At 44.9% G+C, this 115,343-nt stretch carries 92 protein-coding genes (2 of these 92 cut by a window edge); 55 read left to right on the top strand and 37 right to left on the bottom strand.

Translation table 11 applies throughout. The annotated features are described in order from the left end of the window. Positions 1-952 carry the beginning of a threonine--tRNA ligase gene (gene thrS / locus MTR11_RS06930; protein ID WP_005395892.1) on the bottom strand. 977 nt of this gene lie to the left of the window's left edge, so the window shows 952 of its 1,929 coding nt (coding positions 1-952); it begins with the start codon at positions 950-952; the stop codon falls past the left edge of the window. Between the two features lie 410 nt (positions 953-1,362). Here thrS and MTR11_RS06925 point away from each other — a divergent pair, with 410 nt between their 5' ends. Beyond that, entirely contained in the window at positions 1,363-2,340 is a 978-nt protein-coding gene (locus tag MTR11_RS06925) for a DUF3187 family protein (protein WP_243327194.1), read from the top strand. Positions 2,341-2,346: 6 nt separating this feature from the next. On the opposite strand, the gene MTR11_RS06920 is transcribed toward MTR11_RS06925, so the two are convergent. After that, positions 2,347-3,090 (bottom strand): sporulation protein, encoded by a 744-nt coding sequence (locus MTR11_RS06920; RefSeq protein ID WP_005385491.1) that lies wholly within the window; start codon positions 3,088-3,090, stop codon positions 2,347-2,349. A gap of 247 nt (positions 3,091-3,337) precedes the next feature. Between MTR11_RS06920 and hutC the strand changes: the two genes are divergently transcribed. The 6 genes from hutC (at position 3,338) to MTR11_RS06890 (ending at position 10,817) form a co-directional block, all read left to right on the top strand. Then, a complete protein-coding gene (gene hutC / locus MTR11_RS06915) occupies positions 3,338-4,045 on the top strand; it encodes a histidine utilization repressor (RefSeq protein ID WP_005395889.1) in 708 nt (235 codons plus the stop codon). Positions 4,046-4,173: 128 nt separating this feature from the next. Next, the gene (gene hutI, locus MTR11_RS06910; RefSeq protein ID WP_243327193.1) at positions 4,174-5,424 is read left to right on the top strand and encodes an imidazolonepropionase; all 1,251 of its coding nucleotides are present in this window, start codon (positions 4,174-4,176) and stop codon (positions 5,422-5,424) included. A gap of 1 nt (position 5,425) precedes the next feature. Then, the gene (hutG, locus tag MTR11_RS06905) at positions 5,426-6,436 is read left to right on the top strand and encodes a formimidoylglutamase (protein WP_085343159.1); all 1,011 of its coding nucleotides are present in this window, start codon (positions 5,426-5,428) and stop codon (positions 6,434-6,436) included. A 73-nt stretch (positions 6,437-6,509) separates the two neighbouring features. Further along, on the top strand, positions 6,510-8,207 hold the full coding sequence (hutU, locus tag MTR11_RS06900; RefSeq protein WP_114322442.1) for a urocanate hydratase: 1,698 nt from the start codon (positions 6,510-6,512) through the stop codon (positions 8,205-8,207). 11 nt (positions 8,208-8,218) lie between these two features. Then, entirely contained in the window at positions 8,219-9,754 is a 1,536-nt protein-coding gene (gene hutH / locus MTR11_RS06895; RefSeq protein WP_046874830.1) for a histidine ammonia-lyase, read from the top strand. A gap of 337 nt (positions 9,755-10,091) precedes the next feature. Then, positions 10,092-10,817: a DUF3581 domain-containing protein gene (locus tag MTR11_RS06890; RefSeq protein ID WP_114322444.1), complete on the top strand. Its 726-nt coding sequence runs from the start codon at positions 10,092-10,094 to the stop codon at positions 10,815-10,817. 109 nt (positions 10,818-10,926) lie between these two features. Here the strand turns inward: MTR11_RS06890 and MTR11_RS06885 are convergent, their stop codons facing one another. Continuing rightward, on the bottom strand, positions 10,927-11,388 hold the full coding sequence (locus MTR11_RS06885) for a methyltransferase family protein (protein ID WP_243327192.1): 462 nt from the start codon (positions 11,386-11,388) through the stop codon (positions 10,927-10,929). A gap of 73 nt (positions 11,389-11,461) precedes the next feature. Continuing rightward, complete coding sequence (locus MTR11_RS06880) at positions 11,462-14,497, bottom strand: FAD-binding and (Fe-S)-binding domain-containing protein (RefSeq protein ID WP_243327191.1); 3,036 nt, start codon at positions 14,495-14,497, stop codon at positions 11,462-11,464. 264 nt (positions 14,498-14,761) lie between these two features. On the opposite strand from MTR11_RS06880, the gene MTR11_RS06875 reads away from it, so the two are divergent. The 7 genes from MTR11_RS06875 to MTR11_RS06845 all read left to right on the top strand — a co-directional run bounded on the left by MTR11_RS06875 (position 14,762) and on the right by MTR11_RS06845 (position 20,747). Further along, positions 14,762-15,442 carry a DUF3334 family protein gene (locus MTR11_RS06875; protein ID WP_006742601.1) on the top strand — a complete coding sequence of 227 codons (681 nt, stop codon included), beginning with the start codon at positions 14,762-14,764 and terminating at the stop codon, positions 15,440-15,442. Positions 15,443-15,651: 209 nt separating this feature from the next. Further along, positions 15,652-16,347 carry a DUF2786 domain-containing protein gene (locus MTR11_RS06870; RefSeq protein ID WP_005395879.1) on the top strand — a complete coding sequence of 232 codons (696 nt, stop codon included), beginning with the start codon at positions 15,652-15,654 and terminating at the stop codon, positions 16,345-16,347. A gap of 217 nt (positions 16,348-16,564) precedes the next feature. Further along, positions 16,565-17,224 carry an OmpA family protein gene (locus MTR11_RS06865; protein WP_005377956.1) on the top strand — a complete coding sequence of 220 codons (660 nt, stop codon included), beginning with the start codon at positions 16,565-16,567 and terminating at the stop codon, positions 17,222-17,224. A gap of 76 nt (positions 17,225-17,300) precedes the next feature. Then, positions 17,301-18,275: a J domain-containing protein gene (locus MTR11_RS06860; protein WP_243327190.1), complete on the top strand. Its 975-nt coding sequence runs from the start codon at positions 17,301-17,303 to the stop codon at positions 18,273-18,275. Between the two features lie 177 nt (positions 18,276-18,452). Beyond that, complete coding sequence (locus tag MTR11_RS06855; protein ID WP_005377960.1) at positions 18,453-18,635, top strand: hypothetical protein; 183 nt, start codon at positions 18,453-18,455, stop codon at positions 18,633-18,635. A 413-nt stretch (positions 18,636-19,048) separates the two neighbouring features. Then, positions 19,049-19,441, top strand: a complete 393-nt coding sequence (locus tag MTR11_RS06850) for a SulA-like leucine-rich domain-containing protein (protein WP_065645308.1) — start codon at positions 19,049-19,051, stop codon at positions 19,439-19,441. A gap of 202 nt (positions 19,442-19,643) precedes the next feature. Continuing rightward, entirely contained in the window at positions 19,644-20,747 is a 1,104-nt protein-coding gene (locus tag MTR11_RS06845) for a phosphoribosylaminoimidazolesuccinocarboxamide synthase (protein WP_005377963.1), read from the top strand. A 78-nt stretch (positions 20,748-20,825) separates the two neighbouring features. Here MTR11_RS06845 and MTR11_RS06840 read toward each other — a convergent pair whose 3' ends face one another. The 3 genes from MTR11_RS06840 to MTR11_RS06830 all read right to left on the bottom strand — a co-directional run bounded on the left by MTR11_RS06840 (position 20,826) and on the right by MTR11_RS06830 (position 25,849). After that, positions 20,826-22,499, bottom strand: coding sequence for an alkaline phosphatase D family protein (locus MTR11_RS06840; RefSeq protein WP_243327189.1), 1,674 nt, complete (start codon positions 22,497-22,499; stop codon positions 20,826-20,828). A gap of 329 nt (positions 22,500-22,828) precedes the next feature. Further along, the gene (locus MTR11_RS06835; protein ID WP_005377965.1) at positions 22,829-23,206 is read right to left on the bottom strand and encodes a hypothetical protein; all 378 of its coding nucleotides are present in this window, start codon (positions 23,204-23,206) and stop codon (positions 22,829-22,831) included. A 288-nt stretch (positions 23,207-23,494) separates the two neighbouring features. After that, the gene (locus tag MTR11_RS06830) at positions 23,495-25,849 is read right to left on the bottom strand and encodes a helicase-related protein (RefSeq protein WP_243327188.1); all 2,355 of its coding nucleotides are present in this window, start codon (positions 25,847-25,849) and stop codon (positions 23,495-23,497) included. Between the two features lie 213 nt (positions 25,850-26,062). Here MTR11_RS06830 and MTR11_RS06825 point away from each other — a divergent pair, with 213 nt between their 5' ends. The 3 genes from MTR11_RS06825 (at position 26,063) to MTR11_RS06815 (ending at position 30,230) form a co-directional block, all read left to right on the top strand. Further along, the gene (locus MTR11_RS06825) at positions 26,063-27,751 is read left to right on the top strand and encodes an NAD-dependent malic enzyme (RefSeq protein ID WP_005395857.1); all 1,689 of its coding nucleotides are present in this window, start codon (positions 26,063-26,065) and stop codon (positions 27,749-27,751) included. Between the two features lie 154 nt (positions 27,752-27,905). Next, positions 27,906-28,640 (top strand): vancomycin high temperature exclusion protein, encoded by a 735-nt coding sequence (locus MTR11_RS06820; protein WP_031780501.1) that lies wholly within the window; start codon positions 27,906-27,908, stop codon positions 28,638-28,640. A gap of 219 nt (positions 28,641-28,859) precedes the next feature. Beyond that, a complete protein-coding gene (locus MTR11_RS06815) occupies positions 28,860-30,230 on the top strand; it encodes an SLC13 family permease (protein ID WP_005395853.1) in 1,371 nt (456 codons plus the stop codon). A 142-nt stretch (positions 30,231-30,372) separates the two neighbouring features. Here MTR11_RS06815 and MTR11_RS06810 read toward each other — a convergent pair whose 3' ends face one another. Then, on the bottom strand, positions 30,373-31,710 hold the full coding sequence (locus MTR11_RS06810) for a GGDEF domain-containing protein (RefSeq protein ID WP_243327187.1): 1,338 nt from the start codon (positions 31,708-31,710) through the stop codon (positions 30,373-30,375). 336 nt (positions 31,711-32,046) lie between these two features. On the opposite strand from MTR11_RS06810, the gene MTR11_RS06805 reads away from it, so the two are divergent. After that, positions 32,047-32,871 (top strand): DUF2797 domain-containing protein, encoded by an 825-nt coding sequence (locus MTR11_RS06805; RefSeq protein WP_243327186.1) that lies wholly within the window; start codon positions 32,047-32,049, stop codon positions 32,869-32,871. A gap of 89 nt (positions 32,872-32,960) precedes the next feature. On the opposite strand, the gene MTR11_RS06800 is transcribed toward MTR11_RS06805, so the two are convergent. Both MTR11_RS06800 and MTR11_RS06795 read right to left on the bottom strand, forming a co-directional pair. Next, positions 32,961-34,196 (bottom strand): cysteine desulfurase-like protein, encoded by a 1,236-nt coding sequence (locus tag MTR11_RS06800; RefSeq protein WP_243327185.1) that lies wholly within the window; start codon positions 34,194-34,196, stop codon positions 32,961-32,963. After that, positions 34,180-34,836 carry a 2OG-Fe dioxygenase family protein gene (locus tag MTR11_RS06795; RefSeq protein WP_005393193.1) on the bottom strand — a complete coding sequence of 219 codons (657 nt, stop codon included), beginning with the start codon at positions 34,834-34,836 and terminating at the stop codon, positions 34,180-34,182. Before MTR11_RS06795 ends, MTR11_RS06800 begins: the two co-directional genes overlap by 17 nt. A 359-nt stretch (positions 34,837-35,195) precedes the next feature. Here MTR11_RS06795 and trxB point away from each other — a divergent pair, with 359 nt between their 5' ends. The 3 genes from trxB (at position 35,196) to cydC (ending at position 39,760) form a co-directional block, all read left to right on the top strand. Continuing rightward, a complete protein-coding gene (gene trxB, locus MTR11_RS06790) occupies positions 35,196-36,155 on the top strand; it encodes a thioredoxin-disulfide reductase (protein WP_005393195.1) in 960 nt (319 codons plus the stop codon). Positions 36,156-36,258: 103 nt separating this feature from the next. Continuing rightward, positions 36,259-38,046 (top strand): heme ABC transporter permease/ATP-binding protein CydD, encoded by a 1,788-nt coding sequence (gene cydD, locus MTR11_RS06785; protein ID WP_170902127.1) that lies wholly within the window; start codon positions 36,259-36,261, stop codon positions 38,044-38,046. After that, complete coding sequence (gene cydC, locus MTR11_RS06780; protein ID WP_243327184.1) at positions 38,039-39,760, top strand: heme ABC transporter ATP-binding protein/permease CydC; 1,722 nt, start codon at positions 38,039-38,041, stop codon at positions 39,758-39,760. Before cydD ends, cydC begins: the two co-directional genes overlap by 8 nt. Before the next feature lie 97 nt (positions 39,761-39,857). Here cydC and MTR11_RS06775 read toward each other — a convergent pair whose 3' ends face one another. The 3 genes from MTR11_RS06775 to MTR11_RS06765 all read right to left on the bottom strand — a co-directional run bounded on the left by MTR11_RS06775 (position 39,858) and on the right by MTR11_RS06765 (position 43,774). Then, positions 39,858-41,189 (bottom strand): D-serine ammonia-lyase, encoded by a 1,332-nt coding sequence (locus tag MTR11_RS06775; RefSeq protein WP_243327183.1) that lies wholly within the window; start codon positions 41,187-41,189, stop codon positions 39,858-39,860. Positions 41,190-41,272: 83 nt separating this feature from the next. Next, entirely contained in the window at positions 41,273-42,367 is a 1,095-nt protein-coding gene (gene serC / locus MTR11_RS06770) for a 3-phosphoserine/phosphohydroxythreonine transaminase (protein ID WP_046874819.1), read from the bottom strand. Positions 42,368-42,505: 138 nt separating this feature from the next. Further along, on the bottom strand, positions 42,506-43,774 hold the full coding sequence (locus tag MTR11_RS06765; RefSeq protein ID WP_005393205.1) for a DUF945 family protein: 1,269 nt from the start codon (positions 43,772-43,774) through the stop codon (positions 42,506-42,508). 186 nt (positions 43,775-43,960) lie between these two features. On the opposite strand from MTR11_RS06765, the gene MTR11_RS06760 reads away from it, so the two are divergent. The 3 genes from MTR11_RS06760 (at position 43,961) to MTR11_RS06750 (ending at position 47,233) form a co-directional block, all read left to right on the top strand. Then, positions 43,961-45,901: an ATP-binding protein gene (locus tag MTR11_RS06760; RefSeq protein WP_243327182.1), complete on the top strand. Its 1,941-nt coding sequence runs from the start codon at positions 43,961-43,963 to the stop codon at positions 45,899-45,901. After that, complete coding sequence (locus tag MTR11_RS06755; protein ID WP_012841921.1) at positions 45,898-46,395, top strand: response regulator; 498 nt, start codon at positions 45,898-45,900, stop codon at positions 46,393-46,395. Before MTR11_RS06760 ends, MTR11_RS06755 begins: the two co-directional genes overlap by 4 nt. A 289-nt stretch (positions 46,396-46,684) precedes the next feature. Then, entirely contained in the window at positions 46,685-47,233 is a 549-nt protein-coding gene (locus tag MTR11_RS06750) for a hypothetical protein (protein ID WP_005393208.1), read from the top strand. A 190-nt stretch (positions 47,234-47,423) separates the two neighbouring features. On the opposite strand, the gene MTR11_RS06745 is transcribed toward MTR11_RS06750, so the two are convergent. Then, positions 47,424-48,011 (bottom strand): TfoX/Sxy family DNA transformation protein, encoded by a 588-nt coding sequence (locus MTR11_RS06745; RefSeq protein WP_005393210.1) that lies wholly within the window; start codon positions 48,009-48,011, stop codon positions 47,424-47,426. A 369-nt stretch (positions 48,012-48,380) separates the two neighbouring features. Here MTR11_RS06745 and MTR11_RS06740 point away from each other — a divergent pair, with 369 nt between their 5' ends. The 5 genes from MTR11_RS06740 (at position 48,381) to MTR11_RS06720 (ending at position 54,090) form a co-directional block, all read left to right on the top strand. Next, complete coding sequence (locus MTR11_RS06740) at positions 48,381-49,301, top strand: HDOD domain-containing protein (protein WP_243327181.1); 921 nt, start codon at positions 48,381-48,383, stop codon at positions 49,299-49,301. Positions 49,302-49,453: 152 nt separating this feature from the next. Beyond that, complete coding sequence (locus MTR11_RS06735) at positions 49,454-50,359, top strand: lysine exporter LysO family protein (protein ID WP_006742620.1); 906 nt, start codon at positions 49,454-49,456, stop codon at positions 50,357-50,359. Positions 50,360-50,565: 206 nt separating this feature from the next. Beyond that, complete coding sequence (locus MTR11_RS06730) at positions 50,566-51,078, top strand: hypothetical protein (RefSeq protein ID WP_012841922.1); 513 nt, start codon at positions 50,566-50,568, stop codon at positions 51,076-51,078. Between the two features lie 199 nt (positions 51,079-51,277). After that, on the top strand, positions 51,278-52,924 hold the full coding sequence (gene panP / locus MTR11_RS06725) for a pyridoxal-dependent aspartate 1-decarboxylase PanP (protein WP_006742621.1): 1,647 nt from the start codon (positions 51,278-51,280) through the stop codon (positions 52,922-52,924). Positions 52,925-53,235: 311 nt separating this feature from the next. Beyond that, the gene (locus MTR11_RS06720) at positions 53,236-54,090 is read left to right on the top strand and encodes a MurR/RpiR family transcriptional regulator (RefSeq protein WP_005378021.1); all 855 of its coding nucleotides are present in this window, start codon (positions 53,236-53,238) and stop codon (positions 54,088-54,090) included. 78 nt (positions 54,091-54,168) lie between these two features. Here the strand turns inward: MTR11_RS06720 and MTR11_RS06715 are convergent, their stop codons facing one another. Then, entirely contained in the window at positions 54,169-55,413 is a 1,245-nt protein-coding gene (locus tag MTR11_RS06715; RefSeq protein ID WP_005393219.1) for an iron-containing alcohol dehydrogenase, read from the bottom strand. A 377-nt stretch (positions 55,414-55,790) separates the two neighbouring features. On the opposite strand from MTR11_RS06715, the gene MTR11_RS06710 reads away from it, so the two are divergent. Then, a complete protein-coding gene (locus tag MTR11_RS06710) occupies positions 55,791-56,057 on the top strand; it encodes a GrxA family glutaredoxin (RefSeq protein ID WP_005378026.1) in 267 nt (88 codons plus the stop codon). Positions 56,058-56,231: 174 nt separating this feature from the next. Beyond that, complete coding sequence (locus MTR11_RS06705; RefSeq protein ID WP_006742623.1) at positions 56,232-57,914, top strand: aspartate:alanine antiporter; 1,683 nt, start codon at positions 56,232-56,234, stop codon at positions 57,912-57,914. Positions 57,915-57,990: 76 nt separating this feature from the next. Here MTR11_RS06705 and fabV read toward each other — a convergent pair whose 3' ends face one another. The 8 genes from fabV to MTR11_RS06665 form a co-directional block, all read right to left on the bottom strand. Then, positions 57,991-59,193: an enoyl-ACP reductase FabV gene (fabV, locus tag MTR11_RS06700; protein ID WP_243327180.1), complete on the bottom strand. Its 1,203-nt coding sequence runs from the start codon at positions 59,191-59,193 to the stop codon at positions 57,991-57,993. A gap of 174 nt (positions 59,194-59,367) precedes the next feature. Next, the gene (locus tag MTR11_RS06695; RefSeq protein ID WP_243327179.1) at positions 59,368-61,650 is read right to left on the bottom strand and encodes an acyl-CoA dehydrogenase; all 2,283 of its coding nucleotides are present in this window, start codon (positions 61,648-61,650) and stop codon (positions 59,368-59,370) included. A 62-nt stretch (positions 61,651-61,712) separates the two neighbouring features. Further along, a complete protein-coding gene (locus MTR11_RS06690; protein ID WP_005393225.1) occupies positions 61,713-62,357 on the bottom strand; it encodes a TetR/AcrR family transcriptional regulator in 645 nt (214 codons plus the stop codon). Positions 62,358-63,082: 725 nt separating this feature from the next. After that, a complete protein-coding gene (gene nhaA / locus MTR11_RS06685) occupies positions 63,083-64,234 on the bottom strand; it encodes a Na+/H+ antiporter NhaA (protein WP_006742626.1) in 1,152 nt (383 codons plus the stop codon). A 329-nt stretch (positions 64,235-64,563) separates the two neighbouring features. Next, positions 64,564-65,688, bottom strand: a complete 1,125-nt coding sequence (locus tag MTR11_RS06680; protein WP_046874817.1) for a lipocalin-like domain-containing protein — start codon at positions 65,686-65,688, stop codon at positions 64,564-64,566. Then, positions 65,688-68,141 (bottom strand): ABC transporter permease, encoded by a 2,454-nt coding sequence (locus tag MTR11_RS06675; protein ID WP_243327178.1) that lies wholly within the window; start codon positions 68,139-68,141, stop codon positions 65,688-65,690. The genes MTR11_RS06680 and MTR11_RS06675 overlap by 1 nt, the downstream gene beginning before the upstream one ends. Then, positions 68,122-68,793, bottom strand: coding sequence for an ABC transporter ATP-binding protein (locus MTR11_RS06670; RefSeq protein ID WP_005393230.1), 672 nt, complete (start codon positions 68,791-68,793; stop codon positions 68,122-68,124). Before MTR11_RS06670 ends, MTR11_RS06675 begins: the two co-directional genes overlap by 20 nt. A 187-nt stretch (positions 68,794-68,980) precedes the next feature. Then, positions 68,981-70,357: an MATE family efflux transporter gene (locus MTR11_RS06665; protein WP_170902136.1), complete on the bottom strand. Its 1,377-nt coding sequence runs from the start codon at positions 70,355-70,357 to the stop codon at positions 68,981-68,983. A gap of 95 nt (positions 70,358-70,452) precedes the next feature. Here MTR11_RS06665 and MTR11_RS06660 point away from each other — a divergent pair, with 95 nt between their 5' ends. Further along, entirely contained in the window at positions 70,453-71,931 is a 1,479-nt protein-coding gene (locus MTR11_RS06660; protein ID WP_243327177.1) for a DUF2867 domain-containing protein, read from the top strand. Here MTR11_RS06660 and MTR11_RS06655 read toward each other — a convergent pair. Continuing rightward, complete coding sequence (locus tag MTR11_RS06655) at positions 71,888-72,472, bottom strand: NapC/NirT family cytochrome c (protein ID WP_152812360.1); 585 nt, start codon at positions 72,470-72,472, stop codon at positions 71,888-71,890. The two genes, MTR11_RS06660 and MTR11_RS06655, sit on opposite strands and share 44 nt — an antisense overlap. Before the next feature lie 22 nt (positions 72,473-72,494). Continuing rightward, positions 72,495-73,118, bottom strand: a complete 624-nt coding sequence (locus MTR11_RS06650; RefSeq protein ID WP_243327176.1) for a c-type cytochrome — start codon at positions 73,116-73,118, stop codon at positions 72,495-72,497. A gap of 452 nt (positions 73,119-73,570) precedes the next feature. On the opposite strand from MTR11_RS06650, the gene MTR11_RS06645 reads away from it, so the two are divergent. From MTR11_RS06645 to MTR11_RS06635, 3 genes are read left to right on the top strand one after another with little or no spacing between them, the layout of a single operon-like run. Next, positions 73,571-75,835: an OmcA/MtrC family decaheme c-type cytochrome gene (locus tag MTR11_RS06645; protein ID WP_243327175.1), complete on the top strand. Its 2,265-nt coding sequence runs from the start codon at positions 73,571-73,573 to the stop codon at positions 75,833-75,835. A 53-nt stretch (positions 75,836-75,888) separates the two neighbouring features. Further along, complete coding sequence (locus MTR11_RS06640; protein WP_243327174.1) at positions 75,889-76,869, top strand: DmsE family decaheme c-type cytochrome; 981 nt, start codon at positions 75,889-75,891, stop codon at positions 76,867-76,869. Positions 76,870-76,878: 9 nt separating this feature from the next. After that, positions 76,879-78,861, top strand: a complete 1,983-nt coding sequence (locus MTR11_RS06635) for an MtrB/PioB family decaheme-associated outer membrane protein (RefSeq protein WP_243327173.1) — start codon at positions 76,879-76,881, stop codon at positions 78,859-78,861. An 86-nt stretch (positions 78,862-78,947) separates the two neighbouring features. Here MTR11_RS06635 and MTR11_RS06630 read toward each other — a convergent pair whose 3' ends face one another. The 3 genes from MTR11_RS06630 to rsuA all read right to left on the bottom strand — a co-directional run bounded on the left by MTR11_RS06630 (position 78,948) and on the right by rsuA (position 81,941). Continuing rightward, positions 78,948-79,607 carry a DUF2913 family protein gene (locus MTR11_RS06630; RefSeq protein WP_243327172.1) on the bottom strand — a complete coding sequence of 220 codons (660 nt, stop codon included), beginning with the start codon at positions 79,605-79,607 and terminating at the stop codon, positions 78,948-78,950. Then, a complete protein-coding gene (locus tag MTR11_RS06625; protein ID WP_005393240.1) occupies positions 79,607-80,809 on the bottom strand; it encodes a Bcr/CflA family multidrug efflux MFS transporter in 1,203 nt (400 codons plus the stop codon). The genes MTR11_RS06630 and MTR11_RS06625 overlap by 1 nt, the downstream gene beginning before the upstream one ends. Positions 80,810-81,239: 430 nt before the next feature. Continuing rightward, positions 81,240-81,941 carry a 16S rRNA pseudouridine(516) synthase RsuA gene (gene rsuA, locus MTR11_RS06620; RefSeq protein WP_033905117.1) on the bottom strand — a complete coding sequence of 234 codons (702 nt, stop codon included), beginning with the start codon at positions 81,939-81,941 and terminating at the stop codon, positions 81,240-81,242. Positions 81,942-82,062: 121 nt separating this feature from the next. On the opposite strand from rsuA, the gene MTR11_RS06615 reads away from it, so the two are divergent. The 5 genes from MTR11_RS06615 to rplY all read left to right on the top strand — a co-directional run bounded on the left by MTR11_RS06615 (position 82,063) and on the right by rplY (position 86,973). Beyond that, positions 82,063-83,814 (top strand): DEAD/DEAH box helicase, encoded by a 1,752-nt coding sequence (locus tag MTR11_RS06615; RefSeq protein ID WP_243327171.1) that lies wholly within the window; start codon positions 82,063-82,065, stop codon positions 83,812-83,814. Between the two features lie 95 nt (positions 83,815-83,909). Further along, positions 83,910-84,335, top strand: a complete 426-nt coding sequence (locus MTR11_RS06610; RefSeq protein ID WP_012841930.1) for a PepSY domain-containing protein — start codon at positions 83,910-83,912, stop codon at positions 84,333-84,335. Between the two features lie 76 nt (positions 84,336-84,411). Then, on the top strand, positions 84,412-85,071 hold the full coding sequence (locus tag MTR11_RS06605; RefSeq protein ID WP_005378073.1) for a response regulator transcription factor: 660 nt from the start codon (positions 84,412-84,414) through the stop codon (positions 85,069-85,071). Beyond that, the gene (locus tag MTR11_RS06600) at positions 85,061-86,410 is read left to right on the top strand and encodes an ATP-binding protein (protein WP_243327170.1); all 1,350 of its coding nucleotides are present in this window, start codon (positions 85,061-85,063) and stop codon (positions 86,408-86,410) included. Before MTR11_RS06605 ends, MTR11_RS06600 begins: the two co-directional genes overlap by 11 nt. 284 nt (positions 86,411-86,694) lie before the next feature. Next, on the top strand, positions 86,695-86,973 hold the full coding sequence (gene rplY, locus MTR11_RS06595; protein WP_005393245.1) for a 50S ribosomal protein L25: 279 nt from the start codon (positions 86,695-86,697) through the stop codon (positions 86,971-86,973). A gap of 147 nt (positions 86,974-87,120) precedes the next feature. On the opposite strand, the gene MTR11_RS06590 is transcribed toward rplY, so the two are convergent. Continuing rightward, entirely contained in the window at positions 87,121-87,636 is a 516-nt protein-coding gene (locus tag MTR11_RS06590) for a GNAT family N-acetyltransferase (protein ID WP_031780335.1), read from the bottom strand. Between the two features lie 749 nt (positions 87,637-88,385). Here MTR11_RS06590 and ushA point away from each other — a divergent pair. Next, entirely contained in the window at positions 88,386-90,074 is a 1,689-nt protein-coding gene (gene ushA / locus MTR11_RS06585) for a bifunctional UDP-sugar hydrolase/5'-nucleotidase UshA (RefSeq protein ID WP_243327169.1), read from the top strand. 414 nt (positions 90,075-90,488) lie between these two features. Further along, positions 90,489-90,710, top strand: a complete 222-nt coding sequence (locus MTR11_RS06580) for a hypothetical protein (RefSeq protein WP_005393249.1) — start codon at positions 90,489-90,491, stop codon at positions 90,708-90,710. Positions 90,711-90,808: 98 nt separating this feature from the next. Here MTR11_RS06580 and MTR11_RS06575 read toward each other — a convergent pair whose 3' ends face one another. Then, positions 90,809-91,057, bottom strand: coding sequence for a DUF1289 domain-containing protein (locus MTR11_RS06575; RefSeq protein WP_243327168.1), 249 nt, complete (start codon positions 91,055-91,057; stop codon positions 90,809-90,811). A 210-nt stretch (positions 91,058-91,267) separates the two neighbouring features. Here MTR11_RS06575 and MTR11_RS06570 point away from each other — a divergent pair, with 210 nt between their 5' ends. The 9 genes from MTR11_RS06570 (at position 91,268) to MTR11_RS06530 (ending at position 101,596) form a co-directional block, all read left to right on the top strand. After that, on the top strand, positions 91,268-91,714 hold the full coding sequence (locus MTR11_RS06570; RefSeq protein ID WP_161445215.1) for an META domain-containing protein: 447 nt from the start codon (positions 91,268-91,270) through the stop codon (positions 91,712-91,714). Between the two features lie 466 nt (positions 91,715-92,180). Next, entirely contained in the window at positions 92,181-93,341 is a 1,161-nt protein-coding gene (locus tag MTR11_RS06565) for an ABC transporter substrate-binding protein (RefSeq protein ID WP_046874804.1), read from the top strand. A gap of 9 nt (positions 93,342-93,350) precedes the next feature. Continuing rightward, positions 93,351-95,060, top strand: a complete 1,710-nt coding sequence (locus MTR11_RS06560; RefSeq protein WP_243327167.1) for an ABC transporter permease — start codon at positions 93,351-93,353, stop codon at positions 95,058-95,060. Next, complete coding sequence (locus tag MTR11_RS06555; protein WP_243327166.1) at positions 95,026-95,673, top strand: ATP-binding cassette domain-containing protein; 648 nt, start codon at positions 95,026-95,028, stop codon at positions 95,671-95,673. Before MTR11_RS06560 ends, MTR11_RS06555 begins: the two co-directional genes overlap by 35 nt. Beyond that, the gene (locus MTR11_RS06550) at positions 95,666-96,277 is read left to right on the top strand and encodes a CDP-alcohol phosphatidyltransferase family protein (protein ID WP_226421800.1); all 612 of its coding nucleotides are present in this window, start codon (positions 95,666-95,668) and stop codon (positions 96,275-96,277) included. Before MTR11_RS06555 ends, MTR11_RS06550 begins: the two co-directional genes overlap by 8 nt. Positions 96,278-96,401: 124 nt before the next feature. Then, the gene (locus MTR11_RS06545; protein WP_005393265.1) at positions 96,402-96,881 is read left to right on the top strand and encodes a glycine zipper 2TM domain-containing protein; all 480 of its coding nucleotides are present in this window, start codon (positions 96,402-96,404) and stop codon (positions 96,879-96,881) included. 212 nt (positions 96,882-97,093) lie between these two features. Continuing rightward, the gene (norR, locus tag MTR11_RS06540) at positions 97,094-98,623 is read left to right on the top strand and encodes a nitric oxide reductase transcriptional regulator NorR (RefSeq protein ID WP_243327165.1); all 1,530 of its coding nucleotides are present in this window, start codon (positions 97,094-97,096) and stop codon (positions 98,621-98,623) included. Between the two features lie 174 nt (positions 98,624-98,797). Beyond that, positions 98,798-100,459, top strand: coding sequence for a hydroxylamine reductase (gene hcp / locus MTR11_RS06535; RefSeq protein ID WP_243327164.1), 1,662 nt, complete (start codon positions 98,798-98,800; stop codon positions 100,457-100,459). 81 nt (positions 100,460-100,540) lie between these two features. Then, the gene (locus MTR11_RS06530; RefSeq protein ID WP_243327163.1) at positions 100,541-101,596 is read left to right on the top strand and encodes a hybrid-cluster NAD(P)-dependent oxidoreductase; all 1,056 of its coding nucleotides are present in this window, start codon (positions 100,541-100,543) and stop codon (positions 101,594-101,596) included. 88 nt (positions 101,597-101,684) lie between these two features. On the opposite strand, the gene MTR11_RS06525 is transcribed toward MTR11_RS06530, so the two are convergent. From MTR11_RS06525 to MTR11_RS06515, 3 genes are all read right to left on the bottom strand, one after another. Next, complete coding sequence (locus MTR11_RS06525) at positions 101,685-102,617, bottom strand: class I SAM-dependent methyltransferase (RefSeq protein WP_234499314.1); 933 nt, start codon at positions 102,615-102,617, stop codon at positions 101,685-101,687. Between the two features lie 31 nt (positions 102,618-102,648). Further along, on the bottom strand, positions 102,649-103,341 hold the full coding sequence (locus MTR11_RS06520) for a TIGR01621 family pseudouridine synthase (RefSeq protein WP_243327162.1): 693 nt from the start codon (positions 103,339-103,341) through the stop codon (positions 102,649-102,651). Between the two features lie 82 nt (positions 103,342-103,423). Further along, positions 103,424-104,794: a sodium-dependent transporter gene (locus MTR11_RS06515; RefSeq protein ID WP_042522154.1), complete on the bottom strand. Its 1,371-nt coding sequence runs from the start codon at positions 104,792-104,794 to the stop codon at positions 103,424-103,426. Between the two features lie 431 nt (positions 104,795-105,225). Here MTR11_RS06515 and cls point away from each other — a divergent pair, with 431 nt between their 5' ends. From cls to MTR11_RS06495, 4 genes are all read left to right on the top strand, one after another. Further along, entirely contained in the window at positions 105,226-106,680 is a 1,455-nt protein-coding gene (gene cls / locus MTR11_RS06510; RefSeq protein ID WP_005393277.1) for a cardiolipin synthase, read from the top strand. A 240-nt stretch (positions 106,681-106,920) separates the two neighbouring features. Continuing rightward, positions 106,921-108,129, top strand: coding sequence for a cystathionine beta-lyase (locus MTR11_RS06505; protein ID WP_243327161.1), 1,209 nt, complete (start codon positions 106,921-106,923; stop codon positions 108,127-108,129). A 245-nt stretch (positions 108,130-108,374) separates the two neighbouring features. Continuing rightward, positions 108,375-109,280 (top strand): esterase/lipase family protein, encoded by a 906-nt coding sequence (locus MTR11_RS06500; protein WP_031780337.1) that lies wholly within the window; start codon positions 108,375-108,377, stop codon positions 109,278-109,280. A gap of 12 nt (positions 109,281-109,292) precedes the next feature. Continuing rightward, on the top strand, positions 109,293-110,153 hold the full coding sequence (locus MTR11_RS06495) for a lipase secretion chaperone (RefSeq protein WP_243327160.1): 861 nt from the start codon (positions 109,293-109,295) through the stop codon (positions 110,151-110,153). Between the two features lie 25 nt (positions 110,154-110,178). Here the strand turns inward: MTR11_RS06495 and MTR11_RS06490 are convergent, their stop codons facing one another. The 4 genes from MTR11_RS06490 to MTR11_RS06475 form a co-directional block, all read right to left on the bottom strand. Beyond that, a complete protein-coding gene (locus MTR11_RS06490) occupies positions 110,179-110,745 on the bottom strand; it encodes a DNA-3-methyladenine glycosylase I (protein WP_104971518.1) in 567 nt (188 codons plus the stop codon). A 72-nt stretch (positions 110,746-110,817) separates the two neighbouring features. Then, on the bottom strand, positions 110,818-113,928 hold the full coding sequence (vmeI, locus tag MTR11_RS06485; RefSeq protein ID WP_243327159.1) for an efflux RND transporter permease subunit VmeI: 3,111 nt from the start codon (positions 113,926-113,928) through the stop codon (positions 110,818-110,820). Then, entirely contained in the window at positions 113,925-115,022 is a 1,098-nt protein-coding gene (locus MTR11_RS06480; protein WP_085343089.1) for an efflux RND transporter periplasmic adaptor subunit, read from the bottom strand. The genes vmeI and MTR11_RS06480 overlap by 4 nt, the downstream gene beginning before the upstream one ends. A 1-nt stretch (position 115,023) precedes the next feature. Continuing rightward, a protein-coding gene (locus tag MTR11_RS06475; RefSeq protein WP_047008606.1) for an efflux RND transporter periplasmic adaptor subunit crosses the window boundary here: on the bottom strand, positions 115,024-115,343 show its final stretch. It continues 712 nt past the right edge of the window; only the last 320 of its 1,032 coding nucleotides appear in the window; its start codon lies beyond the right edge, outside the window; its stop codon occupies positions 115,024-115,026.

The raw sequence follows: 115,343 nt of genomic DNA, 5'->3' as shown, positions 1-115,343 counted from the left end.
TTGCATCAGCGTATTTATCCCAGTGACCTGAGCGTTCCCAAAGAACACGGTCCATCATTAGCGGACCTTTTACTTCTTGGTAACCGTACTCATCTAGCTTAGCGCGGATGAATACTTCCAGATCACGGAAAATAGACCAACCATTGTGATGCCAGAACACCATACCCGGTGCTTCTTGCTGCATGTGGAATAGGTCTAGTTGCTTACCAATCTTACGGTGGTCACGCTTCGCCGCTTCTTCTAGGCGAGTTAGATGCGCTTTCAGTGCTTTCTTATCGTGGAAAGCCGTACCGTAGATACGTTGAAGCATTTTATTGTCGCTGTTACCACGCCAGTAAGCACCTGCCACATTCAATAGAGTGAAGTGTTGACAGAAGCTCATGTTAGGAACGTGAGGACCACGACACATGTCGATGTATTCTTCATGGTGGTAAAGACCTGGACGATCATCACGAGATACGTTTTCGTCTAGGATTTCCACTTTGTATGGTTCGCCACGTGATTCAAACGTATCACGCGCTTCCTGCCAGCTTACTTTTTTCTTAACAACTTCGTACTTGGTTTTCGCTAGCTCTTTCATACGCTTTTCAATCTTTTCAAGATCTTCTTGCGTTAGAGACTCATCTAGGTCGATATCGTAGTAGAAGCCGTTGTCGATGGTTGGACCAATCGCCATTTTAGCTTGTGGGTAAAGCTGCTTAAGAGCGTGACCAAGAAGGTGAGCACAAGAGTGACGAACTATTTCTAGACCGTCTACTTCATCTTTTACGGTGATGATTTCAAGGCTTGCGTCTTCTTCAATTAGGTCACACGCATCAACGCGGTTACCGTTTACACGACCAGCGATCGTTGCTTTTGCAAGACCAGGACCGATCGATTGCGCAACTTCCATAGTAGAAACTGGGTTGTCAAATTGACGCTGACTGCCGTCAGGAAGAGTAATAATAGGCATGCTATGTCCTTTACAGTGGTGTTGCACACCAAGCAACACATGTTATTCAAATTAGAAGCTATTTGTTGAAAATAGTTGAGAGTCAATAAAGGCCTCTCGGTAACACGAATACCGGACCGTTATCGAAAGTGGGATTGTACCTAGCTCACATTTAGATTGCAAAGCGCGATTTTGTTTTATCATAAGAACTTAACCTCAGGCCTCGTTGCGACAATCTGATGATTCTTCTTAAGGGCTCACATACCTTGTAAACGGAGTTACCCCCTCCCAATAGAACTTGAATACACAACTGGTATAATAGTTCCTAATACATATTAACTAACACAGGACCCAGCACACCTAGTTCCACCTCAAAGTGCAATTTAGGTATATAGTTGTTTTATTGAGTAGTTTGCATGTAGGTGTTCATCATGATCTATTTCAAATCGCGCTTTATGGGGCTTCTAAGCATTTCGATATGCTGTGTACCAGCCATGGCATCAGATGACCTGTATGGGCCGCTACGTTCTTACGCACAATCTCCGATGCAAGTGGTTAGCCATACCAATATACTGCGCTCAGGACATAGCCTTCCCTCTGACTTTGTCGAAACCTATGGCTCAGGAACCGTGGCTAGTGTTTGGGCTCATACTGATGAATACGCACTGGATTATTACCACAACCAAATCGAAATTGGCAGCAAGTGGCAAATCAATAGCCGTTGGCAATGGGAACTCAATTATCGGTGGGTTTTTGCCGCTGATAACCATTTAGATGGACTGACGAAAAGCTTCCATAACCTTTTCGGTATCGGACAGAATGGCCGAGACAAAGTAGACAGAGATCGTTTTCACATTTCAATGCCGCAATATGATGTGCTAGAAGACGACTTCGAAGGACAAACGCTTGCCAACAACTTATCTACTTATTTGCAATATCAAGTGTTTCAGAATGAACATCACGGCCTATCTATTGGTGGCAGCTTATATTTTAATGATGTTGCTCACGGGACTTTTCAAGGCAGTAATTTCGAGCAAGGCTTCCAAATAAATTACAGTTATTTGAGTGACGCCCATGCATTTTACTCGATGGTTGGCATGACTTTTCGCTCAGATGATCGCGCCTTGCTGGATCTACCCTATCGGCATAATACGATTGCCGTTGCAGCTGGGTACCGTTATGCATTGGAAGATAACCACCACCTGATGTTTGAATACCATTGGTATCAAGGCTCAACAGAAGGACCCGCAGAGTTTGCTGATGCCTCTAATGAACTGGTATTAGGCTATCGATATCTCATTGAAAACTCCGCGCTTGAGTTTTTAGCCGTTGAGAACGCACGAAACATGGATAACAGTACCGATATCGCTTTCACAATAGGATATCGGTACATATTCTCATCAAGTTGATGAGAACTATAGATTTAGCGTTGGTGCAACCGCGGCAGCGACTTGAGCATCAGTTGCATTGATCGGTAACGTAAACGAGCGATATTGGTCACCAGCCAAGCTGAGCGAACGGTCAATCTCTGCCAAACAATGCATGACCTGCCCTTCCAGAATAAAAGAAAGCTCAATTTCTTTTGATGAGATAAAGCCGTTATTTCGGAACTCTAGCTCTTGATAAATTCCAGAGCGAGAAGCAAACGAGCCACCGCGCAAAAAGCCTTTTTCAACATCGGCTTTAACCATAGTGAAACCAGCTTGCTCGATCGCTTGAATAACCCGAGATGCTACTGGTAGTGGTTTCACTTCAATATAGTCACGGTCACGCGGGTCAATCGCAAAATCAATATCTAACGTCGTTTCAACCCAAACATGGCATTGATTCTTAAGTGCGCTAACCGCAGTAATTGGCGTTTCATCATGCAGTTTTAGCTCAAACGGAACCTGCTTCTCTTCATTAGGTTGAATCACAAAGGGGTCTACCGCCTTCAGCTGATCAATAGTGAACGTTTGGTAACTTACGCTATCATCCACTTCGACTTTCATCTCTGTGTTCAATTTAATCGTAATAGCATCAATTTGTTGTTCGACGTCTCCGCCTTTGATATGAACATGCCCTTTCAGCGTCGCTCCTTGAAACACGCTCATTTCGTCTAAAATCGTATCTACTTTTGCAGAACCAATCCCCAGTGATGCTTTCAATTTTTTAAACATGTTTTTCCTTTTTAGCGACTTTTCTTCTAATAATCGTTTGTTTACACAATTGTTTTATACTCTGCAAGCAATAGACCACAAGAAAATGTTCGAATTCCATCATCAATCCAAATAATGCTCAGCAGCAAGAATCATTCAGCCCCACAATAGGATTGTTCTGTCACTAAGTGGTGCATTCGTCGAGAAATGTTTGCAATTTGTACCTAAATTAAGCAGTATTTGTATAGTCAAATAAAAGGGAATCATTATGTCTGCACCACTCTACATTCAAATCAAACAATTTATCCTCGATAAAATTGATTCTGGAGAGTGGATAGTCGGTCATCGTATCGCCACAGAGATTGAGCTTACCGAGCAATTTGGTGTCAGTAGAATGACAGTGAACAAAGCAATTCGGGACTTAGTTAATGAGGGCCGATTACAACGCCGCCCACGCTTAGGTACGTTTGTGTGTGATCCTGGTGAAAAGTCAGAATCTCCTCTGTTAGACATTCGAAACATTGCCGAAGAAGTCAGCGACCGAGGGCGACAATATAGCAGTAAAGTGCTCAAACAAGTTGCCATAAAAGCAGATGACAGCATTGCGACAAAACTCGGCGTCATGCTTGGCACAACGGTGTTTTACAGTGAAATCATTCACTATGAAGACCAAACGCCTATTCAATTAGAACTCCGCTGGGTGAACAGCCAATATGCCCCGAGTTATTTAAATCAAGACTTCACACAAATCACTCCGAATCAATACCTGTCAGATAATTGCCCACTCAGCGCTATTGAACATACCGTAGAGGCAATTGTGCCTGACGGCCGTATTAAGCAAGACTTAAAAATGCAAGCCAATGAGCCTTGCCTTCTCTTGAATCGCAGAACGTGGAGCCAAGATAAGTTAGTCAGTACCGCCCTACTTTATCACCCTGGTAACAAATATAAGCTGAGCTCAAAAGTGCTCATTTAATGACAAGATTGGTCCTATAGATCTACGTTTGATCACATTTTAGCAACATCAATCTTGTCAGTGTTCTTATTTTGCTCTATTTATTTGTATATACATTTAATGATACAAATAAACACAGGGACACAAACATGGATTTGCTGATTGAAAACGCACGTCTGGTCACCATGCAACCGGGAGAGCGCGGTTATCTGCCAACGTCTCCTGCTCGTATTGGCATTCAATCTGGAAAAATCGTTGCGATCAGCACCTGTGCAATTGGTGAAGACGAACCGCAAACCGAGTCTCTGCTGTCTGCCCAACATTACGCTCAGAGTATCGACCTTCAAGGCAAGTTAGTTCTGCCAGGTTTGATCGACTGCCACACTCATCTTATTTACGCGGGCAATCGTGCCAACGAATTTGAAATGCGCTTAAACGGCGTGCCATATCAAGAAATTTCCAAACAAGGCGGTGGGATACTTTCAACGGTGCATGCGACGCGTTCAGCAACCGAAGCGCAATTAGTTGAGTTAGCGTTGCCACGTTTAGACGGGCTACTCGCGAGCGGCGTCACTTCTGTCGAAGTGAAATCAGGCTACGGATTGACACTGAATGATGAAGTAAAAATGCTCCGTGCAGCCAAAATGCTTGAACAAGAGCGCAAAGTTAAAATCACCACTACACTTCTCGCCGCTCACGCCATTCCGCCAGAGTTCCAAGGCCGTGCAGATGACTATATTGAGCACATTTGTCAGGACATAATCCCTGTTGTCGCAAAGGAAGAATTAGCCACAAGTGTCGATGTTTTTTGTGAATCGATTGGTTTCAATCTTGAACAAACAGAAAAAGTGTTTGTAGCTGCAAAACGCCACGGCTTAAAGGTTAAAGGGCATACAGAGCAACTTTCGAATCTCGGTGGTACAGCCCTCACTGCGCAATACAACGGTCTGTCAGCGGATCACATCGAGTTTTTAGATGAGCAAGGTGTTAAAGCACTTGCTCGCTCAAACACTGTCGCCACTCTACTGCCTGGCGCTTTTTATTTTCTAAGAGAAACTCAGTTACCACCGATTGAGTTGTTGAGAGAGCATAACGTGCCGATGGCAATTGCTACGGACGTCAACCCAGGTACATCACCGTTTTCTGATCTCACACTCATGCTGAATATGGCGTGCACACTATTTCGCCTTACGCCGCAAGAAGCACTGCGTGGTGTAACGCAACATGCAGCCAAAGCTCTGGGTTATCAAAACTCACGTGGCACCATCAAAGTAGGGTTTGATGCGGACTTCTCTATCTGGGATATCGAAAGTCCTGCAGATTTAAGCTATCAAGTAGGAGCAAAACGTCTAGTAGGTCGTATAGTAAATGGTGAATACATTTCACACGGAGGCCAATAATATGTCTCAATTCGACTTACACTCTCCCCTATTTCATTGGCAAGGCCGTCATGATGCCGAGGACGGCAAACTTGGTCAGCGAATTCATCACGTGGTTCAACGCCAGAAAGCAGATGAGTTAGGGGCAGTTGCGCATGGCGTCTCATTACTGGGTTTTGCTACCGACGCTGGCGTAGCCAGAAACAAAGGACGCATTGGTGCGAAAAAAGCGCCAGATTTAATCCGACGAGCACTCGCTAATTTAGCATGGCACCAAGACGTCCCACTATATGACTTAGGCACCGTGGTGTGCGAAGACGACTTACTGGAAGAGAGCCAATCTCTATGTGCGGCAACCATTTCAAGCGCACTACCTCATACGCCTGTCATCGTGTTAGGTGGCGGGCATGAGATTGCGTGGGCCTCGTTTTCCGGCTTAGCGGAGTATTTTAAAGCGCACTATCCAGAGAAGAAGCCTAAAATCGGTATCATAAATTTCGATGCGCATTTCGATTTACGCGCATTCGAGAGCAGCATCGCCGACATCAAACCAAGCTCTGGCACTCCCTTCAACCAAATTCATCATTTTTGCCAACGCAATGATTGGGACTTTCATTACGCTTGCATTGGCGTAAGCCGCAGTAGCAACACTAAAGCGCTGTTTGAAAAAGCAGATGCGTTAAATGTTTGGTATGTAGAAGACAATCAGCTTTGTTACCTAAACCACAGTTATCACTTAACTCAGCTTCAACATTTTATTGACGACTGTGATTACCTCTATTTGACCATTGATCTGGATGTATTTCCTGCGGCAACCGCACCTGGGGTCAGCGCCCCTGCGGCTCGAGGAGTAAGTTACGACACAATTGCACCATTTTTAGATCGAATTCTTCATTACAAAAATAAGCTCATGCTGGCTGATATCGCCGAATACAACCCTAATTATGACGTCGATAGTCAAACTGCACGCTTAGCTGCCCGTTTGTGTTGGGATATCGCCAACGCGATGGCGGAAAAGCAACACAAACCATAACGCATCCTAGATGCCACTTATTATTACGACCAAGCAAGTACTTGGTCATCACGAGAAACTAAAGGAGTCTGAAATGACACAGCGCCAGGGACAAGATCCACGACTTGATACAAGCAGAACAATTCGTGCACCTCACGGAGATAAACTGCGCGCAAAATCTTGGCTAACCGAAGCCCCTCTTCGTATGCTGATGAACAACCTCGATCCTGATGTTGCAGAACATCCACATTCGCTGGTTGTATATGGCGGCATTGGCCGTGCGGCACGAAACTGGGAATGTTACGACAAGATTGTTGAAGTACTTGAAAGACTCGAAGATGACCAAACGCTTTTAGTTCAATCAGGCAAGCCTGTTGGTGTTTTCCCTACCCATAAAAACGCCCCACGCGTGCTTATCGCAAACTCAAACCTCGTTCCTCATTGGGCAAACTGGGAACACTTCAACGAGCTAGATAAACAAGGCTTGATGATGTACGGCCAAATGACCGCTGGCAGCTGGATATACATTGGCTCGCAAGGTATCGTACAAGGCACATACGAAACATTCGTATCTGTTGCGAAAAAACACTTTGACGGCGAAGCAAAGGGCCGTTGGATTCTAACCGGTGGCCTTGGTGGCATGGGTGGTGCTCAACCTCTAGCTGGTACAATGGCGGGCTTCTCCATGATTGCAGTAGAGTGTGATGAATCGCGTATCGATTACCGCTTACGTACAGGCTATGTCGATAAGAAAGCGACATCTTTGGATGAAGCGCTTGCTATCATCAAAGAATCGGACACACCAGTATCGGTTGGTCTACTGGGTAATGCAGCAGACGTTTTCTCTGAGTTGGTAGAACGTAATATCACGCCTGATGTAGTAACAGACCAAACGTCTGCACACGACCCGCTCAATGGCTACTTACCACAAGGCTGGAGCATGTCTCACGCTGCAGAAATGCGTTTGCAAGATGAGGCAGTGGTCGTTAAAGCAGCCAAAAAATCCATGGCAGTGCAAGTTCAAGCCATGTTAGAGCTACAAAATCGCGGCGCCGCAACACTCGACTACGGTAACAACATCCGCCAGATGGCCTTGGAAGAAGGCGTAGAAAACGCATTTGATTTCCCTGGCTTTGTTCCAGCCTACATTCGTCCATTGTTCTGCGAAGGTATTGGTCCTTTCCGTTGGGCTGCTCTCTCTGGCGATCCTGAGGACATCTATAAAACCGACCAAAAAGTAAAAGAGCTAATTCCAGATAATCCGCACTTACATAACTGGCTAGATATGGCGCGCGAGCGCATTCAGTTCCAAGGTTTACCTGCACGTATTTGCTGGGTTGGCCTGAAAGATCGTGAGCGTCTTGGTCAAGCATTCAATGAAATGGTGAAAAATGGCGAACTTAAGGCGCCTGTTGTCATTGGTCGTGACCACTTAGACTCTGGCTCCGTAGCAAGCCCGAACCGAGAAACAGAAGGCATGATGGACGGTTCTGACGCCGTATCAGACTGGCCACTATTAAACGCACTACTCAATACGGCGGGCGGCGCAACTTGGGTTTCACTGCACCACGGTGGTGGCGTAGGTATGGGCTTCTCACAACACTCAGGTATGGTTATCTGCTGTGACGGCAGTGAAGATGCCTCAAAACGTATTGCCCGCGTGCTGCATAACGACCCAGCAACAGGCGTGATGCGTCATGCTGATGCGGGATACGATATTGCTAAACAATGTGCAGCAGAGCAAGGGCTAGATTTGCCAATGCTCAACGAAGAACTGAAGAAGCTCAAGTAAGGATGAAAGAGATGTTAAATTTAACGCTAAAGCCAGGTCATATTAGCTTAAACGAACTACGCCAAGTGAGCCGTTCACCAGTCAACCTTACTTTGGATCCTGAAGCCATTCCGGCCATTGAAGAAAGCACGCAAGTCGTGGATCGTGTCATCGCGGAAGATCGAACGGTTTACGGAATTAACACTGGTTTTGGACTATTGGCTAACACACGAATAGCACCAGAAGATTTAGAAACACTGCAACGCAGTATCGTTCTTTCTCATGCGGCAGGTATCGGTGAGTTTATGTCAGATGAAACGGTTCGTCTGATGATGGTATTAAAAATCAATAGTCTGTCTCGTGGTTTTTCTGGTATTCGCCTAAAAGTCATTAATATGCTGACCGACCTAGTTAACGCACAAGTTTACCCTTGCGTACCTAAAAAGGGCTCTGTCGGCGCATCAGGTGACTTAGCTCCTCTGGCCCATATGAGCACAGTATTACTAGGTGAAGGACAAGCTCGTCACAACGGTAACATCATTTCTGGGCAAGAAGCGTTAAAAATCGCAGGTCTAGAACCCATAACTCTGGCACCGAAAGAAGGCTTAGCGCTGCTAAATGGTACCCAGGCATCAACAGCGTTCGCATTAGAAGGTCTGTTTATCGCGGAAGATCTTTTCGCTTCGGCTACAGTATGTGGCGCAATGTCTGTCGAAGCCGCTCTCGGCAGCCGACGTCCATTCGATCCGCGCATTCATCGTGTACGTGGTCATCGCAGCCAAATGGACGCTGCACTGGCCTATCGTCATCTATTGGATACATCAAGTGACATTGGTGATTCGCATACTAACTGTGAAAAAGTGCAAGACCCATACTCACTGCGTTGTCAGCCGCAAGTGATGGGCGCGTGTTTGCAGCAAATCCGCAACGCTGCCGAAGTATTGCAAGTAGAAGCGAACTCCGTATCAGATAACCCGTTGGTGTTTGCTGAAGATGACGACATCATCTCTGGTGGTAACTTCCACGCAGAGCCTGTTGCAATGGCAGCTGACAACCTAGCACTGGCGATTGCTGAGATCGGCAGCCTGTCTGAACGTCGTATGGCATTGCTTATCGATAGCGCATTATCAAAATTACCACCGTTCTTAGTTGATAATGGCGGTGTGAACTCTGGTTTCATGATTGCCCAAGTCACCTCTGCTGCGCTAGCAAGCGAAAACAAAACGCTCGCTCACCCAGCGTCAGTAGACAGCTTGCCAACATCAGCAAACCAAGAAGATCACGTTTCAATGGCAACCTTCGCGGCTCGCAGATTGAAAGAAATGGGAGAAAACACTCGCGGCATTCTGGCGGTCGAATACCTCTCAGCAGCACAAGGCCTAGACTTTAGAGCACCAAACAAGTCTTCTGAGCGTATCGAGATTGCCAAACAAATGTTGCGTGAAAAAGTATCGTTCTACGATAAAGATCGCTACTTTGCGCCGGACATTGAACAGGCGAATACTCTGCTTAAGCTGGCTATCCACAACACGCTCATGCCAGAGAGTCTATTACCAAGTATTCAGTAATCCAGCATTACCAGCACTTAATCTAAAAACCGGATGATAACTTGAAGGCTCCACGTGTCGCGTGGAGCTTTTTTATCTCCTCATTAAACGTATTCCCAGCGATCTTTATGAACACTTGCATATTGTTATTGCTATACTTTTAAAAATAGCCGACGTAATAAAGTCGCTGTTTATTGCTTTCACAAATAAAAGCGTTGCTAAAGTATGCGTTTTTAACGATTTATCCGCCGAAATAGTGTCTTATTGTTAGGATACGGTGAAGTTTTCACTGGATGGACCATTGCTACGCAGATATTCGCATATAATCCCACACAGTTTTGGTTACTACGTAAAAATTATGTTTCTAACACCTTATTTTTCAAACACTAATCACCAGTTTCAGTTCACTCGCGAACAAGCAAGCCACTTTGCAAAACGTGTCGCAGGTGACTACAACCCAATCCACGATGAAGACAACAAACGCTTTTGTGTCCCTGGGGACTTACTTTTCGCAGTGCTTCTTAGTAAAGAAGGCGTCAGCCAAAAGATGCGTTTTAACTTCTCTGGCATGGTAAACGATGGTGTAGCACTTCATATTGAAAATAAGTGTGAAAAAGAAAGCGCCGTTGTTGACGAGGCCGGTAAAGAATACTTACACATGTCCCGTGAAGGTGAGACTAACCACGATCCCGCATTTATTGAGCATGTCGTAACAAATTACGTGCAATTCTCTGGCATGAACTTCCCTCACATCATGGTTCCTCTTATGGAAGAGAAGCAAATGATGATCAACTGCCAACGTCCATTAGTTATTTATGAAAGCATGGAAGTTGAATTTTCACGCTTAGACCTTACACATCCTGAAGTGGATTTCACTGGCGCAACGTTCGACGTGGAAGGCAAACGTGGGGTAGTCACCTTAAACTTTGCGTTCAAAGAAGACGATGAAGTCGTTGGCAAAGGCATCAAGCGCATGGTTGCAAGCGGCTTGAAGCCATATGACCAAGAAGCGGTTGATGACCTTGTACGCCGTTTCAATGAACGTAAGGATGCATTCCTAGCAAAGTTCGTTAAGGCAGCCTAATCGACTGCCTCAACTCAAGAAGCGCAAAAACGTATTTAAATAAAGAAAGCCCAAAACTGATGTTGGGCTTTCTTTTTACTTCTTATCCAAATGAAACCGAACTCGACGCTCAAATCCAGCGGCGGACGTGGTTTTTATAATCCACATACTCTTCACCAAACAATTGCTCTAGGACACGTTCCTCTGGCTTGATTTGAAATCGATTCATATAACTGACAAATACGACGCCACAAAGCACCACACTCAAATGCTGCCACCACAAACCAATTGCAATGATTAGAAGCAGTAGCGCCATATACATCGGGTTGCGCGAAAAAGCAAATACACCAGTTCTCACCACGGAAGAGGCCGTGTCAGGCTTTACAGGGTTAACCGTCGTTTTTACTTTATGGAATTCATACACACCAGCAATGCCCATATAACCAGAGAGCAAAGTTAACCCGCCAACCACAACCTCGACAAAGGGCACGCTAATATTCAGGCTCGGCACCAGAACTGTCAGTCCATACATGAGTAGTATGACCAACAAAAACACCGCAACAGGTGGGACTTTGAGTTCAAGTTTTCTCAAGATTCATATCCTTTGAAATTGTTGTATGTGACTTCTAAAAAAGCCCAGTAAAACTGGGCTTAATTTGATGTGATTATATCAAAGTTAACAGCGCCTGAACGGGATGTTTGGGCTTTGTTCCTTCAAAGCGTTTCACTTGGCTGCGGCAAGAGTAGCCAGTAATCAAACATCTCTCGTTATTTAACTTATCTAGGTTTGGCTTCCAGCTTAAATTGTAAATGTCTTTCGACATCGACAACTTATCGACCTCGTGACCAAACGTACCCGCCATACCACAACAACCAACCGGTACCGTATTTAAAACCGCACCAAAGTGAGCAAAAATAGCGCCCCACTCTTTTTCCGCATTCGGCATTTTGGTTTTTTCAGTACAGTGCGCAAACAGATACCAAGGTTCCTGCGCCTTATGCTCTCCGCTTTCAAACGCTTCTAGTCTTGGGTAAAGCCATTCGTGGGCCGTTAGTACATCGAAATCACCTCGCTTACTGCCAAGTACTTCAGCGTATTCATCTCGATAACACAGCACCAATGCAGGGTCGACACCAACTAATGGAATATCCAAATCCGCTACCATCGCCAAGAACTTCGCGGTATCAGCTGCTGTATCCTTAAACTGACGTAGAAAGCCTTTAATGTGTTGTGCTTTACCATTCGGCTTAAATGGCAGAAGCACCGGATGCATGCCCAGCTTTTTCAATAATTTAACGAAGTCTTCTACGACATCGGCGTCGTAGTAGCTAGTGAATGGGTCTTGAACAATTAAAACATGCTTGCTCTTTTCAGACGAAGACAAACCGCTGAGCGCTTGCAAATCATAAGGCGTTGTCAGCGACTCTACTCGTTGTTTCAACGTAGGTACTGATAACAACGGCGCATCGACATACCCAACTGTTGAAGCCGTTAAGCTCTTGACCCACGACTGCTTCAAAACACCGTTTACGACACCTGGCGCTTTCGCCATCATCGGCAGCATAGTCTCTATGTTCGCAACCAGATAATCTTTTGCTGGACGTTGGTAACGAGAGTGATAAATGTTTAAAAAGCGTGAGCGGAAGCTCGGAACGTCGACTTTGATCGGACACTGGCTCGCACACGCTTTACACGCTAAACAACCATTCATCGCTTCATACACTTCGTGGGAGAAATCGTATTCGTGACGACGATTGATAGAATGACGTACACGGTCAATCATGGTTTTGATTGATGTTTTGTTTTCTAGTGTTTGCTTTTCTAAGTCAAGGATATCAATGCCTTGTTCAGTGAGCTGACGCAACCACTCGCGAACCAAACCCGCACGACCTTTCGGTGAATGACGACGATCGGCTGTTACTTTCATCGATGGACACATTGGCGAGCTGGTATCGTAGTTAAAACACAAACCGTTACCGTTACACTCCATCGCTTGCTTAAAGCTGTCACGTACTTGAACGTCAATCTGACGATCGAAGTAACCACGTTTGGTATCGGTAACTTTTACTAACTCTGCATCACTATCAAGCGGCGTACAGATTTTGCCCGGGTTCATTTTGTTGTGTGGATCGAATGCCGCCTTCACACGTCTCAGCTCAGTAAACAACTCATCACCGAAAAACTCAGGGCCATATTCTGAACGGAAACCTTTGCCGTGTTCACCCCACATCAAACCGCCGTATTTCGCCACCAGCTTAACCACTTCATCAGAAACTTCGTGCATCAATGCTTCTTGGTGCGGGTCACACAAATCCAACGCAGGACGTACGTGAAGCACCCCGGCATCGACGTGACCAAACATGCCGTAATTCAGAGACTTGCTGTCTAACAGTTCTCGAAACTCTACAATGAAGTCCGCCAGGTTTTCTGGTGGCACACAGGTATCTTCAGCGAATGCGACCGGTTTAGCGCGGCCTTTTGCTGCGCCTAACAAACCCACCGCTTTTTTACGCATGTTGTAAATACGCCCGATACTCGCTACATCGTTACAGACTTGGTAACCGATGATGCCCGCTTCTTCTGTTTCCAGCATGGTATCGAGCTTGGCGGTCAGCGCTGCAACCTGCGCTGCAACTTCTTCTTCGTCCTGACCTGCATATTCCACCATATTGATGCCAAGCATCTCTTTATTTGGAACATCGGTAAGCAAATCACTCACGGTGTGCCAGACGATATCTTGCTTCGCGAGATTAAGCACTTTCGAGTCAACGGTTTCTACAGATAGCGCTTTCGCTTCGACCATCAACGGTGCATTACGGAGCGCAGAGTCAAAGCTGTTGTATTTAACGTTAACCAAAGTACGTGCTTTCGGAATTGGCGTCAGATTTAGCTTCGCTTCGGTAATAAATGCCAATGAACCTTCCGCACCACACAACACTCGTGTGATCTCGAAACGATCATCGTCTTCATCTAGCGCGTTCTTTAAGTCATAGCCCGTTAGGAAGCGGTTGAGAGGAGGAAATTTATCCACGATCTGCTGGCGTTTTTCACGACATACGGATTCCGTCACTCGTAGCGCCTTGGCAGCAAACTCGCCTTCTTTGGGGTAGCCGTTGGACAGATCTGATTCTAAAACTGAGCCATCAGCAAACACCGCTTGTAGCGACAAAACATGATCGGATGTTTTTCCGTATTTCAGAGAACCTTGACCAGAAGCATCGGTGTTGACCATGCCGCCAATCGTTGCACGGTTACTGGTAGATAAGTCTGGAGAGAAGAAGTAGCCATAAGGGCGAACAGCGTCATTTAACTGGTCTTTCACTACACCAGTTTGTACACGAACCCAGCCTTCTTTCTCATTAATCTCAAGCACTTTGTTCATGTGGCGAGACATATCCACCACAATACCTTTGGTTAGCGACTGACCATTGGTCCCTGTGCCGCCACCACGAGGTGAAAAGGTAATTCGTTCGTACTTTTCTTTATTGCTCAGTTTCCCGAGGAGAGAAACATCTTCTGTCGTTTTGGGATGAACGACAGACTGAGGAAGTTGCTGGTAAACACTGTTGTCAGTGGCAACCGCTAGTCGGCTTGAATATTGGCTTTCGATATCACCAGTGAATCCGGCGTGCTCAAGCTCTTTCAGAAAACTAAGAACAAGAGGATCGACATCAGTTTGCGAGTGTAATCTTGGTAACATTTGCTTCCTGCCCCTACGACGCTGAATCCGATCAGCTGCGGGTTATGTAATTATTTGCTCACTTATCATACAAGTTGGCGTTCAGCGAAACAAAACACCACAAAAGAGTAAGTGAAGTAATATTCTTTGAATTTCGTCACTTTACAACATTTAAAAAGACGAGCAAATCAGAATCTCGATACAATAATTAAACTTATGCTTTATTTTTTCACGCTTGATGCCTTACATTGGGGAACGAATCGCGTTTCTAGATGAGTTTTCAGAATGAAAAAAAATAAAATTGTGACCACTGAAGATATCCTTCTCAAACTTTGCCAGTCTGTTTCTGGCGTCCTAACTTCGGCGACATCTTCTCAAGTAAATTACTCTGCAATGGTGCAAAAAATCCACAAGACTAGCCTCAAGCCAGATTTTGGCTGTTTTGTTCTGTTTGATGGCGGGTTTACCGGGCTAGTCGTAATTAATTTTACGGCAAAAGCCGCATTAGAGATCTACACCAACTACATGCGTAATATGGGTATGCCAGAAGAAGAACTGGCAATATCTCATACTTCTGACGAGGTGGGAGATGTTCTGGGTGAACTAATGAACCAACTGGTTGGAGATTTCACCAATAAAATTCGTAAAGAGCTGCAAACGAACATCACACAAAACCAGCCAAAAATGATGGCGCTGAATAAGCAAGTCATCTTACAAGTGGATACCAACCTTGACCGCCCTCAAGCTCGCCGAGTGACGTTCTCCACCGAAAATAACAACATTTTCTATCTGGAGTTAGCGATGGACAAAACTGAGTTCATCCAACTAGAAGAGTTTGAAATCGCAGAAGACGAAAATCCAGACGATATTTTAGAAGCAACACGTAAAAATATGGCTGAGAAAGAATCTAAATCGTCGAGTTCGAACGATGACGCCGATGATTTACTCAACCAGCTCGGGTTGTAATTCCAACTAATCTTAATGAAGAATGGCTTCTTAGACACAAGTACGACTTCATACTGATTATGACGAACTAAAACGCCTAGCCTCGACTTCCGCGGGGCTTCTTTTTATGTCCATAAACCACCTTCACTCCCACCTTGTATTTCGTTTTTATGTCAAAAAAGGTAATATGTCTGACTTCATAAATTTTCTGCTTTCGTTACTGGTTGTCGATGGATAAACAAAAAGCTCTGAAAAAAATCGCCAAGTGCTTAGAACTGGGCAATTCCGCTAATGTTAATGAGGCTGCCAATGCTATCAAAATGGCACATCGCCTCATGCTCAAATATGGTCTGGATAAAGACGATATTGAGTTTATCAGAATGGGGAAAACACAATCTTCCCACCTACTACCAGCGAATATCAGTTCTACCATATTGCGAGTGATTCGCGGCATTAACACTAAATTCGGTGTTGAAGCGGTGTTGTTGAATCACAAAGGGCTCAAACGTGTCGAGTTTATCGGTGAAGCAGATCGCGCGATTTTTGCTGCATTTGCTTTCGATATTATTTATCGCGAGATGAACGAAAGTACCGGACAATTCCGAAACAGCTTCGCAGGTACGGGCACCTCTTCTCAAGAGGTGACTCGCCGCGTGAACTCATTTGTATCTGGTTGGGTAGAGGGCGCGATAGAGAAACTTCCAGTCATTTCCCCAGACGAAGAGTCGGCCAACAAAATCAATGATTATATTGATAAAGAATTCCAAAACATTGACCGCGAAACCTTCAAGAAGCAACTGAAAGAAGCGATGAAAAACCTAACCGAAGACTACGAAGTGGGCTTGAAAAAAGGTAGAAGAGTCTCCGTTAACCGTGGTGTTGGCGGCGAGCAAGCGCGTAAAATGTTGGGCAATCCATCGAAATAACCAGAGCAGCAATTGATTGACGTAGATTCCAATATTCTAATGTTATTGGGACCTACTTTTTGAAGTTGTGATAGTAACGATAAGAATTTTCTTACAGAAACTCTTATCAATCTTACTTTCTCATAACAAATATCAATGCTTACTTATTCATAATTCGCATCCCATTATGAGGCATGGTTTCGCCTCAGTTTTATACGGAGATTTTCCCTTGAAAAAGATGCCTATTGCACTAGCTCTAGTGCTAGCTCTTACTGGCTGTCAAGCCACTCAACGCCAAAATGCAACAACGGGTGAATACGAAACTAACTCAACCACGCAAGGCGCGCTTATTGGTGCTATCGCTGGTGCAGCAATCGGTCTAGCAACGGGCGATGACGCTAAAGAACGCCGTCAGCATGCGCTCATTGGTGCGGCAGCTGGCGGGGCGACTGGCGCTGGCGTTGGTTACTACTTTGACCAACAAGAAGCGGAATTGCGTCGCGCTTTGCTAAACTCTGGTGTACAGGTTCAGCGTGTTGGTGAGAACCAGCTTTTACTGCGTATGGAAAATGGTATCGGCTTCTCATCAAGCTCTTACCAGCTTGATGCTAGCATTCATAATACTCTACGCGGTGTTGCTCGCATCTTGGTTGAATACCCAGATACCAGCCTTGTTATCGACGGTTACACTGATAGCACGGGCAGTGAGTCATACAACCAAACGTTGTCTGAGCGTCGTGCAGAGTCCGTACGTCAATTCCTAGTATCTCAAAACGTTGCACCTGGTCGTGCAATTGCACGTGGCTACGGCGAACGTAACCCAATTTGCTCAAACCAAACTTCTGAAGGTCGTGCGTGCAACCGTCGTGTTGAAATCCAGATCTTGCCACTGAAGTAATTTGGTTGCACCATAGCGGTAATAATAAAAAATTACCGGAGCAGGCCTAACCATAATCGTTAGGCCTGACATATCAATGTCTGTCAAAACGCCTGCCCTACTCTGCTTATTTAGCCTCAGCTTTTCTGGTTACTCGCTTGCCTCGCAAGCTCCAAATGACCCCATAGAACAATACGAGTACGCACAACAATTATTGGCATCAAACAAAGCTGAAGCCTCACCAGAAACGCGTTACTGGCTAGAGCAATCCGCCAACCAAGGTTACCTCCCTGCGCAAAAACAGCTCGCGAACGACTTTGCTAAAGGGATAAATGGCGAAAAAAATGAAACACAAGCGTTATATTGGCTAACCTCTATCGCACTCAATGACCCAACCGATCGGGGCTTTCTTCTCGCTAACTTTATTCAGCGCAATCAAGATAAGGTCACAGCATCTCAATTGACTGAAGCTTTGTATCAAATGGCTTCTCAGCATAATCCAGCAGCAGAACAGGCTTATAATCAACTGTTAGAGCAGCGCTTCAATCAACTGCGAGCTAAACAAGTCTCGCAAATAAAGTCGCTCGATAAAAAGGCTGAACAAACACAAGAAGAGAAAAGCACAGTTGCAAACCCCAAGGTAGAATACTCGCAGTTTTTATGGCTGATCTGGCTAGCGGCGATACTCATCATCAGCGGCTTAAGCTTCTTCGTAATCAAGAAACATAAGCAGAATAGAAAAGCGCTTGAAGCCAAAGAGGAAAGCCAAAATCAGCGAATGGCGGCAAAAGTTAAAGAGCTAGAGTTTACGAACAAGCAACTGAAACGCCAGCTAGAGAAAGTATTCAAAGAATTTAAGAAATCCAAAACTCAGGTAGAAAACCATAAGCTAAGCGTCGCGTGTGCTATGTTTGGCTACACACCACAAACCATCCCTGATTTACAAGCAATCAAGCTACGCTATAGACAGCTATCAAAGCTTTATCATCCGGACACAAGAGGCAGTGAAGAAGAAATGAAGCGACTCAATCATGCCTTTAAGCTTGTCTCACAAAATGTTACAAAACAGTAAAAACAGGTCAAGAAACTTTGGCTAGCATGCTTTTAGACCCATATAATCAAGCGCCGCAATCGATCTCCCTCTCAAACAAATTAACAGACATTTAACTTAAGTCTCGCTTTTATGCCATAATGCCCGGCGCAAAATAACACCTAACGACTCAAATTAATCTAGGTGGGGAGAAAATCAATGTTCACTGAAGAAGGCACCTGTGATTGGTGTAAAAAACCTAGTCTTGTAACTCGTCACGATTATTTAGATGGCAAGCACCATTACTCATGTAAAGCTTGTTACGACATGGCGAAAATCGACGTGCGCCTATTTAACCAAGGCGAATTGCAAATGCGCGAACGCTTGCAACGAGCGAGCTAAGCAAGACGGAATCAACGGAACTGATTTTCAAAGGCGCCTTTTAAGGCGCTTTTTTGATCGGCCAAGCCCTATTTCCAATCTCTATCTCGTATTCCCTCCTATCCTACATAGCATGTCGCATCGGTTATCAGCCCCTCTCCTACTGTATACAAACCACTGTCCGTGAAACAACACCTGTATATACAGTAGTGAACCCCTGTATGTATCTCGTCCAATTTTCTACTCATCTCACATTTTTAAATTGATGTTAGACATATCAGAAATAAAAAATAACCAAATAAATTCAAATACTTAAAATATAAACCTTTTATTTTCTTCTCAAGAAACCGCAAATAACTTTTGAGAAACGGGTTGATCAGGTCGCCAAAACAAACTACTGTATACACATACAGCATGTATAAAGGAACAGTAAGATGCAGTTACAAAGTCAATCTCATACATACTCTCGTTACAACGTATTGGCACAAGCAACTCAGCCCATGGCCGTTTCGAATCAGCTTCTATCTAAGCTGGCTGTTTTATCGCAGCAGAAACAATGGATTTTGTTTACAGCAGACTGCCCTCGCCCAGACTTTGAACAACTCACTGCTTCTAATATTTGCTGTAAAAACGTGATTCAAATGAAGCCTTCTCAACAGCTTTCAGAAGTCGAGATCGTGATCAAAGCCATCCGATCAGGCAATGCCAGTGCTGTTGTCGCATCCAATAAAATTGCACTTATGAATCAATCTATGTTGCGCGACATGGCGCAGCGCTATCAGTGTGAAGTCTTTTTCGTCGAAGGCAGAGTTAATAAGTACCACTAATAAGTTCGACGTTATCCATCCTGCATCTCGCCTCCTTTTTAAGGAGGTTTTTTTGTATTAAAGAAAACAGGCAAACGTTTGCTTTTTCTCTGGCGAGTTAAAATAGTTCTGGTATGATGCCCACATTCGATTTATTCAGCGGCCAAACTTTGCTGAATATCTTCTCTTTCTGACGTTTGATTAAGATGATAGGAATGTCGCAATGAGCCTTGCTAATCAAGTACTTGCCGTCAATGACGACCTGCCAATTCGCACCCATAAACCCGTTCATAGTGGAAAAGTTCGTTCAGTTTACTGGTTAACTGAAGAAGACAGCGCCCGACTGATCAAAGAAAAAGGATACAATGTCGCGCCAGATGCGCCTTTGGCTATCATGGTGATTAGCGACCGAATCTCTGCGTTCGATTGTATTTGGCATGCTGAAGGTGGTCTTAATGGTGTCCCGGGTAAAGGGGCTGCGCTTAATGCGATTTCTAATCACTGGTTCAAACTGTTCAAAGAAAATGGCTTAGCAGATAGCCATATTCTAGACATTCCTCACCCTTTTGTTTGGATTGTACAAAAAGCCAAACCGGTAAAAATCGAAGCCATCTGCCGCAAATACATCACGGGTTCGATGTGGCGCGCTTACGCAAATGGCGAGCGCGAGTTTTGTGGAATCCAACTTCCTGAAGGGTTAGGAAAAGACAAAGCACTGCCAGAGTTGCTCATGACCCCATCCACAAAGGGCATTCTAAAAGGTATTCCCGGTGTGCCAGAAGCGGATGACGTGAATATTACTCGTCAAAACATCGTAGACAACTACGAAGCATTTAACTTCTCAAGTGCCGACGATATCGCACTCTACGAAAAACTGCTGAAAGAAGGCTTTAACGTTATCAGCCAAGCGTTAGAAGAAATCGACCAAATCTTTGTCGATACCAAATTCGAATTTGGTTATGTTCATGATGCTGCTGGCAATGAAAAGCTGATTTACATGGATGAAGTGGGTACACCAGACTCGTCTCGTATATGGGATGCTAAAGAGTACCAAGCAGGTCACATCGTAGAGAACTCAAAAGAAGGTTTCCGCCAGTTCCTACTTAACCACTTCCCTGACCCAGATATCTTGCTAAACAAAGAACGTATGCCAGAGCGCGAAGCACTCGCTCGTGATAATGCTTTACCCGTCGAATCTTTGATGGCGATTTCGAGCACCTACATTGGTATTGCCGAGAAGATTACAGGCAAGCCGATTCATTTGAGTGAGAATCCGAAAGCGGAAATCATCGAAGTTCTGAGCAAAGAATACGGATTGATTGACTAGCACTGTCGCTAGATTGCTAAACGCTTTCCAATAAAAAGTCCGCACTAGCTCGCGGACTTTTTTCGTATTAGGCTCAGTTTAGCCGATATTTAACGTAGTGCCATCTGTTATAGAGGCTGACTTAGTCGTCACCTGATATGTTTTGTCTTTAATCGTTGATACGAAATACCAGGTCGACTCTGCCTTGTCGGGCGTAAAAGTAACGCGCATAAAGCCACGCTGTTTGATGTCTGCCCACTGTAATTCTGACACTAAGTGCGGCAACGTGTATTCCATTTGAGCGATCGCAACAGGATCTAACGCTAGGTAGGCCTCTAACCCAGGGGAACTCACCGAGCTAGTTGCAAACTCTATCCCGATAGGATGCTTAGATACGTCTTTAAGCTCACTTGCCCATGCGTTGTGCGTATCTCCTGCCAAGCAGACAAAGTTACCACTGTTGGCTTTGGCCAGTTGATAAACTTTCTCTCGCTCAACGTAGTAACCATCCCATGCATCTAGGTTATACGGGAGAGAAATGGTATCTGAACTTGGGTCAGAGAGGTAACCCGTAATCGCAGAGTTTACTGCTAATAACGCCTCTGTTTTTTGTTCTTCAGTGGCAGTAAACAATTGAAACATAGCGGTCATCACCGAACTTGGCAGCTCCATACGAGACATTAACACTTGTTGCCCTAGCACATTCCAAGTTGCGTCGTGCGTACTGAACGCATCCATCAGCCAAGCGAGTTGGTCAGCGCCTAACAGCTCTCGGTCTTCACTGCGCGACTGAGCAACTAAACCGCCAATCGCTTCCATCGTTGGAGAGCTGAGCGAGAAGTAATCCAACGGTTTATCACGCCCCACAAGTCGCGTGTCGAGCATCATCAAATTGACTAAACTTCCAAACGAAAACTGACGGTAAATCAGCATGTTTGAGAAAGTGTTTTCACGAACGGGCAACCATTCTGTCCACGCGGCAGCCGCAGCTGCACGACGATCATTAAAGCTGCCTTCCTCTTCTTGATGGTTTTCCGCACCATTTTTCCAAGTATCATTTGCAAGCTCATGGTCATCCCAGACAGCAATCATTGGTAGGCTCGCATGTAACGCTTGTAGATCAGCATCTTGGCGATATTGCGCATACCGTTTTCGGTAATCATCTAAGGTAATGCATTCAGTGCCTTTGCTTGGCTCTCGCCCTAGTGCCTCAGCATCTTCACTAGCGTAGCCACCAGCACCATACTCATAAATGTAATCACCGAGATGAAGCACCACATCAAACGGGTCTTGTTCATGTTGATTTAAGATCTCTCGATACACATGGAAATAGCCTGCAGGATAGTTTGCACAAGAAACAACAGCCATGGATGCCTTTTCTACACCATCTTCTGGTAATGTTTGAGTTTGCCCGACTTCGCTAGTGACATCTCCAACCATGAATCGATAGTAGTAGCGAGAATTTGCGTTGAGATTTTGAACATCGACTTTTACCGTGAAATCTCGGCTCGTGTCTGTGGCAAAAGTGCCACTTTGCACGATATCAGTAAAATTTTCGTTAGATGAAACTTGCCAGCTTACATCTGCGTAGCTCGCTGAGGTTGTAACACGAGTCCAAATGATTACTTGTGTTTGAGTAGGATCTCCACTCGCCACTCCGTGCTCAAAGGTAACCGCAACAGATTCACTAGCATCGCTACCACAGCCCACCAGCCCGGTAACAATAGCCGTTGAAGAGGCAGCTTTCATAAAGTCTCGACGAGACAAAGACATATTGACTTCCTTTCTTATTGTGTTTGTTTTTATGCCCAAATGACGTGGTGACTCAATCATCCTTGTGTGCCAATAAGGGACGTTAATTCGAACTTACAGTACCAACCACTTAGTCGGTAATTTGTCCTAAAAACACAAAGTTAGAAGCTAGTTATGACAATTGCATTTCCAAACGTTACATTTTTGTTAATTTAAGTGCAAATACTCTATATTCATCACACTTCCAAGACCTGTGACAAAAACCTCAAAATAAAAAAGCGACCTACTTTGAGGTCGCTTTTCATTGCACTCTTGTTAAGTGGTACATTGATGAAGTGGAAATGCTCAGCCTAAAACTTGATGTTAAGGACATCTTGTTCTGACGTGTCCACCTTCAACTGACTGCGAGATTCTATGTACTCGATTTGCTGAACATCGAGCGAATATGGCATAACGACTCGCAATTCATTGATCCCTTCATGTTTAGCTAACTGGGTTAAGCGGACCAAATTGGATTCATCACTTTTACGAGAAGACATCGATTTTAATGCGGCATCCCACAACCGATCTTCAGGCTTGCTCAATTCCGCAATGTTCTGTTTCCACATCAAACCGAAAATAGGCGCGATGGTGGCAAATGCCTCTAAAAAGGTCCATTTTTTACTACCTGTCGCCCCTAAAAAGCTAGTGTAGTCGAATTCAATGCACGTCTTTCCTTGTTGATCCATTCTATGCCCCCGACACTCGAAAATGAGATATACCAAATATCGTTCAACTGTTTTGATATAGCAATGGGATATAAAACATTCGTCTTTTATGCACTAATTTACATGCAAAAGGAAATATTAAAACCAGCTTTGTAACAACTGATGTACAGCTTCGCCATATATAAGCATTCAATTGATTAATATTTCAATTAAGAAACTAAAAACAACACGTAAGTAACGCTATCAATATGAAATCATTATAGATTCACCAAAAAAATATCAATTCTTGTCACAACGTCATCCGCCTACCTACTTCACATCAATCACTCGACTGGCCTTTTTATACTGTATCTTCCAACCAGCCCAGCGTGGCAGCTCCCAACGCTTTGGATCCCCCTTACGGTTTCCCTCTCGATAAACGACCTGTACCAGCTTGCGAGACGCGTAATACTCAACATCCAGTTGGAGTTCTGGCAGCGAAAGTTCTAAAGGGTACTGCTCCGTGAAATCGTCGTATTCCCATTCTGGAACACCGTTAAATGTTAAGTCTTCCGGTTCAAACAACGCCATATCATCGACATTTTCAACGCCTAATGTTTCCAACTGATCCTTTAACCAGCTAGAAAATGTCAAGGAGGCCAAGTCGTTAACCTCTTCTTCTTCGACATTAAGGCCCAATGCGTTGTAGAGTTTCCAGTGTTGGATTTGTTGTTTTCTTTGAGAAGCAAAACCTGGTAACAGTGTCTCATCTTCTATCATTTCGACAATAGACTGAACAGCAACATCACCTTGTAACGCTTGGTGTTCAGAACAGACTGTTCGCCCGGCGTAGACCAAATGCATTGTTGCTCTTGGCGTCTCTTCTTCATAATTAGTCTCACCTTGTTGCCACTCCCCAAACTCAAGTTCGCGTAATAATGTTAGCGGGATAGGCATCATGACCGATGCGAGGTTCAGTGTTTGCTTAACGCCTCGTCCTGGCACGCTATGGCTATCTAGCACGATGGCCGCTTCTTCTTTATCAGGAAAGCGGCTGTTACGCCCAACCAGCATCTCGACTACGCCATTTCCTAGAGCATCTCTTCGACGAGCTCGTCGGACAAACACAAGCTCAGGGTGCAATGAGGCGATGGAGAAAAATAGCGCTTCACGTTTATATCGAGAAGCAACGTCAAGTTCCGGTAATTCAAATACTTCTCGCATTTGTTTTGCTAAACCTTGTGCCTCTTCGAGTGCGCTGGCATCAATGACAATTCCTGAAAGTCGCTCACCCCGGACCAAACGGATAAGCAAAGAGGCATCACATCCGTATGGCTCTTCTTGAGATAGAAGCTCAGCAACTTCACCACTTTGTCGCTGATAGAGCTGCGCAGGCACAGATAAGGCGGCAGCCAAATCAATCATTGCTTCCTTCTCTGGCTTCGCTTGAATTCTGGTAACAAGATCGGCAAACAGTGCATCAATGGGTAGTGGATATACTTTTCTCCCGTGCTGCGTAACATTGCCATCCTCATCAATTGCTTCCATAGATAACAACGTCGAATGAGATGCCTCTAGCGACTTTGGAGGAATTGAGTCGAGAAAATCGAGTGTTGAGAGACGGTACCCACAACAAGCCGCTGCCAGCATAGGCTCAACGAGCTCTTCTCTGTGCAATTCTGGAGGCGTCACTAATTCTAAAGGCGCGTGTTCACCATATAGACGAATACAAGCCCCTTCAGCAACACGGCCCGCCCGCCCCATTCGCTGCGCGGCGCTGGCCTTAGAAATGTGGGTCAGCGTTAACGCTGTGCGACCGTTACGTTGAATGGTTCGACGCTCTAAGCCGCTATCAATGACAACTCGGATGTTAGGTATCGTTAAGGAGGTTTCCGCAACATTGGTTGCCAATACGACTTTTCGTTGTTTTTGCGTAGTTAACGCGCGGTGCCGTTCTTCATCACTAACCGAGGCATGAAGTTTGACCACCATGACATCGCCGCAACTTTGTAACATCTGAGCACATTGGGTGATCTCTTTGCGTCCAGGCAGGAAAACAAGAATATCGCCATCTTCATCTTCCAATGCTTCTTTTACCGCTCTGAAAACCTCTTGTTCACATCCCTTCTTATTCGGTAAATAACGGCTGTCTAAAGAACGATGTGTCACCGTGACTGGAAAGCAACGCCCTTCAGATTGCAGACGCTTCGCATTCAGGTAACGCGCTAGCTTTTCGCCCTCCAGCGTAGCGGAAGTGACGATCAACCGATGTTGATTTTCTTGCTTCAAAATTGCGGTTAATAGATCAATATCCCAGCGTCGCTCGTGAAATTCGTCCACTATCACGATATCGAAGCCTGCTAGCTTGTTTTCCGCAAACCAACGCAGTGCGACTCCCGGAGTCACAAATACAACTTCGGTTTTTTCATCAAAGTAGGCATGAAGCTTGATCGCGTAACCGACTTTGCGACCTATTGGCTCACCAGATTGCTCCGCAAGATATTCAGCCAGCGAGGTACAAGCAATTCGACGTGGTTCAATAACCAGCACGCGTCCGTGTTTTGCCGCCCACATAGGCAAACGGGTAGATTTACCTGACCCGGTTTCGGCTTCCACCACGAGATGGTTTTGGTTCACATGTTGGTCAAACTCAGCTTGCAGGCTGTCGATAGGTAGTTGAAACATAGAAATTGGATTTGATTTGATGATGCAGAACATTATACCCAAGTAAAAAAATCCTGCTTTACGTATCTCTAAACAACCAATATTGCCGATATTTTCGGCGGTATCTGAGTTTTTTTGCGACATTACATTGATGTGCATCAACGCATGTTTACAACTAAATGGTGAACCCGTTAAAATTTGGTGCGCATCCTTCAACCCTACATAAGGCACCCAATGAACAACGATAAACGCCCACTATATATTCCATATGCGGGTCCGGCTCTTTTAGCAACCCCTCTTTTGAACAAAGGCAGTGCATTCTCTGCTGAAGAACGTAGTTCATTCAACTTAGAAGGCTTGCTTCCAGAGTCTACCGAAACAATCCAAGAGCAGGTGGAACGTGCCTACCAGCAATACAAGAGTTTCGAAAGCGATATGGATAAGCACATTTATCTGCGTAATATCCAAGACACCAACGAAACACTGTATTACCGCCTAGTGCAAAACCACATTTCTGAGATGATGCCTATCATCTACACGCCAACTGTCGGCGCAGCATGTGAAAACTTCTCTAACATTTACCGCCGTGGTCGTGGTCTATTCATTTCATATCCGAACCGTGACCGTATTGACGACTTGCTGAATAATGCAGCAAACCACAACGTTAAAGTGATTGTTGTGACAGATGGTGAACGTATCCTTGGCTTGGGTGACCAAGGTATCGGCGGCATGGGTATTCCTATTGGTAAACTGTCACTTTATACCGCGTGTGGTGGTATCAGCCCTGCTTACACGCTACCAATCGTGCTTGATGTGGGTACCAATAACCCGCAACGTTTAGCTGATCCGATGTACATGGGTTGGCGTCACCCTCGTATTACGGGTGCAGAATACGATGCATTTGTAGAAGAGTTTATTCAAGCAGTACAGCGCCGTTGGCCTGATGCCTTGATCCAGTTCGAAGACTTTGCTCAGAAAAATGCGATGCCTCTTCTTGAGCGTTACAAAGATCGCGTGTGCTGCTTCAATGATGATATTCAAGGCACGGCGGCCGTTACTGTTGGCTCTCTACTTGCAGCCTGTAAAGCAGCAGGCACTCAGCTGTCTAAACAGCGTATCACCTTCTTGGGCGCTGGCTCTGCTGGTTGCGGTATCGCAGAAGCGATCATCGCACAAATGGTATCGGAAGGGATTTCTGACGAGCAAGCTCGCTCACAAGTTTACATGGTTGACCGTTGGGGTCTGTTACAAGAAGGCATGCCTAACCTTCTTGATTTCCAACAACGCCTGGTGCAGAAACATACCAATACGAAAGAGTGGGAAAATGAAGGAAATGGCTTCTCACTACTCGATGTTATGCGTAACGCCAAGCCAACGGTACTAATTGGTGTTTCTGGTGCTCCTGGCCTATTTAGCCAAGAAGTCATCGAAGAAATGCATAAACACTGTAAGCGTCCGATTGTCTTCCCACTGTCGAACCCAACAAGCCGCGTAGAAGCAACACCGAACGACATCATTCGTTGGACAAATGGTGAAGCACTGGTTGCAACAGGTAGCCCATTTGAGCCTGTGGTTCATGAAGGTCGCACTTACCCTATTGCCCAATGTAACAACAGCTACATCTTCCCTGGCATTGGCCTTGGTGTACTTGCTGTAAACGCAAAACGTGTCACCGACGAAATGCTAATGGAATCAAGCCGTGCGCTCGCAACATGCTCTCCTCTAGCAATCAACGGTCGTGGTGCGCTACTTCCACCGTTGGAAGAGATCCACTCGGTATCGAAAAAGATCGCGTTTGCTGTTGGTAAGAAGGCAATCGAACAAGGTGTGGCATTAGAAATTACTGATGAAGCATTGAACGTGGCGATTGAACAATCGTTCTGGCAGCCGGTTTACCGTCGCTACAAACGCACTGCGTTTTAAGCTTGAGACATTTCGTTTAATAATTAGCCCCTACCATGTAGGGGCTTTTATTTTTTTATCATCCTAACCAGATTTTGGCATAAATGGGCTTCTCTCTTTTTGTTTCTATCAGATATGATGAGAACTACATTTTTAGTTAAGGATATAAAACGTTTTGTTGTTTTCTCGCATAAGATCAAAGTGGAAGCTGAAATTTTCCTGGAAGCGACTTGCTTTGATTTTGTCGATCTCTGTACTTAGTCTGCTTGTTTCTGTTATTGCCATCGACCGGTGGGTGGTTTTACAAGCCAAAGAAAGCATTTTCACTGAATACGAACAAATACCTCAACATGAGGTTGCTGTGGTTCTCGGTACCAGTAAATACATCGGTAAGATCCTCAACACTTACTACACTCATCGCATTAATGCGGCGATTGAGCTTTACAACCAAGGCAAAGTAAAACAGTTTTTATTGAGTGGCGATAACGCCCATCGCTCCTACAACGAACCGTGGACGATGAAACGCGACTTACTTAAAGCCGGCGTGCCTGAGGAAGTGATTCACCTTGATTATGCTGGCTTTCGTACTCTAGATTCGATTGTGAGGGCGAAAAAGATTTTTGCTTCGGAGCGCTTTCTGATTGTAACTCAGCGCTTTCATTGTGAGCGAGCGCTGTTTATTGCCGATGCTTACAACATTGATGCGCAGTGTCTTGCGGTAGCAGGACCTACGACAAACAAACAAAAAACATCAATGCGTATTCGAGAGTTGCTCGCCCGTGTGAAAGCCTTTTTAGACCTCTACATTATTAATACGCAGCCCAAGTTTCTTGGTCCTCAAGAACCTATCGTTGCAGTAAAAGAGCCTGAAAAAATCTCTAATGAGCCTCTGCAAGTTCCCGTCGAATAGAGTAACAACGCAGCTCACAAGGCTAATAACATTTCTATAAAACAAATGGGTAGTTTTCTACCCATTTCCAATTCTCAACATCACATTTTCTAATTTGCTCTACGATTCAGGCAAAACTCTTTTTTGCATTCCAAGTAACATTTAATCAATAAATAACTACAAGTCAGTTACTTTGCCATAAAAAAACCGACAAAAGGCAATGCAAAAGGAGCACTACCCATGACCGCACTCGCTGTGACATTGAAGAACTGGTTCTTCACTCGCAACAGCATGATTTTGAACGCGAATATCGTATTGTTCATTATCTTGTTTAATACCCTACCCTTTGAGCCACAAGTAGTAACCGGCCTGAGCATCTTAGTTTTTGTTGCTATTCTTTGGCTAACCGAAGCGATTCACGTCAGCATAACCGCGCTGCTCATACCATTACTTGCGGTATTTTTAGGCGTGTTTAACACTCAGACCGCACTGAACAACTTCTCCAACTCCATCATTTTTCTATTCTTAGGTGGTTTTGCACTTGCTGCGGCTTTGCATAAACAGAAGTTAGACCAAGCTATTGCTGATAAAGTGCTGTTACTCGCACGAGGCAAAATGTCTGTCGCTGTATTCATGCTATTTGGTGTGAGTGCTGGCCTGTCGATGTGGATTTCAAACACCGCCACTGCTGCTATGATGTTGCCCCTTGTTCTGGGTGTGATGACAAAGCTAGACGCGAAGAAAAATCACAATACCTTTTTGTTTGTTCTGCTCGGCATCGCTTACAGTGCTTCGATTGGTGGTATTGCAACGCTGGTTGGTAGCCCACCAAACGCCATTGCAGCAGCTGAAGTCGGCCTAAGTTTTACTGAGTGGATGAAGCTCGGTGTGCCTATCTCATTAGTACTAATGCCAATCGCTATTCTCGTTTTGTACACCATGACTAAGCCTGACCTTAGCCACAAGTTTGACCTTGACCATCAACCAGTCGAGTGGACAAACGGCAAAATGATTACGCTGGCGATTTTCTTACTGACCGTGACTTTGTGGATATTCAGTAAGCCAATTAACGCTATGCTAGGTGGCTTCGCTAAGTTCGATACCCTTGTCGCAATAGGTGCGATCCTTCTGCTTGGGGCTTCTCGCGCCGTCGAGTGGAAAGATATTGAGAAAACAACCGACTGGGGTGTGTTAATCCTATTTGGTGGTGGTATCTGTTTGAGCAACGTTCTAAAAGCAACCGGAACAAGCGTATTTTTGGCTCATAGCTTGTCAGGCTTCCTTGAGCAAGCCGGTATTCTCCTAACGATTCTTGCAGTGGTTGCTTTTGTTGTCTTCTTGACTGAGTTTGCAAGTAACACCGCTAGTGCTGCACTACTGGTCCCTGTATTTGCAACCATCGCAGAGGCCTTAGGCATGTCTCCGGTCATTCTCTCTGCATTGATTGCCGTCGCCGCTTCTTGTGCATTTATGTTACCAGTTGCGACGCCTCCAAATGCGATTGTGTTCGGTACGGGTCATATCAAGCAAAAAGAAATGATGCGAATTGGCTTCGTCTTAAACATTGCCTGTATTGCTGCACTAACGCTTTTCGCTTGGTTGTTCTGGTAAAAAATAGCAAGTTCGATTAGCACTACACTGCTGCTCACGGTAATCATATCTATGACCCAAACTTCCCCCTAAGTAGTGTTCAGCAGTTTCCCTCTTGGTGGCCAGTTGGCCACCTTTTTTTATTCCTTTGAGTGACGAATCGTTAGGCTTGCTTCTTTTCGCAGGCAAGCAAACCATAATGAACCTCGACCCGGTTACGACCATTGCGCTTCGCTTGATAAAGCACTTCATCTGCTCTCGCCATGGTTTCTGAGACGCGTTCATTTTGCATTTGGGCAACGCCAATGCTGCATGTTAATGATTCACCGTGTACCCACAAATGACTCTCCACATTTTTGCGAATCATTTCCGACTTCTTCACAGCTTGATCAATATTGGTGTCAGGGCAAAATACAACAAATTCTTCTCCCCCCCAACGAACAAGTCGGTCATCTGGGTAGATAGAACTTGCCACCACCATGACAAATTCGCGCAATATGTCATCCCCCATTTGGTGCCCAAATTTGTCATTCACCTTCTTAAATTTATCCAAATCCATATAAAGGATACTGAATGTACTATGACCCCAGCGAACTTGCCGTGATTGCTGCTCAAGCCAGTGCTGCACTGCGTGACGGTTCATCGCTCCCGTCAACGCATCGCGATGCGCTAACTCTGCAAACTCATAGTTTTGAGCTCGCAACGTACCATTCACCTTCTCTAAATGAAGATGACGTTTTTTCGCTTTTTCATAAGCGACTCGATTTTTTCGTAATTCGTGCAGCGAAAATGCCAGTCCAAGCGCCATCCAAGAGAGTAAGAGCGCATACAGTAACGTTTCTTGTGCAAGGTAAGCGCCTTCAAACTCAATTTTATCAATCACAATTTTGTGCTCGCCAAGTGCCGCACCAGATCCGGTCGCGATATCAATACGTGTGATGTTTGAAAATTCAGGTGCAGAGTGTTCAATCGCGACTTTGTTGTCTACTAACCACCACGTCATCACCTGTAAATTTTTAATCGGAATTTCGATGATGTCGTTTGAACCGGACGGAGAAAACTGCATGCCATTGTATTTAATCGTGTACTCGTCGTCTGGTTTGGAATACTCAGGGTTATAGTTGCGCAGATATAAACGCAAATCATGGCTCGGATTGGGCCCCACCCCCGCCTCTTCATATCTCACTTTCAATCGAATCGTATGGTAATTGGAAAGGTCAATCCCCTGTGTTGGCGTTGTGGAATCGGTATAAACAGAGATTCCGCAATAAGGCCAAGCATACGAGCTTTGCTTTAAGTCACAGCTGAGAACTAGGCTTTGCTTATCGTAAATAATATCAGCCTCACTCAAGCCACCTTCGCTGGCGTCTTTAGTCGCATAGATATTGAAATGTTCTGGTGTAATGGTCAGCTTTCGTGTATCGCCAAGAACACTATAAAGCGCAACCAAACTAATAGTGCAAATAGAGAGGGCAAAGATAAATTTATGGATCCACTTCATGGGCGAGTGACCTGCTCAGCTTATATACAACACAATGTACTCAATGATTTTTCGAACTTCAAACAAAGTCATTTATCAAGAAACAAAATTACTTTTAGTCTTCGTTCTTACTTTCGATACATGGTAACGTGTTTTGAACCGTTATCACGTTTTTAAATCTCTCAAAAATGCGGTTCACTTGTTATTTGCGAAGCATTTCACAGCCGTATTTCCTAACCCATGAAGGCCAGTGCATAACATTTCAGAACGATACATTTCGCTTTAATGTGTCTGTCAACCCTGCATCTCATCACCACTTCGGATATACTGTGCAAAAACACAATAATGAGTAATGTCATGTCATTAATTGCAACTGGTACGCTAAATAAAATGCGTGCATCTCTGGACGGTGCTGTTAGTTACCGTCTACCTGTTGGTGAGGAAGAGATTGATCTATCGCCGTTTCTGGGTAACACGCTCACACTGACTCACACGGGCAATATTTTTTGTTGCTCATGTGGTAAGAAAACGAAAAAGAGTTATTCGCAAGGCCATTGTTTTGTCTGTATGAAAAAGCTAGCAAGCTGCGATATGTGCATCATGAAGCCAGAGACTTGTCACTACGACCAAGGGACTTGTCGCGAGCCACAATGGGGCGAAGAGAACTGCATGGTGGATCACTTTGTCTACCTATCCAATACATCCAGCTTAAAAGTTGGTATCACTCGTCATACGCAAATCCCAACTCGTTGGATTGATCAAGGTGCGACTCAGGGTTTGCCAATTTTTAAGGTAAAAACTCGACATATCTCCGGATTAATTGAAGTTGAACTGGCGAAACACATCGCAGATAAAACCAATTGGCGCACACTGCTGAAAGGCGATGGTGAACCAATGGCACTGCAAGATCGTTTTGCTGAGCTATTACCTTTAGTCGAAGACGAGATTGCTGAGATAAAACAGCAATTCGGTGAAGATGCAATTGAAATATTAAGCGAAAGCATTACCGACCTTAGCTATCCGGTGCAACAGCACCCAACTAAGATCACCTCGCATAATTTCGATAAAAACCCGGTTGTTACTGGCACTTTGCAAGGCATCAAAGGTCAATACCTCATTTTTGACACTGGCGTGATCAACGTAAGAAAATTCACTTCCTATGAAGTGGAAGTAAGCGCCTAGTTTCGTATGTAGCTGGTTTATTGAAATAAAAACGAAAAAGCTCGAGTTTGACTCGAGCTTTTGTTTTTCTATCAGGAAGATATGATCAGTTACGCATCAAGGATGTTTTCTAGTACATCGAACAACATATCGACTTCTTCTATTGTGTTGTAATGCATGCAACCAATTCGTACTACACCACCCGACTCTTCTAGACCAAGTTGACGAACTAAACCCAGCGCATAAAAGTGGCCGTTCCAAACACAGATGTTGTGTTCACCCAGCGTTTTCGCGATGAATTCTGGAGAATATCGGTCGAATGTTAGCGCAAAAGTTGGTGTGCGGGGCTGGCTATCTTCTTTCGCAATGCCAAATAGATTGACACCATCTAGTGCACTCAGACGCTGTAAGAAACGCTCACTCAAGCGTTGCTCATGCTGTTCATACAACTGGTAACTTTGCTCCAATCGTTGACGAAGAGGTAAACCGGCTTCACCAAATTGAGCCAGATACTCAACCGCAGCAACGACACCAGCAAGACCTTCAAAACTTTGCGTCCCCGTTTCAAATCGGCCTGGGCCAATATTGGTTGCAGGCTCGACTTTGTACGGACGAATACTGTGCAGCCACTGATCGGCAATGTAAGCAATACCAACGTGCGGGCCGAAAAACTTGTAAGCAGAGCACGCTAAAAAGTCACAACCCAACGTTTGAACATCAACCAAGTGATGCGGCGCGTAATGAACGGCATCCACATAAACTTGTGCCCCGACGTTGTGCGCCATGCTTACTACTCGCTGCACATCCACGATAGAACCAGTCGTATTCGATGCATAGGTCACCGCTACAAGGCGCGTTTTATCAGAAAGAAGACTGCTTAAATGCTCCAAGTCCAACGTACAATCATCTTCGTTGATACGAACCTGATGAACCGTAACGCCTTGATCTTCTGCCGCTTGTTGCCAGCTGGACACATTCGAATAGTGGTCCAAAGCAGAAACAATGATCTCATCTCCCTCTTGCCAATCTCGGCTAATCGCACGACTAAGCTGAAAGGTTAACGATGTCATGTTCGCACCGAAGACGATATTGCCAGACGACGGCGCGTTTAGCAGAGCTTGCGCTGACTCGCGTGCATTTTGCATCACGTCAACCGTCTTTTGGCTAGAAAAATAATGCCCGCCTAAGTTGGCGTTGAAACGACCTAAATATCCCACCATGCTGTCTAGCACTGATTGAGGTACCTGTGACCCGCCTGGACCATCAAAAAACGTCACAGGTTTGTCGTTATGGTATTGAGCGAGCGCCGGAAACTGCTCCCTGATCAGATTAAGATTGAAGTTCATTGCGCTTATCCGTAGCCGTGAGTACAAACACATCCATATGACCCGCTTCATCATCAATGACAGAACGGATTGGGCACGCATTGTGCCACAGTTTACTGTCTGCCAATATTGCAACCTCACCCGTTTCTAACACCTTACGGAAAAATGGGGCTTGGTTATGACTGCTGTACAGCATGATGTCACCACCAATGATGTTATGACGTCCTACGCCAACCATTGCAATGTGATCAAAACCGTCTTGGTGCACACCTTCAGGTGCCACTTGAGTTTCTTCTTCTAGCGCTGTGATTCGGATTTGGTGAATTTCTATTTCCTGGCCGTTAGGCAAATGATTCGCATTGACAAACAATTCGCACATTTCTCGGAAACCATCACTGGTGAGAATATCCTTCTCAATCGGCTCAAATTGTCTTACAACATCACCTTGGAATCGGTTGATATCAGACGATTGAACAAAGCTGTTTTTGTTTAAGTCAATGACTTTGCCGTTATCAAAACCAACCACAGAATAACGTCTTAGTCGATACTGACCATCTGCATGCTCGGTACGAGGCAGTTCTTCAAACGATGGGGAAAGCTGCTCAATTGCTGCCATGCTGAGCTGTGTTAAATGCAGAGTATTCTCACGTGAATGTAACATCATTGTCTCCTTTAATGAGGCACATTAATTAACATTTAATTTACACACTAGGTTACGCAAATATTCTGTAATTGCCAGCTTTTAACGTTGATAGCTTCAACAAAACAACAAAAACAACACAACAAACCAATCCAAAGCAAAAATACAGAACCATGTTTCAGTTTTGCGCTTTGGCGATATTTGAAACTAGACTTCTCTACTACGAATAGAATTTTATGCTAGAAGTCAACGTTCTTTATCAATCTTTAGTGGGTTCTAATCTATAACCAATTATTCGATCACAATCGTTGTTTATGCTTTTAAAGCACTAAGAATTTCCATACAATCGAGGGAAATGTTCAGCCCTTTTTGGAGCCATAATGAGCGACGTAAAACATTGTAAACTATTAATTCTTGGTTCTGGTCCAGCAGGATACACAGCTGCCGTCTACGCAGCGCGTGCCAACCTAAACCCTGTGCTTGTGACGGGAATGCAACAAGGTGGTCAGCTAACCACCACTACTGAAGTTGAAAACTGGCCCGGCGACGCTGAAGGTCTGACAGGTCCTGCATTGATGGATCGCATGAAAGAGCACGCCGAGCGTTTCGAAACTGAGATCGTGTTTGATCACATCAACGAAGTAGAACTATCACAACGCCCATTTCGTTTAAAAGGCGATTCTGGCGAGTACACATGTGACGCATTGATTATTTCTACGGGTGCATCAGCAAAATACCTTGGCCTTGAGTCTGAAGAAGCATTTAAAGGTCGCGGCGTTTCTGCTTGTGCAACCTGTGACGGTTTCTTCTACCGTAATCAGAAAGTTGCAGTTGTGGGCGGTGGTAACACTGCTGTTGAGGAAGCACTTTACCTATCTAACATTGCGTCAGAAGTTCACCTGATCCACCGCCGCGATTCATTCCGTGCAGAGAAGATCCTTGTGAAACGTCTGATGGATAAAGTTGAAAGCGGTAATATCGTTCTTCATACCGATCGAACTCTCGATGAAGTACTTGGCGACGACATGGGCGTAACTGGCGTTCGTATTAAAGACGTCAACACAGGTGCGACTGAAGACCTTGAAGTGATGGGTGCGTTTATTGCGATCGGCCACCAGCCAAACACACAAATCTTTGAAGGCCAAGTAGACATGAAAGATGGCTACATCATCGTTAAGTCTGGCCTAGAAGGCAACGCGACACAAACTAGCATTGAAGGTGTATTTGCAGCAGGCGACGTTATGGACCATAACTACCGTCAAGCTATCACATCTGCAGGTACAGGTTGTATGGCGGCATTAGATGCTGAGCGTTTCTTAGACTCACTTGGTGACAAATAACTTTTCACATTTGTGTCATATCCTTAAAGCCCAGCGGTATTCCCGCTGGGTTTTCTTTTGTATACTACCGCCTCATTAAAACAATTATCATTAAGCCTTCACGATGGATAAGAAAAAGCAAAGCAGCTTGAATAAGTGGCTTAAGCAACAAAGTAAGTTAGCCAAGCGCTGGCTTATGATTGCGATAGGCCTAGGCGTACTTTCAAGCGTGTTTTTATTGGCTCAAGCAGCCCTGCTCGCCTCCATTCTGCACCAGTTAATCATTGACCAAGTCGACAAAGCCGACCTCATTTGGCATTTTGTTGGGCTTGGTGGCACGGTTATCGGTCGAGCTGCTTGTACCTGGGGTCGAGAGCTTGCCGGTTACCGTTGCGGTGAGCAAATTCGAGTTTATATTCGCCAACTCATTTTAGATAAAGTTCATAAACTTGGGCCCGCTTACATCAAAGGCAAACCTGCCGGCAGCTGGGCGACGCTCATCTTAGAGCAGGTAGAAGATATGCAAGATTTCTTCTCTCGCTACTTGCCTCAGATGTCATTATCGGTATTAGTGCCTTTCATTATTTTGGTTGTCGTATTCCCAGTAAACTGGGCGGCAGGCTTGATCTTCCTCGTCACAGCACCACTAGTGCCTATTTTCATGGCACTGGTTGGGATGAAAGCCGCAGAAGCAAACCGTAAAAACTTTAAAGCGATGCAGCGTTTGTCCGGTCACTTTTATGACCGCTTGCAAGCAATGACGACCATTCGCTTATTCGATAGAACAAAATCTGAAACTGAAACTCTGAAGGGTGCTTCGGAAGTCTTTCGTACTCGTACCATGGACGTTCTGAAGATCGCGTTTCTATCTTCTGCGGTTTTAGAGTTTTTCACTTCCATTTCTATCGCAATTACCGCCGTCTACTTTGGCTTTAGTTATATCGGAGAGCTCGATTTCGGCTACTACGGCACAGGTGTTACGCTGTTTGCTGGCTTGTTCATTCTGATTCTTGCGCCAGAGTTTTATCAGCCATTACGTGATTTGGGCACGTTCTACCATGCTAAACAGCAAGCGGTTGGCGCAGCAGAAAGTATTGTCGAGTTTCTGGATTTGGAAGTCGATCAAATCAAAGATGGTACCCAAGCGTTAGATAAAAACAGCCCTATCCATATTGAAGCGGACGAGTTAACTATTTTTAGTCCGGAAGGTAAGCAGCTCGCAGGTCCCCTATCCTTCTCTCTTGAAGCCAACAAAAGTACGGCTTTAGTTGGACCAAGTGGCGCAGGTAAAACAAGCTTGGTAAACACCATCCTCGGTTTCATGCCTTATCAAGGTAGCTTGAAGATTAATGGTTGTGAATTGTCACAACTGGATCTAGCCACATGGCGAGAGGCCGTAAGCTGGATTGGTCAAAACCCAATGCTATTACATGGCAGCATTCGAGATAACGTCACGTTAGGCAAACACAACATTCAAGATGCAGACGTTCATTCTGTTTTGAATGACTCTCATGCTGCTGAATTTGTTGAAATGCATGGGTTGGATTACCCGATATCTGACCGCTCTGGTGGTTTATCTGTCGGCCAAGCCCAGCGTTTAGCGTTAGCTCGCGCTATGCTACAAAATGGTCGTTTTTGGTTATTAGATGAACCGACCGCAAGCTTAGATGCTCGTAGTGAAAAACTCGTCATGGAAGGCATTAACAAGTACGCACATGCCACAACGAATTTGATGATTACTCACCAGTTGGCACCTTTACAAAGCGTATCGCAAATTCTTGTTATGCAGGACGGCCAGATTGTTCAACGTGGTGATTACGACACACTGTCGACAGAAGATGGCTTATTTAAAGACATGTTGGAAGCGAACCTCGCACAACGTGAAACAGACAAGGGGAACTTAGATGCGTGATTTACTCCCTTATCTAAAACTCTATAAGAAACATTGGTTTGGTCTTTCTCTAGGTATGCTATTGGCATTTCTGACCTTAGCTGCATCTATTGGCTTATTAACGCTATCGGGTTGGTTTATTTCAGCCGCAGCGGTGGCAGGCTTGACGGTTGCTCGTGAGACCTTCAACTACATGTTACCAGGTGCCGGGGTACGCGGCGCTGCAATGGCTCGAACCGCAGGTCGATGGGGAGAACGTGTCGTCAGCCACAATGCGACGTTCAAGTTACTTACCGATCTACGTATCTTCTTCTTTAAGAAACTTGCACCACTGATTCCGGGTCGTATTTCTACGATGCGTGATGCCGATCTGCTCAACCGCCTAGTGGCGGACGTAGATGCGATGGATCACGTTTACCTTCGACTTATCAGCCCTGTCATGATTGGTATTTTTGGCATATTGAGTTTAACGGCTGTCCTGGCGTTCTTTGATTGGCATCTCGCCCTACTGCTTGGCTCGATTCTTACCGTCATGTTGTTTGTATGGCCGGTACTGTTCTATAAACTGGGTAAAAACAATGGCGAGAATCTCACTCATCATAAAGCGCAATTACGAGTGGCGACACTGGACTGGCTTCAAGGCTACAGCGAACTGAGTATCTTTGGAGCAGAAGAGCGTTATCGCAATCTCATTCTAGAGAAGCAAAAGCAGCTGTTGTCTAATCAGTTTGTGAACGCGAATTTAACGGGCATGGCTTCAGGCCTGCTTATGCTTGTGAACGGTCTTACACTGGTTGTGATGCTTTGGTTTGCTGCAGACGGCGTAGGAGGTCGTACTCCTGATCCTTGGATTGCGTTGTTTGCATTTGCAACGATGGCAAGTTTTGAAATTTTGATGCCTATTGCGGGCGCGTTCCAGTACCTGGGTCAAACGTTGACTTCTGCTCGTCGTTTAAATGAAGTAATTTTGGCTGAACCGGACGTTGTCTTCCCTGAGCAATCGAAACATAAAGGCACAACGTTAGACATTGAATTCGACAACATTGACTTCACTTACCCTGACGGTCAGCAAAAGGTGCTGAAAGACTTGTCACTCTCACTACCGTTGGGCACTAAAACAGCGATTGTAGGTCAAACAGGTTCAGGTAAATCAACACTGATTCAGCTTCTTTGTCGCTACTGGGATGTAAACCAAGGTGAAGTTCGAATCGGTGGTACAAAGCTGCAAGATTGGAGCGAGTCTGACCTGCGAGAAGCAATGACAGTGGTAAGTCAACGCGTTGATGTACTGAATGGAACACTGCGTGACAACTTACTTATGGCCGCTCCAGAAGCAAGTGATGAGCGACTGTCTGAGATTCTTCAAAAAGTCGAACTTGGTGGCCTTCTTGAGGCTCCAGGGTTAGATGCTTGGTTAGGCGACGGTGGTCGTCAGTTATCTGGTGGTGAGAAACGCCGAATCGGTATCGCTCGCGCATTGCTACGTGATGCCCCAATCCTACTCTTAGATGAACCGACTGAAGGCCTCGATAAGCGTACGGAACAAAAAGTGATGGCGCTTTTCAATGAGCACTTTGCTAATAAGACAGTGGTATTCATTACACACCGACTTATAGAATTAGAAAACATGGATAGTATCTGTTTGATGGAACAAGGTGAGATCATCGAGCAAGGCGATCATCCAACGCTACTCGCTCAGAAAGGTCGTTACTACCAGCTATTACAGTCTCTATAATTCGATATTCTGTGACGAGAAGGGCTCATCAAACGATGGGCCCTTTTGCTATTCCTGTATTGTCAATTGCCTAGTTAAGTACGTATACAGAGCTGATTTACCGACCTGATTTTTTGAGATAAGCCGCCATTTCATCTTCCGGAACCATGCCTCCACCTGTTGCCCAAACAAGATGCGTGGCGTTTCTGAGTTTTTCTTCGTCAAATTGCATTCGAGACTGATAAGCATGATTATTCGAGACGTGCACTGCCCCAACCATACCAGCTAATGCAGAAGGCTCTAGGTTAATGCCTTCGAGTTCACTTAACTCACCCAAGTGGTGATACATACGAGCATCATCAATGGTGTAAAAGCCATCAATTAGCCTTTCCATCGCTCTACCGACAAATCCCGACGCACGCCCTACTGCCAAACCATCAGCGGCAGTTATGTTGTCGATACCCAAATCTTGTACCGCAATCTCGTCATGCAAGCCGGTATGCACGCCCAACAACATGCACGGAGAGTGTGTTGGCTCTGCGAAAATACAATGAACATGATCACCAAACGCGACTTTCAAACCAAATGCCACGCCACCAGGCCCACCGCCAACACCACAGGGTAGATAAACAAACAGCGGATGATGCTCATCAACCACGATTCCCAAGTCATCAAACTGCTGCTTAAGACGCTCACCCGCAACAGAGTAACCTAGAAACAACGTCTGCGAGTTTTCATCATCAATAAAGAAGCAGTTAGGGTCTTGCTCAGCTTCTTTACGACCTTGCTCAACGGCAACACCATAGTCTTGCTGGTACTCCACCACTTTGACGCCATGTGATCGGAGCTTATTTTTCTTCCACTCCCGCGCATCAGAAGACATGTGAACCGAGACTGAAAAACCAAGCTTTGCACTCATGATGCCAATGGACATACCGAGGTTACCCGTTGACCCAACCGCAATACTGTACTGCTTAAAAAACTGCCGAAACTCATTGCTGAACAATTTGCTGTAATCATCGGTTTCGCAGAGTAAGCCAGCTTCAAACGCCAACTTTTCTGCATGGGTGAGCACTTCATAAATGCCACCTCTCGCTTTGATAGAACCAGAAATTGGCAGATGGCTGTCCTTTTTAAGCATTAAACGACCCAATATTGGCGTGTCGTATTGCTGCTCCAAACGCACTTTCATCTTGGGAACATCCACCACAGAAGACTCAATGATGCCATACGAAGCTTCCGTTTCGGGAAACGCTTTCATCAAATAAGGCGCAAATCGTGCTAGCCGTTCACTCGCAGCTTGAATATCTTTCTCATCTAGCCTCACATAGGGCAAACCTTCTGCTAAAGAGGTTATGTTTGGGTTAAACCAGCAAACCTCCTTAAGATCAATAAGTGGCGCCAAGAGTGGGAACTGCTTGATCAGCGCTTCAATATTCGCCTTGGTCATATTACCTTCCTGGAGTGATGTGAGTTGAGATAAACAAAAGCGCCGCAATTGCGACGCTTTCATGAATAACAGTGAATTTGATTTTATGCGTAGTTTTTCTCAAACTCTTGCATAAAATCGACTAACGCTTGTACACCTTCTAGCGGCATGGCGTTATAAATGGAAGCTCGCATACCACCAACGGCTCGGTGTCCTTTTAGTGATTTCAGCCCTTTGGCATCGGCTAGTTCAAGGAACGTCGCATCCAGTTCAGGTTTCGCAAGTTGGAATGGCACATTCATCAAAGAACGGTTTGCTGAGTGCACGCCATTACGGTAGAAATCAGACTGATCGATGTAATCATACAGTAGTGCGGCTTTAGCGCGGTTCACTTGCTCGATCGCTTTTACCCCACCCTGCGCCTTCAACCATTTGAAAACAAGACCAGACAGGTACCATGCAAAGGTTGGTGGCGTGTTGAACATTGATTCTTTCTCAGCCAGAACAGTATAATCCAAGATACTTGGCAGTACCTGCTTCGCCATACCTAACAAGTCGTCGCGCACGATAGCGATAGCAATGCCTGAAGGACCAATGTTTTTCTGAGCGCCCGCATAAATCACACCGTATTTCGATACATCAATCTCACGAGAAAGAATCGTCGAAGACATGTCAGCAACGATTGGTTTGTCGGTGACAGGAAGATCGTTAATCTCGATACCGTCAATGGTTTCATTTGGACAGAAATGCACGTAAGCCGCTTCTGGAGCAATTTTCCACTCGTTTGCAGGTAGAACGGCTACTTTTCCGTCGATTTCTGTTTTTGCATCAAATACGTCTGGCTCGCAGTATTTCTTCGCTTCAGCTACCGCACTTTCAGCCCAATAACCGCCGTCGATGTAAGTTGCCGTCTCGGCATCACCAAGTAAGTTTAGAGGAACAGCAGCAAACTGAGCACGAGCACCACCTTGGCAGAACAGCACTTTATAGTTGTCCGGAATATTCAGAAGATCACGTAAATCCTGCTCGGCTTCTTCTGCAACTTTGATGAACTCTTTGCTTCGGTGGCTGATTTCCATGACCGAAGTACCAAGGCCTTGCCAATCGATTAGTTCCTGTTGTGCTTGCTGCATAACTGCTTTAGGCAGACCTGCTGGCCCTGCACTGAAGTTAAATACGTTGTCCGTATTTTGTTCCATGATGCTCATTGCTCCTGCTATGTAAATATTACGAAATTAATATCACGTTTTCGCAGCGATAAAAACAAGAAAAGAGGTCTTACGACCTCTTTTTAAAGACTAAGCGTTAAATTGGATTAATTCCGCAACAATACTTGGCTACTGTTGTTGCATCAAGGCAGGCATAAGTAGCGCCACCAATGGGAACTCATGTCCATTTTCGAACTTCAATTTGCCTTCACCGATTTCTGCTTTGAGTTGATAACCGCCCTCAACTTTCTCGATCAGCTCCATGATGAGCAGCTCATCGATTCCTTCTTGAATAAATGGGTAGTGCGTCACTAATTCGTCAGAGAAGTAAGTGCTGAGCTCACCAGTAGTCGCCGTCATCAACTTCATTGGGTCTTGAGTAATGTGGTCAGTACCTTCAGGAATGGACAATTGCCACTCGTTATGAAACTTACCGTCACCAAATGCAAGTGAAAGCTCATTCACGGATAAATCAAAACCTTTGCTAAACAGCGTGTCAACATGCGGCAATAAGCTCGCAATTTCCTGCTCGTCTAACATTGGAGAGCTTTGATAGATAGACATAATTTGGTCAAATGACTGGCTATCCACATCTGCAATGGAGAAATCCAACTTAAAGTTATCGACATCCGTACCATCAGTTAAACGCAGTTTCTTAGCATCTAGGTTCAGCTGACTGTTCAGCTTATCACCAGACTCATTCATCGTAGTGTTACCGCGGTAACTTGCATTCTCAATCAAAAAGACAGGCGTTAAGTTCGAATCAACCACATCCAGCTTCTCTAGAGAAAAAGATTGCTCACCCAGCCAATAGCCTTTTGCTTGCTTACCTTTACCCTGACCTGTCAATGCATTCAGATGAAGCTCTTCACCGTTTTCAAAATCCACTTGAACAGAAGGAACAGAAACTTGGTAATTGAGATCACCCAATACCGTCACATCCCCTGTCACTTTTGCAGGGCTTGTAGAAACAGAAACACCTTGCGCTTCGTTACGATAATGCCAACTGTCTAGGTCAAGGGTGAATGCCGTATTGCCATTTAGTTGAGTCTGACTATGCATCGTGAGAGGCAAAAAGTCATTGTCCACCAATTTTGAATCTGCTGTTAGGCTTGTTAGACCGTGGCTAACATCACTGGTTACGTCAAACGTCGTTGGCATACCGTCACGCTCTAGCTGCGTTTTAAGCTCAGGATCAACAACTGAATAACGAGTCAGCACGACTGAAGACAAATAGCCACGCTGATACTCGACCACTTCGCCTTTAATCATTTCATCATTCATATTGGTAATACCATCTTCAATGATGGACTGACCAATTTGTCCGACAGCCAATGGCCAACACAGCGCTAATGAGATAGCACCACCAATGGCGCCGATTTTTTTAAGATTTTGCATAACGTCACTTATTAGGTATTTTCGGTCAGTCTACCCCAAACCTTCTGCGGAGAAAACATTGAGACAAATCAGACTATTGATGCTTATTCTAGTCCATTAATCAGGAATCATACTTGGCTCCCACTCATCATGTCCTTTTATTGTTAAAGTTTGCGTGGCGAAGTTTTAACCGGAGCTAAAACATCTGTGAATCGTTATGCTGTGTTGTGTCTCGACAACAACCCAATCAGTGCTGAACAGTTTCGATTGGAGCTGTCTGCCTTCTCAAGTAAGTTTGATATTTTTTCTGTCGAATCGATAGAAGAGGCTCAAAGCGCTTTAGAGTATCTAGAGGAAAGAGAGCAGACTGTTGCTTTAGTTATAGCGAGCCATCACGCTCATTTTAATGGCGTGGATTTTCTTATTGGTTTAGACCGGATGCCGCATACCGAGCAAGCAAGAAAAATTCTTATTAGCTGCTCGTCTGATATAGAGGCAATTCTCACTGCCGTTAATGAGGGCAGGCTCGACCACTGCCTCACTAAACCTTTGCCAGATCACGTCTTATTTAACACAGTGCAAAAAGAGCTGACCCAATTTATATTGCGAAACGGTAAAGAAGACCTGCTAAGTTACAGTCAGATATTGGATCATCACAGCTTGTTGCGAGCGCACATCAATAATCAGATGAGCCATTATCAAGCGGGCTTTTTACACGACTACCACTCGATGTCTGATGCTGAGTTAGCCGAGCAAGTGATCTCCGCTCTCCAGCAGTTTTTCAAAGATAACGACGAAACAAGAGCGTGCCGTACATACTCACCTGAACACTTATTAACCGTGGAAGGCGAGCCAAATAGCTTTTTGTGGTTTATTACCGATGGAGAAGTGGCTCTGTACAAGCGCGATGAACAAGGCATGCAGCGAGAGGTTGTACGCCATAACAAAGGTAATATTGTCGGAGGCATGTCGTTTGTTACTGGGGAATGTTCTTTCTCGACAGCCCTAACGCTGACAAAGACAGAGGTCATCAAACTCGATCGCAACGTATTCAATAAAGTGATGCAAAGCGACTCAAACTTGCTGCCTCTTTTTACAAACTTGCTCTTACGGCACTTCAACCGCCGATTACAAAGAAGCATCAACACCAAGCTGCAACTTCAAAAAACGCTCGAATCGCTGGAGTCTGCCCACCAGCAACTCATTGAAAGAGAAAAAATGGCGATGCTCGGCCAGTTGGTTGCGGGCGTGGCGCATGAACTAAATAATCCGATAGCAGCGATATTGAGGGGCGTAGAGAATTTAACGCATACGCTAGAAAGATTACTTAACGAAGTACCCAGTTCCGATATACAAACCAAAGGCATTGAGTTGCTGAGCAAAGCTCAAACCGCAAAACCCGCTTCAACCGCAGAGCTCAGATCACGCGTTAAAGCACTTAATCATGCCCTTCCAGACCGAACATTGGCAAAGAAAGTGGTGAACCTTGGGCTAGAGTCAGATCACGAGTTACTCACTCAACTAACGAAAAAACAGCAAGTATCTTCTCATGTTCTCGATACTCTTGAGCAATACCACAAAGCTGGTTCTACTCTTCGCTCAATTAACGTCTGTGCTGCGCGAATTGCAGATATGGTGAAAAGCCTTAAAGGTTACGCACGCTCAGATGATGAGACCCAGCACTATGCTGATATTCATGAAGGTATTGAAGATACCTTGGTGATCTTCGAAAACAAACTAAAAATGCATCAGGTTTCCACTGATTATGCGGATTTACCTCCTATCCTTTGTCAACCAATCGCACTCCAACAGGTATGGACGAATTTGGTCTCTAACGCCATTGATGCATTTCCGGAAAAAGGCGTTTTAAAAATACAAACACGTCTTGCAGAAAAAGATCATACACATTACGCCGTTATCTCGTTTGAAGATAATGGGTGTGGCATTCCTGAATCGCAAAGAGATGCCATTTTCGAGCTCAACTTCACGACGAAAAAAGAAGGCAACTTTGGTTTAGGCATTGGGCTGTCCATCTGCCAGCAAATCGTGACAGCACATAAGGGATGGATTGACGTCGAATCAGAGCTCGACAAGTTCACACGAATGACAGTCTGGTTACCAGTCATCGAAAAAGGAGATGAAATATGACCAAGTATTTAATTTTATGTGTCGATGACGAACGAGAAGTCTTGGATAGCGTGCTCCAGGATCTCGCTCCCTTTGAGGAACATTTTATTGTCGAGGGAGCGGAATCAGTCACTGAAGCAAGGCAAGTGATCGAGGAGATGGCGGAAGAGGAAGTTCAGCTTGCGCTCATTTTATGCGACCACATTATGCCGGAGCAAACTGGGATTAGCTTCTTAATCGAACTCAGTCAAAATGGTGACACAAAAGCGGCCCGCAAAGTCTTACTTACAGGACAAGCCGGCTTAGAAGACACCGTTGAGGCCGTCAATAACGCAAGTCTGGACTATTACATAGCCAAACCATGGAGAGGTGAAGAGTTGAGAAAAGCAATCGTGTCTCAGCTTACTGCTTTTATGATTGCAAATGATGATAACTTACTATCTTGGACTCAAGTCCTTGATTCTGAGGCGATCCTCAATGCCATGGCTGAACGCAGAGCAAGCTTCGGCGAGTAATATGCGTGGCTCTAGCTTGAATGTCACCAAAGCCAGCTGCTCCACGTTATTTCGCGCAATAGCGCGAGTATGGAAAAGCATCACTATTTATCCGATTGATGCTCTTAGACGTTATGTATATGGCGTAGTTTTTGCTTAAACCAACTAACTATTAAGTTAATTGACAAAACATCGACACATTTTTGTTGGTCGTGGACCTTCCTTTTTATTATGATGTCGGACAAATCAGATTACGGTTCAAGTGGTTGCTTGAATCCATGGAAATAATGAACAAGGTTTATCGTTAGTTATGCGTAAAACACTATTAGCCGCTGCCTTACTAGTGGCATCAAGCCATGCCCTAGCCGCAAACGACCGCAATGCGCCAGCAACTATGAGCAACTTTAGCTACGACTATTTCGAAGCACGTATTGGCGCAAGTCCTGTGACATTTGGTGCTGGATTCAGCAAATCAATTCACCCTAACGCACATGTTATTGCTCGTATCGACTCTGAGTTTGAAAGTGATTTTGACTCAGCCGCTGGTTTTGGCTTTCATTCGCCACTAAACAACTGGGCTGACCTTACAGGTGAAATGCTAATGCGCGTTGTACAACCTTCAAGCGATAGCAGCACTGACGTAGGTATGGAACTGAACTTAGGTGTTCGTCAATGGTTAGGTCCTCAATTAGAAGTAGGCGGCAAAGTCGGCTACGTTTCTATTGATAACGATGACGACTGGACCGGTGCAGCATACGCTCGTTTCCACTCAACTGAGCTTTTCTCTCTAGGTGCTGAAGCGCGTATCAACGACTTTTATGGTGATCAGGTAATGTTCACCACGCGTTTTAAGTTTTAAGATTTGTGCTTTAAGAAAAGAGCAAATTAAAAAACAAAAACCGAGGCCCATGCCTCGGTTTTTTGTCTAATCTAATGACTAACTCAATGAAGTGGTCAAAAACTTCAATGTCCTTTTTCCGCTTTCAACACTTGCCTTTACGACCCGCTAACTCCATCAAAACGAGTCAATCATCGTGCGTTCAGCTTGCTTACTCACACAGCGCCAGTAACTGCTTTTTACGCGGCTCTTGAATCAGTTTCCAATGAACACCGTCAGTGGCACCAGCGAATTTCCAAAGCAACTTAACATCAACGTCATTGCCATAAGCCACTTTAACTTTGTTGAAGACTTTTACAGGTCCAAGTTCTAAAAAGGTTTCTACGTCATCAACACCTGCTTTCTTGACCATTCGCTCAAGAGTTAACTGCATATTTGGCAGATCTCTCAAACGTCTACTGGCAGAAGACTTTTGATATTTTCGTTCCTTAATTGAGTATTCAATTGATTTTTGTACCAGTTCATCGAGTCCTGCATATCCGGATTCAAACAAATCTGTTACGTCATAATAATTTACGGTTGCCGTCGTCTGTTTTTTGACGTGCTTATATTTTTCGCAATTCAGTTGAGTAAACACTTCGTCCAATCCATTACCACCACGTAAGTAGCAGCAATCATTGCTGACAAGCGCAAACATAGCATCATCGGTGAATAAACCGATACCACCGAACATAGAACGTTTTTGATACTCACTAAAGTTGCGTACATATTTAAAAAAAGCTTGGTCTGTCATGTCCATTGACCTCTTTAATCTGAATAAATTACCCCGATTAGCGATGTCACCAGATAAACAGCAGCTTATAGCGAATTATAAATGTCGATTTGTTGGCGATATTTTTGTGAGTTGTGCTCACCAACTTGCTTAATCATACTTAACGTTGAAAAATAAGTTAGGACATAGGTCACATATAAAAAAGTATATATTCAGCATACGTGATTAGTTTCACACTTATTATTCATGTGGTGATATTTTTTTGACGCACGGCATGCCCAAAACACGCCATCATTATGATCTCGCTGGCAATTACGAGCACGTGATACGCATTTAATTGATAAAGAATACGCTGTAAGGGTACACTGTACGAAAGATCTCAAGTACAGCGTCACAATGGAACATTTATCATTTTTTTGGCTGCCAAATAATAAAGATAAGCTTATAAACGCACTGGAATCCGAGTTTGCTCAGCTGGTAGAACAGTCCATCTCAACGGGTAAGATTTCATTACCCCCTATTCCTGATGTCGTGCTTAAAATTCAGCAGTTATGTGTCGAAGAACACACCACTATTTCAGATGTTGCTAACTGTTTGTTAGAAGATCCCGGCTTGGCGGCGGTCGTTCTACGAGTAGCAAACTCTGTAATTTTCAATCGTAGAAACATTACCTGCAACGACTTAACCACCGCGGTATCTCGCCTTGGTATACTGCGCGTGCGTGAAATTGTTACCGCACAAGCGATTGAACAACTTAAACATTCAGTAAATTTAACCAAAGAATGTAATGCTATCTTGGTGAAAAGTGCAGCGGTATCCCGAGAACTCGGTGCCGTCATGGTGATATTGGTTCAAGCGTTTCGTAAACACGAGCCAGGTACTTACGGGCACTTGGAGCAAGAAAAAGCATTGCTGGTTGGTCTGCTAGCCGATATCGGTTTGTTTTGTCTAATTAACGAGTACCACCTGTACTTAGATAGAGGCAATTACCTAGATCCTGAAATTGCGTTGCAAATCTTCCAAACTCGTTGTTCAGCAACAAGCAAACTGGTGCTCGAGCGCTGGGGATTTGACAATGACTTTAGAGAGGTCTCCTCAAACGAGAAGTACGAGCAAACGCGACCGGAAGTGAGTTATTTAGACATTGCAAGAATCGCGCATCACCTATTGATGTTCCGCAATCATGATGAACGCATTGATGAACACGAAGTTGAATTCAACTTAACAGGTGCAGAGGTCTTGTATGAACTCAGCAATATGAGTGATACTGACTTCAATGACCAAATACGTGCAGTGCTAAGTGCTAGCGGCTTGTAATTTATCGTTTTCTCACACCTAATTCGCGATAAACGATTCGCTCAAGGCTGAGCAGCGTTTGGTATTTGGTGAAATATCTCTCTAATTTCAACCGATAAATAATTTGATTTATGTGTGTTGGTATTATCTCAAAAAAGGAATCATAGAGCTTTATGTTCTCAGGGATGCTATTTATTTTCGCTCCACTTGTTGTGGGGTATCTAATTCCTATATCTCGAGCCTCGTTACTGGAGAAGATCAATCAATCAACGTCCTACCTTATTTACGTCATTTTGTCGTTGATGGGACTTAGCCTAGCAGCGCTCGATAACTTAAGTAGCAACTTACAGAGTATTCTCCTCTATGCGAGTACTTTCTTTTTATGTTTAAGTACCTGTAACCTGTTAGCGCTGCCTATTATCGATAGGATTATTCCTCTCCAGACCAATCAGAATCAAAAGAAGCTGCCACTATCCTCGATGGCTTTAGAATCAGTAAAGCTGATTGTTGTCGTTGGTGGCGGGCTAGTAGTTGGTCTGCTGTTACCCATCGATTTAAGTTGGGTGGATACAGCGAGCGAATGGATACTCTTCCTGCTCCTATTTTTTATTGGTATTCAGCTTCGCAATAGTGGTCTTACTCTTCGCCAAATTCTATTAAATAAACAGGGTATGGCCATTGCGGCAGTTGTGATCGCAACATGTATGCTTGGTGGCGTTATTGCAGCGATACTTTTGGACCTTCCTCTCTATCAAGCCCTCGCGATGGCTTCAGGCTTTGGCTGGTATTCACTCGCAGGAATTTTGATGGGAGACGCTTTTGGCCCCGTGTTTGGGGGAGCATCTTTCCTGATCGAATTGATGAGAGAGCTGGTCGCGCTGGTAGCCATTCCTCTCTTTATTCGCAGCTATCCGTGCACAGCAATTGGTTATGCAGGTGCAACAGCAATGGACTTTACCCTACCTGTTATTCAGACTACAGGTGGTGTGCGTTGTGTCCCAGTCGCCATCGTTAGTGGGTTTATTTTGAGTTTACTGGTACCAGTTATGATGCTTTTCTTTGTATCACTTGCTAGCTAGATCTCAGGTTTTCGCTTTAACATCCATTACAATACGGCAAAAATTCAAATACCCAGTTAACGTCAAAGTGATCAAGATTTTGGCAATAATCCGCTTTCTTTTTGTCAATTAGCCCAATGATTTATCACGACTAAAGAGAAAGAAGGGTGAAACATCAACTTATGTGCCTTGCGTTAATAAAGGGATAACAACCAGAAGGAAGAAGAATGAAACGCTTTGTCGTTGCAGCGCTCCTCGCTACAAGCTCAACTTTTACGTTTGCCGCAGATCAACAATGTCTTGCAAGCAAATACGACGGCTATGTTGATGCCTCACTACAGTGGTATCAAGATCTTGTCGATTTGACGGTTACCCAGTATCCAGATCTAAAAGAAGTTAGCCAGTGGTTTTTGGACGGCCGTAAACATCACTTTGAATTAAACCGTGAAGCGGTTCACTATTTTCTAGAGAACGATCCTAGCCGTGTTGCAACAGAACAGCCAATCGAAGCATGGCTAAAATTGGAACAACACGACGTTAAGCAGCTAGCAAGCCGAAGTGATAAGTTAGGTGAAGTCGCAAAACAAACGTTTAGTGACCGTCAATCGACTAACCATCCAAAAAACTACGAACTCCGTTCAGCATTCGCCGACCTGCTTAGCCATCCACAACAAATTGATACCGCGCTTAATAAGTACAATCAGTCAATAGAGAAGATTGAAAAGCAGAAGTGTGATTAATTAATCGTTGAGGATGCTCGAAAACGCCAAGTGTTTTAACACATTAAAATCAACGATTTTTTAATGCGAAGATTGTAGCCCTCACCTAAAATTTTCATTTCAGCAACATGGGTTTCAACAATTAAAACGGGACTTTGCGCCCGTTTTAGTTTAGATTGTGCCGCTCGCATTACCAAAATAACTACAAAGATTCTTTGCTATGGTTAAGGAACAAAAAACCGCTGACGTTAGCTTTGAGAGCTTGCTAAAGATCTTCACTGTCCCAGAAGGTCCTGACTCAACGTTAACCAAAATTGACGAGAGCCTCTCGCGAAATCTAAATCAATTTCTTCGTGAACACATCGTGGCAGAAGAAAAGCCTTTACGCGAAATCGAAAAAGACTTTTCTTCTGCTCAGATTCCTGAGCAGCCAGAGTTCGTGTCAGATCATACAGAACACTTACTCGACACTTTGGTGTCGCACTCCGTTCACACTTCTTCACCAAGCTTCATTGGTCATATGACATCGGCGCTGCCTTATTTCTTGATGCCACTGTCAAAGATCATGATCGCCTTAAACCAAAACCTGGTAAAGATAGAGACTTCTAAAGCCTTTACCCCGCTTGAACGTCAAGTTTTGGGCATGCTACATCGCTTGATCTATGGTCAGAGCGATACGTTTTACGATCAGTGGATGCATAGCGCAAACCACTCATTGGGCGCATTTTGCTCCGGCGGTACCATTGCCAATATCACTGCACTTTGGGTAGCACGTAACAAGGCGTTAAGAGCCAATGGTTCATTTAAAGGCGTTGAGAAAGAAGGCCTATTTAAAGCCATGAAGCATTATGGCTACGATGGCTTAGCGGTATTGGTGTCTGAGCGTGGTCACTACTCCCTTAAGAAAGCAGCCGATGTACTAGGTTTAGGTCAAGAAGGCTTGGTTGCGGTTAAAACGGATGCCAACAACCGTATTATTGTCGACGACCTTAAAGCGAAAATTGTTGAACTAGAGAAACAAAACATCAAGCCTATTGCTGTTATTGGTGTAGCTGGTACAACAGAGACAGGTAATGTCGACCCGCTACCTGAAATCGCAGAAGTCTGTCAAGCTCACGGTTGTCATTTCCATGTGGATGCCGCATGGGGTGGCGCAACACTTATGTCTAATCACCATCGTCACCTTCTTAACGGTGTGGAAATGGCAGACTCAGTAACCATTGATGCGCACAAGCAACTCTACATCCCGATGGGCGCTGGTATGGTTCTGTTCAAAGACCCTGACGCAATGAAATCCATAGAGCATCACGCTCAATATATCTTGCGTAAAGGCTCAAAAGACCTAGGCAGCCATACATTAGAAGGCTCTCGTTCGGGCATGGCAATGTTAGTCTATGCCGCAATGCACATCATCAGCCGCCCTGGCTATGAGCTGCTGATAGACCAAAGCATTGAAAAAGCTCGCTACTTTGCAGATTTAATCAAGCAGCAAGATGATTTCGAATTGGTTTCTGAACCAGAGCTTTGTCTCCTCACGTACCGCTACTTGCCGCCATTCATCCGTGAGGCATTAGCAAAAGCGGAAGGTTCACAAAAAGAACAACTGAATGAACTGATTAATGAATTAACACAGTTTATTCAAAAGCGTCAGCGCGAAACGGGCAAATCGTTTGTTTCACGTACAAGACTGAACCCAGACCAATGGCAGCGCATGAACACAATTGTGTTCCGAGTGGTTTTGGCAAATCCGCTGACGACCAAAGAGATTTTGAGTTCGGTGCTTGATGAACAGCGTGAAATCGCCAAGCAAGCGCCAAATTTGATGGAAAGAATTCAGCAGGTGGTCACTGATATCCAATCGTCTTAATGGCCCGAAAGAGTTACATCAATTTGAAATTTTTTTTCGTTTTGATGTAACTCAAACATCATTCTCGTGCGACTGGCGCAACAAAACATCGATTACACATCCAATTCTGTAGTTTTTACAACATTTTGTTTGAGGCCTGTCAAATTCTCACTAAATAGTATCCGTTATTGGTTTAGACTGATTGAAGATCAGGTTTATACTGATTCTATGGCGCTGGTTGTTTTCGTTAACGCCCCACTCTACTCTGGAATCTTCGTGTTTCCTTTCGTTAACAGAGCCAGCGAGTTGTTCTCTATACCCTCGTGAACACTATGAATACATTAGAAAAAATTCAAAAAAACCTGGAGAATTTCAGTAAGTCAGAGCGCAAAGTTGCGGAAGTAATTATGGCGTCTCCACAAACTGCAATTCATTCAAGCATTGCAACGTTGGCTAAAATGGCTGATGTTAGTGAGCCCACTGTAAACCGCTTCTGTCGTCGTCTGGACACCAAGGGCTTTCCAGATTTTAAGCTTCACTTGGCACAGAGCCTAGCCAACGGTACCCCTTACGTTAACCGTAACGTGGAAGAAGACGATGGCCCAGACGCGTACACCCATAAGATTTTCGAATCGACCATGGCGTGTTTAGATGTCGCGAAAAACAGCCTAGATCCAATGCAAGTGAACCGTGCGGTCGATTTGCTAACGCAAGCGAAGCGCATTTCATTCTTTGGCCTTGGTGCATCATCTTCTGTAGCCCGAGACGCACAAAACAAGTTTATTCGCTTTAACATTCCAATTACTTGTTTTGAAGACATTGTCATGCAGCGCATGAGTTGTATTAACTGCAGTGATAATGATGTTGTGGTTCTTATTTCTCACACAGGTCGAACGAAGAGTCAGGTCGAAATAGCAAACCTTGCTCGTGAAAACGGCGCGACGGTCATTGCGATTACAGCAAAGGACTCACCGCTAGAAAAGGCAAGTTCACTCGCTATTACGCTTGATATTCCTGAAGATACCGACGTCTATATGCCAATGGCGAGTCGAGTTGTACAGATGACGGTGATTGATGTACTGGCAACTGGCTTCACACTCCGCCGTGGTACAGGTTTCCGTGAGAACCTAAAACGCGTAAAAGATGCGTTGAAAGATAGTCGCTATGACAAGCTAAGTCAGTACTAAGTCCTGCTGTTTAGTGAAAGATTTAATAAAGGGGAGCTCGACGCTCCCCCTTTTTTCAATGTGTTTTAGATCAATACATCAACCCAAGTCGTTCACACTCGATAAGTCCGTTCTTGATTCAAGCACTTCTACAGAGCTCACGTGTTGTGTGCTCTCTGCCACACACTCTCCACTGCAATCACAGACTTGCTGCAATATGTATATCAAACGTTCCTGATTAAGGGGTAACGGGTTGCCTTTGATCGCCATCGACTTAAGCGCATCGTTCGCCACTTGTTCAAAAGAAGTTTGACATACTCCGAATTGGCCAAGTAACGGCAACGCTAACTTATCTAACACCATATTTACCCAAAGAACCCCATCGTGCTCATTCGCGTTCGCACGATCGGTAACCAATTGGGCAAGCTTACGATAACGACTTATCACATCATTCCTGCCAGCGAGCTTCGCGGCGTTAATATTTTCCTGCATCACGTGCGGTGCAAGACGCGCCGTGATCACGCTGTGGGGAGCATCTAACTTACCTCCTAACGCCGACGCAAGCCCATGCGCAGCACCTAATTTGGCATTAGTAATGGCCATGCCACCGAGCAACGCAGCGAACGATAAATCCGACCGAGCCTTATGATTATCTTGCTTACAAGCAGCAATCACTGAACGGCTTAAACGACGAAGTCCCTCTTCGCACACCATATCTGTAAGAGGGTTTGGCTCACCACACACATACGCTTCCATCAAATGAGTGAACGCATCCATCGCGCCACGCCCGGATGTGTATTGATCGGTTCCATAAGTGAGCGTCGGATCCACAATGGCAACGTCTGCCAGCATATCAGGGCTTCGAAGACTCACTTTCACTTTATCTTGTCCAGACTTCAACACCGCATTTCGGGTTACCTCTGAACCCGTGCTTGCTGTCGTAGGAATTGCAATAAAATGAAGAGGTTTTGCCTTTAATGGTACGTTTCTTCCTACCACTTCGACGTAATCGTAAACATTGCCTTGATTAGGAATAATAGCGGCTAGGGCTTTACCCATATCGATGACACTGCCACCGCCAATAGCAATCACCATATCAGGCTGGAATTTTCTACCGAGTACCGCGGTCTCTTCTACCATTGTGATATAAGGTTCGCCATTGATTGCTACGTGTTGGTAACGCATATTTTGAGCTTTAAGGTAGTTAATGATGGGCGTGGCTCGTTGGGTGTCCTTCCCAGTTACCAGCAAAACACTGTAGCCAAATTGGTTGATAACGGATAATGAAGACTGAAGTGCACCTTCACCAAATATAATCCTTGTTGCAGTCATAAACTGAAACATACACATCCTCCCAAAATAATATACCCAAATAACCTCTTGCCCTCTGATTTAACACTTATGTAAGAGTTGAAGTCATTTGCGTATAGCCAGATTAGATTGCTATGTTTTTGAATAAAAAAAATTGACCAATTCCACCTTGCCATCATTAACCTCTTAAAATGTATGTTTTTTATGCGTCACTTCACATACTTTAGAGCCATAGAATAAGGGAGCGCGTTTAGTTTTTATTCGATAGATTTCACCTATAGAACCAAGAGGTAATTGCTGCTTTATTTCCGTATCTGGATCGGGCATAGTTACTGCAACAAAAGAGAGCGCACTCAGCCGCTATGTTTTGTACGCTTTCAAAAAAGAATAGATTTAGGAGAAATAAGATTATGTTCGTTGTTATCTTTGGTCGCCCTGCATGTCCTTTCTGTGTTCGTGCAAAAGAACACGCAGAAACGCTAAAAGCGAAGCGTGACGACTTCAACTACCGTTACGTTGATATCCATGCTGAAGGTATTTCTAAAGCAGATCTTGAGAAAACAGTTGGTAAACCAGTTGAAACTGTTCCTCAAATCTTTATCGACCAAGAGCACATCGGTGGCTGCGACGAGTTCGAAGCATACGCGAAAGAGCACCTAGGTCTATTTGACGAATAATAAAGACAGTTTTTAAGAAAGCCGCTTCATGCGGCTTTTTTATTATTTTTCAGTTGGTTATTACCTTACGTCAACTAATGGTAAAACCTAAAAAAATTCACTTATCTTTTTGCTATATTTAGTTACAATTCGCAATTCTTAATCTTTTTGGCACACACTTTACCGAGCCACACAGTGAACATAGACGTCGTATACCTTCTTGAGCAAAACCCTATCCTTCTAATCTTCGTCGTATTAGCCATTGGCCTTGCCATCGGAAAAATCCGATTTGGCAAATTACAACTAGGCAACTCCATAGGCGTTCTTATTACCTCGTTGGTAATGGGTCACCTTGGCTTCTCATTCAATGCAGAAGCATTAACCATTGGCTTCATGCTGTTTATCTATTGCGTTGGCATTGAAGCTGGACCAAACTTTTTTGGCATATTCTTCAGAGATGGTAAGCATTACTTTATTTTAAGTATGACCGTTCTCGTGTCCGCAGTCAGCTTAACGTATGGCTTGAGCCACTATTTCGGCCTCGATTTTGGCTTGTCAGCCGGTATGATGGCTGGCGCGTTGACAGCAACACCTGTACTGGTTGGTGCACAAGACGCTCTTAACTCTGGCCTTGCGACTATACCGCGCAATATGGATTTTTCTTTGGTATTAGAAAATCTATCCGTGGGTTACGCGATGGCTTATCTGGTCGGCTTAATTAGCATGATCATGTTCGCGAAGCTATTGCCAAAACTACAGAAGCAGAACCTGTCTGATTCTGCGCAGCAAATTGCTCAAGAACGTGGCCTTGGAAATTCAAGCCAAAGAAAAGTGTACTTACCGATTATTCGTGCTTACCGAGTCGGTCCAGAATTGATTGACTGGACTGACGGCAAGAACTTGCGTGAACTAGGCATTTATCGTCAAACTGGCTGTTACATTGAGCGAATCCGCCGTAACGGTATTCTCGCCCATCCAGATGGTGATGCTATTTTGCAAGAAGGTGATGAAATTGCACTGGTTGGCTTCCCTGATAGCCATGCTCGCTTGGATCCTAGCTTCCGCAACGGTAAAGAAGTATTTGATCGTAACTTGCTTGATTTGCGCATCGTTGAAGAAGAAATTGTCGTAAAAAGTGACGCTATCGCAGGCAAGCGTTTATCTGATTTAAACTTATCTGAGTTTGGCTGTTTCTTAAACCGCGTGGTACGTGCGCAAATAGAAATGCCGATGGATTTAGACATTGTTCTCGCTAAAGGTGACGTCCTTCAGGTAAGCGGCGAGAAAAGCCGAGTACATGGACTCGCGGAAAAAATCGGTTTCATCTCGATCCACAGTCAAATGGCCGATTTACTCGCTTTTTGCAGCTTCTTTATTTTGGGTATTCTGTTTGGCCTCATCACGATGACATTCGGCCAGGTTTCGTTCAGCTTGGGTAACGCGGTAGGTCTTTTGTTATCTGGTATTACACTTGGTTTCTTACGAGCAAATCACCCTACTTTCGGCTATGTCCCGCAGGGGGCGCTGAATATGGTCAAAGATTTGGGTTTGATGTTCTTTATGGTGGGAATAGGTCTAAGTGCAGGCGGAAAGATGTTCGAACACTTGACTCAAGTTGGTCCAAAAGTGATTGGTCTAGCATTCATTGTTAGTGTTGTGCCTGTGGTACTGGCCTATTTAGTGGGCGCACACATACTCAAGATGAACCGTGCCCTGCTCTTCGGTGCCATTATTGGTGCCCGAACTTGTGCCCCAGCTATGGATGTCGTCAACGACTACGCTAAATCCACCATCCCAGCTCTTGGCTATGCGGGTACCTATGCGATTGCCAATATTCTGATGACGTTGGCCGGTACGATCCTGATAATATTAAGTTAATAACTTTGACTGATGAAAGCAAAAAAGGCGCTCAATGAGCGCCTTTTATATATCTGTTGTCTAATCAGTCATTCGATTAGATTTGGATAAAATCAGCTTCAACCGCTGGATTTACATCCGCTTCGTAATCTACGCCTTCAACACCGAAACCAAATAGTTTCAAGAACTCTTCTTTGTACTCTACGTAGTCAGTCAGTTCTTTTAGGTTCTCAGTCGTAATTTGAGGCCATAGCTCACGACAGTGCTGCTGAATGTCGTCACGAAGTTCCCAGTCATCCAGACGTAGACGGTTCATCTCATCCACTTCTGCTGCGCTACCATCTTCTTTGTACAGACGTTGGCTGAACATACGGTAGATTTGTTCCATACAGCCTTCGTGTACGCCTTCTTCGCGCATTTTCTTGAATACCATTGCAATGTACAGTGGCATAACAGGAATTGCGGAACTTGCCTGAGTTACAACAGATTTAAGTACAGCAACATTTGCACTGCCGCCTGTCGCTGCTAACTTGTCGTTTAGCGCTTTCGCCGCACGATCTAGGTCCATTTTCGCTTTACCTAGTGCGCCATCCCAGTAGATTGGCCAAGTTAGCTCAGTACCAATGTAGCTGTACGCGACTGTCTTACAGCCTTCAGCAAGAACACCAGCATCAGACAGTGCATTAATCCAAAGTTCCCAGTCTTCACCGCCCATAACGGTTACTGTGTCTTTGATTTCTTCTTCTGTTGCAGGCTCAACACTTGCTTCGATGATCACATCTTTGTTGGTATCAACAGCAGTTGATGTGTAAGTTTCACCGATAGGCTTAAGCGCTGAACGAACTAGCTCGCCAGTTTCTGGCATTTTACGTACTGGAGAAGCCAGTGAGTAAACCACCATATCGATCTGACCTAAATCTTCTTTGATCAGTTCGATAGTTTTCTGTTTCGCTTCATTTGAGAAAGCGTCGCCGTTTAGGCTTTTTGCGTACAGGCCTTCTCCACGCGCTAGCTTTTCAAAAGCAGCCGCATTGTAGAAGCCTGCCGTACCTGGTTTCTTCTCAGTGCCTTCTTTTTCGAAGAAAACACCGATAGTTGATGCACCGCCACCAAATGCCGCAGCGATACGAGAAGATAGACCGTAGCCACTTGATGCACCGACAACAAGAACGCGCTTAGGTGCGTTTTTGATTGGGCCTTGCGCTTTAGTGTACGCAATTTGTTCTTTTACGTTAGCTTCACAACCAACAGGGTGCGTTGTAGTACAGATAAATCCACGAATTCTAGGTTTGATGATCATATTCAACTTCCTTTAAAAAACCTTGTTAGGATAAAAGTTTCGTCGGGATTTCGCATCTAATTTCTGTAAAAATGCTCTGAAAAGGCAAGTGGTTGGAGCACTATCCCAACATCCACTCTGCAAGAACACAAAAAAGCACCTCATCGAGGTGCTTTTCTTAGTATTAACGGTTTACTATGCCGCCGGGTTCAAATGCGACTTTTTTGGGCAATCGGTTCGTACTTCAGAAAAGTCATGACTAAAGTGGTCAACTTGAATCGCCTTGTAACGCAATTTGTCTGCCGCCATGATTTGGTCAATTTCTTGCTCAGTTAACACGCCTGCTTCAAATGCTTGCTGCAGACGGTCGTGTAGCAGACCTTTACGAGCCACTTTCCCATCCTTCGCCGCCTTCATAAGCTTACGCTCTAATGGTTTGATTTCGTACATTGCGAGGAAGGCTTTCTCCATTAAGCCTACGCTGTCGTCGTCGGATTTTCCGATGTAACAAAGATGCGTGAGTCGATCACGTTGTGCTCCTGGCGTCATCATCGCTTCCGCCAGATTCACACACAGTTCATCGCTTGGCTTATTGAAATGATTGCCAAGTGGGAACAATAACCCTTTCAGCGCACCGCCAACGTATTTCACAGGGAAGTTGGTATAAGCCTCATTTAATGACTTAGATGCGTTATACAAACAATGTTGAACGGCGTAGTGGACAAAATCTAGATCGCCTTGTTGACGTCCTTCATCTTCATACTTTTTCAGTGCGGCAGACGCCATATATAGATAACTTAAGCCATCACCCAGACGTGCAGAAATCATTTCTTTACGCTTCAAATCACCGCCTAGTGTTAACATCGCGAAGTCAGCACTAACAGCAAGCGCTCGGCTTAATCTTGTGATTTCTTTGTAGTACTGCTGTGTTGGGCCACTCATGTGTGCTTTGACAAACCGAGAACCAGTTAGCGCCGCGCCAAATGCACCAAATGTATTGCCTACCGCATGTTTGATGTGTTTAAAGAGCAAGTTGTCAAATTCTTTCGCCCCTTGTTCAGAATCTGGATTCGCCGCGGCTTCCATTTCTTTCAGTACATATGGGTGACAACGAGTCGCACCTTGACCAAAAATCATCAGGTTACGAGTCAGAATATTCGCGCCTTCAACAGTGATAGCAACTGGAATACCGAGATAATGTTTAGCAAGATAGTTCATTGGGCCATCTTGAATCGCACGACCCGCATGGATATCAAACGAATCATTTAGAATAGTACGCGCGATTTCCGTCATGTGGTACTTGGCAATCGCGGTTACGATCCCAGGTTTTTCTTTCATATCGAGAGAAGTCGTCGTCAGCGTACGTGTCGCTTCTAGTAGGTAAGTAAGACCACCAATACGCCCCATTGCTTCTGCGACACCTTCAAACTTACCGATCGACATACCAAACTGTTTACGCACGTAAGCATAAGCACCGGTTGTACGTGTAGTAAGATGACCAATCGCTGTGCCAAGCGCTGGGAGAGAGATACCACGACCAGCAGAAAGACACTCAACCAGCATACGCCAACCTTTACCTGCGTAATCAGCGCCACCGATCAACCAATCCATAGGAATGAAGACATCTTCACCACGAGTCGGACCATTCATGAATGCAGAACCCAGAGGATCATGGCGCTCGCCTATCTCGACACCTTCATGGTCAGCGGGGATCAGTGCACATGTGATTCCAACCTCTTTCTTATCACCAAGTAGCCCTTCTGGATCCTGTAGCTTAAATGCTAATCCAAGCACTGTCGCCACTGGCGCAAGTGTGATGTAGCGTTTATTCCAGCTAACTCGCACGCCAAGCACTTCTTTGCCTTCGTGAGTGCCATAACAAACTACGCCTTGATCTGGTATACCACCGGCGTCAGATCCCGCTTCGGGCCCTGTTAATGCAAAACAAGGAATGTCGGTACCATCAGCTAAACGAGGCAACCAGTAATCTTTTTGCTCTTGTGTACCGTAGTGCGATAAAAGCTCACCTGGACCAAGAGAGTTCGGTACCATTACCGATACCGCGGTACTGATACTTCGAGTCGCAATACGAGAAACAATGGTTGAGTTCGCTAAAGCGGAAAATTCACGACCACCATACGCTTTTGAAATGATCAGTGAGAAAAATCGCTCTTTACGTAAGTACTCCCATACTTCAGGCGGTAAATCCCTGTCTTCTTTGACAATCTTCTGGTCATCAAGCATTTCTAGCAGGGTTTCAAGCTCATTATCCATAAATGACTGCTCTTCTGCTGTCAGTGTCGGCGTTGGATAATGGTGCAATGTAGTGAAGTTAGGCTTGCCTGAAAATAGTTCGGCATCCCACCACACACTACCCGCTTCCATCGCCTCTTTCTCGGTGCTAGAGAGAGGTGGCAATACTTTTTTGAACACTTTAAAAGCTGGGTCACTAATCCATTTTCTTCGTAGAGAGCTCATAGTTCAGATCCTTTTGTTCACGTAACCGCTCTGGGCATAATTTTATTATTGGTTTAACTTTCTTATTTGTCTTGTGCCAACTGCTTCGCTGACATTCCTGCTGACAAATAAGGAATCAGTAAATCGACGACAGATTTCACATCGACTTCCTTTTCAAATTTACTTTCAGCAAGCTCCGAAAGAGCTTGGCTTGAAGCCATCGTAAATACGCAGGTACCTAGCGTGAAGTGCAGTCGCCAAAACAGCTGCTCCTCACATAGTTCCGGGTTTGCCTTCATTATCGAGAAGGTGAAGAGGTTAAGTACCTCTTCATATCGAGTGGTGATGAACCAACGCAGATGACCTTGTACGTCTGTGTAACCACGGCCAATTAACAACATGAATAATGCAGTACCATTGGGGCGCACATCATTTAATGTACGCAAAGGTAAACGCAATGACTCAAAGACGTCGTCCATGTCGTAGCTATCACGCGTGTTTAACTCGATTAGTGAGGTTTTAATGCTCGGCATGAGCGCTTCTAGGTATCTATCTAAAACCGCTCTAACTAGCGTTTTTTTATCGCCAAAGTGATAATTTACCGATGCTAAGTTGACGTTCGCTTTACCTGTTATCGTTCTTAGCGAAGTATCATTAAAACCATGTTCAGCAAAGAGTCCTTCTGCGACATCGAGTATTTTTTCTTTTGTTGATGTTCTCGGGGCCATTTCAATCACTCGTATTAAACAACTGTTTGAAAATATACTCCTGAAACTTTAGATTAACAAATGATTAACATCACACTTTCACCAATTGGTCTGACCAGAACTTAGAAGGTGTGATCTAATCTTTTGAATTTAAGTCTAATAAGCAAATGATGCTCGCCTGAAGAAAATGACCAAGTTTCGCAAACCATCGTATTTGAAACGCTAGCAATGTCGTTAGGCGGTCGGAGCAGGAGGTGCGGGTTTGAAATGCAATTTAAGTTTATAGCTACTATAGAAAAGAGGGCTATCGAGTTTCAAACCGCCATTAAGTTGGTTACGCTGTTCGCCTCTTCTCTTACTTCTTTACGATACAAGCGGGCAGAAAGAATTAAATCGAATTTTTTTGAAAAAAAATGGAACTGTTTGGAAAAGGTTCGGTCTGAATAAATGTAACAACTAGGGCATTTTAAGTTTCACTGGCCGTCAAACTTGTTTCCATCTAATTGTTACGTTGCTGCTTTTTTCTTATTAACTCCTATGTTTGTATCCGCCCAGTCAAATTTTCGGCTGGGCTTTTTTTCGCCCGCAGATCTACCAACCTACCTTTTTCGATGATTCCGTTCATCTCCATGGGCTAGACATCCGCTTAATACGAAAGTGTCGCTATTAAGTCGCTGATGTACTGAACTATGGGTATAAAAAAGCCTCCCGATTGGGAGGCTTTACAAAATAGCGCATTTTTTATCTTACGCTTGCGCTTTCTTAGGCAAAGAAAAGTGCAGTAAGGCATAACCAAGTAATGCGGCTGTTGTCGAGCCCATTAAGATACCGAGTCGAGCATAGGTATCAAATTCAGGACTTACATTTCCGAACGCTAAAGAGGAAATAAAGATAGACATTGTAAAGCCAATACCACACAACACAGATACCGCAAAGATATGCTTGAAGTTAACGCCTTCAGGTAACTTAGCAACGCCCATTTTTACCGCTGCCCAGCTAAAGGTAAAGATACCTAGAGGCTTACCAACCAGTAGACCCAAAGCAATACCGAGTGGCAGCATTGAAGTTAGACCTGACATCGATACGCCTTCTAACGAAATCCCCGCATTGGCAAATGCGAATAGAGGCAGAATACCAAATGCCACGTATGGGTGAAGCGCGTGCTCCATATGTTTAAGTGGAGAATGTTCGCCCTGCTTTCCCTTTAGTGGGATAGCAAAACCAATCACTACACCTGCCAATGTTGCGTGAACACCAGATTTAAGCACCGCGAACCATAAGATCGCACCGACGATCATGTATGGCGTAAGTTTTGTTACTTCCTTCGCATTCAACATGAATAGGACACCAGTCATGATGAAGCCAACAAGCAACGCCATGGTCGACAGGTCACCGGTGTAAAATAGCGCGATAATAACAACCACACCTAAATCATCTATGATAGCAAGCGCCAGCAAGAACACTTTTAGACTTACTGGTACACGCTTACCTAATAACGCCATGATACCTAAAGCAAAAGCGATATCTGTCGCCGCTGGAATTGCCCAACCAGAAATCGCCTCAGGATCGTTGGCATTAAAGGCTACGTAAATAAGAGCAGGAGCTAACATACCGCCAACCGCTGCAATCGCAGGGAAAATTGCGGTTTCTTTTGATTTTAACGCACCTTCAAGTAGCTCTCGCTTAACTTCAAGGCCAATGAGTAAGAAGAAAACAGCCATTAGGCCGTCATTAATCCAGTGAGAAACTGACATACCAAATACATAAGTATGCAGTACAGATTGATAAGTTTCGCCCAGCGGTGAGTTAGCAATGGTCATCGCAATTGCCGCTGCAATCACGAGAAGAATACCACCAGCTGATTCCATTTTGAAAAAGTCACGAATGACATCGTTCATGGTTTCGTCCTTATATTTATTATCTTAATAAACGATTAACAAAGAATGATAAGAGTGTATAGCGGTCGAAAACTTTAGAATAATCGCTTCTTCAGAGTATAAACTTCGATTTTTCCGATATGAAGTTTACTATACATCGTATTTTCCAACATAACACTCAATTTTGATCACAGCGCGTACTTGTTGTTATCGCGCCAAATGTTTATCAAGATTATGAGAAAATCAGCATAACATGGCATGTACTGTCATGATAACCCCATACTTTTGAGAAAAATTCAGGAAGTTTCATCCACTAAAAAACCACCCATTAGGGTGGTTTTTATCAGAATTTAATAACCAGTGAGCTGCATAAAGCCCCAAGCCTCGTTGGAGCCAGAAGCTAAGGTAGGACCTTCCCAATACGGTATAACAAACGGAAGCCACATATCTGATTTGATAATACGAGTGGTCAAGTTAATTTGATGCTTTGGAATATTAATAATCCACTGCAAAGGCAGCCTTCTTCCATTTGATAAACTGGTCACTTGCATTGGTTTAATACTGATATCATCATCTGAGAGATTAATGACTTTACCTGAGCGTGTGGACAAGGTGCCAAATACATGCGGTGTTTGTCCATGGTGGCGATAGCGGCTGACTGTCAGTGCTCGACCATCATCTAAATTGAATACAAACCAATCCCAACCCTGTTGCCCTTCACCAATTAAGCCACTGCCCCACTCTTTCTGAGCCCAAGCAGAGCCAGCAACAGAGAAGCGTTTGCCATTAATGTTCAAACTCCCTTTCACCTTTAAAAATGGCGCACTAAAACTGAAAGAGGCAACAGATTGCAACGCGTGTTTAACCTGAAAACCTTTGTCTCCATTCACGACAAAGGGGCCATTTGTCATAGTATTGAGATCTAAACCAAACGTATCGGTAGTCACATTCAAGTTACCAGGGAAAGGCGTTGCACCAAGTGAACGCCACGTCCAATTATCAATCCATAACCTGAAAGGACGATTAGTCATGCCAGCTTGGCCTATCCCGCCTCTCGCTACACGTTGCTCTTTCCAGACGTGCGAACCATGGCTAACGACAACATGTGAAATGTACAGTTGAGGGTTTTGCCATCCGCTGGTTTCTCGCTCGTCTGTCGCGACCCTGAAGTAACTCCATTGAACATTGTATATTTTCCCTTGTTCATCTTTCAGTTTCGCAAAGTAGTGCCACCATTCATGTTGGTACTCGGGATGAAAGCGAAAGTCTGACGGTAAAGAGACATGCTCGTCAGGTAATACAGGTTCAAAAATCGTTTGATTTTCACGCGTTAGAATAGAATTAAGCTCGCTTTCTTGTGTTGCTGTCGCTTCCAACCAAAAAGTTGAGTAAAAAGCAGCCCCGGTCAAAAAGGCAAACGTAATAACAATGATCGTTGAAACTAACAAGCGTTTTTTAGAGCCCACTTTTTTCATTACAACGCGTCCCTTAATGACTTCATTGGCGTACTCTTAATCATTCTAATAACTGGCAATGCGCCAGCAATCATGATGGCAAGCATCGCCCAAGCAATAGTTTGAGCGTATTCCCAAGGAATCGTTTGAAGCTCCAGAGACCAGCCGAATGATTGCTTAATGATAATATCAACGATCAAGTGTGCAAGTGCCAGACCAAGTGGCACCGCAATAATCGCGGAAATGGCCCCGAAGACAAACAACTGCAAACCACCTAATGCGACAAGTTCCTTTCCGGATACCCCCATACATCTCAGCAAAGAGAAGTGCCGCTGCCGCGACAACTCGCCCGCCAATGTCGCGAAGAATAAGCCAAACACAGCAATAATCAGCGTGATGTTGCCCAAGGTTCCTGCAATAGCGAAGGTATGATCAAATACCCTCATTGCCTGACTATAAATATTACCATTATCAAACACACGGTCTTGCGGGAGGCGGAATACATTTTCTAAGCGATTTTTCAGCCCCTCCCCATTAACGCTATCTTTTAACACTACACCAAGGCCAACATTGCCCGTCCCTGCAAATGCATACAGCCAATTCCGGTGCGACATCATTACCTGGTTATACGGGTTTCCATAATCGTAATAAACACCAACGACTTGCCAGTCTCCACCCAGTGGTTCCTGCAAGTTAATGAAGTCTCCTGGGCGAATATCCAACTTCAAGGCCATCGATTCACTCACCATCAAGCTCTTGGTCGCGTGCAGTTGATACCAGTAATTCGGGACACCTAGTTTTACCGTCAGTGCATCTAGCTCACCTTCAGAAGAGCCTGTACTCACCACTTGCAAAGCACCATGTTCGGTTGGCATATCTTTTTCCCAACGCCACCAAACCGAGTTGACTTCTGGTTGGTTTTGCAGCCACGCACTCATCCGAGCTGCTGAGTTATTTGTCGGATAGATATAAATATCCGCTGCTAATCGCTGGCTGAGCCATTTATCGGTTGTATCCCTAAAGCTGCCTACCATCGTTTCTACGCCGATATTTGCCGCCAGTGCCAACATAAACGCCATTGTTGCCACACCGCGATAACTCATGCTCGCAGCTGCATCGGCAAAAAACCAACGTACACGTACCCAACGCATGGTGTAAGAAAAGCTCTGGAACATATGCCACATAATAAATGGCATGAACAAGGCCACACTAACCAACATCAGCGCAATAATGGCAAAGCCAGTTTCTTGTGTTTTCGGTGCTTGATACACTGCGATTGCCGCGACACAAAACGCACACGCAGCAAGAGCCTGCCAAGAGAACTCACGCCCTGCAAATCGCATTAATGACAGTCGAGAAGATAGACGAATTGGCTGTGACTTCAACAAACGAATCAATGGCCACAAACACGATATTAATGCGCCCATCGCTGCCATGATCAGACTATATAAGCTGGACTGCCAAGACCATCCTATTGTTAAGCCTACGTTGGCATCGTACAAATCGCTCAGGCTCGATGAGACTGCAGGGATCAGCTCATTTGCCAAGATCAAACCAAAAAAGTTACCACACGCCCACGCAATAAAGACGAGCAACGACAACTCTAACAACAATGCTTGAGCCAACTGCGTTCCGTTGACCCCCGTCTGTCTCAAAATACCCACCAAACGTTGTCGCTGAATAAATGACAAAGACATCGCTTGATAAAAAATAAACAACCCGACCAAAAATGACAGCATCCCCATCGCAGTGAGATTCATGTGGAATGCATTAGTTAACGACTCAAGCTCCGTACGCGTATTCCTAACGAGCGTCATGCCATTGGGAAGCATATTTTTCAGTGCTATTAGCTTTTCCTCTGGCATTTCACCACAAGAAATCGCAGATAAACCTGAGCTCCGCTTGAGCATACGCAACAACGATATATCAGTAACCAGCCGAGTCCCTGAGAGCATTTTGTTTTTATCGACTTGAATCGGTCCGAGACGACTTCCGTCATTCATCTCAATAAAGTCCCCATTCTGCCAACTCATGTAAGCGGCCAAATCTTGACTGACTAGAATGGGATAAGGAGGTTTCATTAATGATAAAACGGGCATCTCACCCAAAGATTTGCCTTGCTGCAATGGAATCATCGCGACAGGATCAATCCCCACCAGCATCAAGCTCATATCGGTTTTAGCATCTAGATGCAGCACGTCAAACGGCGCACATTGGTTAAACCCAGCTCGACGCAACTGGATATAGAAACCTTGAGGGATTTTATTGGCAGAGTGTTTAGTTCGGATTCGGTATGGCAAAGGATTGGAGAAAAGCTTTTCTCCTGTCGCATAACTTTGTTTTGCATGCTGGTTGATAGAAGTAACACCAACAAGAAGGGACACGCCTAAGGTTAACCCTAGCCAGACAAGAATAATTTGTAGTGGGTAACGACGGTAATGACCGAGTAGTGCCTTAACTACGGGCCATAACATGCAGTTGCCCTCCTTGAAGTCGAATCTTACCTTCCATATGGGCCGCCACTTTTTCACTGTGCGTCACTAACAGCAAAGTACACTCCAGTTGGCGAGCGAGACTCGTCAATAAGCGCATTACCGCTTCTGCGTTTCGCTCGTCTAGGCTACCAGTTGGCTCATCAGCGAGTAGGATTTTAGGTTCCATATAGAGTGCGCGAGCAATAGCAGCACGTTGTTGCTGACCACCAGATGCTTCTTCCGGGTAACGGCCTAGCAGAGGCATTAAATCCAGAGCAGAAAGAATTTGACGCCACAACTCTTTATCTTCTGGCAAACCTTTTAACTGACGACAAAAACGAATATTGTCGGCAATATTGAGCGTAGGAAGCAGGTTGAACTGTTGGAAGATATTACCAATATTGTTGCGGCGATAAAGGGTTCTCAAATGCTCTGGCGCATCATGCATGGCAAAATTTGGAAACTGAACTTCACCAGAGTCTGCAGTATCCAGTCCGGCAATTAAGTTCAGCAAAGTACTTTTACCCGAACCACTTTCTCCCATCAGAGCGACTTGGTCACCTTGCTGTAATGTTAATTCTGCCCCTTGTAATACAGGGTGAAATTCTCCCCCGTCTACATAGCCTTTACATAGGTCTGACAGTTTTAACATTGATTATGCCGCTCGGATGGTATTTAAAAATTGGGATCAGAATCTACACTAAAATCCTGTTAGTAGAAAGTATTTTGACTGCTTGATCACACTATGAGAGTACAAATGCAACTCGATTCACTTTCTGTTCCTAATTTTGTTGACGTATTGAGCAGATTTTTGCAGCTGCAGAAAGCTCTGTTTACCTCTATTGACCGATAAGGTTTTTCATCCATTTTCGGCTCACCATTCTTGGCAGACAAATCGTCCACTTCACAACTTCCTCGGTCAAAAAGAGTAAGTAAACCCATTGCGGCTCCCAACCGAGCTGAATCGCTGCAAATGCCGCGAGTGGAATCCCAATCACCCACTGCGCAAGAATGTCTTGATACAAACAAAACTTAACGTCGCCACCCGCACGTAATACCCCAACAATGACCATCATCGGCACCGAGCGTAATACGACACCTAAAGCAAGAATCACCATAAACTGTTCAGCTAACTGGCGAGTATCCGCTGTCAGTGCACTAAACGCATTAAGGATCCATTGATTGGACACTATCAATACAACAGCGACCACAAATGCGATAAACACATTCAAAATGACCGTAGCCCAAGCTTGGTAATACACAGGTTCAAAGTTTTTCGCGCCGAGTTGGTTACCCACTAAAACCGCAGCTGCATTCGATAGGCCAATCATCATAGCGAGAGCGATTGACTCAACGGGCGTCATCACCGACAACGCTGCCAAACCTTGCACACCCGCTTGCCCCATGATGGCATGGTAAGCGAACAATCCACCAGCCCATGCCAAAAAGTTAAATGTGGTCGGTAAGGAAAGGCTCAAGAAACGCGTTATTTTGTCTAAAACCAAACCTGCGCGTATATCATCCCAACCAAATGCAATTATGTGTTTCTTCAGCCATAAATAGCCAAATAGACAACCGACTTCGATAGCGCCACTGATAACCGTTGCAATGGCTGCCCCTGTAATCCCTAAAGCAGGAAAACCTAAGTGACCAAAAATTAACACCCAGTTGAGGAAAACATTAGACAGAATGCCTATACCACTAAAAAATGTGCTCAGCCCCGGTTGGTGCATCGCTCTCAACCCCACCGACATACTAGCGACACACGCAACAGCAAACATGCTAACGGATGAAATAATTAGATAGCTGGCCCCTAACTCAATCACTTCTTGTGAGTCTGTAGTCAGTTTCATAACTGGCTGTGGGAAAATAACAAACAAAGCAACAGCAATGGCGGCAAACACCATGGCTATCATCCATGTTAAAGCGGTACTGCGACGTACCCCGACTTTATCGCCTGCCCCCCAATATTGTGCGGTCAGTAATGCACCACCCGTCGTCACCCCAACTAACATGATGGTAGTAACAAACGTCGCGCGCGCCGCTACCCCAACAGCGGCTATTTCAGCTTCACCAAGTTGGCCGAGCATAAGCACATCGACGAGGCTTCGGCTAGAAAACATCATGCTTTGCAGTGTAATTGGTAGCGCGATCGCAAATAAGCGACGTAAGAATGCTTTATCTGCATGTATTGAGAGTTGAGAGAGAAAAGTCACAAGCGCTCCAACGACAACTTATTGATAGAATGGGGAAAGTGTCTCATGATTATACTCTGTGGTGTTTATTCCACCAACGATTAAAAGGACAGATAATGAAAAAGGTGTTGGTGCTAGGCGCCTCGGGTTACATTGGTTCTCAACTTCTTCCGTTACTCTTAGACAAAGGTTACGCCGTCACGGCTGCGGCGCGACATATCGATTATTTGGAGTCAAGGACTCGACCCCATCCTAATTTAACGTTGCGGTATCTGGACCTAGCCGACGCAGAAGCCACGCTCGCTGTGGTGAACGATTTTGACTTGGTATTTTTCCTAGTACACGGAATGGCACAAGGCGATGACTTTGTTGAGTACGAGCTAAACCTTGCTTTGAACTTTAAATACGCATTGGAGCAAAGCCGTGTCAAACATGTCATTTATTTAAGTGCCATCCAACCGCAAACCGGAAACTCGCGCCATTTAGCCGCACGCAAAGCAACGGGCAAAATTATCCGACAGTCTGGCGTTCCAGTAACTGAATTGCGTGCAGGCGTCATCATTGGCCCCGGCTCCGCGGCTTTCGAGATCATGCGAGATTTTGTCTACAACTTACCTATTTTGATTGCGCCTAAATGGGTCGACTCAAAAGCCAACCCTATTGCCCTACCCAACCTCAATCACTATTTATTGCAGCTGGCCGAAGCATCACCCCCAGAAGAAAGCCAAATTTATGAAGTTGGTGGGCCAGATACACTCAGCTACCGCGAGCAGTTTAAAGTCATTTGCCGAATCACCAACAAGCCTTATCGGCTGTGGTCGACACCGTTGCTTACCCCCAAAATGGCATCGTACTGGCTCGGCTTGGTCACCTCTGTACCAGCAAACATCGGCAAAGCATTACTCGCGGGGTTAGAGCATGACTACATTGCCGATTCCAAAGCGATTGAAGCACGATTTCCGCAAACGCTGATCAGCTACGAGCAAGCGGTATCCGATACCATTCAAGATGAAGGCACGTTTGTACGCAGCAATGTTTGGGGCTTTGAACCAGCGGCACTTCGTCGATGGCAACCAGGGTATGGCTACTACCCTAAACAAGCCGGTGCGAGCATAAAAACTCAAGCCTCCGCTGCGGCATTATGGAAAGTGGCTCAAAAAATCGGGAGTCGTGAAAAAGGCTATTACTTTGCCAACATTTTGTGGCGCACACGTGAATGGCTCGACATCTTTTTTGGTGGCGGGAAACCGATTCGCGTTTCTCCTCCGGGGCCGGAGCTCAAAGTCGGCGATTATATTGACTCTTGGAAAGTGATTCGCTGCGAGGAAGATCAGTTCCTCTCACTGTTTTTTGGGATGAAAGGCCCGGGGCTTGGACGTTTAGAAATTACCATCAAAGACCATGGTGATGAACGAGAACTGGATATCACAGCTTGGTGGCACCCGCAGGGGTTTCTCGGGCTGCTTTACTGGTTTGCCATGATGCCAGCCCATCTATTCATATTCAAAGGCATGGTCAAAGCCATCGCGAAAGAAGCCGAAAGTATCAGTATTACTCCTCAGGTGGGACAGTCTCTGGAGAATCTAGAGAAATAGGCAGGTGATGGGCAATCCCCGCATGGCAATCAATGCACGATTGATCTCGACTTTCCATCATTTGATGTCGACGCGCAACGGTTCGTCCTTGCGCTTCGAAATCCATCTTGTCAACAGAATGGCAGTATCGGCACTGCTTTGATTTATTCTCGATAAACTGCTTTGTAACTTCAGCTGCTAATCTCGGACGATGTTCTGCCTCGAAATTCTCAAGTGTAATATCACCAGTCAGTTTGTGATAGATATCTGCTGTAGCGCCGATTTTCAATGCTATTTTGGCAAAAAACTCCCTAGGGACATGGCAATCACTGCACGTAGCGGCAACCACACCCTGAGCATTTTTGAAGTGTGGGGATGCTTGGTACTCCTCAACTATCGTATCCATCCCAATATGGCAACTGTAACAAAACTCGTTGCGATTGGTGTAATCCATACCAAAGTGAAAAACACTAACTGCCAACCCACCAAGGATAAACGCCAACAAGCCACCAATTGGTATGCCGAGCATCCACTTCCTGTTTGGTTTACGCCATAAACTCATCGGGGTTCATCCCAAAACAGCGCTAGCGATAACTCGCATAGTATTCTACGAGCGCGTTTAAATCATCGGAACTAAGCCCTTTGAACGCCTCATCCATTTTTTTATCAACGGAGCGTTTGCCTTGCTTAAACTGTTGCAACGTAGTGGCGAGATAGCCCTTCTGCTGACCAGCTAAAATCGAAGCTTCATCCAGAGCGTTACTGCCACCATCCGAATGACAGTTCTCGCAACTTTTCGCGTGGATAGCCTTACCTTTCATCGCTAACGCTTGATCAAAAGACTGCTTAGCTGGCACAAACTCAAGCCCAGCATAATGTTTTGCTAACTCTTCAATCTGCGCTTCAGATAAAGATTTGACTATCGTCATCATGTCGCCTTTTTGGCTCGTGTCTCCGTATACGTGATTAACCGAAGCTGAGGGTCTGCCTTCAAGGTAACGCAACATCTGGTCGAAAAAGTTGAACTCGGGAATCCCTGCGATTGTCGGAATATTCGTTTCTGAGCTAACACCGTTTGGCCCATGACAAGCTTCACATTCATGTTGTGAAATTAGCTCACTTGGTGACGCTAAACTGTGGGAGGCCAAAACTGAGTTAATGGCTAACACCGAGGAGAATTTTAGAGATAATTTAATTAGTTGGTGCATATTAGACTGACTCCGTAGTAATTATCTTTGTTAATTAAAAACAGACAGCGAATAAACGATAAGAAAATCATTTTATAAACGCGACTTAAAACCAACGATATCCAAGATAAAAATATTAAGCCGTCAACCATTTAAAGTAGCGTAGTTCAATACCCTTACTTTTTCTGCACCGACCTCTTCAAGAACAACAAACCTCAATACAAATAATTGATTTAAAAACATAATAATTTAAAACCCAAAATTCACGCACAGAAAAAGAGGTTTATTTTAATAATATTTCATATTGCGTCTATACTCTTACAAGCCATGTATTTCGATTTATTCTAGCGATGTAAATATGGATATTTTGCTTTTGGCTTGAATACAAAATTAATATTTCAATCAATTGCTTATTGAGATATTTAACCATTCCAACGCAATCCCACTTACTTTAGGACGAATCGAGAGGGACTATGAACGGTTTAAAGTCGATCGCTACATTAATATTTTTTATTTTACTGCTCACCGGATGTGGTCCAGACAGCAAAAACGATCAGAATACATCACCACCTGCACTTGGTGATTTCGAAATCAGTGTTTCCGAGCCATCATTGATCACTCAAGAAACCGGAGAAACCAAACTGGTAGTCGATTTTACCGTCAAAGACGGCAGTGGCAGATCTCATGAGCTAGACGAAACGAAGGACTTTCGCATCGCACTTCTTAAAGCAATGCCCTCTCGTGTCGATACACAAAATTCGAGCGATCCAGCCTTTGCCTTCAATGGGCGTCATGGCAATACCTATTGGAAGAGTTTCCATCACTCAAGTAATACCACAAATAACCGTGCCAGCATGGAGAGTGTTTGGGATGGAACACTAGTAAAAACAGACGAGGGGTATCGCTACACGTTTGCCATTCCTGACGTTTTAAAAGTGTCCGATCCTTACACTGCCGACTCTTCTAACAACAATGGTTTTATTGCTTGGGATGCGGATAAACTCCACCGAATCGTCATGGCGTATGGCGAGCAAGGCAACGGTTTTACCTACGTGTTTGAATGGGTGCCGCAAGAAAGTTCAGATACGGCTGTCTCCCGCAATGTGATTGAAACAGGTACCTGTGAAAACTGTCATATGGGCGAACCGCTTCATCATGGACCCGGCTATCGCTCAATTGATAACAACATTGCCGTTTGTACCGCTTGCCACAATGACAGTAACCCAGGCGCCGCGCCAGCCAGACGCCCTCTCGCTGCCGTTGTTCATCAATACCACGGTAATGTTTTCAAATTAGGTAGCGACAGAAATAACATCGACACTTACAAACAGCCTGTCGACGAGAATGACGTGCTCGTTACCGACATCAATGGTTTAGTCATTGAAGGCAACCCTTTCCCGCAAGATGCCCGTAACTGTGCAACCTGCCATTCGACCGATGTCGCGAAAGCATCAGACGCCAACAATTGGTTTGAACACCCAAGCCAAGTTGCCTGTGAGACTTGTCATTTGTACCGAGACAGAGGCGCGCATGATAACCAAGTCGGTACGGTTTGGGTAAGAAACGGCGAGCCACAAAACTCCTGCTCGGGCTGTCACCGACCTTATGACCGAGATGACAATGGCGATCCAATCATCGGCCAAGACGCAAGCCGAAGTGCTAAAACGGTTCACGTAATGCGTTTAGAGAATCTTGCAAAAGCGCGTGATTCGCTTGAAATCAACGTTGAAAGCGCGCGATTTATTGATGACCAGTTTGAGATTGAACTAAGAGTGTCGAAAGCGGGCACAGGTATTGAATCCATCAACGAACTGACCCCTTTCATTAATGAACATGGGCACCTCAATTTGTTGCTGAACTGGGATAACGGCCAAGGCCCGATAGTCGCAAACAACAGTCTCAACGTCGCCGATGATGGCGCACTTGGTGACGGCTGTGAGGCTCAAGGAGAAGGCCTATTCTTGTGTCATAAAGACTTCACTGACGCTGCGATTAAGCCAATCTCCAACTCTACGTTGACGGTTAACATCGCCGACATGCCACTTTGCGCCAACCGTAGAGATGGCGAGCTCGCCGAATGCGTCACGTTTGAAGGCATCGATCTTATCAAATCGCCTTTCGTCATTGCCGCCAATAACGCATCCGGCTCGTTTGATATGTCTGGTATCAACAAGCAACACAAACTGCCAGTTGGCGCGGACATTTCATCGTGTAACGATTGTCACAAAGAGCTGACTATCCATAAGCTCGGTGAGCATCCACATGCCGCCACCGACTTCCAACAATGTAAAAATTGCCATAACTCTGAACGTTCTGCGTTTTATCCTGGAATGGCGGCTGATCTAAAGTACCACGTGCACTCATTCCATGCCTTTGGCTCCGCTCATAGCGGTGAAGCGCCTTTCCCTGGCGCAGTCAACAACTGTGAGGCCTGCCATACCAATGCTCAATACAACTTACCTAGCCAACAAAATACGCGCCCTTCTCTGGCAAGTGGTAAGTACTTTAGTCCTGCATTAGTCGCCTGTGGCGCGTGTCACTTAGAGTCATCTTTAGCTAATGCTGACCCGGATACCGTGGCAGGAGATGCGCCTCTGAACCATATGCTGAATCACGGCGCGGTATTTGGAGCAGACACAGCAGCACAAGCAACAGGCTCCGAACAATGTGCGACTTGCCATGCTATTGGTCAGTCACAAGGGGTAGATAAGGTTCACAAGGTATACGACTACCGTTGAATTCGTCATTGAACACAATGCTTTGACAATTAAGGATAAGAAAAGGAAGAGCTATGAAAGCAATGTTTCTGCGGTGGTTGGTAGCTGGGATACTTGGGTTAGGCGTCATCTTCACCGTCAGTTCGGAAGATGTCGCCAAGCCAGAACCCGAGGCGGCGACGTTAACTCAAGAAGAAATTGAAACCATATTAGACACCAAGTTTTCCGAGGGGAAATATTCACGCCGCGGACCAGATGGCTGCCTTCGTTGCCATGACGATACCTCAGACAAACCTGCAACCGGTATTTTCGACAACATCCACGGCAAGTCAGCGAATTTGCATGGGCCAATGAATGATAAACAATGTGAAGCATGCCATGGCCCAGCAAACAATCACGCGCGCAATCCGCGAAAAGGACAAGTTCGTGAGCCGATGATCACCTTTGGGCCAAACTCCCCTGTTCCGGCCGAAAAGCAAAACAGCGTGTGTTTATCTTGCCACCAAGATGCGAAACGCTCGACTTGGCATAGCAGTGAGCACGCTTTTGAAGGGCTGTCTTGTGCAAGCTGTCACCAACTGCATCAAAAAAACGATCCGATGATGGTTGCCGAAATGCAAGCAGACAAATGCACCGATTGCCACTCCCGCACCAAATCGGATATCCACAAACGCAGTCGTCATCCTATCATTGACGGCGTCATGACTTGTTCTAGCTGCCACAATCCACATCAGGCATTAAATGAAGCAAGCCTGAACTGGTCAACCGTCAATAACGCTTGTTACGAGTGTCATGCAGAAAAACGCGGCCCATTCTTATGGGAGCATGAGCCTGTAACTGAAGATTGTACATCCTGCCACACACCTCATGGTTCAGTGAACAAAGCCCTGCTCAATAAACGGCTGCCAATGCTATGTCAGGAATGTCACCGTGTGCCACATGCAAACGTAGCCATTCCTGAAAACGACTTGAGAGTGCGCGGCGGAAGTTGTTTGAACTGCCACAATCAAGTGCATGGCTCTAACCACCCACGTGGTCAAACATTAAGTTATTAGGAGGGAGGCATGAAACTATCTCAACTGTGCATCGCTATTTCCCTTGCTTTTGCTGTGCAAGCGCACGCCAACGATTATTCGTTACAACGTTCTCAACCAGCCGACACTAGCCGCTGGCAGTGCAGTGAATGCAGCAGCGATGGCACGTGGAGTGGAGAAGTCAGCGCTGGCGTCGGTTACCTTAACAACGATGGTTCCTCGCGATTCTATAATTGGAATCCACCCGTTTACGGTACAAACTCTGACAATAAACACTTTAACGCGAGCCTAAACGCCGATATCGAACAATATGAAGACGATGGGTTCTACAATCGAATCGTCGTCGAAGATCTTGGTTTGCAACGCTTCTTACTGCAGTGGGAAATGAGCCAGTACGACGGATTACGTGTCCTCGGCAGTTACAGCGAAACTCCGTATTTCTGGAGTCAGTCCTCACTCAGTGCGTATCATCCAAGAGAAGGTGCACTCGTTAGTGGTGACCTATCGAAATATGAAAACTCAGTGACGCGAGAGACGTTTAAGTTAGAGCTCAAGTACACACCACATACGCCATGGAAGCCATATGCATCCATGAAGCACGAACGTAAAGAAGGCACAACTTCACTTTATTCATCGACCATTCCGGGTTACGCCAACGCACCGGGATTCATACCTAAAGACGTCGATCATGAAACCTTAAATACTCAAGTAGGAGTGAGCTACATTGAAGATTTGTGGCTGTTGGATATTGCGTATCGCGGCTCGTTTTTCCGCAATGACAAGTCCGCACTCTATTACGGCGGCATTACCACCCCTTACGCCAACCACATCGCGTATGAGCCTGACAACGACTTTCACCAGTTTGCTGTCACGGGGAATTATCGGTTGAATCAACAAACGTTCAGTGGCCGCTTACTTTGGTCACAGACGTCTTCTGAAGGCGGGTTAAATCCATTCCCGCAGTCCCCCGTTAACTCTAATACATTCCATGGCGAAACCAACACTTGGCAAATGAGCGCGGATTACCACAACAAGCTTTCGCGAGACACAGCTTTCGCCATTTCTGCAGACTATTCAGACAAAGACGATAACTCCGATAGAAACACCATCATCGGATCGACGAGAGAAAAATACGACCACACCAAAACCAAACTGGAAGCAACACTCAAGTATCGTGTTACTTCTGATGTAAAAGTGAATACGGGTTACCATTTTAGACAAGATGAGCGAAGTTATGCTGATAGGAAACGTACCAATGAACAACGCGTTTTTGTTGGTGCCCAGTACAGACCAAATAGACCGTGGCAATTAGGCGGTAAAGTCTCCTACTCTTTTCGCGATGGCTCTGATTGGCAGGACGACAGCAGCGACTCGCCTAATTTGCGCCAATACTATTTAGCCGATAAAGAGAGGATTGAGCTCCGTGGCGACGGCGGCTATGACGTAACAAACGATGTCCAGTTACTTGCTGAGCTTTGGTACGGAAACGACGACTATGTTAAACCCGATATAGGTTTAAGCGAAGGAGAAGATTACGGCTACGATATCAGCGTCAACTTCAATTTACTCGACGGACTAAACGGGCATGTTTTTTACAATCAACAGGTCATCCGCTCCGAGCAACAACAAGCAAACTCTGACGTTGTCGGTTGGAATCGCTACACCACCAAACTCAAAGATGACATCACAACCATTGGCTTTGGTGTGAGTAAAGAGCAGCTACTAGACGACAAACTTTCTATCTCGTTTGATTACAGCTACAGCCAAGCTGATGGAAAATCTTCAACCACATCTGGTGGCTACCAATATCCTGATAACGAGGCGAACTCGTACCGATTTGAAGTCATCGCTGACTATGAAGTATCTGAAAATCAAAACGTGCAGCTTAACCTCCGTTATGAAGACTACTCAGAAGAGGATTACTTGTTTAATAACGAAACCGAAACGATGGGCGACGTTTTGCAAAGCTATGAAGGTTTATATGGTGGCGTCTATTGGAAATATCGCTTTTAAATACAGAGTGACGTAACAAAAAAAGCATCAGACGTTTCAAACGCCTGATGCTTTCGTATTTCAACTCTACTGCTGTGAGAAGTTGATTAAGCTTGGAAGCTCAACGGAATCTCAGCCAATTGGTTACCTTCGTTTGCAGGAAAGATGAGGTACTCGCCGTGGTATTTCACCATCGATTTGTAGTCCGTCACTTTATGCACCATAAAGCCCGCTTGCGCTGCTTTCTCAACAAACTCAGCATGGTTGCCACGTACAAACCAGCTCATTGGCTTGACGAGCAACTCGCCGTCGAAGCAGCTTTCGCATTGATCTGCACATAGCGCCAAAGAGTTTTGACCTTCAGTGAAGATTTGGATTTTGCCACAACCAACCAATTGTTCAGAGGTAGAAACTTCCCAGCCAGCTTGCTCCATCAAATCAAGAAATGATTCAATATCGGAGTCTTTTATCACCTTGGACTCTTCACCTTCAGGAAAAAACTGAGCGTAAAAAGCGGAAATACGCTTGAAGATAAACAACAAACCAGCGTCATTACCCTTTGAACGACCCGCTTTTTGCCAACGTGTTAAGTCATCGCCTACGGCTCGACCGAAACGCTGAGATTTAAGTGCTTTGGTAACCCAGCGCACTAAATAATGGTTATTCGCAACAGGGGCATTGGCTAACTTACCTGAGCGATGCTCTTGATCTAACTCTCCAAGTGCTGAGTTAACTAAGTTTTGAATTTCTTTGGTGTAATTCGACATTACGCCTTTCTTCCTAAAGTCCAATAAAACAGTGCTGAAAGCACAGAACAAGCAAACATCACAATGATCATCGGCCACGCCACATTACCTGGTAGTGATGCCACCAGCGCGCCAACCAATGAGCCGATACCGAATCTTAACGTCCCCGCCAGAGACGAAGCTGTACCCGCCATTGATGGGTAGCCACTTAAAAGCAGCGCCATAGCGTTACTACCTATCGTCGACAATGTACCGATAAACAGCACAACAAAAGGTACGATGCCCCATAATCCGAAGTCCATTAACCAACTTACGAATAAACCAATCCCCGCCAAAAGTTGCACGAACAACCCAAAACGAAGCATGGCATGAGAGCCAACTTTCTTCACCAAGCGACCATTAATACTGGTCATTATGATCATCGCAACAATGTTCAAACCAAATAAATAACCAAAGTGGTCTGGTCGAACACCATATAAATCAATATAAACAAACGAACCCGCGGTCAGAAATGCAAACATTCCGGAAAATGAAAACGCTCCAGAAAGCATCAAGCCTATCGCTTCAGGGTTGGAGCATAATCTGGCGTAGTTTCTCATCGTAGTGCGAAAACGAAGCGGCTGACGATTTTCTGGTTTCAGCGTCTCTGGAATTTTCCAAAGTACCAGTAGAATTACCACCACAGCGAAAATGGCTAACACCCAAAAGATCGAACGCCAACCAAACCAGATAGCTAAGTGACCACCGATCATAGGCGCGACCAAGGGTGCCATGGTGATCACTAAGGTGACGAAAGACATTGCACGAGCAAAGTCTTCACGGTCAAACATGTCACGCACGACGGCTTGGATAATGACAGCCGCTGCCGCGCCAGCAAAACCTTGCGCTGTTCGCACATAAGTCAATGCATCAATGCCGTTTGTGGTCGCACTCACTACCGCCGCTAATCCAAAGAAAAGCACACCCAAAATCAGTACAGGTCTACGGCCAAAACTATCGGCAAGCGGCCCGTGAATTAACTGGCCAATCGCAAAACCTGCCGTATAAGCCGTCAACGTAATCTGAACCGCGCCAGGCGCAACACCCAAATCTTTCGCGATGGTTGGCATTGCAGGCAGATACATGTCGATCGCCAAAGGCGTCAAAGCACCAATCGCTCCTAATACAAGAAACAATAGAAAACTGATTTGGGATTGCGGAGCGCTTTGCGCTTTTTCTGTCATTCTTTTACCTCTTGTTGGAGCCCTTTCGTCAATACTTTCAGAGCAAAGTGAACGTAACGGACGGTTCTCATATCGTTGAATCTAGAAGCCAAAGGCCTGCTCTATCAACGTTCGAGAATCATAAGGGCAAATATGTACCAAGGTGTGACCTTGACGAACTCGACATAGAAAAGCGTGTGAAAGCGAAGTGTGTTTATGAGAAATAGACACAATGCAATGGAATTGATTCCACCATTTACTTACTCACCACAGCCGAAGGCTTTGCAATAAGAGTATGCATGGCTCAGCTAAATGCAAAGGCATATCACTCAGATGAGTAAGCACACCGGAATTGTCTAGGCACTAATTTTGGTAGGAAAATTAATTTTGAGCCAATTCCTACCAAAAAACTAGTTCCAATTGGGAACTAAAGAATTTCCCATGCCGATAATTAATTCCAAATAGAGTCAATTTCTTCTTGCGTGAGGTAGCGATAATCACCAGGTTCTAGTGCCTCATCGAGTTCAATCGAACCAATACGCTCACGATGTAAGTACTCAACTTTATTTCCTAACGCCGCAAACATGCGTTTCACTTGGTGATACTTACCTTCCACAATAGTTAACAATACTTCATTCTCTGCCTCGTTCACGATCTCCAAACGAGCAGGTAATGTTGCTTCTGATTCATTGCGCAAAATGATGCCTTGTTCGAGCTTTTCCGCGTAATCAGGCTGAATCGCATCGACAAGCCAAACACGGTACGTTTTCTCACACTTATGCTTAGGTGAGGTAATACGGTGAGACCACTTACCATCATCCGTAATCAACACCAAACCGGTTGTGTCTACGTCTAATCGGCCTGCAAAGTGAAGGTTTTCAATTTTAGGCTCATCGAGCAATGCGAATGCAGTTTGGTTGTAGCCATCTTCATGTGAACAAACAAAGTCAGCAGGCTTGTACAACATAATGTAACGAGGACCAGGAGCACCAATAACACGGTCTTCCCACATCACTTCCGCACCTTCAGGTACTTTAAATGCACCACTTTTTTGAACCTCACCGTCAACGGTGATGTCACCACTTTTGATGATCTTTGTTGCCTGTTTGCGCGTTGCACCCAGAGCGTCACACAAATATTTATCTAAACGCATGAATACCTCATTGAATTATACCCAAGTAACCTCCAAATCTTGGTTTAAAGGTCACTTGGGTATAAAAGTCAGGTATTATAGCGTTCCTCGTTCGAATAGTTGAGCAATTTCACATATTTTCATGTACACACTTCGCCCTTATCAAGCCGACTCGGTTAAAGCAGTCATTCACTACTTTCGTAAACACTCGACACCAGCAGTGATCGTACTGCCTACTGGTGCCGGAAAAAGCTTGGTGATCGCAGAACTTGCTCGCCTTGCGAAAGGGAGAGTGTTAGTCCTCGCTCACGTTAAAGAGCTGGTCGAGCAAAACCACGCGAAGTATGAAGGTTATGGTTTAAAAGGTTCCATCTTCTCAGCAGGATTGGGGCGAAAAGAAACTGACCAGCAAGTCGTGTTTGCTTCGGTTCAATCGGTCGTACGTAACTTAGATTCGTTCAAAAACCAGTTTTCTCTGCTCGTTATTGATGAGTGCCATCGTGTGCCGGATGACAAAAACAGCAGCTACCAAAAAGTTATTACTCACTTACGAGAACTGAACCCAGGCATTAAGGTGCTGGGACTAACTGCAACGCCCTATCGTTTAGGAATGGGCTGGATTTATCAGTACCATACCCGAGGTCAAGTACGCACCGAAGAGCCGCGATTCTTCCGCGATTGTATTTTCGAACTGCCGATCCGTTACTTGCTCGACGAAAACTTCCTCACTCCAGCCCGCATGATGGACGCGCCCGTTTTGTCTTACGACTTCTCGCAACTGAAACCCGCAAACACCGGACGCTACAAAGAAGCAGAAATGGACATGGTGATCGATAAAGCCAAACGTGCGACTCCGCAAATTGTTGAGCAAATCATGCAATATGCGAGAGAACGTCAAGGTGTCATGATCTTCTCCGCGACTGTCCGACACGCACAAGAGATCCGCAGTTTACTGCCTGAAGGCGAAACTGAAATCGTCATTGGTGATACACCTACGCCGGAGCGCGATGCGATCATCCAAGCGTTCAAGAATCGTCAAATAAAATATTTGGTCAATGTTTCGGTACTGACTACCGGGTTTGATGCGCCGCATGTCGATTTAATCGCGATTTTGCGACCAACAGAGTCAGTCAGTCTGTACCAGCAGATTGTAGGGCGAGGATTACGCTTATCAGACGGAAAATCAGAATGTTTAGTGCTTGATTACGCAGGCAACAGCTACGATTTATACCAACCTGAAGTCGGTGATCCCAAGCCAGACTCTGACAGTGAAATTATCACGATTCCCTGCCCGGCTTGCGGATTCAATAACAACTTCTGGGGTAAATTGGATAGTAACGGTTTCTTGGTTGAACACTTTGGCAGACGTTGCCAAGGTTACTTTGAAGATGAAGACACAGGCGAGCGTGAACACTGTGGATACCGTTTTCGTGCCAAATACTGTGGTGAATGTGGTGCCGCCAACGATATCGCTGCGCGCATTTGTCATGAGTGTGACGCAACGCTTGTTGATCCAGATAAAAAATTAAAAGAAGCCCTTAATCTGAAAGATGCATTGATATTTGAATGCACAGAAATGGACCTGTCAGTATTCAAGTCCAGTGATGGTAAATCTCAACTCAAGGTGACGTATTCTGGTGAACCATACCAAGGAGAAGGCAATGCGTTAGTTCATGAGTTTTGGTCATTGAGTACCAAAAAACAAAAACAAACGTTTAAAGACCAGTTTGTGCGCCCTCACTTGGCAGACAAGCATCGCCCTTTTGAAGAGGCTTCACCGACACGTGTTGTTGCCAATCAACATCGTTTCCGTTTACCTCAGTTTGTTATTGCAAGGAAATCCGGTCGCTTTTGGAAATTGCGAGACAAAATTTTTGAAGACGAGTTGAAATAACGTCCGCAACATTTAGTAAAACTGAACTCGATGATTCACTCTCTGTTCATCTATATCCGATATACTGCGGCTAACGTTCTAGAAAAGGTTTGACTATGTATAAAGCAACGACTTCTCAACATTCTGCGTTACTTTTCGGCCTTATCACGACATTGATGTGTGCACCAAGTTTCGCCAAGCATGACGACTACTATGCCTCACAAAATGGTCACGCCATCGTGCAAGATGTCGAAAAGCCTGGAACACGTATTGAATTCGATGAAGATCAAGATGAGGTCTATCGCGCGGTTCAACAAGGATATATACGACCATTTTCGGACCTTTACGCCGCAGTAGAAAACGACCTATACGGCCGTATCATCAAGGTCGAGCTTGAAGAAGATGATGATGCTTGGGTGTATGAACTGAAAATCCTGTACAACAATAGCGTCTTGAAAGTTGAGTATGACGCCGCCACGCTGGAAATGCTTGAGATCAAAGGTCGCAGCTTTAACAAAGCGTTAAAGCCACAAAACAACTAAACTGGTCTAATGCGTAATCCCGACGCAATGCGTAGCTTACTTCGATAACACTCCCAACATAATAAGAATCACCAATATGAAAATACTTGTCGTTGAAGATGACCCTCGTTTAGGCGAGCAAATCATCGAAACATTAGAAAGTACCGGCTGGGTACCAGAATTATCTCAAGATGGCATAGACGCTCTGTATCGCGCGACATCGGAAGAATGGGACGCTATTGTTCTTGATCTAGGACTGCCGAAATTGGATGGCCTCACTGTGCTAAAAGGCATTCGAGATGAAAACATCAATACCCCTGTCGTTATCCTGAGTGCTCGCGATACCCTAACGCAGCGAGTTGAAGGTCTAAACGCAGGTGCAGACGATTACCTAACTAAGCCGTTTGAAATGGTTGAGCTTATCGCTCGTATTCGCGCACAACTACGAAGAGCATCAGGTAACGCCTCTCCTGTGATGCAAATTGGCGACTTGAGCTTGGATACGCGCACTTCTAAAGTCATGTGGCAAGGGCAAGCAGTAAGCTTAACGGCGCTGGAGTATAAAGTGGTCGCTTACTTTATGCATAACCCAGAAAAAGTAATTTCTCGCACCGAACTCGTCGAGCACATTTACAAACAAGACTTTGATCGTGACTCCAACACAATCGAAGTTTTTATCGGCCGAATTCGCAAAAAAATCGCGCCAAAGATCATAAAAACTGTCCGAGGGTTGGGATACCAATTAAATGCCGAATAAGAACAGGCTACCGTTGAACGCAATAAAACGACTGAGTATCAAAAGTCGCCTCGTTTTAGCGGCGATCGTTTGGTTGACGGCAATGATCCTCGCAGCTGGTGTGACGATACCGACCCAAGTGTACAACTATATGGTTGACGACACTCGCTCACAGCTGAGCATTTTTATGGATGAAATCGCCGCTCAGTTAGAAGTCGATGAGACTGGGCACCTCTCACTCGCTGCTCTGCTCTCAGACCCTCGATTTAACCGACCTTACAGTGGTTTATATTGGAGTGCCTCCACTGAGACGAGTCTCGAGCGTTCTCGTTCTTTGTGGGACAAAAAAATCGAATACAAAGGTCTGGATAACGATGCTTACGGCGCGAGAGGCGAAAGGCTGATTACCATAGAAAAAGCTCTATACTTACCAGATTACGATGGGCCTATCCATATCATTATTGGTATTGACGAAGAGCCTATCAAAAGCACCCTGCAAACGCTAATCGGGCAACTCTGGCTTATTTTAGGCTTATTATTCGCAGGGGTTCTTGCCGTCATTTTGCTGCAAATTGCATGGTCATTGAGTCCGCTTACGAAGTTACAAAAAGAGTTGGCCGAGCTGAAGTCTGGTAACAAAAAGAGTCTAGAAGAAACCTATCCGAAAGAGATTTCTCCTCTTATCTTCGACCTCAACGCTCTGCTTTTCCATTATCAGGAGTTGTTAGAACGAGCTAGGAATCATGCAGGCAATCTCTCACATGCGCTAAAAACCCCACTTTCTGTCCTAAAAAATGAAGTACAGACGTTAGAACCTGATACGCAATCCCGTCTGCGTACTCCGATCAATCAAATACAAGATCATATCGATTACCATCTGGGCCGTGCCCGCATGGCGGGGTCTATGAATATTTTATCAGTGAAATCGAACCCAGCAGAGCGTGTGGATGCTATCTCAATGGCGTTTGATAAAGTGTATGCGAGCCGAGATATCTCCTTAATTAATGAACTTGATTCAGAGCTGAATGTAGCGGTAGAGCAGACCGATCTCGACGAAATGCTGGGCAACTTGCTTGAAAATGCCTATAAGTGGGCCAACAACATGATTCGTGTGCACTCCTCTCAGGATAAAGACAACATACACATCATCATTGAAGATGACGGACCAGGTATCCCTAAAGAGAAACTGAGTCAAGTAATCAAGAGAGGCGTTAGATTGGATGAAGCAACCCCTGGTTCAGGTCTTGGTCTAAATATAGTCAGTGAAATGGCACACAGTTACCGAGGTCAATTAACACTGGAAGCGAGCGCTTTAGGTGGCTTAAAAGCATCTTTAATCTTACATCTCAGCCGAACATAAAGCATATAACGCATAAACTTTGTTCTTCGGACCATGATTAGTAAACCGATGAAAATGAAGCCGATGTGAACAAAATCCAAGCAAAGCGTTAAAAGGGATAGCCTTACACCTAGCCAAATCATACCTTTTTGTTGATTTGGATACGATTTGGGTTGCCCATTTATAAGTGGAATGATAGTATCCGCGCTCGCTTGAACAGTTCCTGTTTCAAGCTTTACCACGAACAACAAGGTCGCATTGTTGATTGTGAACATTTGATTTTTACTAATTTGAGAGTAAATACTATGAAATTCGAAGCAGTAGTACGTACTGAACTAGGTAAAGGTGCGAGCCGCCGCCTACGTCACGCTGGCAAATTCCCTGCAGTTGTATACGGCGGTGAAGAAGCAGCAGTAGCTATCGTTCTTAACCACGACGACATCGTAAACCAAATGGACAAGCCTGAATTCTACGAAGGCCTAGTTCTAGTTATCGATGGCAAAGAAGTTAAAGTTAAGCCACAAGACGTTCAACGTCACGCGTTCAAGCCAAAAGTTGAACACATGGACTTCATCCGTATCTAATTCCCTACCAAGGAATTAATCGGATTAAATCCAAACCTTTTGCATTAAAGATAATCGGACTTACCAACCGAGACATCTAAAAAATTTCAAAACCCCGGAGTCTTACCACCTCCGGGGTTTTACTATATGTGGCATATAACAATTGATTTACGAACGGGCAATGTACTTCACTAAAGTGAGATCCGTCAGCGTCATACGGTCAATGATTTCCGCCTCTTCCTCTCCAGTACGTACAAAACCACACTTCTTGTAGAAGTTAAGCCCCTGTTTATTGGTATCCAGTGCTTTCAGGCTTATCTGCATAACGGGCGTAGAGAGTAGGCGCGTTTCTAGTTCATCTAACAATGCACTCCCTGCCCCTTGCCCATAATGCAAAGGAGAGACATAGCAACATGTTACCCACGCCGTTTTATCTTCACAGGTGTGGTTAGGTAGTTCGTAACTTAAAAAGCCGACGATTTCCCCTTGTCTCTCAACGACGATCAATTGGGCCAGTTGCTCAGTCATGACTCGCGTCCACATCCTTTCTCGGCGCTCAATCGTAAACTGATCGATGTAGCTCTGTGGCATTAACCCTTTGTATGCTACCTGCCACGAATCAACATGTATCTTGGCGATTTGAGTTGCTTCCTCTCTGACTGCGTTCCTTACTGTGTATCTCATTACTATCCTTTCTTAAAATTCACCACTTACAAATTCTTTCAACCCTACTCTTTAAATCGAAGCTCAAAGCGAGCAGCCACAGATGCAACGCTTTACATTACTCCATTTCATTTTCATTAATTCAATGATAGTGCACATCGTAATATCCGAAGAAAACGCCTCGTTATTTACGTTTCACTTTCGCTCATTAGATTGAATCTATTTGTTTTAACATCCGGGTATCGAAAGCGGGATAAACACGGTAAGGTATCGAATAAGAATAAATAAACGATATCTAAGGCATAAGATTTCTAAACGGTCGCAATTATAGTACAGAGAGAAATACCCTTTCTGGTTGTATTAAACAGAGTAAGCCAAGATCAAACGAGTTTGGGTTTTACAGTGATCATTTTATATACAAAACATTTCCCTCATCATCAGAGCGAAAATTTATAACGATTTGTGTCATAGCTGCTAAGAAAAACATGAACTTGGCAAAATAATCACCAAAATCAGCGCTATACTTCGCAAAAATGCGCATTGATTCACACAAACCACATTCATTCAATTGGCCACTTCACAAAATAACCCCCTCCCTCTAATTTCAATATACTAAAAACTATTTCTGTTTAATTGGAGACGTAGTTTGCAGGCTTATTAATTCATTTCTCCGATAGAAGTATAAATAAGAGATAGATCACTAAAGTTTCACATTAATTCCGTATATTTCACGCCGTAACAATAACAAAATCACAAAGAAAGGATCCCTTATGAAGTTTTCCAAATCTCTTTTGGTAATGGCAGTGGGCGCTGCGCTAGCAGGATGCGGCTCAGACAGCGATAATTCTCCAGTAACCTGCGAGACTGCAGATTCTTGTACTAAGTTCACCGTTCTCCACACTAACGATAACCACGGTCGCTTTTGGCATAACAGCGACGGCGAATATGGCATGGCTGCGCGTCACACTTTAATCGAATCTATTCGCGCAGAAGTCGAAGCAAAAGGCGGTGAAACCATTCTGCTGTCTGGCGGTGATATTAATACCGGCGTACCAGAATCAGACATGCAAGATGCGGTTCCAGACTTCGTAGGGATGAACCTACTTGGTTACGATGCAATGGCTGTCGGTAACCACGAGTTTGATAACTCACTAGATATTCTCGATATGCAAGCTGAGCTAGCTGACTTCCCTATGCTGGCTGCGAATATCTATAAGAAAGATACCAATGAGCGTTACTTCGACCCTTACAAAGTATTTACTATCAACGGCCTTAAGATCGCTGTTATTGGTCTAACCACCCAGGACACAGCGAAGCTAGTTAATCCAGACAACGTATCAAACATCCACTTCGAAGACCCTCAAGTTGAAATCAAAAAAGTACTTAAGGAAATCGAAGAAAACGAAAAAGTAGACCTAGTATTTGCAACGACGCACATGGGTCACTACCAAGATGGTAATAATGGTAGTGAAGCACCAGGTGACGTTAAACTCGCTCGCTCTCTTGAAGAAGGACAGCTAAACGCTATCATCGGTGGTCACTCACAAAACCCTGTATGTATGGAACCAGGTACCAATGAGTATGCTGATTTCAAACCTGGGGATGATTGTGCCCCAGACCAACAAAAAGGCACTTGGATTATGCAAGCGCATGAGTGGGGTAAATATGTGGGTCGTGCTGACTTCGAATACTATGACGGCAAGCTTCACTTAGCGAACTACGCACTGATTCCTGTAAACCTTCTGGACGACAACGATGAAGTGATCGGTGAACGCATTCAACAAGATGCGACGGTAAAAGCGTTACTACTGCCATACCAACAGCAAGGTCAAGAGTTATTAGATGAGAAGATTTCTAATACGACGGGCAAGTTAGAAGGTGATCGTAACGTAGTTCGCTCTCAACAAACTAACCTAGGTCATCTACTGGGCGAGGCATATCGTACTTACAAAACGGTAGGTGCTGACTTTGGTGTGATGAACTCTGGCGGTGTGCGTGATTCAATCCAAGATGGTGATATCACTTACCGTGATGTACTAACCGTTCAGCCATTTGGTAACTTCGTGACTAAAGCAACTATGACAGGTAAAGAAGTTAAAGAATACCTAGATGTGGTTGCGACGAAATCTGCAGGCTCTGGTGCTTACGCTCAACTAGATAACATCACTTTAGATGTAAATTGTGATGCTGGCTCAGTAACCATTACCGACATTAACAATAAAGGCTTCGATCTAGACGCAACGTACACATTCTCTGTAATCAGCTTCAGTGCTGCTGGTGGCGATAACTACCCAATCATAGATGTTCAATCTACCCAGCTAACCGATGCATACGTTTTACGTGAGTTCTTCGTAAATAACCCACAGATCTCTGCGGATAGCTACAACAAGAACTTAGAAAACATCAAGTACTTCAGTAACGGTCAAGCTGTGAAAGGTTGCCCAGCAACTAATAGCTAAAAACACCTTACACTCTGACGTGAAGCGCTTTTAGAAGTTGTTCCGTCAGAGCCTCCCTAAAAACCGAAGCGTGACGCTTCGGTTTTTTTATTTTCGTTAAAGTGCTGAAAATTATCGCCCTTCATAAAGTGTTCAAAAATTATTCATTTGTGTTGTTGACGCCCATGTGCTGGGCTTCTATGTTTGATAAGGTCTTTCGAAAATACAGATTCATCAACTGACTTTTCGCTATGAAGTTTCGTAGCTTAGTGGATGATTCTAGGAAAGATGTGAATGGCGTTACAAACACTGCTCTCAAACAATTTGTCTTTTTGACCTAAAACGAAGGTGATTCGCCGCCAAGCGTTCACCAATGAGCAGAGATCTGGACGTCAATATGTTCAAACTGCTGCCATCGAGTTCAGGAGGTCAAAAATGAAACGAGCCAGCAATAGCTACAGACTTCAAATGATCAAAGAAGTGGTTACCCGTAGAGAGCGCGAAGCTTGCACGGACCCTATGGCGAGATACATTCATCAACTGATGGATGAACGCCCTACTAGTAAATTAGATGTTGAATTCAATCATCGATTTTCAGGAAGCCACTTTGACGAACATGCTGGGGGATGGGTCAGTGACCGTTGGTCAATGAAGTAGCGCTAATTTAGCGAACTTGCCTTACACGCACTTCATAGTAAGAGCTAATACTGTCCCGGCTCATCATTGATTATTGCCGAGCCGGGATAATTCGAAATTTAAAAGAGATCTTGCTGTGGTGATAATTCTTCTTGAGACTCTTCTGTCTTTCCCTTCCCTGCCAATACCTTTCTTCTATAGCGCTGACGGCATAGCTTAATTACATGCAACTGTTGAGCAGGGGTATAAGTGAGCCAGTTAAATCGCTCTTCTCTTTTACGCATACATCCTTTGCAATACCCTTTTTCGTCCACACTACAAATACCAACGCAAGGGTTTGGGACGGTAAAAAACTCTAGTTGCTCCATGCTCTAACCGTTTTTTGCTCGCTGTGCTGTAATGATATTATAACGACTTCAATATACGCTCCCAACAGTGCTATACATCTTGCACCTTGAAGCCGTTTGAGTATATAAACTGGACTCTGTCACAGTAATACGAAACTATTACCTTATGCTGACAAAAACAGTGTTTTATTACCTATACTTACCACGTTTTCTAAAAACGGAGTCTATAAAATGAAGCTTAGCCTAAAAACGTTAGTTACAGCAATCTCTCTTCCTGTTCTTATGACTGCATGTGCTAGCAACGGTGACAATGTGAAAGAAATTACGGCTCAAGATTTACAGCACCATAATTGGGAGCTGGTTCAGATTGATGGTAAAAACATCGAATTAAAAGAGCGTCAGCAAGCGCCTCGCTTAGAAATCGGAGAAAATCTGACTGCAAATGGTAACGCGGGGTGTAACAACTTCTTTGGTCAAGCTGAACTAAAAAACAATCAACTACGCATCGAAAAAATGGGAATGACCATGAAGATGTGTATGGATGACCAAATGAAAATTGAGCAAGCGATGTCTGAAACTCTTACTGAATGGAGTGATATAACGCTAACCAAAGAAGGGCTAATGCTTAAAAATGACGTTCACGAACTAACGTTTCAGTTGCGTGATTGGGTAAACTAAGTCCCATTTCATATTCTAAGAGCAGCCATAAAATGGCTGCTTTTTTTATGCCTCCTAATCCATATCAAAGCAGGCAGGATGTCTGTTTCGCACGTTTCGGTTAGCAAAATCGTTTAAAACGACAAACTCTTTTCCTCTTTACGCCCTCAACGCGACGTCTACGACGCGGGTTCAGTCTTCCAAATCAACATATCGAAGTTGCTTGAGGACAATAATTTTCAATTACTTGAAAGAATATCGTCAAACAAGCGGTCCGCTCTTGTATACCTAAAACGACACCAGAATTGTCCTTTCTTCGTTTTGCTTCACATTGAGAATAATTCTTTGAATCAATGAGTGATTCCGTTTGGGATTGGCATTGATAATAGAGAGAGATGGATTACTATCCTTGTAACAAAGCGGAGCGACTTGTTTAGACGTCAATAACGCCGGAAACGAGAATAAAAAGACATAACACGGAATAGATATGAAAAAGCTACTCAGTACCGTTGGCATTTTAGCCACCACTTTCGCGACATCTTCTTTTGCCAACTCATCGGTTGCTAGTGAATGGCAAAAAATCGAACAACAAGCCGATGGGCAATCCGTCTATTTTCATGCTTGGGGCGGAAGCCAGGAAATTAATCGCTACATCCAGTGGGCGAGTAGAGAGCTAAAATCGCGTTATAACGTGACGCTAAACCACGTTAAAGTCACCGATATTTCTGAGACCACCACTCGACTTATCGCAGAAAAAGCCGCAGGTAAAAACAGCGGTGGCAGTGTTGATATGGTTTGGATCAATGGCGAAAACTTCAAATCAATGAAGGATAACCAATTGCTGTTTGGTCCTTTTGTTGAAGGTTTGCCAAGCTGGCAATACGTCGATAAATCATTGCCAATTGATGTGGATTTCTCAGAGCCGACTGAAGGTCTGGAAGCACCTTGGGGTGTGGGGCAATTAGTGTTTATCCATGATGAGCAAACCCTGCATAACCCTCCTCGATCATTTGCTGAAATGCTGAGTTACGCAAAAGCGTTTCCAAATCGCCTAACTTACCCTCGCCTACCAGAGTTTCATGGCACAAGCTTTATTAAAGCATTACTCATTGAACTGTCTAACAACGCCCCTGCTCTGCAAAAACCAGTTACCGATGACACGTTTGAACAAGTTACTCAACCGCTGTGGGCTTACCTAGATGAGTTCCATAAAGTCGCTTGGCGCGGTGGTAAACAGTTTCCAGGCGGTACAGCAGAAACCCTTCAACTACTGGATGATGGTCAGATTGATCTTGCGATTACCTTTAACCCGAATGCGGTTTTCTCTGCGCAATCGAGCGGTAACCTTGCAGAAACCACCAAAGCGTATGCGATGGACGCAGGTGCACTCTCAAACATTCACTTCTTAGCGATTCCTTGGAACGCAAATGCCAGTGCTGGTGCGCAAGTTGCGATAAACTTTTTATTGAGCCCTGAAGCACAATCTCGCAAAGGTAACCTTAACATCTGGGGCGATCCTTCAGTGCTTAGCAGCCAATACCTAACAGGTTCGGCTAAACATACTCAACAATTCAAATCTATCGCTGAGCCGCATCCAAGCTGGCAATCTGCCTTAGAAAAAGAATGGTTGAAACGCTACGGAAATTAGTAAGAGCCCATGTTAAGAGCGCTATATTTAGTCATTATCGCAGTTTGTATTTTGCCTACCATTCCGGGACTACTCGGAGTGGTGGTCTCTGCGCTCGGTTATGTGCCTCCTATCGGCTTGCACCACTTTTCTTTAGATGGCTTTAACGCTGTTTTTGATTGGGAGGGTGTTTGGACATCCATCGGGCTTACTTTCTACTCTGCCATTTTCAGTAGCTACTTGGCTTGCTTGATCACATTTGCGATTTTGCAAGCATCGTGGGGCAGCAAGTTTTGGCGAAAAATTGAAGTAAGCCTCTCGCCACTTCTTGCCATGCCGCACGTCGCGTTCGCGATTGGCTTTGCGTTCTTGTTTGCCCCAACTGGTATGGGCGTTCGTGTTCTCAACCAACTGTTTGGTTACGATCCCAATGCGCAAACGGTGAATGACTTAGCATTGCTGATTAAAGACCCGCATGCATTCGGTTTGGTCATCATGCTTGCGATTAAAGAAGTGCCGTTTTTATTGTTGATGAGTATTCCTATTCTTCAGCAATTGAAAGTCGATAAGATTGAAAAAGTCAGTCATTCGATGGGCTACAGTTCGGCACAAGCGTGGTGGAAGTGCGTGTTCCCACAATGGATAGCAAAACTGCGCTTTCCAATGCTGGCAGTATTGGCTTACAGCTTGTCGGTTGTCGATGTTGCATTGATTATTGGCCCTACCAACCCACCAACGTTTGCGGTTTTGGTATGGCAGTGGTTTAACGACCCAGATTTATCACTTCTACCAAGAGCTGCCGCAGGCGCGGTAGTGTTGTTTGCGATCGCTAGCCTTTTGATTGGATTTGCACGCTTGATGGAATGGTGTATTACCAAAGGCTTCAAACGCTGGCAGTACTCTGGTCGAAACGGGTTTCGTTTACCTGGTAAGACCCTGTTTTCACTGATTACGCTACTCGCACTTCTAATGATTCCACTCATGGTGGTATGGAGCTTTGCTCAACGATGGCGCTTTCCAGATTTAATACCGAGCCGCTATAGCCTGCGTTTTTGGGAATACGAATGGCACAGCATTCTTGGCACGCTGGAGCAGAGCATGCTGATTGCCGTTATCAGCGCGACCGTCGCTCTAGCTCTTGCCTTGTTCGCACATGAGTATCGCCTTCGTTATCGCTGGCAGGTGCCAGGTTACATCATCGCCATCCCAATGCTGATTCCTCAGCTATCGGTGCTATTCGGTATGCAAGTAGTGACGCTGTACTTAAACAGTAACGCGTATTTCTTTTGGGTATGCTGGGCGCATGTATTCTTCGCATTCCCATTTATTTACCTCTCGCTAGACGGACCGTGGCGCAGCTTCGATAACGGCTTAACTCGCGTCGCACTCAGCTTGGGTAAAACACCGATGCAAGCTTGGTTAAAAGTGAAACTGCCAATCCTCCTACCTGCGATTGCATTCGCATGGGCGGTTGGGATTAGCGTAAGTCTGGCGCAATACCTGCCGACATTGGTGCTAGGGGCGGGGCGCATTAGCACCATCACAACCGAAGCCGTTGCGCTATCCAGTGGTTTTGACCGACGTGTCACCGCGATTTACGCCATTTGGCAAGCTCTGCTGCCATTCTTGTTCTTCTCTTTTGCGATACTACTAAGCCGCTTACACGTGAAGTATCGCCGCTTGTCTATAAAAGGTTTACTACTGAATGAGTCTTTGTCTCGAAAACCTCGCCATCCGTAAAACCAATGGCGACACGCTTTTCTCAGCGTTCAACATGACCGTAGAGAAAGGTGAAATTGTTACTCTGATGGGACCAAGCGGTTGTGGTAAATCCACTTTGTTGGATGCCATTGCTGGACACCTCTCCGCCGAGTTCAACTACTCTGGCTCCATTACGCTTGATAACGAACAGTTGGATGCCCTCCCTGCACATAAGCGTCAGGTTGGTATTCTGTTCCAAGAAGATTTGCTCTTCCCTCACTTAACGGTGTGGGAGAATCTTGCATTCGCGCTACCAAACTCAATCAAAGGTGAGGAGCGTAAAGCACACGCCATGCAAGCACTGAAGAACATTGCATTGACCAAACTTGCCGAATCCTTCCCAGATCAAATCTCCGGAGGACAACGCGCCCGTATCTCATTGACTCGTATGCTGCTGGCAAAGCCGAAAGTTGCGCTACTTGATGAACCCTATAGCAAGTTGGATAAAGACCTGCGTGTACAATTTCGCAATTGGGTGGTCGAACAATTACAGCAAGCGAACATCCCTACTTTGATGGTAACGCACGATGAAGACGATATTCCCAATGGCAGCCGTTGTCTAAACTGGCCGTGGGAGACAAATCATGCTTGATAGCCTAAGTATAAAGCTCATCCGCAAACCGCTGGCACTCAGTGCGACATACCTCGACAAATGTGGTATCACCGCAAATCAAACGACAGTATTTGGCTTTGTGCTTGGCTGTTTTACCCTGCCGGCTTTGATCGCCGAACAATACTTGTTGGCGTTGCTGTTTATTTTGCTGAATAGAATCTGTGATGGATTAGACGGTGCACTGGCGAGGATTCAAGGCATTACTGATGCGGGCGGTTTTCTCGATATCAGCTTAGATTTTCTGTTCTATTCCCTGATTCCTTTTGGTTTTGTGTTAGCAAACCCAGAACAAAATGCCATTGCAGGGGCATTTTTGATTTTTTCCTTTGTCGGAACGGGAAGCAGCTTTTTGGCTTTTGCCATCATGGCAGGCAAACAAGGCATCGATAATCCAGTGTATAAACACAAATCTCTCTACTACATGAGCGGTTTAACCGAAGGTACTGAAACCATTGGTTGTTTGGTGCTATTTTGTTTGTTACCGCAACACTTTGCCGTCATTGCTTATATCTTTGGTGCAGCATGTTGGTTTACCACATTCACACGTATTTACTCTGGGTTTCATACGCTTAAAGGCCATTAAACCACTTAGAAGTTCACGTTTTCTTGAGAGAACAGCCGCTAAGTACCTGTTTTATATAACACTAAAGCATATATTAAATTGGGGTATATACTCTTTGGATGGAGAGAAATCATTCGGAGGCTATATGAAAAAATACGTCAAGCTAGGTATGCTGCTCATCATGTCTTGTATTGTTATGCTTAGCGGCTGTACATCACCTAACCCGTACGGAGATGCATACGGCTCTTCAGACACACGCAAAGTTCAGCAGGTTTACTACGGAACGATTGAAAAAGTTGAACCAGTAACCATTGATGCCTCTACCCAATCCAACGCCATAGGTACAATCGCTGGTGCCGCCGTGGGTGGTATATTAGGCTCAAAAGTCGGGGGCGGCTCTGGCTCGGATATCGCAGCTATTGGTGGTGGTCTGCTGGGTGGTTATGCCGGCAGTAAAGCCGCTGAAGCAACCGCGAAACGAAATGGTGTGAATCTGACCATTCGCTTAGAGGATGGAAAAATAATCTCTGTCGTTCAAGAAGCAAACCCAAACATGATTTTTCAGCCAGGCCAAGCGGTTCAAATCAACATGTCTGGTAATGAAGCAAGGGTTGTACCTCGCTAATTTGAACACGATGACTCCGTTCCATTGGTCTGCTGTTTTGTTTCAAAGAGCTTAATCCGCGCAAGCGTACATTGCTTACTTATCGGCTTGCGCGATTCTATTTGTATCAAGTTTGATCGTCGTCAATGGAACATCAATCTCCCACACCTTTCGATGTTCAAATGACATCAAGTTGCTAGCATGAGCCCATTCCAGATAACTTTGGGCTTGTTATGACTCCGACTGTTGACCACGTACTCCTTAATATCGCGCTAAACCTCAGCTCTAATCGCTCTCACGAACAGCAATATCAAAACCTCATTGATGGGGTCGCGCAAGTATTCCCATGTGATGCTAGTTGCCTGTTTATCTTCGATGAGGATGGGTTTCTGACTCCTGTCGCGGTAAAAGGCTTATCCAGCTCGGTCTTAGGTCGTCGCTATTTCCCCAAAGCGCATCCACGCTTAGATGCCATTATTCATAGCCGCGAACCGGTGCGTTTCGATGCCGATTGTTCACTGCCTGATCCTTTTGACGGCACACTATTAACCGAAGACCAGTGCATTGATGTTCACGATTGCATGGGCTTTAGCTTGTATGTAGAAGGCCAACTTGTTGGCGCACTAACTATGGATGCCCTAACGGTGGGCGCGTTTGATGACATTGACCCTGTCGCTATCGAAACCTTTGCGGCTTTGACCGCTGCGACATTGCGTAACATTGCTCAATTAAAAGCGCTCAAAGCGCAAAACCAGAAGCAAAAAAGCGTCACTCAAACCCTTATCCAGCAAGCCCGTTCTCAACATGGCGAAATGGTGGGCTTGAGTCCGCAGATCAACCAGTTACGAAACAATATTGCGACCGTTGCTCAATCAGATTACGCAGTACTTATCACAGGAGAGACCGGTACTGGTAAAGAACTGGTCGCGCACTCGGTGCACGCGCAATCTCATCGTAGCGATAAGCCGATGATTTACGTAAACTGTGCGGCCCTGCCTGAAGGTCTGGCTGAGAGTGAACTGTTTGGCCATGTCAAAGGCGCATTCACTGGAGCCAATAGCCACCGCGCCGGTAAGTTTGAACTGGCAGACGGCGGAACGATTTTCCTTGATGAAGTGGGCGAACTGCCTTTGATTTTACAGGCAAAATTGCTACGTGTGATTCAACAAGGCGAGCTGCAACGTGTAGGTAGCGATCAGCATTTGATGGTCAATGTGCGCATCATTGCCGCGACCAATCGACAGCTGGAAAAAGAAGTCGAAGCTGGCGCATTTCGAGCAGACCTTTTCCACCGTTTGAACGTGTTCCCAATCCAAGTCCCCCCACTTCGTACCCGTGACGGTGATATTCCCGTTTTAGCCGGATATCTGTTAGAAAAGGTACGCCAACAATTTAATGCGCCCAATCTGCACGTTCACCCTAAAGTGTTGACTCAACTGGAGTCTTTACCTTGGTATGGAAACGTGCGCGAGCTCGAACACACTTTAACTCGCGCGGCTTTACACGCTATTCAACAAGGTGCGAGCACGATCATGCTTAACCATTTCGACACCTCACTGGCTCTCGATGATGTAAAAAACACATCGCATTATCTGCCTAAAGAAAGCCAGCCAATGCGAGAGCTAATAGAAAGCTATCAGCGTGATTTAATTGAACATGCTTTGAGCCAAACTTGTGGCGTTTGGGCAAAAGCAGCGGAGTTTTTACAAATGGATCGCGGGAACTTATATCGGATGGGTAAAAAGCTCGGGATCAATAAATAACCAACCACAAGAAGCCGATGTAATTAAGACATCAACTGCGTTGTCTTAATTACATCAACCATTCATCTAAAACCGATAAAATTAAATATAAATCAATAAGATAACAATTGGCACGCATTCTGCTCTCTAGTGGTCAACATCACGACTATTAAAACAATCACTGGAGAACCCAATATGTTCTGTATTCAATGTGAACAGACAATTCAAACCCCTGCTGTTAAAGGTTGTTCTTTTGCACAAGGCATGTGTGGCAAAACTTCTGAAGTATCAGACCTACAAGACGTGTTGGTTTACACACTGCAAGGGGTTTCTTTTTGGGCATCAAAAGCACTTGAATTCAATATCATTAACGATGAAATCAACCAATGGGCACCAAAAGCATTTTTCTCTACATTGACGAACGTAAACTTCGACCCTACACGTGTCCTAGAGCTGACTTCTCAAGCTGCAACGTATAAAGCATTGCTAAAAGAGCAAGTGATGTCTGCAGCAACGCTTGCCGATACCGAAGTCGCTGACATTCCTGCGGTTGCTCACTTTGAGCTACCAAACAGCGCAGAAGCGATCTTAGCTTTTGCTCCTCAAGTCGCGGTTAACCGTGGTAAAGACCAAGTACATGAAGATGTTATTGGCCTACGCCTACTTTGCCTATACGGACTTAAAGGTGCCGCAGCGTACATGGAGCACGCACGTGTTCTTGAGCAAACCAACAACGATATCTATGCCGAATACCATGAAATCATGGCGTGGTTAGGTACTGATCCTGAAGATCTCGGTGAACTACTTGATTGCTCAATGCGCATTGGCCTGATGAACTATAAAGTGATGGAAATGCTCGACCAAGGTGAAACAACGACCTTCGGTCATCCAGAACCAACCACGGTGAACGTCAAGCCAGTAAAAGGCAAATGTATTCTTGTTTCTGGCCATGATTTGCATGACCTAGAAAAAATCTTGCAACAGACTGAAGGCAAAGGCATTAACGTTTACACCAACGGCGAAATGCTGCCTGCACACGGCTACCCTGAGCTGAAGAAATACCCTCATCTTGTCGGCAACTACGGCAGCGCATGGCAAAACCAACAGAAAGAATTCGCCAACTTCCCAGGCGCAATCGTAATGACGTCAAACTGTTTGTTGAATCCAAATGTAGGTCAATACGCAGACCGTCTATTCACCCGCAGTATTGTTGGCTGGCCTGGAGTGGCTCACATCGAAGGCAATGACTTTAGCCAAGTGATTGAATGTGCTCTAGCGCAAGACGGTTTCCAACACGATGAAATCGAACACCACATCACGGTTGGTTTTGGTCGCAATGCACTGATGAACGCCGCCCCTGCGGTTATCGACCAAGTGAAGCAAGGCAACATCAAACACTTCTTCCTAGTCGGCGGCTGTGACGGCGATAAAGCGGAACGCAGCTACTACACCGATTTTACGGCTGAAGCGCCAGAAGACACGCTAATCCTGACCTTGGCGTGTGGTAAGTTCCGCTTCAACAAGAATACGTTCGGCGATATCAACGGCATCCCTCGCCTATTGGATGTGGGCCAATGTAACGATGCTTACTCTGCAATCCAGCTTGCACTTGCACTGGCGAAAGAGTTTGACTGTGACATCAATGAACTACCACTCACGCTTGTGCTTTCTTGGTTCGAGCAAAAAGCGATCGTTATCTTGCTAACGCTATTTGCATTGGGCGTGAAAGGCATTTACACAGGCCCTACTGCACCGGCATTCCTAACGCCAAACCTAATCGCCATCATCCAAGAGAAGTTCGATATGCGCAGTATTGGCAATGTTCAGGATGATCTAAAAGCCATCCTAGCAGCTTAATAAACCTGCTTGTTACGCGCCTCCTTACGTGGAGGCGCTATCTATTTCGAACTAAAAATAGCCACAACCAAAGAGATTGTTATGTTTTTTGAATGGCAAGGTAACCAACCCGTCACACTCCGTTGCATCGACAAATACTTCGAAACACACGACACCGTCAGCATAAAATTGGCCGAACTAACCGAATCACTTCTGTTTCAGTTTAAGCCTGGCCAGTTTATTAACTTGGGCGTCGAAATTGATGGAAAAATGGAGTTTCGTGCCTATTCAATCAGCTCGATCAATGAAGACGATCACCTTCAACTCACCATCAAACGAGTATCTGGCGGTAAAGTATCGAACTACATCGTTGACTCGCTGCTGCTTGGTGATACCGTTCAAGCATTACCACCAGCGGGCGAATTTAACTGCATTGACCATCCACCCGTTTTACGTGATGGCGAAACAAAAGCCTTGCTTATCAGTGCAGGTTGCGGCGTCACGCCAGTATTTTCGATGGCAAAACACTGGCTGAGTAATCAAGATGAAAACGACAACGATGTGGACATCGCATTTCTTCATATCGCACGCAGCCCAGAAGAGACGATTTACTACGATCAGCTAGAAACGTTCGACGCTGTGTATCCCAACTTCCATTTAAAGCTGTTGCTTAAAAACCGCGAAGGAACGTCACACCCACAAGGTCGTTTGAATGCCGACTGGCTTAAAGAGCTTGTTCCTGATTTCAAACAGCGCACCGTTTACCTGTGTGGTCCAAGCCAGTTTATGCAAGATGTTCACGGCTATTTGAATGACCTTGGTTTTGACATGACGAACTTCTACCAAGAGAGTTTTACGCCAGCGACTGGCGCAGAAACATCGGTATCCGATGAAGCTGTTTGTGTTTCTGTTCCTGACTTTGCTCAAACCATCGATGCGCAAAAAGGTCAGGTATTGGCCGATGTGCTTGAAGGCGCAGGTTTACCATTAATCGTCGCTTGTCGTAGCGGCATTTGTGGCTCGTGCAAATGCAAGGTTCGTCAAGGCAACGTCTCTTCCACCTGCCTAGAAACATTAACGCCAGACGAAATTGAACAAGGCTATGTGCTCGCCTGCTCATCAACCATCGAAGCGGATCTTGAAGTGCAGATTGGTTAGTTTTCCAAATACAAAAAGCGCCGCGATACGTCTGTCTAGATGTTTCGCGGCGCTTTTTTTATGTTACTGCTGTTGCAACAAAAGTCTTTTAACTAAATAACAACACTTTCAATGCTGCTTCGCTGTCTACGTCCATAAACTCTGGTGGGTTATCCAGACGCTCACGGAATGTCAACTCTGGCGCTTCTTCTTTCATGCTTTCAATCAAGAAGTCGCTTGTCACAGATGGCGAGTTCACACATGCCATCACTTGACCACCTTCTGCCAACAAATCTGGCAACCGACGTAGAATCTTTTTGTAATCTTTCGTCAGCGCAAAGCTGCCTTTCTGGAATGAAGGCGGATCGATGATAATCAAGTCATACTGACCAGATTTTTTAATCTTACCCCACGATTTGAAGATATCGTGCCCCATAAAGCTTACCTGGTTGATGTTATGACCATTTAGCTTGTGGTTCTCACGACCTTTAGACAGCGACGCTTTTGCCATGTCGACGTTAACCACTTTATCTGCGCCACCCGCAATGGCAGCGACAGAAAAGCCACACGTGTAAGCAAACAAGTTAAGCACGTTTTTGTGCTTCGCATTTTCCCGTACCCAATCACGACCGTAGCGCATGTCCAAAAACAGACCGAAGTTTTGGTTGCGGCCAATATCCAGTTGGTATTTCAAACCGCTTTCTTCAACGACAGGGCGAGCGTCTAATTCACCGACAAGCACTTCTGAAGGCGCACCATCGGCATAACGGTGCTGAAGAACCATAGTGCGACCTTGCTTGTCTGCCCACAGTGGTGATAGTGCCAACGCATTGAGGCCGCTTTTCAGCTCAGCTAGAAATGCGTCGTCGACTTCTTTAAACAAGTTGATGATCAACTGACCTTGTAACCAATCACAGGTAATTTGCTCTAAGCCCTCAAAACGGCGGCCACGACCATGAAACAGTCGACGAATTTCATTCGGAGCTTGCGCGAGCTCGGTTTCTAGATGCTGAAAAAACAGCGGAAGTTGTGATGCTTGCATCGAGTTCTCTTATTAGTTTTCTTTGTGACGATTATTTGATCGTAGGCCAGTTCAGTTCCCAGGGGGAAAGCCAAGTATCCAAACCCTGAGAGACGACTTCACTGTGCCATTTGTTACCAAGCACTTTGTATTCTCGTGGATCGCAAACAAAGCGATATTGCTCATCTCGGTATTGGAAGCAAAGTGAAAATGCATGCAGATAACCGCGATCAGCCTCATTGCCTGCATTGTAAATCGGGTCGCCAACAATACCTGAGCCAACCGATTTTAATGCCACGCGGATTTGATGCGTTTTACCAGTGTGTGGCTTACATAAAAATAGGCGCTCTCCGGACTCTGCCGCAAGAGAGAAAAACTGGGTGACGGCTGGGTTATTTTTGCTGTTGACCAGCTTCCATGATGAACGGCGCGAACGCTCCATATCACCAACGACCAAACCTTGTTTCTTTTTCGGCTTTTTAGAGCCAATCGCCAGATAGAACTTTTCCACTTGGCGGTCAGCAAAAGCTTGCGATAATGCACTGGCCGCTTTGGCGTTGCGTCCGAGGAGCAGAATACCCGATGTCATTTTATCCAAGCGATGGATAAGATAGAGCTGCTGATCACCACTCTGCTTAGCCACTTCTTGCAGCAGCATTGTGTCGCCATCGTCTTTATGAACAGAGACGTTGGGATGCTTATTGATGATCAGAAAATCGGGATGGGTATGTAGAATATCGAACATAAAAAACTGGCTCCACGTTTGGAGCCAGCAGTATACATAAGTTACCGGACAAAGCTATCGAGGCTTGCCCCCAAGGTCTTTGCTAAAGCTTCTTCGAGAAAATGCCAGCAAGACCAATGATTGCGATACCCAGCAGCATGATTTCACCTTTGCCACTATCAAAGCCAGACTTAATCCCCATGAAGGCAACAATAGCAATCGCAACAGGAATCAGGTATTTAACTAGGTTGTACCACAATCCAAATAGCGGGAAGGATACTTCGCCGTCATTAGTGATCTCTTTTTCTAGCTCAGCACGGCTTAGGCGCCATCCAGCAAAGATACAAACCAACATACCACCAACCGCTAGGAAGATTTTGTCCGTTAGCAAGTCGAAGATATCAAAGGCACCTGTACCAAACAGCGTTGGCCCCATTCCACCTAACGATAGTGACGCAAAAATACATAATGCCGCCATAACTGCACTTGCAGACAGAACCGCGTTAGAGCGCTTCATGCCTTTCTCATCGATTAGGTAAGACACGACAACTTCCAATAGTGATACTGAAGAAGTTAATGCCGCCACCGTCAAGCCGATGAAAAATAGCAACGCGAATAGCAACCCAATCACACCGCCCATTTCAGCAAATAGTTGAGGAACGACAACGAATACAAGACCAGGGCCTGCCGCAGGCTCCATGCCAAAGGCAAACATAGCTGGGAACATAGCAACACCAGCAAGAATCGCTACACCTGTATCCATCGCAGTAACCATACCGGTTGTTTGAACTAGGTTCTCTTTCTTCTTCAGGTAAGAACCGTACGTCATCATACAGCCCATACCTAAGCTAAGTGAGAAGAACGCCTGCCCTAGTGCAGCAAGAACCACATTGCTATCGACTTTAGAAAAGTCCGGCATGAATAAGAACTCAAGGCCAGCCATTGCACCTGGCAGCATCAAGCCTTTAACAGAAACAACGATTAGGATTAAGAACAAAAGCGGCATCAGAACCTTACCGGCTTTCTCAATACCACCCGAAATCCCTTTCATCACAATCATGACGTTAAGGAACAGGTAAACCCCCATCCACATTAAAGGTTGAATCGGATCTGAGATGAAACCGCCAAAGCTGTCGCCAATTGCTTCTGGCGCGCTGAGTAGACCACCGCCCACTTTAAAGATGTAGGCCAATGCCCAACCACCAACCACTGGGTAGAAGCCCATGATCAAAAGACCACTGAAGACTCCCATAACGCCAGTGAACGTCCAGCGTCGGTCAGTTGTTTTGAATGCACCTACGGCAGAAAGACCTGTCTTACGACCAATAGCGAACTCTGTCAGCATCACGCTAAAGCCGATAAAAATAACAAAGATAAGGTAGATAGCAACGAATGCACCGCCGCCACTCTCACCCGCTGTGTAAGGGAATTTCCATATATTGCCTAAACCGACAGCGGAACCCGCTGCTGCCATTACGAAGCCTAGTTTAGACCCCCACGTATCACGTGGTGCTGCTGTATTAGTTGTAGCCACGCTTTTTCTCCAAAATTAGTTTGTTGTGTATGCATAGAGATAGGCGTCTAAAAAGTTTATGTAAAAATTATTGTACACTTATAAAATAAGCGTTCGACGCACTATGTCTAGAAAGTAAAGCAGCTCCCCTTTAAAATTGGAACCCCAAAAAAGTACATTTATCGCACAAGTGTCGAGTTACGCAGGTTAAATGCTGCTTTTTTGTTCAAAAGTTAAAGAATGACCTTATTTTTTACATTAAAATAACAGAATCAGCTGTTATGAAATTTGTTCCTCATATAAGGTCAATCCCACGTCTAAATGGGAAATCTATTCCCCCCAACCCACTTTTATGCTTAATATCCTACAAGGGCATATTACTCTGAGCGTATATGGACAAGTTTTATCACTTTCTTACTTTAGCTGGCATCGGGCTATATTGGTTACTGGTCGCAGGTGTGACCATTCGTGTCGTTTTAAAGCGCCGTGCAGTGAGCGTGTCTTTAGCTTGGCTAATGATCATTTATATCCTTCCCGTTCTGGGTGTCGCGTGTTATTTCCTCTTCGGTGAACTGAACTTAGGCAGAAAACGGGCCGAACGCGCAAAAGAGATGTTTACACCATTCGAGAAGTGGTTCAGTCAGTTGAACGACTGTAACGCGCACAACCCAGAAACGATGGGAAGGCACATCTACCGAATTGATGAACTTTGTAACAACCGCCTTGGTCTTCCCGCATTAAGCGGTAATACATTGTCGCTGCAACAGTCACCTAATGAGATTTTGCATTCCATTATTGAAGACATCGAAAACGCCCAGAGCAGTATTCGAATGGTATTCTACATTTGGCATCCAGGTGGTTTGGCTGACTCTGTCGCTTCTGCACTTATCCAAGCGGCTAAACGCGGCGTCGATGTCAAACTATTGCTCGATTCAGCAGGTAGTCCACGTTTTTTCAGAAGTCCTTGGTATCGAATGATGCAGGATGCTGGAATTGAAGTTATTCAAGCGCTAGAAGTGAAGATGTGGCGTATTTTCTTACGTCGTCTTGATCTTCGCCAACATCGCAAGATCATCGTAATTGATGATGAAATTGCTTATACAGGTTCAATGAACTTGGTTGACCCGGCTTACTTCAAACAAAACAGTGGCGTCGGGCATTGGGTGGACATCATGGTTCGCATTACGGGACCAACGGTAAACGTATTGAGTGCTATCCACTGTTGGGATTGGGAAGTCGAAACTGGCGAACGTCATTTACCGAGACTACCTGAATGCAAGATCGATGAGAGTGAATTCCAACACCCTATTCAGGTTGTGCCTTCTGGCCCTGGTATGCCGGAATATCTGATCTATCAAGTATTAACATTGGCAATCAACCAAGCCAATCGCTCGGTACGAATTACAACGCCATATTTCGTGCCCAATGCAGACTTACTTGAAACGTTAAAGATGACAGCACAACGAGGCATTGATGTTGAACTCATTATTCCACATAAAAATGACTCGATGATGGTGCAATGGGCGTCACGCGCGTTTTATAGTGAGCTTTTGTGTGCAGGAGTCAAAATCTATGAGTTTTATGGTGGTTTGCTGCATACGAAATCCGTCGTAATTGACGACCAATTCTGTTTAGTTGGCACCGTAAACATGGATATGCGCAGCTTGTGGCTAAACTTCGAAGTTACCCTCGCCGTTGACGACGAAGAGTTCACGAAGCAAATGTCTTGGTTACAAGATAGCTATATTAAGCAATCTCACACTGTTGTATTGGAAGAATGGGAGAAAAGAAGCCTATTTTCTCGATTCTTAGAGCGAGTGTTCTATCTCTTCAATCCACTCCTCTAATACCTCAAATACACCGACTAAAAAGCCTCCAGCGCTTCAAGCGTCTTGCTGGAGGTTTGTTCTACTTACGTTTTTCACCTTAGCGATACACTCTAAGCCTACAACTCAACCTTTCAGCTTTGACGCCTTCACTCGATAATCTCGGCTATTATTGGGTGATAGTTGACTTTTCCCTTGCAAACGTTATGTCGTCCATGTTTTAAATAATCAAAATCGTAATATTTAAGACAGGGAACTTTTATGTCAGAGGGCAAAAAAACCAAGCTCATTACCGCTGGCCGCGATAAAAAGTGGACAAACGGTGTTGTAAACCCACCCGTTCAACGCGCTTCAACCGTGGTATTCAACACGGTTGCAGAGAAGAACCAAGCCACCATGAACCGCACCAATAAAACATTATTTTATGGTCGCCGTGGCACCAACACGCACTTCGCTTTTCAAGATGCAATGGTTGAGATTGAAGGTGGATCAGGTTGTGCTCTCTACCCTTGTGGCACGGCAGCAATTTCAAATGCGATTCTCTCTTTCGTCGAAACTGGCGATCACATTCTGATGGTGGATACTTGTTACGAACCAACTCGTGATTTTTGTAATACCATCATGAAGAAAATGGGCATCGAAACTACCTATTATGATCCGATGATCGGCGAAGGTATTCGTGATTTGATTCAACCAAATACCAAAGTCCTTTTCCTAGAATCTCCGGGGTCAGTCACAATGGAGGTGCAGGATGTACCAACATTGGCGCGCATTGCTCACGAGCACGATATTATTGTGATGCTTGATAACACATGGGGAGCTGGCGTGAACTTCTCACCATTTGAACATGGTGTCGATATTTCCATTCAAGCCGCCACCAAATACATAGTTGGTCACTCTGATGTAATGTTAGGTACAGCCGTAGCTTCCGAAAAATACTGGCCCCAACTGCGTGAACAAAGCTACTTGATGGGTCAGTGCGTTTCTCCTGACGACGCATACCTAGGCCTTCGTGGTATTCGCACGCTGGATGTTCGCCTAAGACAACACGCAGAAAGTAGCTTGAAAGTCGCCAAGTGGCTAGCTTCTCGTCCGGAAGTTGATCATGTCCGCCACCCAGCATTGGAATCGTGCCCTGGCCATGAGTTTTTCAAACGTGACTTCACTGGTGGAAACGGCTTGTTTTCATTTGTTCTCAAAACGTCTTATCCAAAAGCGACGACGGCTCTGCTTGACGGTATGAAACACTTCAGTATGGGTTATTCTTGGGGCGGGTATGAAAGCCTCATTCTAGCTAACGAACCAAAGAGCTTTAACAGCTTGAGAACCGTAGCGCACCCACACTTTGAGGGCACTTTAGTTCGTATTCATATTGGCTTAGAAGACGTGGATGACTTGCTCGCCGATCTAGAGGCTGGTTTTGCACGCTATAACGCGTTAATTTTAGAAAAAGAAGTCTCTCTAAAATAGTAATTGAATCGCCCTGCTTCGCGGGGCGTTTTTATAACTCGCAGACTTAATTAGAATTACCTAACATTCCCACCACCTATTCGTTAATGTTAATCATTTGTGTTGTTTTTCAATTGAGCAGTCACAGAATGAAATAATGCGCCACAAATAGGCTTTCCAAATTTAGAGTTTCTCTCCTACTTTTTATCATTCATAAGAGGTCATACCACAAGGAGATAGTTTTGAAACTCAAATTCATAGCGCTAATGCTTTTTACCTTAATTACCGTCCCAATAACCACCGTACACGCCGCAACGGGTTATACCCAAACCAAGTATCCGATTGTTCTGGTTCATGGATTATTTGGTTTTGATACCCTCGCAGGCGTAGATTACTTTTTCGGAATACCACATTCCTTAACGAAAGACGGCGCTAAAGTTTATGTAGCGCAGGTATCCGCGACCAACAGCAGCGAAGTTAGAGGGGAACAACTGCTTGCTCAAGTAGAAACCTTACTTGCTGCAACAGGCGCAGAGAAAGTCAATCTCATCGGTCACAGTCATGGTGGTCCAACAACGCGCTATGTTGCCTCTGTCCGTCCAGACCTAGTTGCATCAGTTACGAGTATAGGTGGCGTTAATAAAGGGTCTAAAGTGGCAGATTTAGTTCGTGGCACCGTATCTGAGGGTTCTGGTAGTGAGCAGCTCGCGGTAAAACTGGCGCAAGGCTTAACCACTCTTATTAATCTTCTATCAGGCGGTTCTGATCTCGACCAAGACCCTTTAGCCTCACTAGCAGCATTAACCACGGAAGGATCATTAGCGTTTAACCAACACTACCCAGAGGGAGTCCCTACCAGTGAATGTGGTAATGGTGACTTGCTGGCTTCAAATGGCGTTTATTACTACTCATGGACCGGATCATCCACTTTTACAAACGTTTTCGATCCGACCGACGCTGCCATGATGGTACTTGGCTTAGCCTTTGATGGGCCAAATGATGGCTTAGTTGGTGCGTGCAGCACACATTTGGGCAAAGTCATACGTGATGATTATCAAATGAACCATTTGGATGAAATTAACGGCCTACTCGGTATTCATCATCTTTTTGAAACCGATCCAGTCACGCTTTATCGCCAACATGCAAATCGTCTCAAACTTCAAGGTTTATAAGAGGTCATGACAATGAAGAAAGTCGCTCTCACCACTTTTATCCTGCTCTCGATATTTGGCGTGGGAGCGCTTTCTCTGTTGCAAAGCGACAAACAACAAGAGACAACCTCTAACCATTCGCAATCTCAGCAAGATATAGCCGCCGATGTCTCTTCCCCAAAAGACTTCTTCGAATATTCTCTTAGCCGACTGGGCGAAGAAGATCTCGATACGATCAAAGCGGAAGTCAATGATGACACTTTAGCAAAACAAACACTGAATATTGATGCCAAACTCTTCCAGACCTACCTTTCCTACAAGCAAGCGCTCTCTGCATTGGAGCCTTTTGAGCATAACCAACTAACGCTTGAACAGTTAACCATGCTGAATGAAGCGATACTGAATTTACAACTTCAATACTTTAGCGAGGTCCAGATAGCTCAATTGTTTGACGAAGAAAACCGACTTCGCCAACTTGCATTGGAAAAGCTGACGATTAAAAAACAGGCATCGGATATCGAGAGTCAAACACACCTTCTCAATCAAGCGCTATCAGAACAACCAGATTATATCCGAGAAAGTGAACGCAATAACGCATTAGCGGAGCAACTCGAGCAAGCTTCTCAGCTTGATTCACAAGATAAGTACATCGCCCGTGTTGCACTGGTGGGAGACGCTGGAGCGCAAAGGCTGCAAAAGCTTGATGAGCAAAGAGCATCATTTGAGACTCAACTCGCCACTTACTTAAAACAGCGTCAAGAGATTCTGAATAGGGATTTTCTAGGGCAAGACGAAAAACAGGCAGAAATCATTGCTTTAAGAAAACAAAGCTTCGATGCCACTCAATGGCGTCGAATCGAAGCTTTGGAACGTATTCATGATAGCCAGAACTAACAACATAAACTTAATAAGCCAAACGTTACTTATTCTGCTTTTTAGGACATCCAACGATATGGTCATCCACCATGCCAACGGCTTGCATGAAAGCATAACAGATGGTTTCACCGACAAACTTGAAGCCTTTCTTTTTAAGGAATTTACTCATGGCTTTGGATTGCTCTGTCGAAGCTGGCACGTCACTCATATGTTGCCATTGATTGACGATTGGTTCGCCGTCCACGAACTGCCACAACGCGTCTGATAAACTTCCGTATTCAGCAATTAACGCTTTGGCCGCTTTGGCATTACTGAAAACCGAGTTAATCTTTCCGCGATGCCTTACAACATCGAAGTTTTCCACGATGTATTCAGCGCGTTCTTCATTTCTTTGTTCCAACGCATCTAGGTCGTAGTTCTCGAACGCTTCTCTATACCCTTCGCGCTTTTTAAGAATGGTAATCCAACTAAGCCCAGCTTGCGCACCTTCCAACGTAATAAATTCAAACAGGGTTTGGTCGTCATATACTGGCACGCCCCATTCGGAATCATGATATTCGCGCTCCAATGGGTGATTCATCGCCCACGCACACGTTTTTTGTTCTGTCATTATTCTTCCTTAAAAAGCGCCTCTAACTGATGAGCTAGAGGCGCGATACTTTTCATCGTTATATCAGTAACACTAAGCCTGTTTCGGTACTGCCACTTTATGGAACAAACGATACAACACTGGCACGACAATCAGTGTCAGGACTGTCGCAAAGCCCAAACCAAACATAATCGTAACCGCCATTGGTTTGAAGAAAATATCTGGTAATAGTGGGATCATACCAAGGATCGTCGTGATTGCAGCCATACACACAGGACGAACACGGCTTACCGCAGCATCAACGACCGCATCATAAGCCTCTTTACCCGATTTCATTTCTATTTCAATTTGGTCCAGTAATACGATGCCATTTTTGAGCACCATTCCCGATAAGCTTAAGAAGCCGAGCAATGCCATAAAACCAAACGGCGTGTTGAGTGCCAACAAACCGGTGGTGACACCAATTAACGCCAGCGGCACGGTAAGCCAAACAATGAGTGGCTCTTTGATTGAGTTAAATAGGAATACGGTGATCAAGAACATGAACAAGTACCCCATTGGCATGGTAGTAAACAGCGACTCTTGAGCATCACCTGAAGATTCGTATTCACCACCCCATTCTAGTGAATAGCCAGGAGGCATTTGAATCGCTTCGATTTGGGGCTGTAAACGTTTTTGCAACGTCGATGCGGTTTCTTCACCTAGAATATCAGGGTCTGCCATCACAGTGAGCATGCGCTTACGGTTCTTACGCACGATGATAGGATCCTCCCAGCGCATGTCGTAACCCATTGTAACTTGTTGAAGTGGGATAAACTCACTCTGTGCTGGGCTCCATATTTTCATCCCTTCAATGTTACGAATATCAATGCGTTCATCTTCAGGTAAGCGAGCCACGATAGGCATGAGTGTCGTGCCGTCTCGGTAAAGGCCTATCGTCATTCCAGAGAATGACATGGACAAGAAGTCATCGACATCTGATTTTGTAATGCCATAGCGACGTGCCTGACTCTCGTTAAACTGAGGTTCAAGAACTTGGGTTCGTTCACGCCAATCATGCCTGATATTTGTTGCCTGAGGATCGGCGTACATGATGTCCTTGACCTGAGCGGCTATCGTACGAAGGACGGTTGGATCAGAGCCGATAATGCGCGCTTCAATTTTTGCACCACCACCTGGACCTAACTCAATCTGTTTGAGCTTGTAATTGATTTCTGGGTAATTGGCTTTTAAATACTCTCGAAACTTCGCCATTAATGGTTTTAACGCTTCGTAATTTTCCATACGAGTGGTTATCTCACCATAAGCCGCATAACTTTTCTCTGGCGCGTACGTTAGCATAAAGCGCTGTAAGCCTTTACCTGCAGTCGTCGTGATATGGTCGACATGCTCTTGCTTGGTTAACCAACGTTCTAGCTCTTTAAGCGTTGTGTTGGTGGCGCGAATATCAGTTCCTTCCGGCATCCATACATCTAACTGAAAAATAGGCGTTGTCGACGATGGGAAAAACGCTTGCTTCACAAAGGTGAACCCATAAACACTTGCCGCTAATCCCGCAATCAGCACCACAACGGTAAACCAAGCACGACGCATACAAAACTGAAGAAACTTTTTATAAATAACGAAAATAACCCCGTTATATGGATCATTTTCTTCCCCTTCACCTTGTTTAATCTTCTGGCCTTTAAAGAAGATGTCAGCAAAGAATGGTGTCAACGAGATAGCGGTAAACCAACTCAACATCAATGAGATCAGCAGAACCGTAAACAAAGTGCCACAGTATTCACCCGTCGAGTCTTCAGACAGTCCAATGGGCGCAAATGCAGTTACCGCAATCACAGTTGCCCCAAGTAATGGCCACTTGGTTTGGGTAACGATATCAGTCGCCGCTTGGAGTCGAGTTCGCCCTTTTTGGGTACCAATCAAAATCCCCTCAACCACGACGATTGCATTGTCCACCAGCATACCTAACGCGATAACCAAAGCACCTAATGAAATCCGCTGCAAATCTATCGCGAGATACTTCATGAAAATGAACGTACCCAACACCGTCAGCAGTAAAATTAAACCGATAAGCAGACCTGAACGTAGCCCCATAAAGAACAGAAGTACGATAATGACGATACCGACAGCTTGAGCCAAGCTGACAACAAAACCGCTAACCGATTTATCCACCTCTTTAGGCTGACTGTAAATTTCGGAAATTTCGATACCGACAGGTTGTTGGTACTTTAGCTCGGCAAGGCGATGATCAAATGCTTTTCCGACTTCAACGACGTTGACACCTTCAGCAAAAGAAACACCCACGCTCAGTGCGAGGCTGCCGTTAAAATTAATAATATTACTCGGTACTTCTACATACCCACGTTTTATTTCCGCCACATCTTTCAAGAAGATGAGCCCCTGAGCTCCCGACTCAGTAATCAACAAATCGCCTAGCTCATCCACACTCTGGAATTCGCCAGTCGGCTGAATTCTGATGTACTCGTCACCAATTCTGATCGCCCCTGCGTCAGAAACCACGTTTTGCGTCGAGAGAAGATTAAAGACCGTATCGGGAGAAAGTCCTATACTGCTCAGCTTTTTCATCGATACTTCGATGAAAACTTGCTCTTGCTGCTGCCCGGATACCGAAACTTTGCTCACTCCATCAACCAGTTCGAGCTCTCGGCGTAAGTAATCGACGTAATCCAGTAGCTCTTTGTAGCTATAACCGTCGCCAGTCACCGCTAACAAAATCCCGTAAACATCACCAAAATCATCGATCACTTGAGGTTCATTCACACCCGGAGGCAACGTCCCTTTAAGGTCATTCACTTTACGGCGTAACTCATCCCAAATTTGTGGTAGATCATCAGGGCCATAATTGTTCTTCATCGTGACCGTGATTTGCGATAATCCTCGGCTAGAAATCGAATTCACTTCATCAACATAAGTAAGCTGCTGAATCGCTTTTTCGATCGGATAAGTCACTTCTTCTTCGACTTGTTGCGGCGTCGCACCAGGATAAGAGGTCACCACCATGGCATCTTTGATGGTAAAAGCAGGGTCTTCAAGACGCCCTAACCCAAAGAATGCAGCGATACCACCAATCAAAAAGATCAGTGCGACCATCCAACTGATGACACGATTTCGGATGAAGTACGCAGCAATACCGGTCACATCATCATCACTTTGAGGCACTGATTTATTAAGATCGCTCATAGACCGGCCTCCTGCGTAGCCATTTCCTGTATCACTTCCACTTTCATGCCATCCCTTAACCGAGAAACACCGGCAATCACAACTTTGTCTTTCAGCATGAGACCATCAAGGATTTGAATGGACGTTTTAGATGCCTTACCTGCTCGAACCTGTCTGCGCGATACCGTATTGTCATCATTCAGTACCCAAACAAATTTGTTTTCCCGCCCCAGCTCGTCACCGTCCGCATTGAAAATGGCTTCAATAGGAACATTAATTCCTAAATTGAGATCCAAGCCAACGTTCTTATCTTTGGAGGTCACCTCAACTGCCATCCCATCTAGGATGTATTCTTCTTCCGGCATAGGAAGCGATAATGTGACGGTAAACGTGCCTGTGGTTGGGTCTGGCTCAGTCGTAAATTCTTTCACGGTCGCGTTGTACTCGTTACCACTAGGGACGCGCACCAATGCTTTTATCGCGGTAAGTCTTTCTTCCGTTGGCGGTTGGTTCACATAGAGCCGGTCTGGAAGTTGAATCAGCACCTCTACTCGCTCCAAACTATGAATATTGACGATATGCTGTCCGACTTGGACATTTTCGAATTGCTCGATATTAACTCGAGAAATGATCCCATCCACAGGCGCCTTTAAGGCAGTAAATGATAAACGGAGTTTCGCTAACTTAAGCTCAGCCAGAGCGATTTGTCGTTGTGCTGCAATTTCATCAAACTGAGACTTAGCTAATAGGCCTTTATCAACCAAAGGACGTGAACGGCGATACTGACTGTCAACAACAGAAAAACGCGCACTCGCATTATCTACATCCAACTCATAGTCCGTAGGGTCCAACGTTGCGATAACATCACCCTTCGTGACTTTATCACCCTCTTTTACCATGATGCGGCTGACTTCTCCTGTCACTCGGAAACTCAAATGAGAGCGATCCGCTGCATTCGCAACCGCAGGGAAATATAAGTTGTCATCCACCTTATTTCCCGCTAATGAGGTAACTCTTACACGCGGTGTCTCAAGAGCTTTTTCTGGTGCCTTATCGCCACAACCAACAAGAAGAAACGTTGAAAATAATGCCGCTAGAGAGATGATTCCTTTCATATTACAACCCTCTTTCCTTAATCCAGGCTCTTACCTTAATTCCGGGTTCAATTACACTAACACCAGAGATAATGATTTGATCGCCATCGTTAAGCCCAGCTAACACTTGGTTTTTGTCATTCATCTCAATAGCGGCTTTGGACACAATGCCTTGCTCATCAACACGCCAAACGTATGTTTTGCCGTTCTCTTCTAGCAGCGCGGAATTAGGAATTTTTGTTGCACCAGCATTTTTAGATAGGAGGTAAGCATTACCAGACATGCCCGGTAAAAGGCCTATTTCTGCTGGTCGCTCCATAACCATAGTGACTTTGTAACTAC

The sequence above is a fragment of the Vibrio sp. CCB-PB317 genome (genome assembly GCF_022808245.1).
Lineage (GTDB): Bacteria > Pseudomonadota > Gammaproteobacteria > Enterobacterales > Vibrionaceae > Vibrio > Vibrio diabolicus.
This window is presented reverse-complemented; position numbering and strand designations above follow the sequence as displayed.

Excerpts from the sequence above, each read along its gene's own strand:
- MTR11_RS06925 (WP_243327194.1), top strand. The coding sequence starts at position 1,363 with ATGATCTATTTCAAATCGCGCTTTATGGGGCTTCTAAGCATTTCGATA.
- MTR11_RS06920 (WP_005385491.1), bottom strand. The coding sequence starts at position 3,090 with ATGTTTAAAAAATTGAAAGCATCACTGGGGATTGGTTCTGCAAAAGTA.
- hutC (WP_005395889.1), top strand. The coding sequence starts at position 3,338 with ATGTCTGCACCACTCTACATTCAAATCAAACAATTTATCCTCGATAAA.
- hutI (WP_243327193.1), top strand. The coding sequence starts at position 4,174 with ATGGATTTGCTGATTGAAAACGCACGTCTGGTCACCATGCAACCGGGA.
- hutG (WP_085343159.1), top strand. The coding sequence starts at position 5,426 with ATGTCTCAATTCGACTTACACTCTCCCCTATTTCATTGGCAAGGCCGT.
- hutU (WP_114322442.1), top strand. The coding sequence starts at position 6,510 with ATGACACAGCGCCAGGGACAAGATCCACGACTTGATACAAGCAGAACA.
- hutH (WP_046874830.1), top strand. The coding sequence starts at position 8,219 with ATGTTAAATTTAACGCTAAAGCCAGGTCATATTAGCTTAAACGAACTA.
- MTR11_RS06890 (WP_114322444.1), top strand. The coding sequence starts at position 10,092 with ATGTTTCTAACACCTTATTTTTCAAACACTAATCACCAGTTTCAGTTC.
- MTR11_RS06880 (WP_243327191.1), bottom strand. The coding sequence starts at position 14,497 with ATGTTACCAAGATTACACTCGCAAACTGATGTCGATCCTCTTGTTCTT.
- MTR11_RS06875 (WP_006742601.1), top strand. The coding sequence starts at position 14,762 with ATGAAAAAAAATAAAATTGTGACCACTGAAGATATCCTTCTCAAACTT.
- MTR11_RS06870 (WP_005395879.1), top strand. The coding sequence starts at position 15,652 with ATGGATAAACAAAAAGCTCTGAAAAAAATCGCCAAGTGCTTAGAACTG.
- MTR11_RS06865 (WP_005377956.1), top strand. The coding sequence starts at position 16,565 with ATGCCTATTGCACTAGCTCTAGTGCTAGCTCTTACTGGCTGTCAAGCC.
- MTR11_RS06860 (WP_243327190.1), top strand. The coding sequence starts at position 17,301 with ATGTCTGTCAAAACGCCTGCCCTACTCTGCTTATTTAGCCTCAGCTTT.
- MTR11_RS06855 (WP_005377960.1), top strand. The coding sequence starts at position 18,453 with ATGTTCACTGAAGAAGGCACCTGTGATTGGTGTAAAAAACCTAGTCTT.
- MTR11_RS06850 (WP_065645308.1), top strand. The coding sequence starts at position 19,049 with ATGCAGTTACAAAGTCAATCTCATACATACTCTCGTTACAACGTATTG.
- MTR11_RS06845 (WP_005377963.1), top strand. The coding sequence starts at position 19,644 with ATGAGCCTTGCTAATCAAGTACTTGCCGTCAATGACGACCTGCCAATT.
- MTR11_RS06840 (WP_243327189.1), bottom strand. The coding sequence starts at position 22,499 with ATGTCTTTGTCTCGTCGAGACTTTATGAAAGCTGCCTCTTCAACGGCT.
- MTR11_RS06835 (WP_005377965.1), bottom strand. The coding sequence starts at position 23,206 with ATGGATCAACAAGGAAAGACGTGCATTGAATTCGACTACACTAGCTTT.
- MTR11_RS06830 (WP_243327188.1), bottom strand. The coding sequence starts at position 25,849 with ATGTTTCAACTACCTATCGACAGCCTGCAAGCTGAGTTTGACCAACAT.
- MTR11_RS06825 (WP_005395857.1), top strand. The coding sequence starts at position 26,063 with ATGAACAACGATAAACGCCCACTATATATTCCATATGCGGGTCCGGCT.
- MTR11_RS06815 (WP_005395853.1), top strand. The coding sequence starts at position 28,860 with ATGACCGCACTCGCTGTGACATTGAAGAACTGGTTCTTCACTCGCAAC.
- MTR11_RS06810 (WP_243327187.1), bottom strand. The coding sequence starts at position 31,710 with ATGAAGTGGATCCATAAATTTATCTTTGCCCTCTCTATTTGCACTATT.
- MTR11_RS06805 (WP_243327186.1), top strand. The coding sequence starts at position 32,047 with ATGTCATTAATTGCAACTGGTACGCTAAATAAAATGCGTGCATCTCTG.
- MTR11_RS06800 (WP_243327185.1), bottom strand. The coding sequence starts at position 34,196 with ATGAACTTCAATCTTAATCTGATCAGGGAGCAGTTTCCGGCGCTCGCT.
- MTR11_RS06795 (WP_005393193.1), bottom strand. The coding sequence starts at position 34,836 with ATGTTACATTCACGTGAGAATACTCTGCATTTAACACAGCTCAGCATG.
- trxB (WP_005393195.1), top strand. The coding sequence starts at position 35,196 with ATGAGCGACGTAAAACATTGTAAACTATTAATTCTTGGTTCTGGTCCA.
- cydD (WP_170902127.1), top strand. The coding sequence starts at position 36,259 with ATGGATAAGAAAAAGCAAAGCAGCTTGAATAAGTGGCTTAAGCAACAA.
- cydC (WP_243327184.1), top strand. The coding sequence starts at position 38,039 with ATGCGTGATTTACTCCCTTATCTAAAACTCTATAAGAAACATTGGTTT.
- MTR11_RS06775 (WP_243327183.1), bottom strand. The coding sequence starts at position 41,189 with ATGACCAAGGCGAATATTGAAGCGCTGATCAAGCAGTTCCCACTCTTG.
- serC (WP_046874819.1), bottom strand. The coding sequence starts at position 42,367 with ATGGAACAAAATACGGACAACGTATTTAACTTCAGTGCAGGGCCAGCA.
- MTR11_RS06765 (WP_005393205.1), bottom strand. The coding sequence starts at position 43,774 with ATGCAAAATCTTAAAAAAATCGGCGCCATTGGTGGTGCTATCTCATTA.
- MTR11_RS06755 (WP_012841921.1), top strand. The coding sequence starts at position 45,898 with ATGACCAAGTATTTAATTTTATGTGTCGATGACGAACGAGAAGTCTTG.
- MTR11_RS06750 (WP_005393208.1), top strand. The coding sequence starts at position 46,685 with ATGCGTAAAACACTATTAGCCGCTGCCTTACTAGTGGCATCAAGCCAT.
- MTR11_RS06745 (WP_005393210.1), bottom strand. The coding sequence starts at position 48,011 with ATGGACATGACAGACCAAGCTTTTTTTAAATATGTACGCAACTTTAGT.
- MTR11_RS06740 (WP_243327181.1), top strand. The coding sequence starts at position 48,381 with ATGGAACATTTATCATTTTTTTGGCTGCCAAATAATAAAGATAAGCTT.
- MTR11_RS06735 (WP_006742620.1), top strand. The coding sequence starts at position 49,454 with ATGTTCTCAGGGATGCTATTTATTTTCGCTCCACTTGTTGTGGGGTAT.
- MTR11_RS06730 (WP_012841922.1), top strand. The coding sequence starts at position 50,566 with ATGAAACGCTTTGTCGTTGCAGCGCTCCTCGCTACAAGCTCAACTTTT.
- panP (WP_006742621.1), top strand. The coding sequence starts at position 51,278 with ATGGTTAAGGAACAAAAAACCGCTGACGTTAGCTTTGAGAGCTTGCTA.
- MTR11_RS06720 (WP_005378021.1), top strand. The coding sequence starts at position 53,236 with ATGAATACATTAGAAAAAATTCAAAAAAACCTGGAGAATTTCAGTAAG.
- MTR11_RS06715 (WP_005393219.1), bottom strand. The coding sequence starts at position 55,413 with ATGTTTCAGTTTATGACTGCAACAAGGATTATATTTGGTGAAGGTGCA.
- MTR11_RS06710 (WP_005378026.1), top strand. The coding sequence starts at position 55,791 with ATGTTCGTTGTTATCTTTGGTCGCCCTGCATGTCCTTTCTGTGTTCGT.
- fabV (WP_243327180.1), bottom strand. The coding sequence starts at position 59,193 with ATGATCATCAAACCTAGAATTCGTGGATTTATCTGTACTACAACGCAC.
- MTR11_RS06695 (WP_243327179.1), bottom strand. The coding sequence starts at position 61,650 with ATGAGCTCTCTACGAAGAAAATGGATTAGTGACCCAGCTTTTAAAGTG.
- MTR11_RS06690 (WP_005393225.1), bottom strand. The coding sequence starts at position 62,357 with ATGGCCCCGAGAACATCAACAAAAGAAAAAATACTCGATGTCGCAGAA.
- nhaA (WP_006742626.1), bottom strand. The coding sequence starts at position 64,234 with ATGAACGATGTCATTCGTGACTTTTTCAAAATGGAATCAGCTGGTGGT.
- MTR11_RS06680 (WP_046874817.1), bottom strand. The coding sequence starts at position 65,688 with ATGAAAAAAGTGGGCTCTAAAAAACGCTTGTTAGTTTCAACGATCATT.
- MTR11_RS06675 (WP_243327178.1), bottom strand. The coding sequence starts at position 68,141 with ATGTTATGGCCCGTAGTTAAGGCACTACTCGGTCATTACCGTCGTTAC.
- MTR11_RS06670 (WP_005393230.1), bottom strand. The coding sequence starts at position 68,793 with ATGTTAAAACTGTCAGACCTATGTAAAGGCTATGTAGACGGGGGAGAA.
- MTR11_RS06660 (WP_243327177.1), top strand. The coding sequence starts at position 70,453 with ATGAAAAAGGTGTTGGTGCTAGGCGCCTCGGGTTACATTGGTTCTCAA.
- MTR11_RS06655 (WP_152812360.1), bottom strand. The coding sequence starts at position 72,472 with ATGAGTTTATGGCGTAAACCAAACAGGAAGTGGATGCTCGGCATACCA.
- MTR11_RS06650 (WP_243327176.1), bottom strand. The coding sequence starts at position 73,118 with ATGCACCAACTAATTAAATTATCTCTAAAATTCTCCTCGGTGTTAGCC.
- MTR11_RS06645 (WP_243327175.1), top strand. The coding sequence starts at position 73,571 with ATGAACGGTTTAAAGTCGATCGCTACATTAATATTTTTTATTTTACTG.
- MTR11_RS06640 (WP_243327174.1), top strand. The coding sequence starts at position 75,889 with ATGAAAGCAATGTTTCTGCGGTGGTTGGTAGCTGGGATACTTGGGTTA.
- MTR11_RS06635 (WP_243327173.1), top strand. The coding sequence starts at position 76,879 with ATGAAACTATCTCAACTGTGCATCGCTATTTCCCTTGCTTTTGCTGTG.
- MTR11_RS06630 (WP_243327172.1), bottom strand. The coding sequence starts at position 79,607 with ATGTCGAATTACACCAAAGAAATTCAAAACTTAGTTAACTCAGCACTT.
- MTR11_RS06625 (WP_005393240.1), bottom strand. The coding sequence starts at position 80,809 with ATGACAGAAAAAGCGCAAAGCGCTCCGCAATCCCAAATCAGTTTTCTA.
- rsuA (WP_033905117.1), bottom strand. The coding sequence starts at position 81,941 with ATGCGTTTAGATAAATATTTGTGTGACGCTCTGGGTGCAACGCGCAAA.
- MTR11_RS06615 (WP_243327171.1), top strand. The coding sequence starts at position 82,063 with ATGTACACACTTCGCCCTTATCAAGCCGACTCGGTTAAAGCAGTCATT.
- MTR11_RS06610 (WP_012841930.1), top strand. The coding sequence starts at position 83,910 with ATGTATAAAGCAACGACTTCTCAACATTCTGCGTTACTTTTCGGCCTT.
- MTR11_RS06605 (WP_005378073.1), top strand. The coding sequence starts at position 84,412 with ATGAAAATACTTGTCGTTGAAGATGACCCTCGTTTAGGCGAGCAAATC.
- MTR11_RS06600 (WP_243327170.1), top strand. The coding sequence starts at position 85,061 with ATGCCGAATAAGAACAGGCTACCGTTGAACGCAATAAAACGACTGAGT.
- rplY (WP_005393245.1), top strand. The coding sequence starts at position 86,695 with ATGAAATTCGAAGCAGTAGTACGTACTGAACTAGGTAAAGGTGCGAGC.
- MTR11_RS06590 (WP_031780335.1), bottom strand. The coding sequence starts at position 87,636 with ATGAGATACACAGTAAGGAACGCAGTCAGAGAGGAAGCAACTCAAATC.
- ushA (WP_243327169.1), top strand. The coding sequence starts at position 88,386 with ATGAAGTTTTCCAAATCTCTTTTGGTAATGGCAGTGGGCGCTGCGCTA.
- MTR11_RS06580 (WP_005393249.1), top strand. The coding sequence starts at position 90,489 with ATGAAACGAGCCAGCAATAGCTACAGACTTCAAATGATCAAAGAAGTG.
- MTR11_RS06575 (WP_243327168.1), bottom strand. The coding sequence starts at position 91,057 with ATGGAGCAACTAGAGTTTTTTACCGTCCCAAACCCTTGCGTTGGTATT.
- MTR11_RS06570 (WP_161445215.1), top strand. The coding sequence starts at position 91,268 with ATGAAGCTTAGCCTAAAAACGTTAGTTACAGCAATCTCTCTTCCTGTT.
- MTR11_RS06565 (WP_046874804.1), top strand. The coding sequence starts at position 92,181 with ATGAAAAAGCTACTCAGTACCGTTGGCATTTTAGCCACCACTTTCGCG.
- MTR11_RS06560 (WP_243327167.1), top strand. The coding sequence starts at position 93,351 with ATGTTAAGAGCGCTATATTTAGTCATTATCGCAGTTTGTATTTTGCCT.
- MTR11_RS06555 (WP_243327166.1), top strand. The coding sequence starts at position 95,026 with ATGAGTCTTTGTCTCGAAAACCTCGCCATCCGTAAAACCAATGGCGAC.
- MTR11_RS06550 (WP_226421800.1), top strand. The coding sequence starts at position 95,666 with ATGCTTGATAGCCTAAGTATAAAGCTCATCCGCAAACCGCTGGCACTC.
- MTR11_RS06545 (WP_005393265.1), top strand. The coding sequence starts at position 96,402 with ATGAAAAAATACGTCAAGCTAGGTATGCTGCTCATCATGTCTTGTATT.
- norR (WP_243327165.1), top strand. The coding sequence starts at position 97,094 with ATGACTCCGACTGTTGACCACGTACTCCTTAATATCGCGCTAAACCTC.
- hcp (WP_243327164.1), top strand. The coding sequence starts at position 98,798 with ATGTTCTGTATTCAATGTGAACAGACAATTCAAACCCCTGCTGTTAAA.
- MTR11_RS06530 (WP_243327163.1), top strand. The coding sequence starts at position 100,541 with ATGTTTTTTGAATGGCAAGGTAACCAACCCGTCACACTCCGTTGCATC.
- MTR11_RS06525 (WP_234499314.1), bottom strand. The coding sequence starts at position 102,617 with ATGCAAGCATCACAACTTCCGCTGTTTTTTCAGCATCTAGAAACCGAG.
- MTR11_RS06520 (WP_243327162.1), bottom strand. The coding sequence starts at position 103,341 with ATGTTCGATATTCTACATACCCATCCCGATTTTCTGATCATCAATAAG.
- MTR11_RS06515 (WP_042522154.1), bottom strand. The coding sequence starts at position 104,794 with ATGGCAGCAGCGGGTTCCGCTGTCGGTTTAGGCAATATATGGAAATTC.
- cls (WP_005393277.1), top strand. The coding sequence starts at position 105,226 with ATGGACAAGTTTTATCACTTTCTTACTTTAGCTGGCATCGGGCTATAT.
- MTR11_RS06505 (WP_243327161.1), top strand. The coding sequence starts at position 106,921 with ATGTCAGAGGGCAAAAAAACCAAGCTCATTACCGCTGGCCGCGATAAA.
- MTR11_RS06500 (WP_031780337.1), top strand. The coding sequence starts at position 108,375 with ATGCTTTTTACCTTAATTACCGTCCCAATAACCACCGTACACGCCGCA.
- MTR11_RS06495 (WP_243327160.1), top strand. The coding sequence starts at position 109,293 with ATGAAGAAAGTCGCTCTCACCACTTTTATCCTGCTCTCGATATTTGGC.
- MTR11_RS06490 (WP_104971518.1), bottom strand. The coding sequence starts at position 110,745 with ATGACAGAACAAAAAACGTGTGCGTGGGCGATGAATCACCCATTGGAG.
- vmeI (WP_243327159.1), bottom strand. The coding sequence starts at position 113,928 with ATGAGCGATCTTAATAAATCAGTGCCTCAAAGTGATGATGATGTGACC.
- MTR11_RS06480 (WP_085343089.1), bottom strand. The coding sequence starts at position 115,022 with ATGAAAGGAATCATCTCTCTAGCGGCATTATTTTCAACGTTTCTTCTT.